This is a genomic window from Priestia sp. 53B2, from assembly GCF_056099005.1.
The window spans coordinates 1-113,661 of the sequence record NZ_JBLZXA010000018.1; the positions used below are offsets into that span (position 1 = coordinate 1).

The 113,661-nt window shown below is 37.8% G+C and carries 120 protein-coding genes, 1 pseudogene and 3 riboswitches; of the genes and pseudogenes, 76 read left to right on the forward strand and 45 right to left on the reverse strand.

From position 1 onward, the window contains the following. Positions 1-303 precede the first annotated feature (303 nt). The 4 genes from ACN6NE_RS13435 to ACN6NE_RS13450 all read left to right on the forward strand — a co-directional run bounded on the left by ACN6NE_RS13435 (position 304) and on the right by ACN6NE_RS13450 (position 4,021). Positions 304-1,134: a GNAT family N-acetyltransferase gene (locus tag ACN6NE_RS13435; protein ID WP_474325575.1), complete on the forward strand. Its 831-nt coding sequence runs from the start codon at positions 304-306 to the stop codon at positions 1,132-1,134. Between the two features lie 466 nt (positions 1,135-1,600). Next, entirely contained in the window at positions 1,601-3,052 is a 1,452-nt protein-coding gene (cls, locus tag ACN6NE_RS13440; RefSeq protein WP_474325579.1) for a cardiolipin synthase, read from the forward strand. A 174-nt stretch (positions 3,053-3,226) separates the two neighbouring features. Further along, entirely contained in the window at positions 3,227-3,718 is a 492-nt protein-coding gene (locus ACN6NE_RS13445; protein ID WP_129705990.1) for a YflT domain-containing protein, read from the forward strand. 75 nt (positions 3,719-3,793) lie between these two features. Beyond that, positions 3,794-4,021, forward strand: coding sequence for a hypothetical protein (locus ACN6NE_RS13450; protein ID WP_129705992.1), 228 nt, complete (start codon positions 3,794-3,796; stop codon positions 4,019-4,021). A 231-nt stretch (positions 4,022-4,252) separates the two neighbouring features. On the opposite strand, the gene ACN6NE_RS13455 is transcribed toward ACN6NE_RS13450, so the two are convergent. Next, the gene (locus ACN6NE_RS13455) at positions 4,253-4,462 is read right to left on the reverse strand and encodes an alpha/beta-type small acid-soluble spore protein (protein ID WP_016762907.1); all 210 of its coding nucleotides are present in this window, start codon (positions 4,460-4,462) and stop codon (positions 4,253-4,255) included. A 269-nt stretch (positions 4,463-4,731) separates the two neighbouring features. Between ACN6NE_RS13455 and ACN6NE_RS13460 the strand changes: the two genes are divergently transcribed. Both ACN6NE_RS13460 and ACN6NE_RS13465 read left to right on the forward strand, forming a co-directional pair. Next, a complete protein-coding gene (locus ACN6NE_RS13460) occupies positions 4,732-6,063 on the forward strand; it encodes a prolyl oligopeptidase family serine peptidase (RefSeq protein ID WP_129705994.1) in 1,332 nt (443 codons plus the stop codon). 138 nt (positions 6,064-6,201) lie between these two features. Next, on the forward strand, positions 6,202-7,200 hold the full coding sequence (locus ACN6NE_RS13465) for a LacI family DNA-binding transcriptional regulator (protein ID WP_474325583.1): 999 nt from the start codon (positions 6,202-6,204) through the stop codon (positions 7,198-7,200). Positions 7,201-7,263: 63 nt separating this feature from the next. Here ACN6NE_RS13465 and ACN6NE_RS13470 read toward each other — a convergent pair whose 3' ends face one another. Then, on the reverse strand, positions 7,264-8,544 hold the full coding sequence (locus tag ACN6NE_RS13470; protein WP_013055219.1) for an MFS transporter: 1,281 nt from the start codon (positions 8,542-8,544) through the stop codon (positions 7,264-7,266). 429 nt (positions 8,545-8,973) lie between these two features. Here ACN6NE_RS13470 and iolG point away from each other — a divergent pair, with 429 nt between their 5' ends. The 7 genes from iolG to ACN6NE_RS13505 all read left to right on the forward strand — a co-directional run bounded on the left by iolG (position 8,974) and on the right by ACN6NE_RS13505 (position 17,648). Then, positions 8,974-9,996, forward strand: a complete 1,023-nt coding sequence (iolG, locus tag ACN6NE_RS13475) for an inositol 2-dehydrogenase (RefSeq protein ID WP_129705998.1) — start codon at positions 8,974-8,976, stop codon at positions 9,994-9,996. Positions 9,997-10,072: 76 nt separating this feature from the next. After that, positions 10,073-11,080 carry a 5-dehydro-2-deoxygluconokinase gene (iolC, locus tag ACN6NE_RS13480; RefSeq protein WP_129706000.1) on the forward strand — a complete coding sequence of 336 codons (1,008 nt, stop codon included), beginning with the start codon at positions 10,073-10,075 and terminating at the stop codon, positions 11,078-11,080. A gap of 73 nt (positions 11,081-11,153) precedes the next feature. Next, positions 11,154-12,611 (forward strand): CoA-acylating methylmalonate-semialdehyde dehydrogenase, encoded by a 1,458-nt coding sequence (locus ACN6NE_RS13485; protein ID WP_129706002.1) that lies wholly within the window; start codon positions 11,154-11,156, stop codon positions 12,609-12,611. A gap of 112 nt (positions 12,612-12,723) precedes the next feature. Further along, complete coding sequence (gene iolD / locus ACN6NE_RS13490) at positions 12,724-14,658, forward strand: 3D-(3,5/4)-trihydroxycyclohexane-1,2-dione acylhydrolase (decyclizing) (protein ID WP_474325586.1); 1,935 nt, start codon at positions 12,724-12,726, stop codon at positions 14,656-14,658. Positions 14,659-14,742: 84 nt separating this feature from the next. Continuing rightward, positions 14,743-15,639, forward strand: coding sequence for a myo-inosose-2 dehydratase (gene iolE / locus ACN6NE_RS13495; protein ID WP_474325589.1), 897 nt, complete (start codon positions 14,743-14,745; stop codon positions 15,637-15,639). 60 nt (positions 15,640-15,699) lie between these two features. Continuing rightward, positions 15,700-16,725 (forward strand): LacI family DNA-binding transcriptional regulator, encoded by a 1,026-nt coding sequence (locus ACN6NE_RS13500; RefSeq protein WP_129706008.1) that lies wholly within the window; start codon positions 15,700-15,702, stop codon positions 16,723-16,725. 134 nt (positions 16,726-16,859) lie between these two features. Beyond that, positions 16,860-17,648 (forward strand): 5-deoxy-glucuronate isomerase, encoded by a 789-nt coding sequence (locus ACN6NE_RS13505; RefSeq protein ID WP_129706010.1) that lies wholly within the window; start codon positions 16,860-16,862, stop codon positions 17,646-17,648. Positions 17,649-17,902: 254 nt separating this feature from the next. On the opposite strand, the gene ACN6NE_RS13510 is transcribed toward ACN6NE_RS13505, so the two are convergent. From ACN6NE_RS13510 to ACN6NE_RS13520, 3 genes are all read right to left on the reverse strand, one after another. After that, positions 17,903-18,121: a hypothetical protein gene (locus ACN6NE_RS13510; RefSeq protein WP_013055227.1), complete on the reverse strand. Its 219-nt coding sequence runs from the start codon at positions 18,119-18,121 to the stop codon at positions 17,903-17,905. Between the two features lie 349 nt (positions 18,122-18,470). After that, positions 18,471-19,337, reverse strand: a complete 867-nt coding sequence (locus ACN6NE_RS13515; protein WP_474325593.1) for a YitT family protein — start codon at positions 19,335-19,337, stop codon at positions 18,471-18,473. A 381-nt stretch (positions 19,338-19,718) separates the two neighbouring features. After that, complete coding sequence (locus ACN6NE_RS13520; RefSeq protein WP_474325595.1) at positions 19,719-20,129, reverse strand: Lrp/AsnC family transcriptional regulator; 411 nt, start codon at positions 20,127-20,129, stop codon at positions 19,719-19,721. Positions 20,130-20,325: 196 nt separating this feature from the next. After that, positions 20,326-20,370, forward strand: a riboswitch (PreQ1 riboswitch). Positions 20,371-20,379: 9 nt separating this feature from the next. On the opposite strand from ACN6NE_RS13520, the gene ACN6NE_RS13525 reads away from it, so the two are divergent. The 3 genes from ACN6NE_RS13525 (at position 20,380) to ACN6NE_RS13535 (ending at position 22,166) form a co-directional block, all read left to right on the forward strand. Continuing rightward, positions 20,380-20,868, forward strand: coding sequence for a QueT transporter family protein (locus ACN6NE_RS13525; RefSeq protein ID WP_013081607.1), 489 nt, complete (start codon positions 20,380-20,382; stop codon positions 20,866-20,868). 436 nt (positions 20,869-21,304) lie between these two features. Further along, positions 21,305-21,748 carry a hypothetical protein gene (locus tag ACN6NE_RS13530; protein WP_129706012.1) on the forward strand — a complete coding sequence of 148 codons (444 nt, stop codon included), beginning with the start codon at positions 21,305-21,307 and terminating at the stop codon, positions 21,746-21,748. Between the two features lie 91 nt (positions 21,749-21,839). Beyond that, entirely contained in the window at positions 21,840-22,166 is a 327-nt protein-coding gene (locus ACN6NE_RS13535) for a hypothetical protein (RefSeq protein ID WP_474325598.1), read from the forward strand. Positions 22,167-22,237: 71 nt separating this feature from the next. On the opposite strand, the gene ACN6NE_RS13540 is transcribed toward ACN6NE_RS13535, so the two are convergent. Beyond that, positions 22,238-23,659, reverse strand: a complete 1,422-nt coding sequence (locus tag ACN6NE_RS13540; protein ID WP_474325601.1) for a DHA2 family efflux MFS transporter permease subunit — start codon at positions 23,657-23,659, stop codon at positions 22,238-22,240. A gap of 21 nt (positions 23,660-23,680) precedes the next feature. Continuing rightward, positions 23,681-24,256: a TetR/AcrR family transcriptional regulator gene (locus ACN6NE_RS13545; protein ID WP_474325604.1), complete on the reverse strand. Its 576-nt coding sequence runs from the start codon at positions 24,254-24,256 to the stop codon at positions 23,681-23,683. A 340-nt stretch (positions 24,257-24,596) separates the two neighbouring features. Between ACN6NE_RS13545 and rluF the strand changes: the two genes are divergently transcribed. Continuing rightward, positions 24,597-25,304 carry a 23S rRNA pseudouridine(2604) synthase RluF gene (gene rluF, locus ACN6NE_RS13550; protein ID WP_025601719.1) on the forward strand — a complete coding sequence of 236 codons (708 nt, stop codon included), beginning with the start codon at positions 24,597-24,599 and terminating at the stop codon, positions 25,302-25,304. Between the two features lie 36 nt (positions 25,305-25,340). Here the strand turns inward: rluF and ACN6NE_RS13555 are convergent, their stop codons facing one another. Continuing rightward, complete coding sequence (locus ACN6NE_RS13555; protein WP_474325607.1) at positions 25,341-26,294, reverse strand: TRM11 family SAM-dependent methyltransferase; 954 nt, start codon at positions 26,292-26,294, stop codon at positions 25,341-25,343. A gap of 260 nt (positions 26,295-26,554) precedes the next feature. On the opposite strand from ACN6NE_RS13555, the gene ACN6NE_RS13560 reads away from it, so the two are divergent. The 5 genes from ACN6NE_RS13560 to ACN6NE_RS13580 all read left to right on the forward strand — a co-directional run bounded on the left by ACN6NE_RS13560 (position 26,555) and on the right by ACN6NE_RS13580 (position 31,111). Next, on the forward strand, positions 26,555-26,713 hold the full coding sequence (locus ACN6NE_RS13560) for a hypothetical protein (RefSeq protein ID WP_013055238.1): 159 nt from the start codon (positions 26,555-26,557) through the stop codon (positions 26,711-26,713). A gap of 167 nt (positions 26,714-26,880) precedes the next feature. Beyond that, positions 26,881-27,270 carry a tautomerase family protein gene (locus ACN6NE_RS13565; RefSeq protein WP_050691609.1) on the forward strand — a complete coding sequence of 130 codons (390 nt, stop codon included), beginning with the start codon at positions 26,881-26,883 and terminating at the stop codon, positions 27,268-27,270. A gap of 359 nt (positions 27,271-27,629) precedes the next feature. Beyond that, the gene (gene ftsZ / locus ACN6NE_RS13570; protein ID WP_013055240.1) at positions 27,630-28,634 is read left to right on the forward strand and encodes a cell division protein FtsZ; all 1,005 of its coding nucleotides are present in this window, start codon (positions 27,630-27,632) and stop codon (positions 28,632-28,634) included. A 2-nt stretch (positions 28,635-28,636) separates the two neighbouring features. Continuing rightward, a riboswitch (cobalamin riboswitch) is annotated at positions 28,637-28,827 on the forward strand. A 143-nt stretch (positions 28,828-28,970) separates the two neighbouring features. After that, positions 28,971-30,512: a nickel ABC transporter substrate-binding protein gene (nikA, locus tag ACN6NE_RS13575; RefSeq protein ID WP_129706020.1), complete on the forward strand. Its 1,542-nt coding sequence runs from the start codon at positions 28,971-28,973 to the stop codon at positions 30,510-30,512. 71 nt (positions 30,513-30,583) lie between these two features. Beyond that, complete coding sequence (locus tag ACN6NE_RS13580) at positions 30,584-31,111, forward strand: GNAT family N-acetyltransferase (RefSeq protein WP_129706022.1); 528 nt, start codon at positions 30,584-30,586, stop codon at positions 31,109-31,111. A gap of 313 nt (positions 31,112-31,424) precedes the next feature. On the opposite strand, the pseudogene ACN6NE_RS13585 reads toward ACN6NE_RS13580, so the two are convergent. Together ACN6NE_RS13585 and ACN6NE_RS13590 are read right to left on the reverse strand one after the other, a co-directional pair. Further along, a pseudogene (locus ACN6NE_RS13585) lies at positions 31,425-32,726 on the reverse strand (CitMHS family transporter). Positions 32,727-32,868: 142 nt separating this feature from the next. Then, positions 32,869-33,312 carry a YfmQ family protein gene (locus tag ACN6NE_RS13590; RefSeq protein WP_129706026.1) on the reverse strand — a complete coding sequence of 148 codons (444 nt, stop codon included), beginning with the start codon at positions 33,310-33,312 and terminating at the stop codon, positions 32,869-32,871. A 193-nt stretch (positions 33,313-33,505) separates the two neighbouring features. Here ACN6NE_RS13590 and ACN6NE_RS13595 point away from each other — a divergent pair, with 193 nt between their 5' ends. Next, entirely contained in the window at positions 33,506-33,643 is a 138-nt protein-coding gene (locus ACN6NE_RS13595) for a lmo0937 family membrane protein (RefSeq protein WP_013055244.1), read from the forward strand. A 32-nt stretch (positions 33,644-33,675) separates the two neighbouring features. Here ACN6NE_RS13595 and ACN6NE_RS13600 read toward each other — a convergent pair whose 3' ends face one another. Together ACN6NE_RS13600 and rarD are read right to left on the reverse strand one after the other, a co-directional pair. Next, positions 33,676-34,446, reverse strand: a complete 771-nt coding sequence (locus ACN6NE_RS13600; RefSeq protein WP_474325609.1) for a TatD family hydrolase — start codon at positions 34,444-34,446, stop codon at positions 33,676-33,678. A 14-nt stretch (positions 34,447-34,460) separates the two neighbouring features. Beyond that, a complete protein-coding gene (gene rarD / locus ACN6NE_RS13605) occupies positions 34,461-35,429 on the reverse strand; it encodes an EamA family transporter RarD (protein WP_474325612.1) in 969 nt (322 codons plus the stop codon). A gap of 335 nt (positions 35,430-35,764) precedes the next feature. Between rarD and ACN6NE_RS13610 the strand changes: the two genes are divergently transcribed. Continuing rightward, on the forward strand, positions 35,765-36,160 hold the full coding sequence (locus tag ACN6NE_RS13610; protein WP_013055247.1) for an SET domain-containing protein: 396 nt from the start codon (positions 35,765-35,767) through the stop codon (positions 36,158-36,160). 35 nt (positions 36,161-36,195) lie between these two features. Here the strand turns inward: ACN6NE_RS13610 and ACN6NE_RS13615 are convergent, their stop codons facing one another. Next, positions 36,196-37,338, reverse strand: a complete 1,143-nt coding sequence (locus ACN6NE_RS13615; protein WP_129706034.1) for an AI-2E family transporter — start codon at positions 37,336-37,338, stop codon at positions 36,196-36,198. Between the two features lie 127 nt (positions 37,339-37,465). On the opposite strand from ACN6NE_RS13615, the gene ACN6NE_RS13620 reads away from it, so the two are divergent. Next, complete coding sequence (locus ACN6NE_RS13620) at positions 37,466-37,735, forward strand: hypothetical protein (RefSeq protein WP_057242122.1); 270 nt, start codon at positions 37,466-37,468, stop codon at positions 37,733-37,735. A 246-nt stretch (positions 37,736-37,981) separates the two neighbouring features. Here ACN6NE_RS13620 and ACN6NE_RS13625 read toward each other — a convergent pair whose 3' ends face one another. Next, complete coding sequence (locus tag ACN6NE_RS13625) at positions 37,982-38,512, reverse strand: IseA DL-endopeptidase inhibitor family protein (protein ID WP_129706036.1); 531 nt, start codon at positions 38,510-38,512, stop codon at positions 37,982-37,984. A gap of 394 nt (positions 38,513-38,906) precedes the next feature. Between ACN6NE_RS13625 and ACN6NE_RS13630 the strand changes: the two genes are divergently transcribed. Beyond that, positions 38,907-39,065 (forward strand): hypothetical protein, encoded by a 159-nt coding sequence (locus ACN6NE_RS13630; protein WP_474325615.1) that lies wholly within the window; start codon positions 38,907-38,909, stop codon positions 39,063-39,065. A 38-nt stretch (positions 39,066-39,103) separates the two neighbouring features. Here the strand turns inward: ACN6NE_RS13630 and ACN6NE_RS13635 are convergent, their stop codons facing one another. Beyond that, entirely contained in the window at positions 39,104-40,684 is a 1,581-nt protein-coding gene (locus ACN6NE_RS13635) for a lactate permease LctP family transporter (RefSeq protein ID WP_205654893.1), read from the reverse strand. Positions 40,685-40,746: 62 nt separating this feature from the next. Next, a complete protein-coding gene (locus ACN6NE_RS13640) occupies positions 40,747-41,703 on the reverse strand; it encodes an L-lactate dehydrogenase (RefSeq protein WP_013081626.1) in 957 nt (318 codons plus the stop codon). Between the two features lie 332 nt (positions 41,704-42,035). Between ACN6NE_RS13640 and ACN6NE_RS13645 the strand changes: the two genes are divergently transcribed. Both ACN6NE_RS13645 and ACN6NE_RS13650 read left to right on the forward strand, forming a co-directional pair. Beyond that, positions 42,036-42,911: a cation diffusion facilitator family transporter gene (locus ACN6NE_RS13645; RefSeq protein ID WP_057242117.1), complete on the forward strand. Its 876-nt coding sequence runs from the start codon at positions 42,036-42,038 to the stop codon at positions 42,909-42,911. 140 nt (positions 42,912-43,051) lie between these two features. Then, positions 43,052-45,070, forward strand: a complete 2,019-nt coding sequence (locus ACN6NE_RS13650; protein WP_474325618.1) for a methyl-accepting chemotaxis protein — start codon at positions 43,052-43,054, stop codon at positions 45,068-45,070. Positions 45,071-45,272: 202 nt separating this feature from the next. Here ACN6NE_RS13650 and ACN6NE_RS13655 read toward each other — a convergent pair whose 3' ends face one another. After that, positions 45,273-46,184, reverse strand: coding sequence for an RluA family pseudouridine synthase (locus ACN6NE_RS13655; protein ID WP_474325620.1), 912 nt, complete (start codon positions 46,182-46,184; stop codon positions 45,273-45,275). Between the two features lie 155 nt (positions 46,185-46,339). Here ACN6NE_RS13655 and ACN6NE_RS13660 point away from each other — a divergent pair, with 155 nt between their 5' ends. The 11 genes from ACN6NE_RS13660 to ACN6NE_RS13710 all read left to right on the forward strand — a co-directional run bounded on the left by ACN6NE_RS13660 (position 46,340) and on the right by ACN6NE_RS13710 (position 59,094). Next, on the forward strand, positions 46,340-46,732 hold the full coding sequence (locus ACN6NE_RS13660; protein WP_474325622.1) for a DUF5365 family protein: 393 nt from the start codon (positions 46,340-46,342) through the stop codon (positions 46,730-46,732). A 128-nt stretch (positions 46,733-46,860) separates the two neighbouring features. Then, positions 46,861-46,998 (forward strand): hypothetical protein, encoded by a 138-nt coding sequence (locus ACN6NE_RS13665; RefSeq protein WP_165351679.1) that lies wholly within the window; start codon positions 46,861-46,863, stop codon positions 46,996-46,998. Between the two features lie 174 nt (positions 46,999-47,172). Further along, on the forward strand, positions 47,173-48,165 hold the full coding sequence (locus ACN6NE_RS13670) for a Gfo/Idh/MocA family protein (RefSeq protein ID WP_129706046.1): 993 nt from the start codon (positions 47,173-47,175) through the stop codon (positions 48,163-48,165). A 259-nt stretch (positions 48,166-48,424) separates the two neighbouring features. Next, a complete protein-coding gene (locus ACN6NE_RS13675; RefSeq protein WP_192997913.1) occupies positions 48,425-49,219 on the forward strand; it encodes a SurA N-terminal domain-containing protein in 795 nt (264 codons plus the stop codon). A gap of 189 nt (positions 49,220-49,408) precedes the next feature. Continuing rightward, positions 49,409-50,179, forward strand: a complete 771-nt coding sequence (locus ACN6NE_RS13680; RefSeq protein ID WP_129706051.1) for a L,D-transpeptidase — start codon at positions 49,409-49,411, stop codon at positions 50,177-50,179. Positions 50,180-50,538: 359 nt separating this feature from the next. After that, positions 50,539-52,077 carry a carbon-nitrogen hydrolase family protein gene (locus tag ACN6NE_RS13685; protein WP_013055260.1) on the forward strand — a complete coding sequence of 513 codons (1,539 nt, stop codon included), beginning with the start codon at positions 50,539-50,541 and terminating at the stop codon, positions 52,075-52,077. A gap of 113 nt (positions 52,078-52,190) precedes the next feature. After that, on the forward strand, positions 52,191-52,745 hold the full coding sequence (locus ACN6NE_RS13690) for a glycerol-3-phosphate responsive antiterminator (RefSeq protein ID WP_129706053.1): 555 nt from the start codon (positions 52,191-52,193) through the stop codon (positions 52,743-52,745). A 178-nt stretch (positions 52,746-52,923) separates the two neighbouring features. Next, entirely contained in the window at positions 52,924-53,751 is an 828-nt protein-coding gene (locus tag ACN6NE_RS13695; RefSeq protein ID WP_129706055.1) for an MIP/aquaporin family protein, read from the forward strand. Positions 53,752-53,818: 67 nt separating this feature from the next. Then, positions 53,819-55,309, forward strand: coding sequence for a glycerol kinase GlpK (gene glpK / locus ACN6NE_RS13700; RefSeq protein ID WP_474325626.1), 1,491 nt, complete (start codon positions 53,819-53,821; stop codon positions 55,307-55,309). 186 nt (positions 55,310-55,495) lie between these two features. Next, positions 55,496-57,175 carry a glycerol-3-phosphate dehydrogenase/oxidase gene (locus ACN6NE_RS13705; RefSeq protein WP_474325630.1) on the forward strand — a complete coding sequence of 560 codons (1,680 nt, stop codon included), beginning with the start codon at positions 55,496-55,498 and terminating at the stop codon, positions 57,173-57,175. 164 nt (positions 57,176-57,339) lie between these two features. Then, positions 57,340-59,094: a phospho-sugar mutase gene (locus ACN6NE_RS13710; RefSeq protein ID WP_129706061.1), complete on the forward strand. Its 1,755-nt coding sequence runs from the start codon at positions 57,340-57,342 to the stop codon at positions 59,092-59,094. A gap of 34 nt (positions 59,095-59,128) precedes the next feature. Here the strand turns inward: ACN6NE_RS13710 and ACN6NE_RS13715 are convergent, their stop codons facing one another. Continuing rightward, positions 59,129-59,737 carry a biotin transporter BioY gene (locus ACN6NE_RS13715; RefSeq protein ID WP_013055266.1) on the reverse strand — a complete coding sequence of 203 codons (609 nt, stop codon included), beginning with the start codon at positions 59,735-59,737 and terminating at the stop codon, positions 59,129-59,131. 210 nt (positions 59,738-59,947) lie between these two features. Beyond that, positions 59,948-60,199: a YhdB family protein gene (locus ACN6NE_RS13720; protein ID WP_013055267.1), complete on the reverse strand. Its 252-nt coding sequence runs from the start codon at positions 60,197-60,199 to the stop codon at positions 59,948-59,950. A gap of 320 nt (positions 60,200-60,519) precedes the next feature. Here ACN6NE_RS13720 and ACN6NE_RS13725 point away from each other — a divergent pair, with 320 nt between their 5' ends. From ACN6NE_RS13725 to ACN6NE_RS13735, 3 genes are all read left to right on the forward strand, one after another. Continuing rightward, positions 60,520-61,929, forward strand: coding sequence for a SpoVR family protein (locus ACN6NE_RS13725; RefSeq protein WP_129706063.1), 1,410 nt, complete (start codon positions 60,520-60,522; stop codon positions 61,927-61,929). A gap of 123 nt (positions 61,930-62,052) precedes the next feature. Then, positions 62,053-62,382: an antibiotic biosynthesis monooxygenase family protein gene (locus tag ACN6NE_RS13730; protein ID WP_474325632.1), complete on the forward strand. Its 330-nt coding sequence runs from the start codon at positions 62,053-62,055 to the stop codon at positions 62,380-62,382. A 66-nt stretch (positions 62,383-62,448) separates the two neighbouring features. Beyond that, a complete protein-coding gene (locus ACN6NE_RS13735; protein ID WP_013081642.1) occupies positions 62,449-62,880 on the forward strand; it encodes an Rrf2 family transcriptional regulator in 432 nt (143 codons plus the stop codon). A gap of 52 nt (positions 62,881-62,932) precedes the next feature. Here the strand turns inward: ACN6NE_RS13735 and ACN6NE_RS13740 are convergent, their stop codons facing one another. After that, positions 62,933-63,928, reverse strand: coding sequence for an NADPH:quinone oxidoreductase family protein (locus ACN6NE_RS13740; protein ID WP_474325635.1), 996 nt, complete (start codon positions 63,926-63,928; stop codon positions 62,933-62,935). A 175-nt stretch (positions 63,929-64,103) separates the two neighbouring features. Between ACN6NE_RS13740 and ACN6NE_RS13745 the strand changes: the two genes are divergently transcribed. Continuing rightward, positions 64,104-65,048, forward strand: a complete 945-nt coding sequence (locus ACN6NE_RS13745; protein ID WP_129706069.1) for a nucleoside hydrolase — start codon at positions 64,104-64,106, stop codon at positions 65,046-65,048. A gap of 34 nt (positions 65,049-65,082) precedes the next feature. On the opposite strand, the gene ACN6NE_RS13750 is transcribed toward ACN6NE_RS13745, so the two are convergent. The 3 genes from ACN6NE_RS13750 to ACN6NE_RS13760 are packed head-to-tail and all read right to left on the reverse strand — an operon-like array spanning position 65,083 to position 67,357. Beyond that, on the reverse strand, positions 65,083-65,817 hold the full coding sequence (locus ACN6NE_RS13750) for an amino acid ABC transporter ATP-binding protein (RefSeq protein WP_013081645.1): 735 nt from the start codon (positions 65,815-65,817) through the stop codon (positions 65,083-65,085). Positions 65,818-65,847: 30 nt separating this feature from the next. Beyond that, complete coding sequence (locus ACN6NE_RS13755; RefSeq protein ID WP_013055275.1) at positions 65,848-66,552, reverse strand: amino acid ABC transporter permease; 705 nt, start codon at positions 66,550-66,552, stop codon at positions 65,848-65,850. Beyond that, on the reverse strand, positions 66,536-67,357 hold the full coding sequence (locus ACN6NE_RS13760) for an amino acid ABC transporter substrate-binding protein (protein ID WP_129706073.1): 822 nt from the start codon (positions 67,355-67,357) through the stop codon (positions 66,536-66,538). The genes ACN6NE_RS13755 and ACN6NE_RS13760 overlap by 17 nt, the downstream gene beginning before the upstream one ends. A gap of 323 nt (positions 67,358-67,680) precedes the next feature. On the opposite strand from ACN6NE_RS13760, the gene ACN6NE_RS13765 reads away from it, so the two are divergent. From ACN6NE_RS13765 to thiD, 9 genes are all read left to right on the forward strand, one after another. Further along, positions 67,681-68,097: a fluoride efflux transporter FluC gene (locus ACN6NE_RS13765; protein ID WP_474325638.1), complete on the forward strand. Its 417-nt coding sequence runs from the start codon at positions 67,681-67,683 to the stop codon at positions 68,095-68,097. Beyond that, positions 68,098-68,487, forward strand: a complete 390-nt coding sequence (gene crcB, locus ACN6NE_RS13770; RefSeq protein WP_474325641.1) for a fluoride efflux transporter CrcB — start codon at positions 68,098-68,100, stop codon at positions 68,485-68,487. It begins immediately after the preceding gene. A 47-nt stretch (positions 68,488-68,534) separates the two neighbouring features. After that, positions 68,535-68,750 carry a hypothetical protein gene (locus tag ACN6NE_RS13775; RefSeq protein ID WP_013055279.1) on the forward strand — a complete coding sequence of 72 codons (216 nt, stop codon included), beginning with the start codon at positions 68,535-68,537 and terminating at the stop codon, positions 68,748-68,750. A gap of 158 nt (positions 68,751-68,908) precedes the next feature. Next, positions 68,909-69,010: riboswitch (TPP riboswitch) on the forward strand. Positions 69,011-69,131: 121 nt separating this feature from the next. Continuing rightward, complete coding sequence (locus ACN6NE_RS13780; protein ID WP_474325695.1) at positions 69,132-69,755, forward strand: thiamine phosphate synthase; 624 nt, start codon at positions 69,132-69,134, stop codon at positions 69,753-69,755. Continuing rightward, positions 69,739-70,866, forward strand: a complete 1,128-nt coding sequence (thiO, locus tag ACN6NE_RS13785; protein ID WP_474325644.1) for a glycine oxidase ThiO — start codon at positions 69,739-69,741, stop codon at positions 70,864-70,866. Before ACN6NE_RS13780 ends, thiO begins: the two co-directional genes overlap by 17 nt. After that, positions 70,863-71,066 carry a sulfur carrier protein ThiS gene (gene thiS, locus ACN6NE_RS13790; protein ID WP_014461698.1) on the forward strand — a complete coding sequence of 68 codons (204 nt, stop codon included), beginning with the start codon at positions 70,863-70,865 and terminating at the stop codon, positions 71,064-71,066. The genes thiO and thiS overlap by 4 nt, the downstream gene beginning before the upstream one ends. 5 nt (positions 71,067-71,071) lie before the next feature. Beyond that, the gene (locus ACN6NE_RS13795) at positions 71,072-71,839 is read left to right on the forward strand and encodes a thiazole synthase (protein WP_013055283.1); all 768 of its coding nucleotides are present in this window, start codon (positions 71,072-71,074) and stop codon (positions 71,837-71,839) included. Beyond that, positions 71,836-72,855 (forward strand): thiazole biosynthesis adenylyltransferase ThiF, encoded by a 1,020-nt coding sequence (locus tag ACN6NE_RS13800; RefSeq protein ID WP_013055284.1) that lies wholly within the window; start codon positions 71,836-71,838, stop codon positions 72,853-72,855. The genes ACN6NE_RS13795 and ACN6NE_RS13800 overlap by 4 nt, the downstream gene beginning before the upstream one ends. A 22-nt stretch (positions 72,856-72,877) precedes the next feature. Next, positions 72,878-73,687 carry a bifunctional hydroxymethylpyrimidine kinase/phosphomethylpyrimidine kinase gene (gene thiD, locus ACN6NE_RS13805; RefSeq protein ID WP_474325646.1) on the forward strand — a complete coding sequence of 270 codons (810 nt, stop codon included), beginning with the start codon at positions 72,878-72,880 and terminating at the stop codon, positions 73,685-73,687. A gap of 30 nt (positions 73,688-73,717) precedes the next feature. On the opposite strand, the gene gpmA is transcribed toward thiD, so the two are convergent. Further along, entirely contained in the window at positions 73,718-74,443 is a 726-nt protein-coding gene (gene gpmA, locus ACN6NE_RS13810) for a 2,3-diphosphoglycerate-dependent phosphoglycerate mutase (protein ID WP_474325648.1), read from the reverse strand. 181 nt (positions 74,444-74,624) lie between these two features. Between gpmA and ACN6NE_RS13815 the strand changes: the two genes are divergently transcribed. Next, positions 74,625-74,822, forward strand: coding sequence for a hypothetical protein (locus tag ACN6NE_RS13815; RefSeq protein WP_016762958.1), 198 nt, complete (start codon positions 74,625-74,627; stop codon positions 74,820-74,822). A 38-nt stretch (positions 74,823-74,860) separates the two neighbouring features. On the opposite strand, the gene ACN6NE_RS13820 is transcribed toward ACN6NE_RS13815, so the two are convergent. Then, positions 74,861-75,481, reverse strand: a complete 621-nt coding sequence (locus tag ACN6NE_RS13820) for an NAD(P)-dependent oxidoreductase (RefSeq protein WP_013081655.1) — start codon at positions 75,479-75,481, stop codon at positions 74,861-74,863. Between the two features lie 184 nt (positions 75,482-75,665). Here ACN6NE_RS13820 and ACN6NE_RS13825 point away from each other — a divergent pair, with 184 nt between their 5' ends. Further along, on the forward strand, positions 75,666-76,931 hold the full coding sequence (locus ACN6NE_RS13825; RefSeq protein WP_474325651.1) for a hemolysin family protein: 1,266 nt from the start codon (positions 75,666-75,668) through the stop codon (positions 76,929-76,931). Between the two features lie 65 nt (positions 76,932-76,996). Here the strand turns inward: ACN6NE_RS13825 and ACN6NE_RS13830 are convergent, their stop codons facing one another. After that, a complete protein-coding gene (locus ACN6NE_RS13830; RefSeq protein WP_013055290.1) occupies positions 76,997-77,215 on the reverse strand; it encodes an alpha/beta-type small acid-soluble spore protein in 219 nt (72 codons plus the stop codon). 371 nt (positions 77,216-77,586) lie between these two features. On the opposite strand from ACN6NE_RS13830, the gene ACN6NE_RS13835 reads away from it, so the two are divergent. Then, on the forward strand, positions 77,587-77,751 hold the full coding sequence (locus ACN6NE_RS13835; RefSeq protein WP_013055291.1) for a hypothetical protein: 165 nt from the start codon (positions 77,587-77,589) through the stop codon (positions 77,749-77,751). A gap of 23 nt (positions 77,752-77,774) precedes the next feature. Here the strand turns inward: ACN6NE_RS13835 and ACN6NE_RS13840 are convergent, their stop codons facing one another. The 7 genes from ACN6NE_RS13840 to ACN6NE_RS13870 all read right to left on the reverse strand — a co-directional run bounded on the left by ACN6NE_RS13840 (position 77,775) and on the right by ACN6NE_RS13870 (position 85,164). Continuing rightward, entirely contained in the window at positions 77,775-78,884 is a 1,110-nt protein-coding gene (locus tag ACN6NE_RS13840; RefSeq protein WP_013055292.1) for an ABC transporter ATP-binding protein, read from the reverse strand. Positions 78,885-79,022: 138 nt separating this feature from the next. After that, on the reverse strand, positions 79,023-79,925 hold the full coding sequence (locus ACN6NE_RS13845; protein WP_474325654.1) for a PucR family transcriptional regulator: 903 nt from the start codon (positions 79,923-79,925) through the stop codon (positions 79,023-79,025). A 29-nt stretch (positions 79,926-79,954) separates the two neighbouring features. Continuing rightward, a complete protein-coding gene (locus ACN6NE_RS13850; RefSeq protein WP_013055294.1) occupies positions 79,955-80,164 on the reverse strand; it encodes a YheE family protein in 210 nt (69 codons plus the stop codon). Positions 80,165-80,230: 66 nt separating this feature from the next. Then, positions 80,231-81,391: a YheC/YheD family endospore coat-associated protein gene (locus tag ACN6NE_RS13855; RefSeq protein WP_474325656.1), complete on the reverse strand. Its 1,161-nt coding sequence runs from the start codon at positions 81,389-81,391 to the stop codon at positions 80,231-80,233. Next, complete coding sequence (locus ACN6NE_RS13860) at positions 81,388-82,737, reverse strand: YheC/YheD family endospore coat-associated protein (protein WP_474325657.1); 1,350 nt, start codon at positions 82,735-82,737, stop codon at positions 81,388-81,390. Before ACN6NE_RS13860 ends, ACN6NE_RS13855 begins: the two co-directional genes overlap by 4 nt. Positions 82,738-82,741: 4 nt before the next feature. Beyond that, positions 82,742-83,824, reverse strand: a complete 1,083-nt coding sequence (locus ACN6NE_RS13865) for a YheC/YheD family endospore coat-associated protein (protein WP_474325659.1) — start codon at positions 83,822-83,824, stop codon at positions 82,742-82,744. Next, positions 83,821-85,164, reverse strand: coding sequence for a YheC/YheD family endospore coat-associated protein (locus ACN6NE_RS13870; RefSeq protein WP_474325660.1), 1,344 nt, complete (start codon positions 85,162-85,164; stop codon positions 83,821-83,823). Before ACN6NE_RS13870 ends, ACN6NE_RS13865 begins: the two co-directional genes overlap by 4 nt. 187 nt (positions 85,165-85,351) lie before the next feature. Between ACN6NE_RS13870 and ACN6NE_RS13875 the strand changes: the two genes are divergently transcribed. The 6 genes from ACN6NE_RS13875 (at position 85,352) to ACN6NE_RS13900 (ending at position 91,623) form a co-directional block, all read left to right on the forward strand. After that, the gene (locus ACN6NE_RS13875) at positions 85,352-85,702 is read left to right on the forward strand and encodes a YlbF/YmcA family competence regulator (protein ID WP_474325662.1); all 351 of its coding nucleotides are present in this window, start codon (positions 85,352-85,354) and stop codon (positions 85,700-85,702) included. 172 nt (positions 85,703-85,874) lie between these two features. Then, the gene (locus ACN6NE_RS13880; protein WP_028412564.1) at positions 85,875-86,753 is read left to right on the forward strand and encodes a Cof-type HAD-IIB family hydrolase; all 879 of its coding nucleotides are present in this window, start codon (positions 85,875-85,877) and stop codon (positions 86,751-86,753) included. Positions 86,754-87,201: 448 nt separating this feature from the next. Then, entirely contained in the window at positions 87,202-88,701 is a 1,500-nt protein-coding gene (locus tag ACN6NE_RS13885) for a coproporphyrinogen III oxidase (RefSeq protein WP_474325663.1), read from the forward strand. 114 nt (positions 88,702-88,815) lie between these two features. Next, positions 88,816-90,429 (forward strand): long-chain fatty acid--CoA ligase, encoded by a 1,614-nt coding sequence (locus tag ACN6NE_RS13890; protein ID WP_474325665.1) that lies wholly within the window; start codon positions 88,816-88,818, stop codon positions 90,427-90,429. A gap of 5 nt (positions 90,430-90,434) precedes the next feature. Further along, positions 90,435-91,238, forward strand: a complete 804-nt coding sequence (locus ACN6NE_RS13895) for an enoyl-CoA hydratase (protein WP_474325667.1) — start codon at positions 90,435-90,437, stop codon at positions 91,236-91,238. Positions 91,239-91,350: 112 nt separating this feature from the next. Beyond that, the gene (locus ACN6NE_RS13900; RefSeq protein WP_013055305.1) at positions 91,351-91,623 is read left to right on the forward strand and encodes an HU family DNA-binding protein; all 273 of its coding nucleotides are present in this window, start codon (positions 91,351-91,353) and stop codon (positions 91,621-91,623) included. A 40-nt stretch (positions 91,624-91,663) separates the two neighbouring features. On the opposite strand, the gene ACN6NE_RS13905 is transcribed toward ACN6NE_RS13900, so the two are convergent. Then, positions 91,664-91,849, reverse strand: a complete 186-nt coding sequence (locus ACN6NE_RS13905) for a YhzD family protein (RefSeq protein WP_013055306.1) — start codon at positions 91,847-91,849, stop codon at positions 91,664-91,666. A gap of 141 nt (positions 91,850-91,990) precedes the next feature. On the opposite strand from ACN6NE_RS13905, the gene ACN6NE_RS13910 reads away from it, so the two are divergent. The 4 genes from ACN6NE_RS13910 (at position 91,991) to ACN6NE_RS13925 (ending at position 95,801) form a co-directional block, all read left to right on the forward strand. Then, a complete protein-coding gene (locus ACN6NE_RS13910) occupies positions 91,991-92,890 on the forward strand; it encodes an ABC transporter ATP-binding protein (protein ID WP_129706103.1) in 900 nt (299 codons plus the stop codon). Further along, entirely contained in the window at positions 92,883-94,136 is a 1,254-nt protein-coding gene (locus ACN6NE_RS13915) for an ABC transporter permease (protein WP_474325669.1), read from the forward strand. The genes ACN6NE_RS13910 and ACN6NE_RS13915 overlap by 8 nt, the downstream gene beginning before the upstream one ends. 475 nt (positions 94,137-94,611) lie before the next feature. Further along, on the forward strand, positions 94,612-95,553 hold the full coding sequence (gene yhaM, locus ACN6NE_RS13920) for a 3'-5' exoribonuclease YhaM (protein ID WP_129706107.1): 942 nt from the start codon (positions 94,612-94,614) through the stop codon (positions 95,551-95,553). 65 nt (positions 95,554-95,618) lie between these two features. Next, positions 95,619-95,801 carry a sporulation YhaL family protein gene (locus ACN6NE_RS13925; RefSeq protein WP_013055310.1) on the forward strand — a complete coding sequence of 61 codons (183 nt, stop codon included), beginning with the start codon at positions 95,619-95,621 and terminating at the stop codon, positions 95,799-95,801. Positions 95,802-95,843: 42 nt separating this feature from the next. Here the strand turns inward: ACN6NE_RS13925 and ACN6NE_RS13930 are convergent, their stop codons facing one another. After that, positions 95,844-96,767 carry a peptidylprolyl isomerase gene (locus ACN6NE_RS13930; RefSeq protein ID WP_016762972.1) on the reverse strand — a complete coding sequence of 308 codons (924 nt, stop codon included), beginning with the start codon at positions 96,765-96,767 and terminating at the stop codon, positions 95,844-95,846. A 306-nt stretch (positions 96,768-97,073) separates the two neighbouring features. Here ACN6NE_RS13930 and ACN6NE_RS13935 point away from each other — a divergent pair, with 306 nt between their 5' ends. Beyond that, on the forward strand, positions 97,074-97,163 hold the full coding sequence (locus tag ACN6NE_RS13935; RefSeq protein WP_129706111.1) for a YjcZ family sporulation protein: 90 nt from the start codon (positions 97,074-97,076) through the stop codon (positions 97,161-97,163). Between the two features lie 36 nt (positions 97,164-97,199). Next, the gene (locus ACN6NE_RS13940) at positions 97,200-97,295 is read left to right on the forward strand and encodes a YjcZ family sporulation protein (protein WP_016762974.1); all 96 of its coding nucleotides are present in this window, start codon (positions 97,200-97,202) and stop codon (positions 97,293-97,295) included. Positions 97,296-97,330: 35 nt separating this feature from the next. Here the strand turns inward: ACN6NE_RS13940 and ACN6NE_RS13945 are convergent, their stop codons facing one another. Continuing rightward, the gene (locus ACN6NE_RS13945; protein ID WP_013055312.1) at positions 97,331-97,510 is read right to left on the reverse strand and encodes a hypothetical protein; all 180 of its coding nucleotides are present in this window, start codon (positions 97,508-97,510) and stop codon (positions 97,331-97,333) included. 476 nt (positions 97,511-97,986) lie between these two features. On the opposite strand from ACN6NE_RS13945, the gene ACN6NE_RS13950 reads away from it, so the two are divergent. Further along, positions 97,987-98,331, forward strand: coding sequence for a DUF1878 family protein (locus tag ACN6NE_RS13950; protein WP_013055313.1), 345 nt, complete (start codon positions 97,987-97,989; stop codon positions 98,329-98,331). A 3-nt stretch (positions 98,332-98,334) separates the two neighbouring features. On the opposite strand, the gene ACN6NE_RS13955 is transcribed toward ACN6NE_RS13950, so the two are convergent. Next, positions 98,335-98,931, reverse strand: a complete 597-nt coding sequence (locus tag ACN6NE_RS13955; RefSeq protein WP_014461677.1) for an HTH-type transcriptional regulator Hpr — start codon at positions 98,929-98,931, stop codon at positions 98,335-98,337. Positions 98,932-99,044: 113 nt separating this feature from the next. Then, positions 99,045-99,440, reverse strand: a complete 396-nt coding sequence (locus ACN6NE_RS13960) for a YtxH domain-containing protein (RefSeq protein ID WP_116075084.1) — start codon at positions 99,438-99,440, stop codon at positions 99,045-99,047. Positions 99,441-99,558: 118 nt separating this feature from the next. Here ACN6NE_RS13960 and yhzF point away from each other — a divergent pair, with 118 nt between their 5' ends. After that, a complete protein-coding gene (gene yhzF / locus ACN6NE_RS13965) occupies positions 99,559-99,732 on the forward strand; it encodes a membrane protein YhzF (RefSeq protein ID WP_465119511.1) in 174 nt (57 codons plus the stop codon). Between the two features lie 257 nt (positions 99,733-99,989). On the opposite strand, the gene ACN6NE_RS13970 is transcribed toward yhzF, so the two are convergent. Further along, positions 99,990-100,520, reverse strand: a complete 531-nt coding sequence (locus ACN6NE_RS13970; protein ID WP_129706113.1) for a tryptophan transporter — start codon at positions 100,518-100,520, stop codon at positions 99,990-99,992. 124 nt (positions 100,521-100,644) lie between these two features. After that, complete coding sequence (gene serC / locus ACN6NE_RS13975) at positions 100,645-101,742, reverse strand: 3-phosphoserine/phosphohydroxythreonine transaminase (RefSeq protein ID WP_129706115.1); 1,098 nt, start codon at positions 101,740-101,742, stop codon at positions 100,645-100,647. A 253-nt stretch (positions 101,743-101,995) separates the two neighbouring features. On the opposite strand from serC, the gene ACN6NE_RS13980 reads away from it, so the two are divergent. The 3 genes from ACN6NE_RS13980 (at position 101,996) to ACN6NE_RS13990 (ending at position 105,208) form a co-directional block, all read left to right on the forward strand. Next, complete coding sequence (locus tag ACN6NE_RS13980) at positions 101,996-102,550, forward strand: PadR family transcriptional regulator (protein ID WP_129706117.1); 555 nt, start codon at positions 101,996-101,998, stop codon at positions 102,548-102,550. Between the two features lie 16 nt (positions 102,551-102,566). Further along, positions 102,567-103,010, forward strand: a complete 444-nt coding sequence (locus tag ACN6NE_RS13985; RefSeq protein WP_129706119.1) for a GNAT family N-acetyltransferase — start codon at positions 102,567-102,569, stop codon at positions 103,008-103,010. A 302-nt stretch (positions 103,011-103,312) separates the two neighbouring features. Next, positions 103,313-105,208: an acyltransferase family protein gene (locus ACN6NE_RS13990; RefSeq protein WP_129706121.1), complete on the forward strand. Its 1,896-nt coding sequence runs from the start codon at positions 103,313-103,315 to the stop codon at positions 105,206-105,208. A gap of 102 nt (positions 105,209-105,310) precedes the next feature. On the opposite strand, the gene ACN6NE_RS13995 is transcribed toward ACN6NE_RS13990, so the two are convergent. After that, positions 105,311-105,745: an HIT family protein gene (locus tag ACN6NE_RS13995; RefSeq protein ID WP_116075094.1), complete on the reverse strand. Its 435-nt coding sequence runs from the start codon at positions 105,743-105,745 to the stop codon at positions 105,311-105,313. A gap of 689 nt (positions 105,746-106,434) precedes the next feature. Between ACN6NE_RS13995 and ACN6NE_RS14000 the strand changes: the two genes are divergently transcribed. Further along, positions 106,435-107,178, forward strand: a complete 744-nt coding sequence (locus ACN6NE_RS14000; RefSeq protein WP_129706123.1) for an ABC transporter ATP-binding protein — start codon at positions 106,435-106,437, stop codon at positions 107,176-107,178. After that, positions 107,171-108,376, forward strand: coding sequence for an ABC transporter permease (locus ACN6NE_RS14005; protein WP_474325674.1), 1,206 nt, complete (start codon positions 107,171-107,173; stop codon positions 108,374-108,376). The genes ACN6NE_RS14000 and ACN6NE_RS14005 overlap by 8 nt, the downstream gene beginning before the upstream one ends. A gap of 36 nt (positions 108,377-108,412) precedes the next feature. Here ACN6NE_RS14005 and ACN6NE_RS14010 read toward each other — a convergent pair whose 3' ends face one another. Both ACN6NE_RS14010 and ACN6NE_RS14015 read right to left on the reverse strand, forming a co-directional pair. Then, positions 108,413-109,132, reverse strand: a complete 720-nt coding sequence (locus ACN6NE_RS14010; protein ID WP_013055323.1) for an EcsC family protein — start codon at positions 109,130-109,132, stop codon at positions 108,413-108,415. A gap of 113 nt (positions 109,133-109,245) precedes the next feature. Next, positions 109,246-110,454 (reverse strand): M20 family metallopeptidase, encoded by a 1,209-nt coding sequence (locus ACN6NE_RS14015; RefSeq protein WP_474325676.1) that lies wholly within the window; start codon positions 110,452-110,454, stop codon positions 109,246-109,248. Between the two features lie 224 nt (positions 110,455-110,678). On the opposite strand from ACN6NE_RS14015, the gene ACN6NE_RS14020 reads away from it, so the two are divergent. Further along, positions 110,679-110,933 (forward strand): hypothetical protein, encoded by a 255-nt coding sequence (locus tag ACN6NE_RS14020; protein WP_474325677.1) that lies wholly within the window; start codon positions 110,679-110,681, stop codon positions 110,931-110,933. A 15-nt stretch (positions 110,934-110,948) separates the two neighbouring features. Continuing rightward, positions 110,949-111,344, forward strand: coding sequence for a phosphatase PAP2 family protein (locus ACN6NE_RS14025; protein WP_474325679.1), 396 nt, complete (start codon positions 110,949-110,951; stop codon positions 111,342-111,344). A gap of 266 nt (positions 111,345-111,610) precedes the next feature. Here the strand turns inward: ACN6NE_RS14025 and ACN6NE_RS14030 are convergent, their stop codons facing one another. Further along, positions 111,611-112,999: a hypothetical protein gene (locus tag ACN6NE_RS14030; RefSeq protein ID WP_474325681.1), complete on the reverse strand. Its 1,389-nt coding sequence runs from the start codon at positions 112,997-112,999 to the stop codon at positions 111,611-111,613. A gap of 83 nt (positions 113,000-113,082) precedes the next feature. Next, positions 113,083-113,589, reverse strand: a complete 507-nt coding sequence (locus tag ACN6NE_RS14035) for an antibiotic biosynthesis monooxygenase family protein (RefSeq protein WP_129706133.1) — start codon at positions 113,587-113,589, stop codon at positions 113,083-113,085. Positions 113,590-113,661: the final 72 nt, after the last annotated feature.

Genomic DNA, 113,661 nt, shown 5'->3' on the forward strand with positions numbered 1-113,661 from the left:
TTACCCAATCATTCCTTCTGTCACTAAAAAAGTTATACCTCTTGTAATCTAAATTTAGAATCCATTGAGATCAATCTCTCCCCGTTAGGTTATTAGCCTAACTTTTGAAATTAACGTCTCGCACCAATAAAACTTATTAAAATGGTCTTTTTCATAAGCACCCCGCCTATTTAGTTTGATTACTCTATATGCTTTTTGATCTTGCTTTTATCCTATAATTATTCGACTATTGCGCTAAAGATGAAAGGAAAAAGTTAAATAAAGCCGAACTTATAATAAAAAGAAGAATGCAGGGGGCGTTTTATGTTAGAACAACATGTGTTAGAAGATATACAAAAGCTACAGTCTATTTGCGAACAAGAAGAGCACATAGAGCTGAAGCTGAATTTTGATATGTTACGAAGTCGAAAACAAAATGAAGTTAACGATTTTTTTCATTATGAAGATAAGCAGCTTGTTGGGTTTATTGGTCTTTATGGATTTGGGAATACAGTAGAAATATGCGGAATGGTCGCTCCTAGCTATCGCCGAAAAAGGATTTTTTCAAAGCTGTTTTCTCAAGCTTTACATATATGTAAGAAGCGTGGGTATACAGAAATTTTATTAAATGCTCCTGGCGATTCGGTTTCAGGCAGGGAGTTCTTAAAGCAAATTCCATGTTCATTTACTTTTTCAGAATATCAAATGAAGTGGACAAAAAAAGAATTGGAAGATGATAATCCCTTTGTTACACTTCGCTCTTCCCAATCAGATACCGATATGAAAATGGAAATGCAAGTTGATGTGGAATGCTTTGGTATGTCTTTAACAGAAGCAGCTGCTTATTATGAACAAACGAAAACGGAAGAACAGCAAAATCATTTTATCGTAGAGTACAATAGTCAAGCGGTTGGAAAGTTAAGGGTATCTTATGATAAAAGCGAAGCATGGATTTATGGATTTGGTATTTTGCCTTCTTATCAAAAATTGGGAATAGGAAAAGCTGCTTTAAAACAAGTTGTTTTAAAGCAGGTTCAGCTAGGATATGATATATTTCTTGAGGTTGAAGCGAAAAACAAACGCGCTTTGCAACTCTACGAAACATGCGGTTTCAATTCACATCACGTGCAGGATTATTACGTATATAGCTTGTAAATAAAAAACACGGAAATCTTAGATTTTCGTGTTTTTTATTTACATATTAGATGATATGTGCTTTTTTGAGTAAATAATGAGACAGTAGAGAAAAAGTGATATGCCCGTTGATAAAAACAGGGAAGGCCATACAAATATAATAGGAGCGCTGCAAGCAAGGATACACGTAAGAATACCTCCAATAAATGCTTTTCTAAACAATTGATAAGCCGTATACCCCAGGCTAATACTGATAAATACATTGATGAGGCTAAGAAAAAAACAAATTATTTCCTCCTTGTTTTTAATACACCACGAAAAGAAATATTTTACATTTTTAGTATAGCAAAAAATAAAAAAACAATAAAATTTGGATACTAAAGATGAAAAAGGAAGCGATCTGTGTTATGTATAGTAAAGTGAATGAGAGCGTTAAAAACGGGAATGAGTTAATAAAGCAATGCAGTAGAAAGAAAGGAGTAATAGGATGGAATTTGCCCATATCTTTACACTAAGTGTATCTGTTGTAACAGCTATTAATGTTTTATTAGCCGGTATTCTTATTTTCATCGAACGAAGAGATATAGGATCTACATGGGCGTGGCTTCTTATTTTATTTTTTATACCGATTGTCGGCTTTATTGTATATCTATTCTTTGGAAGACAGCTAAAACAGAAGAACTTTTATAAGTTATCATCTGATGAGCGGGAATATTTAAGATCTTCAGTAGATGAACAATTAAAAGAACTTAAAGCTACCCATGAATATCGAAATGAATTATTGATTCAACATAATAAACTGTTGTTCACTAATTTAAATTCTTCTAAGTCACTCGTGCGCACGGACAATGAAATTGATATCTTTAGTGATGGTAATCAGAAATTTGATGCATTGTTTGAGGACATTCGAAATGCTAAAAAAGAAATTAATATTCAATATTATATTATTCAACGAGATAATCTTGGGAAAAAATTAAGAGATGAGCTAACAAAAAAAGCAAAAGAAGGCATAAAGGTTCGCGTTCTTTATGATGAAGTAGGATCTAGAAAAATGACGCCATCATTTTTTAAGGAGCTTATTTCATATGGCGGCGAAGCACAGGCATTTTTCCCTTCAATTCTTCGCTTAATTAATTTTCGGATTAACAATCGAAATCATCGAAAGCTTTGTATTATTGATGGTGAAGTAGCATACATAGGAGGATTTAACGTAGGAGATGAATATTTAGGGTTAGATCCAAAAATGGGTTATTGGAGAGACACTCATTTTCGCATTAAAGGAGAGTCAGTGAACGATATTCAAGGGAGATTCATTTTAGATTGGCATCAAGCAACAAAACAGCCAATTGAACTGGAACAATTTTTGCATCGTACAGAAACTCATTCTGGAACGGTTCCTGTACAAATTGTAGCAAGCGGGCCAAACTCGACTACTCAGCATCTGAAAAACATGTATATCTCATTGATTATGTCGGCCAAAGAAAGTGTGTACCTTCAAACGCCTTACTTTATTCCAGACGCAAGCTTTATGGATGCTTGTAAAATTGCTTTATTATCTGGAGTAGAGATTCATATTATGATTCCAAACAAACCCGATCATCCTTTTGTTTATTGGGCTACGTGGTCTCACGTAGGCGAACTGCTGACGTATGGTGCGAATATTTATCTCTATGAAAAAGGCTTTTTGCATGCTAAAACGATTGTAGTAGATAATGAAGTGTCTTCTGTAGGAACGACGAATATTGATCCACGAAGTTTTAGCCTTAATTTTGAAGTGAATGCAGTTGTATATGACCAGCCTATTGCCAAAAAGTTGCAGAACCTGTTTCTTGAAGATGTGCAATGCAGTTCAAAATTAACGTTTGAACGATATAAAGAACGCTCTCTTCTTATAAAATTTAAAGAAGCGGTATCTCGCTTACTGTCACCAATTTTATAATAAAAATCATTGATATCATGAAACAGACTTGAATTTTTAGATTCAAGTCTGTTGATTTATTGGTTTCTCCTTGTAAGGAGAGCTAGAGATAGAGTTAAAAAGTTTTACCAAAAAATCCAAGGGTATTAATACTATAACAAGCTAAAAAATAATAATACCTAGGAGGAATAGAAAATGACAAAAAATGTAGTAGGTACGTATGATTCAGAGGCAGCTGTTATTACAGCGATTCGAAATTTAAAAACACAGGGATATCCGGACAGTGCACTTTCTGTTTTGACAAACAGTGGTCTGCGTCATGAAAATACAGAAGCGATTGAGCATTCTGCAGGAATTGATGTGCAAACAGTTGATACAGATCAACACTCAAAGCACCATCAATCCTTTATGGAGAAAATAAAAAATGCTTTTACTCCGTCTGAAGAAAAAATGGATCAAGATGTTAATCGAATCGAAAATCAATTAACCGAATATGGTGTACCTGCTGCAGAAGCTTCCTCATATGTATCTGATCTTAAAAAAGGAAAAGTTTTGCTGATGGTAGACGCAGTTGAGCATGATAAACACAATTCAGCTCTAGGACAAACAGTGATACCTGCTGAAAAATCAGCTGACCCAATGAATGAAAAAATGTTATACGGCAATCACGAAAATAAAATAAGGTAATGTTGGAGTAACTAAATGAGATAATAAAAGACTGCGTTCTTAAATAAAAGCTAGTTAACGAAAGGAAGGGGACCGATGAGAAATCTAGAAAAAAGGGAATACGAACTTGACTATTTAAAACAGCAGCAAGAAGTTAATCAAGAGCTCATCAAAGTTTCACAGTCTCTTGTTGCTACGTTAAAACAGTATGAAGAAGAACCGAACAATACAGAAGTTTTAGCTGTAATCGCTGATTTAGAAGGTCAGCAAGAACAGCTCAAAGCAAAGACCGAAAAGATATCTAAAGAGCTTGCACATTTATAAAGTGAGATAAAAGAAGTTCCTATAAAAGGAACTTCTTTTTGCGTTTTATCATAAACAATCTATTGTGAGAGAAAGAGAACCTTATATAACGGGATGTAAACGTTATAGGGGGAGTGGTTTTGTTTTAGATACATATAGAGAAGAAGAAACGCGATAAGAGATTATATAAAAATGGGAAAAGGAAGAACGATCATTCGCTCTTCCTCCAGCCGTATTGCTTATGATAGTGATTTAGAAACGTCCGCCGCCAAGTTGCTGTTCAGCCATTTGCACAAGACGTTTTGTGATTTCGCCGCCTACTGAGCCGTTTGCGCGTGCAGTTGTGTCAGGACCAAGAGTTACGCCAAATTCGCTAGCGATCTCATATTTCATTTGATCGATTGCTTGTTGAGCACCGTGTACTGCTAATTCGTTGCTGCTCTTATTTCTGCTGTTTGCCATCATAATCAACTCCTTTTATAAGGTTAAGATTATGATTTGATTAATAGATAGTTTTTATACATAAAATAAAAAAATTTTTTCAAGGACTTATAGAATATGCTTATTGGAATAAAAAACCAAAAGTTTCCGCTAGTAACGGAAAATAATTATGTGTAGAAAGAGAGAGGGGACAAGTAAAATAGAACACAAGTAAGTAAGCGATTACATATTCATTAAGATAGAAGGCGAATTTTAATATTTCTATTCTATTTAAAAGGAGGAGATTTGCTATGTATCAAAGGTTAAAAAAATCTGTACTATTGGCTATTACATTGAGTTTAGCAATTGGCATTGTACTCTCTTATGAGAAAGCAGCGCTGGCGAAACAGACGCACGAAAAAGCCACATCCTATCGTACAGTGACAGAGATTTATGACTGGGGAGCGGCGATCACAAAAATTATTATTGACTTAGGTGAACCTGTTCCAACTAATTCACTTACAAAAGAAACGTTTAAGGTGCATGTGGCTCGAAGTGATAGTCGATTAGAACCGTCTTTATTGGAACAAGGAGATCGTATAGTAAAAAAAGCCTATGTATCTGATAAAGATGGACAACCAGCCGTACATACTGGAAAATATGCAGTTTTAGAAATGGAAGTTGGACCAGCTGTTTCATTAGGAGCACCACTAAATTATGATGAATATGGTACAGGATTAAATGCATGGATAGACAGTCAATACACCATTACTCAGCAAAGAGATATGATAACAAATAAAGGAAAATTATCAGGGCTTGTAGTGAAACAGTTTGCGGGAGAGGAAAAAGAACTCGTAGATGATTTTACAATTAAAAAAGGTATATATCACAATATAGAATTAGCATACGCAAGTCATGCGCCGGCAAAGGATAAGAAAAAGAATCCATTAATCATTTGGTTACATGGTGGAGGAGAGGGAGGAACAGATGCAACAATTCCCTTATCTGCCAATAAAGCTGTTAGTTTTGTCACAAAAGAAACTCAGGCTTATTTTGAAGGTGCCTACGTTTTAGTACCGCAAGCGCCAACAAAATGGATGGATGGTTATACGGGTAAAGCGGATGGAACTTCTATTTATAAGGAATCGCTGATGGCCTTAATTCAAGAATATGTCTCTAAAAACCCTGATATTGATCAGAATAGAATCTATATCGGAGGAGCATCTAACGGCGGATATATGACTATGCTTATGATTCGTGATTATCCAAAATACTTTGCAGCAGCATTTCCAGTATGTGAAGGACTAAATGATAGATTAATTACGGATCAAGATATTGAAAAGATGAAAGAAACACCTATTTGGTTCGTAGCTGCTAAGAATGATACAGTCCTGCCACCAACAATTAACACTCTTCCAACTTATGATCGATTGGTTAAAAGCCATGCAAATAATGTTTATTTATCACTATTTGAGGATGTACATGATACCACAGGCTTATATAAAAATAACGATGGTTCGCCCTATCAGTATAATGGACATTCATCTTGGATATATCTGTATAATAATGAACCCAACGCTAAAATAAACGGAAGCACAACAAGCATAATGGAGTGGATGAGTAAGCAATCGTTGAAAAATTAATCATTTATAAAAAAGCTGTTGCCTGTAGAGCAGCTTTTTTTATTTCTTTTTTAAAATTAAAGGCTATATCTAAAATAAACGATTGAATACTTTCGTGATAAAATAAAGGAAGAGATCACGAAGAAAGGAACAGTGAAAGTGAAACCAACCATTTATGATGTTGCGAAAAAAGCAGGGGTATCGATAGCCACTGTATCCAAAGTAATCAATCAAACAGGCCGTATTAGTGAAAAAACGATAAAAAAAGTGAATGAAGTAATGATGGAATTAGATTATCAGCCTAGCAGTGTCGCAGCGGCGTTAACAGGAAAAAAGACGTACACGATTGGTGTTCTAGTTCCTGATATCTCTAATCCTTTTTTTGCAGAGGTAGCAAGAGCTTTTGAGAATAATGCTAGAGCAGCGGGATACACGCTTTTTTTATGCAGTACAGATCATCAAACTGCGCGCGAGCATGAATATATAGATCTTTTATTTAAAAAACAAGTAGATGGAATCATTATCGCAACCGAACTAAATGATACGAAGCTCGTAAAGAAAATTGTGAAGCATGATGTACCTCTTGTATTGTTTTCAGTTGACCATCCTTCTATCTCAACGCATGTAGTGACAATTGATAACGTTCGCGGAGGATATATCGCAGGTACGTATTTAATAGAAAAAGGTCATCAATCGGTAACGATTATGACTGAAAAAGATAGAAAAAGCAGTGAGGGGCGATTAGCAGGATTTAAACAAGCGCTCACAGAAGCAAATTTATCACTAGAAAATCAGTCCATTATCAGCTGTTATTCAACAGTAGAAGATAGCAGGAGAGCAAGTAAACAGCTGCTTTCCTTGCCTAATAGGCCAACAGCAGTCTTTGCATGTACAGATCTAATTGGGGTATCGCTCATAAACGAGGCAAGGAAGCAGGGGCTTTCGATCCCGGGAGATCTGTCGGTAATTGGATTCGATAATACGATTTATGCCGATATTGCTGAGCCGGGTTTGACAACGATTGAACAACCCATTTCTCAGATGGCTACTAGTACGTTTGAACAGCTGTTAAAGTCTATGAAAAAAGAAGAGCATGCGAAACAGCGAGTAACGATTATTCCCGAACTAGTAGAACGTGCGTCGGTAAAAAAGTTATAAAATAGAGAAAGTAAAAAAGCTGCAGGTGTTGAGACACCTCCAGCTTTTTCTGCTTAAGCATATTTATAGAGAGACCGGACTTTTGACTTCGTTTATTGTTTCGCCTTTAATAGTTGTCTCTGTTGGAATCGTAAGGAAACCAGTTAGAAAAGCACCAAAGAAGTATAAGCAAGCAAAGATCCAAATTACGCCGCCCGTGCCCAAAAGACCAATAAAAACGGTCACAATTAAAGGACCTACAAAAGCAGAAAGTCCAGATCCTAAGTTCAATACAGACATTGCAGCTCCTTTATTTTCCGGAGCTAAAGAAGGCACTAACGCTGTAAGAGGGACATAACCTGCTAGTGTTGCACCGTAACAGCATGCGACAATCATCATCACCCAATAATTATGTCCGACGAATTGCGGTACATAGTAGAGAGCAAGTGTTACAATTCCGCATCCAACTCCGCCAAACCATTTGATTGTATTTACCCAGCCAAACTTATCTCCAACAATACCAAAAATAATATTAAAAGCCATATTCACAAAAAACAATGTACCCCAGATTTGCAACCATTCACTCATCGTAAAATCATGTTTCATCATATATGTTGGCAAGAAAACAACAAATCCAAATTGAGCAGCAGAGTTAATAATCTTTACGATGCCGCCGATCCCTACTTTAGGGTTCTCAAATGCAATTGTAATCCCTTTCATTAATTCTTTTGTTTTATTATCGTTTACTTTTTGTACGGTAAACTTGTCTTTATTCATAATAATAGAAAAGATTCCACCGATCAAAACAAAAAGTAAACCACTCCACAAGGTAGCGATTTCCCCAATTTTCGGAACCATATAACTTGAGTAAAAGGCTCCGATTACGCTTAATCCAAGCTGGAAGACAAACCAAAACCAGCCTACTGCTTTTGAAAGCATTTCCTGGGGCGTGCGGTAAGACACCCAGACCAAAAATGAGTAAGCAAATAAAGGGTAACCAAATCCTCTAAGAGCATAACAAATTAGTATAATTGTGTAATTCATAATATGAAGTCCTAAACCTATAAATCCAATTGAACCAATAATAAAGGATATCAAGCCGAATGCCATTGCTTTTCTAGGACCCCACAGCTGAACCAGTACGCCGGAGAACCAGGAAGAAACAGAGACCGTAATGCCGTAAACAGTAAACAGTAAAGCAGCATGTTCAATGGTTAAACCTCGTTCTACAAGATAAGGAGATAACCATCCTTGTTCTAAACCATCGCCAATCATAAAAACAATAATACCTATGTATCCCCACGTTAAATGAGAAGGGATCCCAATCCTGTCTAAAGCCGTTTTTCTGGAAATAAATTCATTCATTTTCCACACCACCAGATCGATTATTTTGTGTAAAACATCAAACTAATTTGGTTAAGCGCTTAATCTATTTGATAAAAAGTATACGCTTACAATTTTTGAACGTCAATTAAAATTTTAAATATATATAATTTTCAATTAAATGATTTTAATCATAAAAATATTAGTACGGAAGGCAATAATCACTGAATTCATGATAAAAATACTTGAATATAGAGAATCTCTTTATATTTTATTGATAAATAGATAAAAAAATGAAAATAGTTTTTTTATAGTATACGTTTAGAATTTTTTTAAAAAATATTCTAAATAATCCATAAAAAAGTTTGCATTTCAGAAAACGTTATGTATAATTAGAATCAGGAAAGCGCTTAACCTATATAGAGGTTTGAGCGAATGTTTTCTTAACTTTTAATTAAAGGGGAAAATAAGATGGGGATTCTTACAATTGGAATAATTGGTGCTGGACGCATAGGGAAATTACACGTTGATAATTTAAAATTAATGCCGCAAATAAAAATTAAAGCGGTTTCAGATGTGGTAGTAGATCATTTACATGAATGGGCTGCAAGTAAAGAAATTTCGAAGTTAACAACAAATTATCAAGATTTATTAGCTGATCCAGAAATTGATGCCGTTTTCATTTGTTCGCCAACGAATACGCACGCATCGATTATTGAAGAAGCTGCTCGAGCGAAAAAACATATTTTCTGTGAAAAGCCCGTTAGTTTTTCAGTAGAAGAAACAATTCAAGCGTTAGAAGTAGTAGAAGAACATGGCGTGCAGCTTCAAGTTGGCTTTAACCGACGCTTTGATCCCAACTTTAAAAAAGTGCATGATCTTGTACAGCAAGGAGAAGTAGGACAGCCGCACATTCTAAAAATTACGTCTAGAGATCCTCAGCCGCCGAGTCCGGAATATGTTCGCGCTTCAGGAGGATTGTTCATGGATATGATGATTCATGATTTTGATATGGCTCGTTATGTAATGGGCAGCGAAGTAATAGAAGTATCGGCTTACGGCACGACGCTCATTGATCCTGCTATTGAAGAAGCGGGAGATATAGATACAGCAATTGTCTCATTAAAATTTGCAAATGGAGCTTTAGGTGTAATCGATAACAGTCGTCAAGCTGTCTACGGTTACGATCAGCGCCTTGAAGTTTTTGGTGAAAAAGGTGCAGCAGCTGCTGACAATTGCCGTCCTACTACAGTAGAAATGTCAACAGGCGAAAGTGTAGTCAAAGAGAAGCCGCTGTATTTCTTTCTTGAGCGCTATACACAAGCGTACATAGCGGAAGTGACACAGTTTGCAAGAGCAATTATGGAAAAACAAAGCGTTAGTTGTACAGGGAACGATGGGTTACAAGCAGAACGAATTGCTAAAGCAGCAAAAGAATCTTTACTATCCGGGCAGCCAGTAAAGATTGAACATAAAAAATACGCAGTGAATTAATGACGGTAAACGTGGGGATGAAAGAAATTGGTCTTTCTACCCTTTTAGGAAAGCGCTTAACTAAGGAGGAATAATGATGAATCCGCTTGTTTTTAAAGAAAATCGTGGGTTAGATTTCATCGCTGTTGGCCGTTTATGTATTGATTTAAATGCAAATGAAACACAGCGTCCAATGGAAGAGACTAAAACATTTACTAAATATGTAGGAGGCTCTCCGGCTAATATTGCGATTGGAGCAGCAAGGCTAGGCTTAAAAACCGGTTTTATCGGAAAAGTATCAGATGATCAAATGGGACGCTTCATTACGGATTATCTGCAAAAAAATAAGATTAATACAGATAACATTGTTATTGATAAAACGGGGGCCGTAACGGGGCTAGCTTTTACGGAAATCAAAAGCCCTACAGATTGCAGTATCTTAATGTATCGTGATAACGTAGCGGATTTAAAGCTAAGTCCTACAGAAGTATCCGAAGAATATATCAAACGGTCAAAGGCACTTTTAATATCTGGAACGGCTCTTGCGCAAAGTCCTTCTCGTGAAGCCGTGTTTTTAGCACTAGAACACGCACGCAAGCATGAAGTTGTAGTGTTTTTTGATATCGATTATCGTCCATATACATGGGAATCGGAAGCTGAAACAGCCGTCTATTTTAATTTAGCCGCTGAAAAATCAGATGTAATTATTGGTACGAGAGAAGAGTTTGATATGATGGAAAAATTATTAAACTATGGAGAATCTAATGATCAAGTAACAGCAGAGCGCTGGTTTTCTCACCATGCTCAAATCGTTGTGATTAAGCACGGTGGAGAAGGGTCTATTGCCTATACAAGAGACGGCGATTCTCATCGCGGAGGAATATTTAAAACAAAAGTTCTTAAAACGTTTGGCGCTGGTGATTCCTATGCTTCAGCCTTTATTTACGGATTGATGCAAGGGCTGGAAATTCCGCAGGCAATGCGATTGGGGGGCGCCTCCGCTTCGATTGTAATTTCAAAACACAGCTGTTCAGATGCTATGCCGACAAGCGTTGAGCTCTTCAACTTTATGGAGACAGCAACAGAGATTTTACAGGAAGCTTAACAGATAAAGGAAAAATCTTAAAAGATTAAAGGAATAGAAGCTTATTAAAATGAGATAAAGGGAGAGATATTCTATGACACAAACAGCAGTAAAAACAGTAAAAAACTATATTGGTGGACAATGGATTGAATCAGCTTCATCAAAAACAGAACCTGTGTATAACCCAGCGACAGGTGAATTAATTGCACAGGTGCCTCTTTCTACAAAAGAAGATGTAGATCAAGCGGTGCAAGCAGCAAATGAAGCTTTCAAAGGATGGGCAAAAACAGCCGTGCCTAAACGTGCACGAATTTTGTTCAAGTATCAGCAGCTATTAGTAGATAACTGGGATGAATTGGCAAAGTTAGTGACGGTTGAAAACGGAAAAAGCTTTAACGAAGCGCGAGGCGAAGTGCAGCGTGGTATTGAATGTGTAGAATTTGCGGCTGGTGCTCCTACGTTAATGATGGGGAAACAGCTTCCTGATATTGCAACAGACATTGAGTCTGGCATGTACCGCTACCCAATTGGTGTAATTGGGGGAATTACGCCGTTTAATTTTCCAATGATGGTTCCTTGCTGGATGTTCCCGCTTGCGATTGCTTGCGGCAATACATTTGTGTTAAAGCCTTCTGAGCGTACACCGCTTTTAGCTGCAAGATTAGCTGAGCTGTTTGAAGAAGCTGGTTTGCCAAAAGGTGTATTAAACATTGTAAACGGCGCGCATGATGTGGTAAACGGTCTTCTTGAACATAAGTTAGTGAAAGCTATTTCGTTTGTAGGTTCCCAGCCTGTAGCTGAGTACGTGTACAAAAAAGGTACGGAAAACTTGAAGCGTGTTCAAGCTTTAGCCGGTGCTAAAAACCATTCAATTGTATTAAATGATGCAGATTTGAACGTAGCAACAAAACAAATTATCGGAGCCGCTTTTGGTTCAGCAGGTGAACGTTGTATGGCAGCATCTGTTGTTACTGTACAAGAAGAAATTGCGGATCAGCTAATTGAAAGATTAGTAGAGGAAGCAAATGATATTGTAATTGGGGACGGCTTAGAAGAAAACGTCTTCTTAGGACCAGTTATTCGTGAAAATCATAAAGAGCGTACGCTCAGCTATATTGAATCAGGCGTGCAAGAAGGAGCAGAGCTTATTCGTGACGGTCGCACAGATGCAGCAGTAAATGGCAACGGCTACTTTGTCGGACCAACGATTTTTGATCATGTTACGCAAGAAATGAAAATTTGGCAAGATGAAATTTTTGCACCTGTGCTGTCCATTGTACGTGTGAAAACATTAGAAGAAGCTATTGAAGTAGCTAATAACTCTCGATTTGCAAACGGTGCTTGTATTTATACAGATAGCGGCGCAAGCGTACGTGAGTTCCGTGAAAATATTGAATCTGGTATGTTAGGAGTAAATGTAGGGGTACCGGCACCTATGGCATTCTTCCCATTCTCTGGCTGGAAAGATTCTTTTTATGGTGATCTTCATGCAAATGGTACGGACGGCGTGGAGTTTTATACAAGAAAGAAAATGGTAACAACGCGCTGGTAAGTGATTCATTAAAAATCGTATCTCATTTTAAAAGGAAGTATCAGGAATTAAAGATATTCCTTATGCTTCCTTTTTTAAAATAGCAATCTATTACTAGAAGGGAGAAAGAAGCATGGAAACAGTTAGAATGACGACGGCACAAGCATTAGTGAAGTTTTTAAATCAGCAGTATGTTGAATTTGATGGAAAGCAGCATCAGTTTATTAAAGGGATTTTTACAATTTTCGGGCACGGAAATGTGGTAGGTCTTGGGCAAGCTTTGGAAGAAGACCCAGGAAATCTAGATGTATATCAAGGACGTAATGAACAAGGAATGGCCAATGCAGCGATGGCTTTTGCAAAACAAAAACATCGAAAGCAGATTATGGCTTGCACATCTTCAGTGGGGCCAGGTTCAGCAAATATGGTTACCACGGCAGCCACTGCTTCAGCTAATAATATTCCAGTTTTACTGCTTCCTGGTGATGTATTTGCAACTAGACAGCCGGATCCCGTTTTGCAGCAAATTGAACAGTCATATGATTTATCTATTTCTACAAACGATGCTTTTCGACCAGTGAGTAAATACTGGGATCGCGTAAGCCGCCCTGAACAATTGATGACAGCTATGATTAATGCGATACGTGTGTTAACGAATCCAGCAGATACGGGAGCTGTAACTATTTGTTTGCCTCAAGATGTGCAGGGAGAAGCATGGGATTTTCCAGCTTATTTCTTCCAAAAGCGCGTTCACCGCATTGAACGCCGCCTTCCGACTAGGGACAGTCTAGCAGATGCAATTCAAGCAATGAAAACAAAGAAAAAGCCAATCATCATTTGCGGAGGAGGCATTCGGTATTCAGAAGCTGCAAAAGAGTTAAAACAATTTGCTAGTGAGTTCCATATTCCATTTGGAGAAACTCAAGCAGGGAAAAGTGCCATTGAAAGTGACTATCGCTATAATCTGGGAGGAATAGGGGTAACAGGGAACTCAGCTGCTAATACAATCGCTAAAGAAGCAGATTTAGTAATTGGAGTAGGCACTCGATTTACTGATTTTACAACAGCATCTAAACAGCTTTTTCAACATCCCAACGTGCAATTTCTTACCATTAACACGTCTGAATTTCATGCAAATAAACTTGATGCCGTGAAACTTGTAGCTGATGCAAAAGAAGGGTTGCTTGCTCTTAGGAAAGAGCTAAAATCAATTGGCTATCAGTCTGGTTATACAACAGAAATTGCAAGTGCTAAAGACGCATGGGATACAGAATTAGAGCGTCTACATAGCATACGTTTTACTGGTGCAGATTTTGTTCCAGAAATACAAGGTCATTTAGATGAAAGCTTAGCTGAATATGTAGAATCACTTGGTACTCAATTAACGCAAACAGAAGTAATTGGAGAGGTGAATAAGCTCCTTGATGACAACTCCGTCATTGTTGGTGCAGCAGGAAGTCTTCCAGGCGACTTACAGAGAATGTGGAAGTCTCATAAACCCAATACCTATCATATGGAATATGGATATTCATGCATGGGATATGAAGTATCAGGCGCACTTGGAGTTAAGCTAGCTGAACCAGCTAAAGAAGTGTACGCAATGGTTGGAGATGGAAGCTATCAAATGCTTCATTCAGAGCTCATTACAAGCCTTCAAGAAAGAAAAAAGATAAACATTTTACTGTTTGATAACTCCGGCTTCGGGTGCATTAATAATCTTCAAATGTCAAATGGTATGGGGAGCTTTGGCACAGAGTTTCGCTATCGAAACGATGAAACAGGAAAACTAAACGGAAACGTGATGAAAATTGATTTTGCAGCCAGCGCCGCAGGCTACGGTGTAAAAACGTATCGCGTAAGTTCTCTTGAAGAATTAAAAACGGCGATAGAAGATGCACAAAAACAAGAGGTTTCTACGCTAATTGATATTAAAGTGCTGCCAAAAACTATGACGAACGGTTATGAATCATGGTGGCATGTAGGAGTAGCAGAGGTATCTAAAAATCAGCATGTACAGGGAGCTTATGAAGATAAGGTGAAAAACCTTGAAATGGCAAGAGTTTATTAAGAAGCAGGAGAAAATGAGGTTGTTGAAGAGAAACATTCGATAAATATAAAAGAGGTTTTAATTTCATATAAGGGAGAGGAAGAGATGTTCAAGGAAAATACGGTCAAACTGGGGATTGCTCCAATTGCTTGGACAAATGATGATATGCCTGAACTGGGAGCTGAAAATACATTCGAACAGTGTATCAGTGAGATGGCTTTAACCGGTTTTAGAGGAAGTGAGGTTGGAAACAAATATCCGCGAAATGTTTCCCTCTTAAAAAAGGCATTATCGCTGCGGAATTTAGAAATTGCAAGCGCATGGTTTAGTACATTTTTAACGACAAAGCCGCTGGAAGAAACGGTGACTCCATTTATTGAACATCGCGATTTTTTATACGAAATGGGAGCAAAAGTAATTGTTGTTTCTGAACAAGGGCACAGCATTCAAGGGCTGATGGATGTTCCTTTATTTAAAGAAAAGCCTGTGTTCACGCCAACAGAGTGGAGCAGACTTGCAGAAGGCCTGCACCACCTTGGGAAACTGGCACGAGAGAAAGATATGCATATTGTCTATCATCACCATATGGGAACAGGTGTACAAACAACAGAAGAAATTGAACAGCTAATGGAGCTTACCAATCCGGAGCTTGTTTCGCTGCTATTTGATACCGGTCATCTTGTCTTTTCAGGAGAAGAACCTCTTTACATCTTAAAAAAATATCTGCACCGTATTAAGCATGTTCATTTAAAGGATATTCGTCAAGAAGTAGTTGATCGAGTCAAAGAACAAGACCTGAGCTTCTTGCAAGCGGTAAAAGAAGGAGCCTTTACTGTTCCAGGTGACGGAGCTATTGAATTTGATGAAGTATTTACTACGCTTGCCGCTTCGGATTATAACGGATGGTTTGTCGTAGAAGCAGAACAGGATCCAGCCCTTGCTAATCCTTTTGAATATGCGTTAAAAGCAAGAAACTTTATTAAAGAAAAAAGCGGTCTTTAATTTCCATTGTAAAAGATTTTACGCCTTTTATGTGTTTATGAAAGGAAAGGAGGAGAGGAAATGAAGCCAACCATTTATAGTGTGGCTGAAGAAGCAGGTGTATCAATTTCTACCGTATCAAAAGTCATCAATCAAACCGGTCATATTAGTGAAAGAACAAGACAAAAAGTAATTGAGGTTATGGCGCAGTTGAATTACCATCCAAGCGTCGTAGCATCTGCTTTAACAGGAAAACCCACTAAAACGATTGGGCTTCTCGTACCTGACATCTCCAACCCTTTTTTTGCCGATTTGGCAAGAAGCATAGAAGACCGAAGTCATGAGCGAGGTTTCCATGTTGTAATGTGCAATACCGATAACGATGCGGAAAAAGAGAAAAAGTATCTATCGCTGTTAATACGTCAGAGAATCGACGGTTTAATTGTAGCTTCTGCTTTTCGCAATGCTAATCTTTTAAAAAATATGCTTAAGCAAGATATACCGATTAGCGTTATTGCTTCAGAAATTCCTCACATATCCGTTAATACAGTGACAGTGGATGACTATAAGGGAAGCTATTTGGCGACTGATTATTTGCTGTCTTTGCATCATAAAAAAATTGCGATTATTACAGAAAATGCAAAAAGTAATCACGCCCGTTTAGACGCTTTTCGAGACGCTATGCAAGAAAATGGAATCATCGTTCCGCCTCAGCACGTTATTACGACCGAAGCAAGTATTCAAAAAGGATATGAAAGTGCTAAGCAAATTTTTTCAATGAAGGAGAAAGTGACGGCTATTTTTGCTTGTAACGATTTACTGGCTATTGGAGTTATGCAAGCTGCAAAAGAATTCAAAATTGATGTGCCGCAAGACTTATCAGTGATTGGCTTTGATAATACGGTTCTTTCTACTACCATCACGCCCATGTTGACGACAGTAGCACAGCCGACAAAAGAAATGGCTGTAAACGTAGTGGATTTGCTGGTTAGAGAAATGAAATATCCAGCGATGCATAAAGAACATTTGCTTCTTGAGCCAAAATTGATTGTTCGGAAATCAACGGCTCCGTTACGAAGGGACGCCACAGCATCTACAAATAATTGAACACAATCAAGAATATTGCCGTTAATAAAAAATCCTCATAGTCACATATTCAAAAGAATTTATAGAGTCTATGAAGAAAAAATGAGTAATTAGTAAATTCTGATTGCGCTACTACATAAAGGAGGAATTTAAGTATGTTAGGTAAATTAGGTGAATTAAATAAAGGATACAACGTACTTACAGAAATGACCGGTCAGCACAAAGATATGCTGATGGATATTGGGATTTATAAAATGTCCCAAGGAAAAGAGGAAACTTTACTAGACAGCAGCAGTGAAACGGCTATTCTTTTATTAGAAGGAAAGGTAAAGCTAGAGTGGAAAGGCCATTCGAAAGAAATTCAGCGCCAGTCCCTATTTGAAGAAGAGCCTTGGTGTTTGCACGTTTCAAAAAATGTGGAGGTTAAAATTACGGGGCTTGCCGATAGTGAAGTATTAGTTCAAAAAACGGATAATGAAAAAGAGTTTTCATCAAAATTATATACGCCTGAAGATTGTCAAAACACAGTGGCTGGTGAAGGAGTATGGGAAGGTACTGCTCAGCGTGTGATTCGAACAATTTTTGACTACAATAACGCTCCTTACTCTAACCTTGTTATTGGAGAAGTTATTTCTTATCCAGGAAGATGGTCGAGTTATCCGCCTCATCATCATGACCAGCCCGAAGTGTATTACTATCGTTTTGACAAGCCACAAGGATTTGGCTGCGCAATGGTTGGAGAAGATGCGTACCGTGTAGTTGATAATAGTTTTATTACAATTCCTGGTGAATTGGATCATCCTCAAGCAACGGCTCCCGGCTATGCGATGTATTTCTGCTGGATGATTCGCCATCTCGACAATAATCCGTGGACAGACCGTATTATGGAAGAAGAGCATAAGTGGTTATTAGAGCCGGATGCAAGAATTTGGCCTGAAAAATAAATAAAGATCTTTATACGAAATGGGTTTTAAATGTTGAAAAACCTCGAATAAAAAATAATTATGCGTAAAATAATAGTTTATTTTTGTAAAATATGTTCTTATATGTTAAAATATAACTTGTATTAATATTCAGGCGATGATATCGCTCTTTGCTGCAGATTCCTTTTTAGGAGTCTCTTTTTTTGGAAACAGAAGCAAAAGATACAGACGATTCGTATGTAAATTAAAAAGAAAAGGAGATAAGCGTAAGCCGCTTATCTCCTTTTCTTTTTAGCGTTATCTAATGCTAAGTTCTTTTTCACTACTTTTTCTAAAGCAACTTCCACGTGAACATTTTTTTCATCGATGTCATTCACAAGCACGACGGTTCCTTTTCGTCCTTTAATTTTTAAATCATCACCCGTAGAAGGAATGTTTTCCCTCAGCTGGCTTAATAGAAGCTTTCTGTTTTCAAAAAAGTGGACAGCCACCATTTTATCTCACCTAATTTCATATGATATGTGTGATACAAAGATGTGTATATGAAATCCTTCCTATACATTATGTCGTCAGGGGTGGTTTTAGAACACATTGAATAGACAATTGTTGCATCGATATATGAAATAAATAGAATGGCATAGTTATAAATCTCCTATCCTTGGACATACTTATACTACTAATCTAAAAAGGGATGTGGATGAAAATGAAGGTGGCTATCGGATTAAGTGTATTTACGGTCGTTACAGGAGCAATTGCGTTAGGGTCGGTTTACTTTTTAGCGGGTATCTTTTCGTTTTTCTTAACGGTTTTTTCATAAAAAAATCCACCAAGAGGTGGATTTTTTTATTTAGCAGCGGCTTTTGTTTCATGAGGCAAATTGCCGATAAATCCAAATTTCCCGCCGACAACTTCTTTTACTTCGTGGATGACAATAAAAGAATTCGGGTCAATTTGCTGGATTTTCTTTTTAATTTTTAATAACTCGTTCTTTTTAATAACAACGTAAATAATACGTTTATCTTTGTTGGCGTAGTAGCCATATCCGTAAAAGATGGTAGCTGCATTTCCAAATTCACTGGTGATGACTTGTGCTATGTCTTTGTATTGATCAGACATAATCGTCATTGCTTTTTTGTTGTGGAAACCTTCGATAACGACATCTACGATTTTGGCACAAAGATAGACGAATATAAAAGTATAGAGCGTGTTGTTGACGCCAATAGCAAAAACCAATGCTAAAATAATGACGCTGTCCATATAGAACATGCTTTTAGAGATATTGTAGCCTTTTGTATAGTTTAATAAATAAGCTAAAAGAGTTGTTCCACCGGTAGATCCATCTGCGATAAAAATGAGAGCAAGTCCTGTTCCCATTAGTAAAGCCCCGAATACAATTCCTAAAATCATGTCGTGAACGTGAAAAGGAATATAGCTGACTAGACCGAGGAAAACGGACGTCATGACAGCTCCTAAAATAGTATAGAGAATCGTTTTTTTTGTTAGGAATTTATAAGCTAAGGCAATAAATACAAGGTTCAGGAGGAAAGTGCTGATACTTGTAGGAATATGAAATAAATAATATAAAACAAGAGCAATACCAACCGTACTGCCGTCACCTAATTTATTTGGAATAACAAAAAAATCAATCGATGCAGCAACTAAAAGCGCTCCGGCAATAATTAAAATGATGTCTTTATAGATTGTTTTCAATATGCAAACCTCCTTAATCATTAGGGTATTTTCACGTGGAACCTTATTTTTACTAGTGGTTCACAAATAATGAAATAAAAAACGTCTTAGAAATTGTCTAGTTATAAAACTGATCAACTTCTAAGACGAAGAATTACGATACGTGTATAGGTGTTAATCCTGCTTTTCTATGCTTCGATGTCACCGATTATATAAACCTCTGACCGCTATGTCAACGCTGTGAGAGATGTTCAACTTTTCAAAAAATAGAAGGCGGTTTCCTACATAAAAAAGAATCCTTTGCGATGGCGCAAAGGATTTTTAAATTTATTAGAATAGGGGGAATACGTTATTAGGATTACCATTTTCATAAATTAATATACCTTTATTTTTTAAAAAAATTTATTTGTTAATGACGATTGAAAGTTTGTAATTCACATGCTGATTTAGCTCTGTCAAAAAATCATTTAGTTCTTCATTTGAATGAAATTTGCATTCTAATAAGTAGCAGCCATCGCCGCTGATTCTAAAGTTGTTGATAACATACTCCTGCTGACTTTCTAAAAATGTAAGGTAGGGGTGGTGATGAATGCTCTGCGTATAGATATTTAAAAATGCATGGATGGTGTAGCCGAGTTTTCGTTCATCAATGTTAATTGTATAGCCTTTGATAATGCCTTCATCTTCTAGCTTTAATACTCTAGCAGAAGCGGCTTGTCCGGTTAAATGCACTTTTTCTCCTAATTCTTTCATCTTTATACGTCCATTTTTTGATAGCTCTTCTAGTATGCGTTTATCTGTGTTATCTAACATCGCTACAAATCCTTTCGTATTTCAAATCAAAAGGGTTAACTACTTGATGTCACCTGTGTATACTGATACGTCTTCTATTTTATACTAAAGAAAAGTAAGAAAAAAGAGCCGTCAATATGCCAGATATAGAAACCGGCAGTAGTTTGTAAACAGCTAGATTGACGAAAACTTAAGCTTGCTGTATGATTCTTTGAGTGTTTACGTGGTTCGTAACCATCCCACGTTAAAAAACTAAGGAGAGAATAGTAAGATGAATATAAGAACACTTTGCGTCAACGGTCTTTTAGCTGCTATGTATATTGCTGTCAGCATGTTAATCCAGCCGTTTGGCTTCACCAATATCCAATTTCGTATATCGGAAATGTTCAATCACTTAATTGTGTTTAATAAAAAGTACGTGTACGGCATTGTGCTAGGAGTATTTCTGACGAATTTGTTTTTTTCACCAATGGTCGCTTATGATCTGGTGTTTGGGGTAGGACAATCTGTGCTATCATTACTCATTACCATTTTTTCTATGCGCTACATTAAAAATATGTGGGCTCGTATGCTTGTTAATACACTTGTATTTACGTTCACGATGTTTATTATTGCGTTTGAACTGCACTTAGCATTTGATTTACCATTTTTCTTTACATGGTTAACAACGGCCGTTGGTGAGTTCATTGTTATGCTTGTTGGAGCACCAATTATGGCGGCAATTAATAAACGTGTACAATTTAATAAGCTAGTTGGATAAAAAAGATGCGGCTGTGATAAATCTCACAGCCACATCTTTTTTTCTTTGTTATTCTATAGGTGTAGTGATAAACCCCTTATTTATTGAAGAGCTTTTCACGCATGGACAAATTACCCATATCTAGCATGTAAAAAGAGCAGATCGCGTTTGCGTTCTGCTCTTTTTGCGTAAGGCAATAGGAAGTATTCAGTTAGATTATTTTGATAGAATGAGTGATAAATCTCACAGCGCATTCTTTTTTCTTTTGTTACGATATACATATAGTTGGCAAACTCCTTATCGAAAAGTTTTTCGCACAACAACACATTACCTATGCGTAGCAATTAAAAAAGCAGACCGATGACGGTTTGCTTTTTTAATTGTATTTTTTACCATTAAATAACTTTTTTGAGTTATAATTGTAAAATAACCTTTGTACTAGAGAGGGGATTGTTTTTTGAATAGAAAGTTAGGAATTCTTGTTTTATTAGCGTTAGCCATCTTATTTGCCGGGTGTTCAAAAGAAGAAGACAACGTTCCTTTAAGAGAACTAGAAAAGATAAGTATTAACGTAATCAAAGAACAAAAAATGAAGCAAGGAATTCCATATGAAATGGAATTAGTAAACAAGAGCGATTTGACCATCAAACAAAATAATGTATTTTTATCGTATCCTTTAAAAATGAAAAACGGTTATTCTGATAATAAATTTAAGGTGTTAGCAGAAGGAAATAAATTAAATATCAAGCCAAAACAAAAGGTGAAGTTAACGGCATTTCTTCCTTATAAAGGAACTAATAAAGAAGCGTTAGCTATTGATGAGCCTGACGTAAAGTGCATAGGGTATTGGAATAAGCTTGATGACTACCATCAATTTTCTTTTGGAGGATCCTTGAAGTAAGAATAATATATAACTATTTGTTAAATGGTGGAACTGAGCGTAAGTGTTTGATAAAGGTGGTGAATGAACAGTAAGTGTAGACACGGATAGATTGATTAGCTTCTTTATTTTATGGGGAACACCCGCTGTTTTTAGTATAGTAGAGTACTGTAAACTGAGTAAAACTGAAAAAAAAGAAGCTATAAGAGACTTAACATCTGTAAAATCTATTGTAACAACAGGATTTATATTGACCGGAGGAGTTATGGCGAGTTTAGGCAGGTTGTTATCTCTGCTGCCTCTGCACGTTATAGGTACTTTTAGTTTAGTCATTGGTGGTGTCGTGGGCGCTATTGAAGCATGGGAGATAGAAAGAAAGAGAAGTATTGTTATCCTTGTTTTGATAGTATCTATGATTGCTCTTACATTTATAATATAAATTCTCCATGTAACAAGAGCTGCTCAAATTATGAGCAGCTCTTATCAGTTTCTTACTTATTGTGTTTCAAGCTACTGATCTTTTTTCTTTAACGTAAGAGCGAGCAGGAACGAAACGACGGCGAAAGCGATGGCTACATAATAGACGGTATGAACCCCGCTTGTCATACTTTTTATTTGTAACAGCGTTTTATTTGTTTCATTTGATTGTTGAATAAAGTGCTTAGAAGCCATGGTCATAATACTTGTATACAAAGCGGGTCCAATCGCGCCTGAAACTTGGTTAATCGTATTTGAAATAGCTGAACCGTGAGCATGAAGCGGTTTTGGTACTTGATTTAAAGCCAGCGTCATCACGGGCCCGATGCTTAAACCTACGCCGATTGTAAAGGCTGCGTATAAGATGGCTGCAGCCGTCGTGCTTGTTCCGCTTGAAATAGTAGTGAATAAACTTAAGATAATTGTTAAAAGGACTAAGCCCGTTAAAAGCAGCGGTTTAAATCCAATTTTGTCAAACAAACGTCCTCCCACCATAGCTGTTAGAGCAAGCGTTACGCCCCCTGGAAGCATAAGAAAACCTGTTTGCAAAGGAGACAGTCCCGCAGCCGTTTGGAAATATAGCGGCAAAATTAACATCATTGAAAACTGAATCATCATAATAAGAAACATTAAGAAAATAGATCTTGAAAACACAGACGATCTAAAAGGCTTCATATTAATCATGGGAGAATTCAGCTTGCTTTGCTTTCTGACAAATAAAGCAAGCGCTATGACGCCAATTATGAGCGTAAGCCATACGATAGGATTACTCCATCCCGTCTCTTCACCAGCTGCGCTAAATCCATAAACAACTCCTCCAAATCCAATTGTAGAAAGAGTCACAGATGGGATATGAATTGTTGGTCTAGATGTTTCAGAAACGTTACTGAGCTTGAAAAGAGCAAATAGGAAAATAAGCACCGCCGCAATTAAAAGACCTAGAAATATAATTTGCCACGAATAATATTGAATAATTAATCCTGAAAGAACCGGTCCTATTGCCGGTGCAAATAAAATAGCTACGCTAAAAATCCCCATTACGGTGCCGCGTTTGCTAACAGGCACGAGTGTTAACATTGTGCTCATCACAAGAGGTAAAATAATGCCTGTCCCTAATGCTTGAATCATACGGCCCACAAAAAGCAGAGAAAACCATGGAGTAATAAATCCAATGAAGGACCCAATTAAGTAAAAGCTCATAGCCGTCACAAACAGCTGTCTTAATGTGAATCGTTGAATTAAAAAAGCAGACACCGGAACAGAGATGCCGATTACAAGCATATATCCGGTAGTTAACCACTGAGCTGAGCTCGTTCTAATGTGAAAATCTGAAATGATACTTGGCAAGGCCACGTTCATTACCGTTTCACTAATTAAGCATAAAAAATTTCCTAGAATCAAAATGAAAAGGATAAGCTTACTTTGTGTACTCATTTTTTCTTCTGTTTGTGTCATAAGTGACCTCCTTTTACTAAATTAATTTTTGTTTGCAAACAGCTTACCAATTTGGTCAGCTGCAATTTGCATAGGGACTGTACTATTTTTAGTTAATGAAAGAGTATAAGCCCCTTCAATCCAAGACTGTATAGCTGAACCTAGCTGTCTTGCTTCCTCTTGTTCATAACCTGAACAAACTAACTTATCTGCATAAACTTGCTCCCACTCGTTATACACGGCTTCACAGGCCATGCGAAGCGTTTCGTTTGATGACCATACTTCACTCGACATAGCAGCGAGAGAGATATCCGCTTCATTTTCCACTTGTTCAAACATTCGATCAGCCATCAGTTTTATATGATATTGAATAGCTGACGCGGCATCTTCATGAGAAGCGAGGGATTTTTCGATATAAGCTTTGACTCTTTCTCCCGTTTTTTGAATAGCTTCTTTTGCTAACTGTTGTTTTCCATCTGGAAAATAATAATAAATAGATCCTCTCGGAGCGCTGCTTTCTTTTGTAATTTGACTTAGACTGGTGGCGTGATAGCCTTTTTTGCGAAAAAGTTTAGCAGCTGCACTTAAAATTTTTTCTTTTGAATTGGTTGATTCCATGAAAACAGCTCCCTGATATAATTACTAGTTGATCGGTCAGTATAATGGTAGCAACTCTATACTGATCAGTCAATCCAGACGTCTAGGTCTTGTATATAAGTGAAGATTGATGCAAGCTTCACAGGTGTAAGCATTGATTGAAATGTTAAGAATAAGGTTACAAAGTATTTTAGACCTATACTTCTATTACTGTTAAAAAAAATATGATTAAGTAATGAAATTAAAAGAAGACGAGAAGCGTATAGCATGTTACGATAGGGACGGTATAGAAATTGGCATATGTCTGTTTCTAATAGAAGAGACAAATTTTAAAATTTTTAAATGTAAGGTTGTGATTCACCTGAGACTGAATAAATTTATTAGCGAATCTGGAAAGGCGTCAAGACGCGGGGCAGATAAGTTAATTAGTGAAGGAAGAGTAACCGTTAATGGAAAGGTTGCAAAAGTCGGAGATCAAGTTAAGCCTGGAGATGATATTCGAGTAAGCGGCCAACAGCTTCGGATTGCTCGAAATAATGTATATATTGCGCTTAATAAACCAGTCGGCATTACAAGTACGAGTGAAAAAAAAGTAAAGGGAAACATCATTGATTTAGTCAATCACCCTTTGCGTATTCACCACGTTGGACGCCTTGATAAGGATTCAGACGGCTTAATTTTACTTACAAATGACGGCGATATTATTAATGAAATTTTACGTGCAGAAAACAAGCATGAAAAAGAATATATTGTTGCAGTAGATAAGCCAATTACACCAGAGTTTATCAAAAACATGTCTGAGGGAGTAAAAATTTTAGGCACAAAAACGCTTCCTTGTGAAGTGACACAGCTGTCTAAGTATGAGTTTCAAATTATTTTAACACAGGGTTTAAATCGTCAAATTCGCCGTATGTGTGAAGTGCTCGGATATGAAGTATACCGCCTTCAGCGCACGCGTATTATGAATATCCATTTAAACAACTTACCTGTTGGGCAATGGAGAGATTTAACGAAAAAAGAGCGTACGCAGCTATTCAAAGAATTAGACTATGAACCTAAAGAGTGGTAAATCAAAAGACACCAGCCTGTTAGACTGGTGTCTTTTTTATTCGCATACAACTACTTGTCTAGAAAATACGCTTTTGCGCGCTACGCAGCGATCTGAAATAGAAAAGCCAGCTTCATGAATCATATGGTCAATCGTATCTACTGTAATCACGACTACTTTATCCGCAAAGCGGCGAGCGTGTTTTAAAATAGAAAGCTGATCTTCAGGCGTCGCGTGGGTGTAGAGATTGTAAGGCATGTCGATGATAGCTACATCATAGTGAGTTGTAACATCTGAAATCGGTCCAGTTTTGACATCACCGCTTAAGCCGAAATGCGCAATATTTTCACGAGATCCGTCGGTCACAAGTGGATTGATATCGCGTCCTACAATATCAATGCCCATTGAAAGGGCTTCTACAAGGACTGTACCGATACCGCAGCATGGATCAATCGCTTTGATTCCTTCAGGGTTTGGAACGGCAATGTTAGCTACAGCTCTTGCAAGACGGGTACTGAGTGCTGTAGAGTATTCACGCGGTTTCTTCAAATGATGCAGCCATACCGCTTCGCTTTTTTGATATTTCCCAAAATACCAGCGTCCTTCAAATGGAACAATGCCAAACAAATGGTCAGGGTTGTGCAAGTCTGCTTCTGCTACAAAATTCCAACCCACATCACGTTCAATAGCACGCTGACCTTTATAACTTATTTTTTGATCTTTTTCCAAGTCATTAATTTTCATGAAAATGAGTTTAAATGTTTTGTCTCCAAGGTCAATATCTTCTACTTGCTTACAAATATCTGCAAGGTCATCTGATTCATACATAATATCTAATCGCTCTTTGATAAAAGGGCTTCTGCTTGGATCAAGTTTAACGGCACTTTTTATGATAGGTTTCTCAGTTTCAATTTCAAAAAGAGAGCGTCTCTCTAATTGACATAGTGAGAGTTCCTCTTCGCTGCATGCGTATGTGTAGATATACTGAGGCAGCTGCGTATGGTTATTCAATATCGTATCATCCTTTATCGTATCTAATTATCCTTCTTCTCAAACAATAGCGAGAAAAGAAGAGAAAAGCAACGAATTTAAATATATTTGGCCGTGAATACTAAATTGAAGTGCTACATAGTCCACTTATTTGACAAAACATGCTAAAATAACTGGTGATAACCTGCATGTGCTGCTGTCTATACAAAAGAACTGGATCAAGGTTTCTCAAAAATCATTTACACACTGCTGACATTTTGATGAATAGGAGAGGCTACGTGATGTCTAAAAGTGATCATGAAAAGCAACAGATGAGTCGGGCTGATATGAAAAAACAAGCCAAAACATCCTCGCAAAACCTCGTGATGAACGTACTCATTGCCATTGTATCTGTATGTATTTTAGCTCTTATTATAAATGTTTTTGTACTAATGAAATGAGCCGTTATGCTGCTCATTTCTTTTTATTAGGTTCAGCTTTTATTGAAGCGTTTGAGGTCTCTTTCACTAGAGAGCACATTGTGAATAGCATATCTTTTTTTAACAAACGATAGTTGTGATATGATGAAGCAATAATACATTAGACAAAAAGCTGGAGGTTACTTAGTATGCCATTACTTAGATTTGATGTAATAGAAGGAAGAGATGAAAAAGAGTTAAAAAAACTGCTAGACGCTGCTCACCGAGCGATGCTAGAAGCCTTTGGCGTGCCAGAACGCGATCGTTATCAAATTGTACATCAGCATCCTGCTCATGAAATGATTATTGAAGATACAGGTCTAGGCTTTGAGAGAAGCAAGGATTTGGTTATTATAAGTGTAACGAGTAAACAGCGGACAGAAGAGCAAAAGCAAGCTCTTTACAGATTAATTGTAAAAGAGCTTGGAGAGAGCTGCGGCATTCAGCCAAACGACATTATGATTTCGATTGTTGAAAACGGTAATGCTGACTGGAGCTTTGGCATGGGAGAAGCTCAATTCTTAACTGGAAAATTATAAAACGGTTTATTATCTAGAGAAGCCCTTATTTCTAAGGGCTTTTTCTCATTTTGTCTATAAAAATATTATTCTCTTAGTCACATCTTACTCAAAATTAAATACAGACATCTGTCAAATGAATGATACAATAAGCTTATATGCCGTTTTGAGTGGAAAAACCATAAAAGAGTTCGGCGTACTAATTTTAGAACAACAATAAATTTACATAAAGATGTAAAGTTTTAAAGGTTAAAAGAGAAGTGTATAAAATCTGTAAAACAAAAGAACAGTTACGCGTTAAACATAGGAGTAAAAGGTTCTTCACGTGTTTTTTCGGATAATAAGAGAAAGTAATTTTGATCATTGAGGAGGAACTTAGAATGTTTGGATTTGATGCAGATGTATCGCCACTAGTGCGAATTAAAGTAATTGGAGTCGGTGGTGGAGGAAATAACACCGTTAACCGTATGATTGAACACGGTGTACAAGGAGTAGAATTTATCGCCGTTAATACGGATGCTCAGGCGCTTAACTTATCTAAAGCAGATGTGAAAATGCAGATTGGTGCGGCATTAACGCGAGGATTAGGTGCAGGAGCTAATCCAGAAGTGGGAAGAGAAGCAGCCGAAGAAAGCAGAGAACAAATTCAAGAAGTACTGCAAGGCGCAGATATGGTATTCGTAACAGCTGGCATGGGCGGAGGAACCGGCACTGGAGCAGCTCCGGTTATTGCCCAAATTGCCCGTGAACTAAATGCTTTAACAATTGGAGTAGTCACTCGCCCGTTCAAGTTTGAAGGAAATAAACGTACAAAGCAAGCAGTAGGCGGTATTACTGCGATGAATGAATCGGTAGATACCCTTATTGTGATTCCAAACGACCGCTTGCTTGAAATTGTCGATAAAAAGACGCCTATGCTTGAAGCATTCCGTGAAGCAGATAATGTTCTTCGCCAAGGTATTCAAGGTATTTCAGATTTAATCGCTGTTCCGGGGCTGATTAACCTTGACTTTGCTGATGTAAAAACAATCATGTCTAATCAAGGATTTGCGCTTATGGGTATCGGACGAGCTTCCGGATCAGACCGGGCAATTGAAGCAGCGAAAAAAGCGATTTCTAGTCCGCTGCTAGATGCATCGATTGATGGGGCAAGAGGTGTGCTGTTGAACATTACGAGCGGCAGCAGCCTGAGTCTTTACGAAGTACAGGAAGCAGCAGATATTGTCACGTCTGCTTCTGATCAGGACTTAAATATGATTTTTGGGTCTGTGATCAATGAAGATTTAAAGGACGAAATGATGGTAACCGTTATTGCCACTGGATTTGATGATGAAGATGTTTCACCATCAGCTTCTACTTCTAGAGTTTCAAGAGCACGCTACTAAATTAAATAACCAGCTTTTATGGTGGCAATTGTTTTTCAATTGCCTTAAAAGGGAATCCGGTGAAAATCCGGAGCGGTCCCGCCACTGTAACAAGGAGCCTTATGCCAAAAAGCCACTGTCTATTTAGAGACGGGAAGGCGGTATAAGGCGATGACTTGAAGCCAGGAAACCTGCCATAAATCGCAGCACACAATAACCTACGAGGATAGGGAGGTGTTTTGGCAGAATCAAAAATAAGATAAACAAGGGATACGTTTATCTAGATTTGTTGTGAAGACAAGCACTTCTTTTTAGAAGTGCTTTTTTTGTGTATTAAAATAGAAGGTGGAAAAATCAATGATAAATAATAAAAAACTCGTATCTATGATATTTCTTGTGTTACTTTGCCTCACTGCTTGCGCTCCTAATGAAGAGAGCATAAGTATAAAAGAAAGAAAGAAAACGGATAAAAGTGTGACATTTTTATTTAATTTTACACCTGCAACCCTTGATCCTCATACCGATGATGATTATACGGCAGTCCGTGCAGGAGTGGGGGAAACGCTTGTCAAAATCAGCGACGATTTAAAAATAAAGCCTTGGCTTGCTGAAAAGTGGGAAACGAAAGATAACGGCCTTACATGGACATTTACGATAAGAAAGAACATCACGTTTCAAAATGGAAAAGCGCTGGATGCAAATGCCGTGAAGTCTTCTCTTCAAAGAGCAATAGACCAAAGCTATGCAATGAGAAACGCTTTAAAAATCAAAGAAATGAAAGCGAACGGTCACACCCTGACAATTACGTTAAAAGAACCAATGCCTAAATTCCCTTCTGAATTAGTGCATCCAAACACAGCCATTATAGACGTTAATGCTTCTCATATAGCTAAGAAGCCCATTGGCACGGGTCCATTTCACGTCTTGTCTTTTGATCAAGGAAATCAAGTGAAATTAGAAAGGTATGAGGATTATTGGAATGGAAAAGTGAAATTGAAAAACGCGACTTTTGCATTTAACGAAGATGCTAATGCGCGAGTTGCTGCTCTTCAATCTGGAACAGCCGATATTATTTATCGCCCGCCTTTAGAAAGTTTGGGCACTTTACAAACAGATCCGTCTTTTAAGGTAAGTGGAGTACCTAGTGTACGTACTCATTTATTACTTTATAATCAAACCAATGACGCATTAAAAGACGAAAATGTAAGAAAAGCTATCGATACCTTACTGAACCGAAAAGAAATTGTCAGCAGCATAATGAACAATCAAGCGGCATCGGCTCGAAGTCCATTTTTACCCCAATTTCCTTTTGCTGATAATACTACTAATGAGCAAAGAGGTATGACATCTGCTAAAAAATATTTAGAGAAAGCAGGCTATCAAATCAAAAATGGCAAAGCAATCAAAAATGAAAAGCCATTATCGCTCTCTCTTGTCACATACAGCTCTCTTCCAGAACTTCCTTTGATTGCTCAGCTTATACAGTCTAATGCGAAAGAGTTAGGAATTACTATTAAGATTCATCTCGTTGAGGACAGCGATGAATATTTAATGGCAAAAGACGATTGGGATTTAGCACTGTACAGTCTTATCACTGCCCCTAGAGGAGATGCAAGCTATTATTTAAGTACGAACTATTTGCCGGGCGGTGGTTTAAATGCCAGCCGGATTAATGATGATAAGCTAACAAAAATGATTCAGCAGTTAAATTCAACCGTAGATGACGCAAAGCGAGATCAGTTAGCTAAGCAAGCAACCGCTTTGATTAATGGGGAAATGCTGGCATCATCGATTGTACATCCAAACATTGTTGTTGCTTATAATCAAAAAGTGAAAAACTGGACAACAAATCCAAGCGAGTATTATATGCTGACTCAGCATTTAGATGTAACGCCGTAGTCAATATTGTGTTGTTCCTATAGGAAAAAGAGAAAGTATACAATGATAGATAAAAGGATGTGACAGTAAACGTGCAAGAAGTACAAATGTATCAAATTAAAGAAGTAAAAGAAAAGGATGCTGAAGTGATTCAGTTTGTCATGAATATGCGGAATGAGCTATTTCCTATGCTGGAAAAAAATCAGCTTCCTGTGGATTTGCTTCATTTTAATGAACATTATGTTCAAGCGAAAGGCGCTGCTTTTTTTGCAGCTGTCACAGAAAATCAACAAGTAGTTGGAACAATTGGTTTATACGCTTACGATGGAAGGTTTCATGCATTAAAAAAGCGATATGAACATAAAACTGCAGCCGAGATTGTAAAATGCTATGTCGATCCAGCATACCGGCGTCTAGGCATTGGACAGCAGCTGTTAAAGGCAGTGGAACAATTTGCTCAAAATCATTTTTATGACACGTTGTATCTGCATACTCATCCTTTTTTACCGGGGGCTATCCCATTCTGGACTTCACAAGGTTTTATCGAAAGGGTTGCTGAACAGGATGAGCCATGGAATACGCTGCACATGGACAGAAAAATAGAACCGGTTATAATGTAACGAGATCATACATTAATTACCATAGAATCTGTATACGAGCTCATGCTATAATGAACGTAACTTACATTTATAGCCTGTAGGGCAAGTCCTTACAGAAAAGAACCACGTTTCGAATTGGCTGAAACGTGGTTTTTTTCTATGAAAAATAAATAACAAAATATTTTTAAAAATATATATGAAATCGCTTTCAAAATGATGAAATATATTATATAATTATTAGTGTTGTGTTGTACTTTGTTAGTGTTAAATCAATATCCTACATGTGTGAGCCGATTGCCTTATGGTAGTCGGCTTCCTTTTTTATGGTAGGAGTCTAAAGGGAAATAGCATTCGTTAAAATGGCTGTAATTGTCATGACAATAGTTGTCCCAAAGGCCCACTTAAAAAGAAACTTTTGATGCTCCCCGAAATCTACTTCAACCAGCCCAATCAGAATGAAAGTAGCGGGTACTAAAGGAGATAGAGGAAACCCAGTTGTGGAATGTCCCAATAAAGCTGCTCGTCCTATTTCTACAGGGTCTACACCAAAATTAGCTGCTGTATGGCTAATAACAGGTAAAATGCCAAAGTAATAAGCATCAGGTGAAAATATAAAGCTAAGAGGAAGGCTCGTTATTGCTACAACTAAGGGAAGGTGAGAGCCTAGCCATTCAGGAGTGAGGCTGACAATGGTATTAGCCATGGCATCCATCATTTTTGTTTCTGTAAAAACACCTGTAAAGATTCCGGCTGCAAAAACCAATGTACTAACCATTACAAAGCTGTTTGCATGACTTAAGATTCTTTCCTGCTGTTCTTTTGGATGAGGAAAATTAACAAATAAAGCAATGGCAAAAGCAATAGCAAATAAAATAGGAATAGGGAGTATGTCTACCACCAAGAGAGTCATTAAGCACAGTGTCAATAAGGCATTAAACCAAAAGAGTCTAGGTGGCTTCCCAGGGGTCTCATGAACTAAAAGCTGTTCAGCAAAAGCCATTGATGAACCTTTTAAATGAATGGTTCCTAAGCGCGCTTTCTCTCTTTTTCCTAGTAGATATGCTGAAAATAAAGTCCACATCAATCCCGCTGCCATAGCTGGAATCAGAGGGTTAAATAGATCTGATACTTCTAATTGCAAACTTGCTGCGGCTCTTACGAGAGGACCTCCCCAAGGAATCATATTCATAACACCTGCGCTTAAACTAATAACGCAAGCCAGTATTAGTCGGTTCATTCCCAGTTTTGTGTACAAAGGAAGCAAGGCGGAAACTGTAATTAAAAATGTAGAAGAGCCGTCTCCGTCTAAGCCAACAATCATTGTAATAACGGCAGTTGCCATTACGACTTTTAAAGGATCGCCTTTCACAAGGTTTAGGATACGAGAAATCATAGGATCAAATAAACCGACGTCAATCATTAGTCAAAAATATAAAATAGCAAAAACGATCATAATGGCCGTAGGAGCTACTTTTAAAATACCATTCATCATCATATCGCCCATATCAGCACTAAAACCTCCAATTACACTAAAGAGGATAGCGACAAAAATAAAAGCAACAACCACGGACAAGCGTTTACTAATGACAAGAAATAGAAAAGTCGCAATCATTCCAAAGCCTAACAAAGAAAGCATTATCCATCACCTCTTAAAAAATTAGAAAATTCTATTAATTATTATTATAGCATTAGAATTAATGTTAAAGTTTGGTATTTTTAAATAGGATAGCTTCAAACTAAAACTAAAAACTAAAAAAGCCGCCTTATAGGCGACTGGTTTAAGCTGGGTCAGCTGTTATGGACTGCTTTTGAAGGTGATCAGACAGTAGACTGTAGGCAATAATCTTCTTTTTATACTGTTTAACGACGTCGACATGATCATCATAACTGTATACGCATAGTCGAACATCGTTTTTACCTTTTTTCGTGTCGATAACAAGTGGAGTTTCACTGTCTTCTAGGTGTTTATAATAATCCTTGTTTCCTTCATGGACATAATATTGTTGTAAAAATGTTGCTTTATTAAAATAATCAATTACTTGCATTTTGTCTTTGCCTTCTAAATGTTTCCCATCAACTGTGACAGTAACGTTTTGATCATCAAGTGTTGGATGTAATTGAAATTTAGTCATAAGCCATTTGACAACTGGAGTTGGAAGACACGTTATTAATATTTTGAGCGCACTTACAAGAATGATGGAAAGTAATACAATCCATGTCATAGGTAATCATCTCCGCTATAGTTTAAATGAAATAAGGTCACATACTTATTTTACCACAGAGAACATGAGTGCTTTTTGTACATTATGTGAACCTTCCTCGGTGAAAAGATGTATATGAAATACGTTTATTTATGCACATTTAGGGAAATATAAAATTATAACAAATACTACATATAAAAAAGGAGAAAAAATTATGTTGTGGACGATTATTGGACTTTTATTTATTTTTTGGTTATTAGGATTAGTTTTTCATATTGGCGGCGGCATTATTCATATTCTTCTTGTCATTGCAGTGATTGTGCTAATCGTAAAACTTGTGAAACGAATTTAGATATAAAAGGCCTTTCCCTAGGGAAAGGCCTTTTATATGGAGAGATTATAAAAACAAGATGTATTTTGATATAAAAAATCATATGCTTCCATTACAGAAATCTTTTTGAGACGTGCTATTTCCTCAACGGACTGATGCATCATTGATGGAACCGTTGTCTGGTTTTGAAAAGGTCCTTCAAATGGCCACGGACCATCTGTTTCGATCATCAAGTAGTCAAGAGGGTATTCCATGGCAAGCGCTTGGATTTTTGGCTTATATACAATATCGGGTGTAACGGAAATGTAGTAACCGTTGTTTTTCACTCGTTCAACGGTTTTTTTAGCTCCTTTGAACCAGTGGAAGTGAGCTTTAGACACGGAATGTTTTTCTAGTAAGTCGCACACGATTTCAGCATCTTCATATACAGCGTGAAGAATTAACGGCTTTTCCCACTTTTTTGAATGAACAATAAAAGCTTCGAGTAGCTCCAAATAGGGCTCTAGAGAAAGAGTATAGGTCTGACTTAAGTAATAAGGCAGACCAACCTCACCAACAGCAATCATTTCTTCATTGTTTTGATCAATCCAGGCAAACAGCTCCGCTAATTCATTTGAAGAAGGCAGTATTTGTTCAGGATGAAATCCGTAGGCGGGTTTCACACAGGAATACAATTGGCTGATTTTTTGATTAAGTTGGCAAGACTGTAATGTGGAAGATACAGAAATAAGCGCTTGTAACGAAGGATCCTTCTCTATTATGTCCTTCCAGCTTTTCGGTTCATATTGATCGAGGTGAATATGAGCGTCAATGATTTGTTTCATAAATATCGCTCCTTTCAGCCCAGTTTGTTTAGAAATAATACGTAAGAAAATGTATGATTCTGTAAGGCCTCCACTTTATTTCTTATTTGTTTTTTGTTCCCCCATTTAGTAATAGATGAAAACGTATAAACAATAAGATCTAACCAAATAAAACTAAAAGCAATAACATGAGCTTTTGTTAGCGATTCATGGTATAGAATTACTCCTGCTAGCAGAGATAAGGTTGGTGAAATATATTGAAGAATACCAAGCGTTGATAATGATACTTTTTTAGCACTTTTTGTGAATAATAAGAGTGGTAGAGCTGTGACCATTCCACTTCCGATTAATAAAAGACTTGTTGAAAAAGAATCAAAAAACTGTAAGTGTGATTGAAACGTGAGGTAGCCTATGTATGCTAATGCAATAGGGGAGGTGACCATCGTTTCAAGAGTTGATCCGATTGTTGAATCAGCTTTAATCTTTTTCTTTGCCAAACCATATAATCCGAAAGTAAGAGCTAAACTAAGCGAAATCCAAGGAACCACACCATAATGAAGACTGAGTGTTAATACGCCGATCGCTGCTAGTATAAATGCAAAAATTTGAGCCCCGCTTAATCTCTCTTTTAAGACAATAACACCTAATAAAACACTTGTTAGGGGATTAATATATTGTCCAAGGCTCGCTTCTACTATTTTTCCATCAATGACAGCCCACATAAAAATGCCCCAATTTGCACTAATAAGTACAGACGCAGTAAAAAGGGCCCAGAATAAGGATGGTTTTTTCATTATTTCTTTTACAAACGTAATGTATGTACGCCATTTCTTTGTTATCAATAAAAGAATAAGCATAAAAATAAAAGACCAAAAAACGAGCTGAGCTAAAATCTCCCCCGGTGCTACGTGGTGAACCAGCTTCCAATAAATTGGCGTGAGCCCCCACATAAGATAAGAAAGGACTGCATACGTTACACCATCTTTGTCATGATTTAAGTTCATTTAAAACCTTCTTTCTAACATGAGATACATTTGGTAATAAGAGTGATAGATTAACATAAAAAAGCAGCATAAACGATTATATCACAGAGAAAAACGATTCTTCACATGTTGAATGGCTCAAAAAAGCGCTATGGGCAAGGTCATTGCTTTTCCATGTCTAAAATAAAATCAAATTGCATGTTTCTAACAAGGTAAGTGCTTACACAAGTGTGCATGATAAGCGCTCCTTCAGCTTATATTCAAGTGGTTATGAAAAACAGTTGATTTCCCCATTAGAAACTGTCAAGCTTAAGGAAGAAAAAAATCTTAGAGGAAAGAATATATAGGTGACGAATATGATCGAAATAAAAGTGTCTGCGATAAGCGACGGAGAATTTAATAGAGGTGTATTTGCTAAGCAAGATATTAAAAAAGGAACGCTTATTCACGAAGCTCCTGTTATCGCTTATCCTAATAAAGAGCATGATTTTATTGAGAAAACAACACTAGCGGATTATGCTTTTGAATATGGAGTGAATCATACGGCTATTCTTTTGGGATACGGTATGCTGTTTAATCACTCGTATACACCCAATGCTACGTATGAAATTAATTTTGACAATCATACCTTTGATTTTTATGCATATACGGATATCCAAGCAGGAGAAGAAATTCTCATCAACTATAATGGAGATGAAGATGATCAAGAGCTCCTTTGGTTTGATCGTGAAGATGAAGAAGAACAAAAGTAAAAAGTTAAGCCCATCGAAAATCGATGGGCTTTTTATTATGCTTTTTTATCTGGATACATAGTAGAATTCAAACGGATGAATTGGTAAATATGCGTAATAATAACTTTTAAAACGGCATATCCAGGGACGGCTAAAATAATACCGATGATTCCGAATAAGTTTCCGGCGGTTAGAATGACAAAAATGACTGTAATCGGGTGAATGTCTAGGCTTCTTCCCATAATTTGCGGAGAGATTACTTTACCTTCAAGCAATTGAACAACTGCCCAGACAATGGCTAGTTTTACAAGCATGAAAGGAGAGGTAATAAACGCAATAATAATTGCTGGGATAATGGCGATAATAGGACCAAGGTAAGGCACAACATTGGTTACCATAGCGATAATCGCTAGAAGTAATGCATAATCTAACCCAATAATCAGATAGCCAATGAAAAGCAGTACACCTATACAAATCGCAACAAAAATTTGCCCGCGAATATATGCGCTTAATGCGTGGTTCATGTCGGCTAAAATAAATTTAGCCTCAGAACGAGAACGGTTTGGAAGCAGTTTTACAATGTAATTAGGTAAGTTTTTCCCATCTTTTAATAAGTAAAAAAGAATAAAGGGTAAAACGGCAACCGATAATATAATTTCTGTAATGGTGCCGACAAAGTTCACAATACCGCTTGAAAATCCAGAAACATATTTACTCAAGTGTTTTGATGCATCTGTTGAAAGCTTATCTAGGTCCGTGTTAGCCGACTGAAGACCTTGTTCGACATATCGGTTATTCGAAAGGTTCGTCACCGCATGCTGAACGTCATGCGTCAGCTCTGGGATATTATCAATAAGGCGGTCAACTTGATTTTTTAGAGGCGGAATAACCGATGAAATAATAATGGCTAATGCGCCGATAATCACTATGTATAAAACAAGAATTGAGATAATTCGTTTTACACCTTTTCGTTCTAAAAAGTCAACAAGCGGATTAAATAAATAAAAGCAAATTCCTGCTAAGATAATCGGCAGTGCGATTGTTTTAACAAAAATAGAAATAGGAATTAAAATAAATCCGATTTTTGATAACGAAAAAATAGTCATGCTGAGAATAAAAATAATAATTGTATATACAACAAATTTATTATTTAAGATTTTTTCTCGGAAAAAAGTGCCTTTCTGAGGTCTAGGTTCCAAGCTGTTCAACTCCTTTAAAAAATAAATGTATAGTTATCATACCCTGATTTAGACTAATTTAAGAGGGTTTTTTACAAAGCAGTGTGCATACTAGTAGAAAATCTTCTAGAAAGAAGGGGTGAAATCATTGAAAGAACACAAACAACCATCGTATGATGATTTCTCTACAGTAGAAAAAAGCCACGAGTATATAACCGCTGAAGAATTTCCAGACGGTCCTTTCGGCTCTCCTGTTAATCAAAAATTGGGGAAATCTACTTCGTGGGAAGAAGGCCAACGAACGTATAGCGCATTTAATTATGAAAACAAAAACCTTCATGAAAAAGCGCAGAGATTATTCCCAGGCGCGCACCCTGTACATGATAATCCAGAGGAACATGAACAAAATCCAAGTTAGTGTCTTTATTATGCTCTGAATATATTGTCCTATCTTTTTGCTGAATTATGTTGACAATAAGAAGTTTAGCCTGTAATATAAAACGTAACTTATCACTGTTTCTACAGGATTCGACAAAATTTGATTTACTTAAACTTGTGATCTCAACTTCTATTTACAGCTATTAGAGCGCTGTAAGTAGAAGTTTTATTTATGTTATCGATAAAAATAAAAAAGCAGGTCTGCTCAAGCAGGCCTGCTTTTTTATTATTGAACAGCGTCAAATTTATTTACTTTCCACTGAGAATTAGATTTATAGAATGTGACAGTGCGTTTTACGCTGCCGCCATCTACAGTTGGAACTGTGAATTCATAAGAGCGAACTGTTGCTGTTTGATACACAAGCTTTGTTTTTGCTTTTGACCACTCTAACATGCTGAATCCGTCGCCGATTGGGTGTGCAAGTTTGCCGTTATATGTCATATAGCCGTAATTTTTTAATCCTTTTTCTACTGCACTATTTGTAAATGTCTCAGATAAGTAGCTTGATAGCTCGGCTTTTGTATCAAATTCAGGGCAAAGATACACGTACTCAGTTCCTTTATATTCAAATGTACGTTCTGTACATGGTTTGTTTTTATAACCGTGCAGAGCACTCCAGAAATGATTGCTGGCACTAGCTGCAATTTTGACAGCATTTGCATCCGTTAGTGTTGTAGATGTTGTTTGTGCTGTAACTCCAGTGCTTAGTGTAAAGAAAATAGCGATTGATGATAAAACTAGTCCAATTTTTTTCATTTCTAACTCACTCCTAATTAATTAACCTTATTTATGTAACAATTATGTGTTTTATATTTCTTTTGTTACATTTATATTACAATAAATCTGTAACAAAAGAAAGTGTTTTGTCTTTTTTTCTTAAATTTTTTTAGTTTTTTACTAGTTTCTAAAATAGATATAGTAAGGGAATTACCAGTTAAATGTTGATTTATCAACGTTTTTAGGCGTTTCTTTCTACTTTTTAATCTTTTTGTTACAAAACTGTAATAAAAGAAGCTGAATACCTTTACGATACAGAAAAATAAAGATAAAACGGTGAAAAAGTGAATGTGAAAACTGTTTTTTCCTTTTTTTAGGCAAATTTCTTTTGCCATTTTCAGCTTTTTAGTAGGGTAGATTAAGAGGAGGCGAAATGATGAAAGGCATTATACATAGTGAAAAAAGTGGAATAGCAGGCATGAAGTACAGAGATCTTCAGGAGATGCACCCTCAAAGAGGAGAAATTCAGAATAAAAAAACCCCCAGCGCTAACTGGGGACTTTTTTATATAATCAAACGTTTGTTTAAATGAAAGAAACACGGTAATAACAGTTTTTTAGCGCTTTTTTATCATAACCACCAAGCCAATAAAAAGGTAACAAATCCTCCTAGTATCAAAAATCCCATGCTGTATTTGAGCGTGTATTTAAACAGTTCACCTTCTTTTCCAGCCAGTCCCACTGCTCCGGCAGCGACGGCAATTGATTGAGGAGAAAGCATTTTAGCCATCACGCCGCCGGCAGTATTGGCCGCTACAAGAATAATTGGCAAGACATTAATTTGCTGAGCTGTAGTTAGCTGCAAGTTGCCGAACAGCGCATTATTTGATACGACAGACCCCGTTAGAAATACGCCAATCCAGCCAAGAAATGGAGATAAAAATGGAAAATAAGCAGCTGATGTAGCAAGCGCCAATCCAAGTGTAGAAGACTGTCCTGAATAATTTGAAATAAAGGCAAAAGCAATGACCATCATAATAGTAATAATAGGTCTTGATAATTCTTTTACGGTTTCCAAAAGAGTGATCCATGCTACTTTTGGCGATACGTTAAGCAAGAAAACTGAAAGGATACAAGCAATAAGAATTGCTGTACCTGTTGCTGCAAATACATCTATTTTTAAGACAGCAGCGTAAGGAGTAGGATCTTTTACTAAAGGCGCTGCTTTAATTACGTGATTGTGTAAAAATGGGACGTTAATAAGCAGGTTCATATGCTCAAGCATCGTTTTGACAAAAGAAATGCTCCAAGCCGTAACGAGTATCGTTAATAGAATAAAAGGAGACCAAGCCTTTAAAATCTGTTTTGGTGACAGGCTGAAGCTTTTAGCTGTTGCTGGGCTTGTTCGTTTAATATAAAAAGCAAGAGCAAGCAAACTCACAATAGAAGATGTGATATTTGGAAGTTCAGGTCCGATGTATGTAACAGTTAAATACTGTGTCAGTGCATAGGAAATGGCTGTGATGCTCGTTGCTTTCCATACGTCTTTTAATCCTTTTATCCCATCCATAATAAAGACAAGTAAAAAAGGGATAAGAAAAGAAATAATCGGAAGCTGCGTGCCCAGAAAATGAGCAATTTCTTTTGGATCTATGCCAGATACTTGTCCCGCGACAATGACAGGAATCCCCATGGCGCCAAATGCTCCTGAAGCTGTATTAGCAATTAAACATAGCGCCGCCGCTTTTAACGGTTTGAACCCAAGTCCAACTAGAAGCGCTGCTGTAATGGCAATTGGAGCTCCAAATCCCGCTGCCCCTTCTAAAAAAGCATTGAAGGAAAAAGCAACAAGCAGCATTTGCAAGCGGGGGTCATCGGTTATTGAAATAATAGATTGTCTAATGGTAGTAAACTGTCCGCTTTTGACAGTTAGCTTGTATAAGAACACCGCGCCGATAATAATATAGCTGATGGGCCAAAGTGCATACAGAAACCCATAGCCAGTGGCTCCTAAGACCATTGAGGCAGGCATATCATAAAAATAAATAGCAATAATCATAGAAAGAAGCACCGTAATACCGGCAGCGATGTGTCCTTTTAATTTCAAAAGAGTTAAAGCAATAAAGAAAAAGATAATGGGGATGAGTGCAATTAGTGCAGAAAGCCAAATATTATTTAACGGATTATATACCTGAGTCCACGTCATATTCATACACCTCTACTACATATTTAAAACAAGGGAGCGGGGGAGTCCCCCGCAAAAATCTTTAGATGTTACACAAAAGCTCTGTCGCGAGTTTGCTTAAGAATGCTAGCAGAGTGCTCGAGCTGCTGCTGTTCGTGAGGAGTTAAATTCAATTCAATAATTTGACGCACGCCGTTTTTATTAATGATAGCTGGTACGCCAATATACACATCAGAAATACCGTATTGTCCTTCTAATAAAGCAGATACCGTTAAAATAGAATTTTCATCATCTAAAATAGCCTTGGTAATGCGTACAAGCCCCATTGCAATTCCGTAATAAGTCGCTCCTTTTCGATTAATAATATGGTAAGCCGCATCGCGGGTTTGTTCGAATAGATGCTGCATATCCGGTTCTTTTTCAATAGCGGCAGTATTGATAAAATGTTCGAGCTTCACACCGCCAATTTGCGCGTGGCTCCAAACAGGAAATTCCGTATCTCCATGTTCCCCCATAATATAAGCGTGGACGTTGCGAGAATCTACTTCGAAATAGTCGCTTAACAAGTAGCGGAAGCGAGCTGTGTCAAGAATCGTTCCTGAACCAATTACCCGTTCGTTTGGTAATCCTGATACTTTTTGTGTAACGTGTGCGAGAATATCAACTGGATTTGTTGCTACTAAAATGATGCCGTCAAATCCACTGTTCATAATATCTTTTACAATGCATTCAAAAATTTTAACGTTTTTTTCAACTAGATCTAAGCGTGTTTCCCCTGGAGCTTGATTAGCGCCCGCTGTAATAACTACTAAATCAGCGTCAGCACAGTCTTTATAATCTCCAGCCCAGATTTTCATCGGTGTGGCAAATGGCATTCCATGATTGATATCGCGTGCTTCACCTTCTGCTTTTTCTTTGTTCATATCGATTAACACTAATTCATTGGCAATACCTTGATTCACCATTGAAAAAGCGTAGCTTGAGCCAACAAAACCAGTTCCGATAACGGCAACTTTTCGTGTTTTTGGTGTAAATTGTGTTTTCATTTGTATCATCCTTTGAATTTTATTTTGTGATGTTTTTCACAATGTTAGTGTAACAAGAATAAATAGCTTCAGCTGTGATAAAAATCACACCCTTTAAAAAATAGTAAACAATTTTACAGGGCGATTTAAAAAAGGGTCCTTCTACATGAAGTGCCACATTTAGAAAGATCTTAAACGTTTAAAGTGTTGAGTAAAGGCAACTTGTTTTGCAGAAAGCTAAAGAGTTTAACATTCTCTATTTGTATGTTAGCAGCCAATAATGTTTCTATAGACCCACACGAAATCCATTTGTTACACTAAGTTTGCTTATTTTGAATAAAGGAGTGGATGGGATGGAGAACTACTATGAGCAAGCCCAAAAAGGCGCTTGGGTTAGTATCTTATCATATATCTTTTTATCAGCATGTAAACTTATCATTGCGGGTGTCACCGCTTCCTCTGCATTAAAAGCCGACGGTCTTAATAATGTTACAGATATTATTGCATCAATTGCCGTCTTAGTCGGCTTAAAAATCTCTAAAAAACCTCGCGATAATGATCATCCCTATGGACATTCCAGAGCGGAACATATCTCTTCACTGATTGCCTCTTTTATCATGATGGTCATCGGACTAGAAGTATTGGTCGATGCGGGTCAGTCGTTATTTATGGACAAATCTGAAGCGCCTAATTTACTGGCTGCTTGGGTAGGTCTTGGAGCGGCTGCTGTTATGGGTGGTGTCTACCGATATAATATTAAGCTTGCTAAAAAACTTGATAGCCAGTCTTTATATGCGGTTGCTAAAGATAATTTGTCTGATGCACTTGTGAGTATAGGGGCTGTTGTGGGAATTTTCGGCTCACAGTTCGGCCTGCCCTGGCTGGACGTGGTAGCTGCTTTTGCTGTGGGAATTATTATTTGTAAAACAGCCATCGAGATTTTTAAAGAAGCGGCTCATTCCTTAACAGACGGATTCGACGAAGAGAAGTTAGGGCACTACAAAGAAAGCATCGAGCTTGTAGAAGGTGTAAAAGAAGTAGAAGATGTGAAAGCGCGCAAGCTTGGTAATCAAGTCGTGATTGATGTAACTGTTAAAGTAGATCCCCATTTAAATGTTATCAAAAGCCATGAAATTGCTGATCAAATTGAACATATGATGAACGATGAGCATCAAATTAAAGATACGCTTGTTCATATTGAACCTGATGCATACAAAAAGCAAAAATAAGACCAGCACGTTCTTTCGTTATGAAAGGATGCGCTGGTTTTATTTTGCGGGAATTTGAAATAAATCACAAAAACTTCTTCAAAAATGAAAATGAAAAGCCGTTATTAGTAATATAAAGATTTTTGTAGAAGGGTGAGGGAATGAAGAGGTTAAGTGCAAAGCTCGTAGTATTTTTTAGTATTTTTATAGCTATTTTATTATTAGTTGTTTCAGGGGCTGTTTATCAATTTACCAAAACGCAAATAGAAAAAGATGTAGAAGTTCAGTCTCAAAGTCAAGTGAAAGAGTTAAAAGAAACCATTCATACGTACTTAGACATGTATAGTCGTTCTTTGCTGACGTATAGTGAAAACGATGTAATTGTTAATTTTGTTAAGCAGGAAGGAGATCAAACAAACCAAGAGAAAAATCCGTATTTTACATGGAACACAGTTCAAAAAGAGTTTACACAGTTTAAAGAAAAGTATCCAAACCTAGCACTTGAATACATAGGCACTAAAAATAAAGGAATGTATTCTGTTCCTAAACAAGAGTTTGGTTCAAACTATGATCCGACTTCAAGGGTATGGTACAAACAAGCGGTAGAATCACCTAATGAGGTTATTTATACGGATCCATATGAAGATGCAGCAACAAAAAAGACGGTCGTGACAATTGCAAAGGCTATTTTAGATCCAGATACTAAAAATGTGCTGGGCGTTATAGCTACTGATTTAGACTTAGATGCATTAAAAAACATTGTAGGTAAAGCAGAAGTAAATCACGGTGGGTATGCATTTTTATTTGATCAAAATGGGACAGCGCTCGTTCATCCAACAGAAGCTGGGAAAAATTTAATGAATCAGCCATTTATGAAAAAAATGTACGAAGCATACCGAAATAGAGATTTCATGAAGTATACCTTTCAAGGTGAAGAGAGAGTGATGGCATATGATACTCTCGAAGGGACGAATTGGAAGATAGGAAATGCCTTTATTTATAATGAAATGCTCTCAAGCGCTCATCATTTACTGACTGTTATTGTCTGGATTGCGTTAATTGGCATCTTATTATCAATGGTGCTAACCATCTTTTTCTCAAGAATCATTACTAATCCGATTCGCCGCTTGAAAAATGAAGTAGCCAAAGTAACAGCTGGCGATTTAACGGTTCAGGTGAAGACGAAATCAAAAGATGAAATTGGTGAGCTTACTCATTTATTTAATGATATGGTAGCCAAAATGAAAACATTGATTGGAACGGTTCAGACGTCTGTTAAGACAGTAAAAACGTCTGTTGAAGACTTGAGTGCCGTATCTGAAGAAGCAACTGCATCCAGTGAGGAAATCGGCCGGGCTATCCATGAAATTGCCAGCGGTGCCACGCAGCAAGCTTCTGACGCTGACACTACTAATCATAAAACGATGAGTTTATCTTCGCAAATTGAAGAAGTCATTGAACAAAATGCACAGATTAATAAAATGACGATTGAAGCTGTAAGCATCAATGAAAAAGGTTTAAAACAGATGCAGCTCCTTCGCAACCAAACTACTGAATCGTCTCAAACGATTCACGCTGTTCAAGCTGTAATGGAAGAGTTAACAAATAAGATGAAAAAAATTGAATCTATTATTTTCACAATTAATAGTATTTCAGATCAGACAAATTTACTTGCATTAAATGCTAGTATTGAAGCAGCTCGTGCAGGAGAACATGGCAAAGGATTTGCGGTAGTAGCTGAAGAAGTGCGAAAACTTGCTGAACAGTCCTCTCAGGCCACTGAACAAGTTCGCCATACGATTGCAGCGATTCAAGGGGAAGTCGCTGCTGCGCGTGAAGAATGCAACCGTACAGAAGAGCTTTCAAAGTCTCAAGACTTTGTGGTAGGAGATACAGAACGAGCTTTTCATGAAATTGCAACTACGATTGAACAAGTGGCGGCGGCTGTCGAACATGTGACAAGCAGCATGGACAGTATCGATGAGCATAAGGAAGACGTGGTAGCGGCAATTCAAAGCATAGCAGCTATTGCACAGCAATCAGCAGCGGGAACTGAAGAAATTACTGCTTCTACAGAAGAACAAATTAGAGCTATTTCTACTGTTTCTCAATCAGCTGAACATCTGCAAGAGATTAGTGAAGAATTGGCGAACTTGATTCGTCAGTTTAAAATTCAATAGAAAAAAAGAGGCTAGGACAAAAGTATTTTAGTTAAAGGAAAATCCGAACGATGAATTGAGATTCTTGATAAAGAATTCAACTCGTTCGGATTTTTTTATTGATATGGTGAACCCAGGTTTCATGTAGGTATCTCAAGCGGTTCAGCGCACTTCTTCTATTTGTTTGCCCTTAGCTGGTTGTGTCCTAACCTCTCTTTTATGTTTAATAGGAAAACAACTTGCTGTAAGGCAAAAAGACTTGCTGAGTTGGAGGTGCAACAGCTGACACACGCTGATGTGTAAACGGGTGTATAAAAGAAAGCTTAATGGCATGTAAAGCTTGCTGCTGCTCTTTTAATCTCTTTCCTCCATAAAGAGTATCACCAAGTAATGGATAGCCGATGTGACTCATATGAACACGAATTTGGTGAGTGCGTCCGGTTTCGAGCGAAAGTTCAATAAGCGTTTCGTTTTTTGCTGTATTGCGTTTTAACACCCGATAACGTGTTTTGGCAGCTTGTCCCGTTCTAGATACTCTTCTTCTTGTAGCGTGATGACGATCGCGTCCAATGGGTTCATTGATGATGCCGTCCTCTTTTTTTATGATTCCTTGGACGAGGGCAATATAAGTCCGATTAATTTTACGTTCAGCCAGCAGCTGATCAAACACAGAGCTTGCTACAAAATGCTTCGTGAATAAGATAGCACCTGATGTATCGCTGTCCAAACGGTGAACGTGTCTAGGCTTTGTTTTGAGGCCTATTTTTTGAAAATAAGCAGCTACAGCATTTAAAAGAGTTTTTTGGTCTTGCTCTGATGAAGGATGAGTATCTAGGTTTATTGGTTTGTTTACGATTAGTACGTGCTCATCTTCAAACAAAATCTCTATATCAACATTGTAAGGTGTTATTTCATTAGGCTCTGCTTCAAAAAAAGGAAGTGAAACTCTATCATTTTCCTTAAGAGTGTTTCTCCATGGAAAAGGCTCACCGTTTATAAGGACATTTTTATTCATCCGAAACTGATGCAACGTTTTTTTAGGAATACGCCATTTCGTTTTTAAATAATCTTCAATTGTTTGCCCTGCATCATTTTTTGCGATTTTATTTTCTAGCCATTGGCTGTGTATACTCATATTTAATCCCTTCCTTACATACTAGTAAATATCCTTTAATCTTTTAAAAGAACTTGTAAATAATTAGGAGGAAATAACTACCTGAAGTTCTCGTTTTATGTTTATGTTATGCTAAATAAAGAGACATAAGTTAAGAGAAAAAAGGGGGGGTAACCATGAAAATTGCCCAAGCAGCTCCACCAGAAATGGAGAATTACATAGAAGAGTTGACTGAACAGCTTTGCTATGACTTGTTACCTCGGTATGTATCTGTAGATAAGCTTAATCCTGATGAATTATTAAATCCAGATTATTGTACAGACCATTTATATAATGGCTTACTCGATGAAGCATTGCAAGTCATTAGTAGCCTTCAGACAATAATTGCCGTGATTGAAGCGATTCAACATCGGCCGATTGAAGAAAGCGACTGCGAGCAATTCGAAAAAAATATTGCAATTTTAAAAAAATACGGGTTCTTATTTCCTATTTCCATTGAGTGTTTTGCAAAAGAAAACAATTTGATTACGTATTCGTATGAATCGTTTTATAATTCATACATAAATTAAAGAAAGAGGCTGGGACAAAAGCATTTTAGACGAAGTGAAGAACGAACCATTGATCGAGATTTTTGATTAGTGGTTCGTTTTTTTGTTATGGTAAACGTAGGTTTCTTGAGGGGAGGTCTTTCTAGCAGTTGATTGGAGGGCAAGGCGGAGACTCCTGCGGGAAAAGCAGAACAGATGAGACCACACAGGAGCGTATGCGACGAGGAGGCTCAGCGCCCGCCCGCGGAAAGCGAAGTCTTGCACGGAAATCAACTGTGGTGTCATAAGCGGTTCAGCTTATGTATACTAGTTGTTCGTCTTTCCATTGGATTCATTTAGTTGTGTCTCAACTTCTTTCTTTTTATTGGCATATTTCAGATTTCAATTGAACATTCAAAAAGAGCTTGTGATATGGTCAAACTTGTATAAATCCATCACAAAAAACAAATAGGAGCGAAAACATGACAAAAGCAAAATTATGTTTTATCGGTGCAGGCTTTCACGCATCAACGAACATTTATCCGTCCGTTATTGAAGCGGGAGCAGAAATTAAAGCAATTTCCACACGCAGTATGGAAAGATCAAAAGCTGCTCTTCAGCGATTTGGGAGCAGCGGTACGCCATACGATGATTATAAGAAAATGCTGAAGCAGGAAAAGTGCGACGGAGTAGTAGTTGTGGCACAGCCTGAAGATCATCCTGCTTTGGTGCTTGATTGCATTCGAGCGGAAAAAAATGTTTATGTGGACAAGCCTTTGGGGATGAATGAAAGAGAAGCAAAAGAGATTTCAGATGCTGCTAGGGAAGCTGGCGTAAAAGTAATGGTAGGTTTTATGAAGCGCTATGCACCTTGCTATATAAAACTAAAAGAGCTAATTGAAGAAGGAAACCTTGGAAACGTCCGTTCATTTCAAGCGAGGTTTGCTGTAGACAGTACCCCTTTTTGTAAAGATGAAGAGCAGTTTATGAAGCTTGCTGCCATACATATTGTTGATCTTGTCCGTCACTTGTTCGGCGAAGTCGTTCACGTGACAGGGTTCAGAAATAATCATGGTGAGTATATTTCAAATAGTATTTCGCTGAAGTTTGAAAATGGCACGGTAGGAAGCCTGTATTTTACTGGCATGACAGCGTGGTCTCGCGAAAGCGAAAACTTAGTAGTGACATTTGACAATGGCTTTGCTCTTGCTGATGAAGTAAACGCATTGACTATTCACGAATCTCAGACTTTTGATGATTTACCATGGAAGTCATTAAAAGAAAACGACCGTGTGTTTACACCTTCTGCTTCTCCAATGTCAGGAGCATATCGAGATCTTTACCTTCGTGGATTTGTTGGAGAGATGGCTCATTTCATTGAGTGTTGTACAAGTGATAAAGAACTTCTTTCCAGTGGAAGTGACAATGTAAAAACGATGAGATTATGTGATCGAATACTGTCATCTTTAATGTAAAGAAAGCTTTAAAGAAAAGAATGTACTATGAATAACTTTCTGTAAATTATGTATATCATACTAAATAATGTTATGATTAGACAGGTCGTATAAACGAAATTGTTTACCTTTCATAAGATTACAGAACGTTTCAATCTTATTACATATGTTTAAAATTAGCCTAAATGGTTTCTTTTTACGCCTATATCATATACAATGCCCCCTAGATGATTTTTTCGAATAGCTAATAATCGTTTGGGATTATGAAAGGAGATTAATCATGAAAAAACTGATGTATACATTGCTCATTGGGGTAATTGCTGCAGCTTTAACAGCATGCGGTTCAAACGATGATGCAAAGCAATCAAAAAGTGATGATCAGAAAACTGCACAAACTGAGAAGCAAAAAGAGGCTCAGGAAAAGCAGGAAAAGCAAGCAAAAGAAATGCAGAAGAAATTAGATAAACAAAAAGTAGATGAGAAGAAAACTGTAGCAGTTGTAAACGGTAAAAAAGTTTCTGGTGAAGAATATAATGCAGCCCTGGCTACATCACAAAATCAGTACCAACAAATGGGACAAGACCCAACATCTAAAGAAGCAGCTAAACAAGTAAAGCAGCAAACAATTGACAATTTAGTAGGTCAAACGCTGCTATTGCAAGAAGCTGAAAACAAAGGCTATAAAGCAACTGATGAAGAAGTAAATAAAAAGTTAAAAGAAACGAAAAAGCAGTTCAAAACAGATAAACAGTTTAAAGCGGCTTTAAAAGATGCAGGACTAACTCAATCACAATTAAAGTCTGAGCTGGCTGACAGCATTAAATATCAGCAGTACGTAGATAAAGACATCCAAACACCAGAAGTAACAGATAAAGAAATTCAAGATTATTACGATCAATTTGCAAAACAAAGTCAAAGTCAAGCAAGCGGCGGTAAAGAACAATCTCAAATGCCAAAGCTTGAAGACGTAAAGCCACAAATTAAGCAGCAGCTTGAACAACAAAAGAAACAAGAAGCATTGGAGAAAAAAGTTGAAGAACTTAAGAAAAATGCAAAAGTTGAAGTGAAGCTTTAAATACAAACGAAACGGCCCTTTAAAGGGCCGTTTTTTTGTTATGTATATTTTTTGCTTCTTGTCAGTAAAAAGGGGTGCGTGAAAGATTTTATTGTATTTTGACTTATAAGGTAAAAAGTGTTCTGATGGTTTGCCTTTCATCCTATACTTTTCTTATATAGATATAAGAGAAATTGGGGGAGTCGATAAATGAAAAAGGTGGCTGTTTTTTTTGTTGGACTTGTTTTTTTACTCGCGGGGATGGGTCTGACAGGCAATGCGTCTGCGGCGTCAAATCAACTTATTATTATTAACAAATCTACTAACACCCTTGCTTTTTATGATGGAGGAAAATTAGTAAGGACGTTCAAAGTTGCGACAGGGAGGCAGATGAGTTATACACCAGAGGGTACCTTTAGCATTGTGAATAAAATTAAAAACCGGCCTTATTATAAAGACAACATTCGGGGAGGAGATCCTAGGAATCCGCTAGGTGATCGCTGGCTAGGATTAAATGCGCGCGGAACATATGGAACGACGTATGCTATTCATGGAAATAATAATCCAAGTTCTATCGGGACTTACGCAAGTTCAGGGTGCATTCGTATGTATGATGAAGAGATACGCTGGCTGTTTGACCGCGTTCAAACCGGTACAAAAGTGGTTATTGGTCAATTTCATTCTCAAAGTTTTGATTCAATCGCTGTTAAAAACAAATACAAAGTAAGCAGTGCTTCAGTCGCCCAGAATCTTTGTAAAACGAAAAAGCTCTCAAAAGGCCAAATTGGTTTTGTAACGATTCAATCACCGATGGTTTTGTTAAAAGAGGAAAAAGGAAAATGGGTAAAGATTCGTACGTTAAATCGCGGTGAACGATATAATGTATATAAAATAAATGGCATTAAAGTCTCTTTAGGACCAGGATTTATTGAAAATTATCCTAATAAAAAAACATCCATAAAATTAGATATTTGCAAATAGAAAATGAGGCTGGGACAAAAGTATTTTAGCCTAAGTGAGAAACGAACCATTGATCAAAATGTTTGATTCGTGGTTCGTTTTTTTATTATGGTGAAAGTAGGTTTCATCTATTTCGTTCCTTCTAGCAGTTGATGGGAGGGCAAGGCGAAGACTCCTGCGGAAAGCGAAGTCTTGCACGGAAATCAACAGCGGTGTCACAAGCTATTCATACGAGCTAATGTATCCATTTGTTCGTCTTTAGATTGGATTTACTTCGTTATGTCTCAACCTCATTTTTTGAATTTTTAATAATGTTTATTATAATAAAAAACAGGGAAACTAATTGCCTAATGAAGAGAGAGAAAGGGTTGTTTTAGCGTATGTCTACAATAGATTTATCAAAATTCGAGAAAAAAATGATTATTCGTAACATCAAACCGGACGATATAGATGAAATTTTAGCACTTCAAAAGCTATCATTCCCGGGAATGGATCCGTGGAAAAAAGAACAGCTTGAAAGTCACCTGGCCATTTTTCCAGAAGGACAAATATGTGCAGAGTACGACGGGGAAATTATCGGATCTTGTTCAAGCTTGATTGTGAACTTTGATGAGTACGATGATCAGCATACGTGGGACGATATTACAGACGAAGGATACATTACAAATCATAACCCGGAAGGCTACAATCTTTATGGGATTGAAGTAATGGTTCATCCAAAGTATCGCGGCATGAAAATAGGACGCCGCTTATATGAAGCGCGTAAAGATTTAGCACGTGAATTGAACCTGAAAAGTATCATCATCGGAGGAAGAATTCCGAATTACCATAAGCATTCAGCTGAAATGTCGCCTAGAGAATATGTAGAGCAAGTTATTCATCATAAAATTTATGATCCAGTGCTATCTTTTCAGCTAATGAACGGATTTACGCTTATGCGTATAAACCCTGGTTATCTTCCTGATGATCTAGCTTCTAATAAGTATGCAACGCTGATGGAATGGAACAACGTAGATTACGTTCGCCGTTCAAAACGCCATTTTAAAACGTCATTTCCAGTGCGTATTTGTGTTGTTCAGTATATGATGAAACAGATCAATTCATTTGAAGAGTTTGCAACACAGGTAGAATATTATACAGATGTTGCTTATGATGCAAAAGCCGACTTCTGCGTATTCCCGGAAATTTTCACAACTCAGCTAATGTCTTTCTTGAATGAAAAGATCCCAAGCAAAGCGGTTCAGCGCGTAGCAGAATATACGGAAGAGTACATTGAGCTATTCACTAACTTAGCGGTTAAATATAACGTAAATATTATTGGAGGATCCCACTTCGTCGAAGAAGATAATGGAGATATTTTTAATATTGCCTATTTATTCCGCCGAGATGGAACAATTGAAAAGCAGTATAAAGTGCATATTACACCTAATGAAAGAAAATGGTGGGGAATTAGCCCAGGAGACAAAGTTGAAGTGTTTGATACAGATTGCGGTAAAATTGCGATCCAAATTTGCTATGACATCGAATTTCCGGAGCTTGCCCGTATTGCTACCGATAAAGGTGCAAATATTATTTTTACACCGTTCTGCACGGAAGACCGTCAAGGTTATCTGCGCGTAAGATACTGCTCTCAGGCGCGCGCAATCGAAAACCAAATTTATACGGTTATCGCAGGTACAGTTGGAAACCTGCCTGAAACAGAAAACATGGACATTCAGTACGCTCAGTCTGCTATTTTTGCACCTTCTGACTTTGAATTTGCACGAGACGGCATTGTAGGAGAATGTAATCCTAATATTGAAATGGTAGTTATTGGAGACGTAGATTTAGAAATTCTTCGCCGCCAGCGTCAATCAGGAACGGTTCGTCAATTAAAAGACCGACGCCACGACGTTTACAATATTAAATATAAAAAATAACGCAGTTTCTAAAAACATCATGCAAATGCATGGTGTTTTTTATTTCAACTTTTGCCATAATAAAAACTATTACAATGAATTTTGTGGACTAACCATGGAAAAGAGGGGAAAACATGAGTTTTCATGGACAATCGGTATTACCCGCTGTTCGAGATATGAAGCAATTGGAAAAATTTTTAGCAAGTAATTATGAGTACGGAGTTCTTTTAGACAATCAAGTAGGCATGCTAAAAGGAATCATGAGAGAGGTCCATAAGCATGAAAAGAAGCTAATCATTCATTTAGACTTAATTCATGGCTTAAAGCACGATGAGTATGCGGTTGATTTTTTGTGTCAGGAGTTTAAGCCTGCGGGGATTATTTCGACAAGAACAAACGTCATTTTAAAGGCTAAACAAAGAGGGATTTATGCCATTCAACGGGTCTTTTTATTAGACAGTACGGCTTTGAGAAAAAGCTACGAGTTAATGAAGAAAGTAAAACCCGATTATATTGAGCTTCTTCCTGGAATTGTGCCCAACTTAATCCAAGAAGTCAAAACCGAAACGGGCATTCCAGTGTTAGCTGGAGGTTTAATACGAACGGAAGAAGAAGTTCGTAATGCTTTAGAAGCCGGGGCTTCTGCTGTTACAACATCAAATAGAGAACTGTGGAGTATTTTAACTTAAAAAAACTGTTTGACAACGCTTTCACCATCTAGTAAACTTCTAGATAAGTTAATAGATGTGAGGGAGAATAGGAGATCCACGATATAGCCTTTTAATGATTTTATTAGGGGGATGTATGGTGGATTTTCTTATTTTCTTGTAAAGTTAATCGTTTTCATACAAAGGGGAGGTTATTTATATGCAAGCATTCTTAGGAGAAATAATTGGAACAATGATTTTAATTATCCTTGGCGCTGGTGTATGTGCGGGCGTCAATTTAAAAAAATCGTTTGCTGCTAATTCAGGATGGATCGTTATCACAATGGGATGGGGAATGGCAGTAGCCATGGCAGCATATGCGGTTGGTAATATGAGTGGGGCACACTTAAACCCAGCGTTAACCGTAGCGCTTGCTATTACAGGGGATTTTCCATGGTCACAAGTACCGATGTACATCTTAGCTCAGTTTATTGGAGCCATTCTTGGTGCAACAGTTGTTTATTTACACTACCTTCCACACTGGAAAGAAACAAAAGATGCTGGTACAAAATTAGGCGTATTCGCAACGGGACCAGCAATTGCTAACCCATTTGCAAACGTTTTAAGTGAGGCAATTGGAACGTTTGTATTAGTTGTAGGAATCTTAGCAATCGGAGCAAATAAATTTACAGATGGATTAAATCCTTTAGTAGTAGGATTTTTAATTGTAAGTATTGGTTTATCATTAGGAGGGACAACAGGCTATGCCATCAACCCTGCTCGTGATTTAGGACCTCGTATTGCTCATGCTATCCTGCCGATACCGGGCAAAGGCGGTTCAAACTGGAAATACGCCTGGGTACCAGTAGTGGGACCTTTATTAGGCGGATCAATTGGCGCAGTATTTTATCAAGCGGCATTCTTAAATAAAATGTCTAGCAGCTTATGGATTGTCTTAAGCATTGCGGTGATTGTTTTAGCTGTTGTGTACACTATTTCAAAGCAAAAAGCAGCGCACTTGCAGTCAGCTGTAGTGCCGAAAAAGTGAATGCGCTTTACCATCAAACTATGTACAATAAAGAAACAACATTATATAGAGAATAGGGGATATTGATATGGAAAAATTTATTTTATCTTTAGACCAAGGAACAACAAGCTCACGAGCGATGTTATTTAATAAAAAAGGTGAAGTGGTACACGTAGCACAAAAAGAATTCACACAATATTTTCCAAAACCAGGCTGGGTAGAGCACAATGCTAACGAAATTTGGGGTTCTATCCTTGCAGTTATCGCATCTTGTTTGTCTGAGTCAGGCATTCATGCAGATCAAATCGAAGGAATTGGAATTACCAATCAGCGTGAAACAGCAGTGGTATGGGAAAAAGCAACAGGAAATCCGGTATACAACGCTATCGTATGGCAATCCCGTCAAACATCTGGTATTTGTGAAGAGTTAAAAGCAAAAGGATTAAACGATACGTTCCGTGAAAAAACTGGATTATTAATTGATGCATACTTCTCTGGAACAAAAGTAAAGTGGATTTTAGACAACGTAGAAGGTGCACGTGAAAAAGCAGAAAACGGTGAATTGTTATTCGGAACAATTGATACATGGTTAATTTGGAAGCTATCAGGCGGAAAGGCGCATGTAACGGATTACTCAAACGCATCCCGCACGCTTATGTTCAATATCTACGATTTAAAATGGGATGATGAACTGCTAGATATCTTAGGGGTACCGAAATCAATGCTTCCAGAAGTAAAGCCTTCTTCTGAAGTATACGCTCATACAGTAGATTATCATTTCTTTGGTAAAAACATTCCAATTTCTGGAGCAGCAGGGGATCAGCAAGCCGCTTTATTTGGACAAGCTTGCTATGAAAAAGGAATGGCGAAAAATACCTATGGAACAGGTTGCTTTATGCTCATGAATACGGGTGAAAAAGCAGTTAAGTCCGATCACGGCTTGTTAACTACATTAGCATGGGGGATTAACGGCAAGGTAGAATATGCGCTTGAAGGCAGTATTTTTGTAGCTGGATCTGCTATTCAATGGCTTCGTGACGGTTTAAGAATGTTTAAGGATGCGGCTGAAACTGAAAACTATGCAAGTCGTGTAGACTCTACAGAAGGCGTATATATTGTTCCAGCTTTCGTAGGGCTTGGAACGCCGTATTGGGACAGCGACGTGCGAGGAGCAATGTTTGGATTGACACGCGGTACAAAAAAAGAACACTTTATCCGTGCAACGCTTGAATCACTAGCCTATCAAACAAGAGATGTATTAAGTGCAATGGAAGCGGACTCCGGTATTACATTAAAAACGCTTCGTGTAGACGGTGGGGCAGTGAAAAACAACTTCTTAATGCAGTTCCAAAGCGACGTCCTAGACGTTCCGGTTGAGCGTCCGCGCGTGAATGAAACAACAGCGCTTGGGGCAGCATATTTAGCGGGGCTTGCGGTTGGCTACTGGAAAGATTGCGATGAAATTGCGCAGCAGTGGAATATGGAAAAATCTTTTGAACCGAATATGGAAGAAGAAAAGCGTGAAGAGCTATATAGTGGCTGGAAGAAAGCAGTACACGCAACAATGGCGTTCAAATAAGTATTTGATGAAAACCCTTTAATTAAATCTTCATATGTGCTATAATATAATCAAGTTAATAAATTGGTTGGAGAATCGGAGAGACCACAGATCCATATGTAGACATACTATATATGTGATTTGTGGTCTCTCTTTTTTTATATTGGAAAATTTTGATATCTTTGAAAGATGAAAGGGGAATGGCGTATGTTTTCAAGTCAAACACGTTCAAATAAATTGGTAGACATGACACAAAATCAATATGATTTACTAGTAATTGGTGGGGGAATTACTGGGTCAGGTATTGCACTTGATGCTACTCATCGAGGCATGAAAACAGCATTGGTTGAAATGCAGGATTTTGCAGCAGGGACATCTAGCCGTTCAACGAAGCTTGTTCACGGCGGTTTACGCTATTTAAAACAGTTTGAGGTTAAAATGGTAGCAGAAGTCGGTAAAGAACGCGCTATTGTGTACGAAAATGGTCCGCATGTAACGACTCCGGAATGGATGCTGTTACCTTTCCATACGGGTGGAACATTCGGGAAATTCTCAACTTCAATTGGACTGCGCGTATATGATTTTTTAGCTGGTGTAAAACGCTCAGAGCGCCGCAAGATGTTTAGCACAGAAGAAACGCTTAGCCGCGAGCCATTGGTAAAATCTAAAGATTTAAAAGGCGGCGGTTACTACGTTGAATATAAAACAGATGATGCACGTTTAACGATTGAAGTAGCTAAAGAAGCTGCCGCAAGAGGAGCAGATTTGGTTAATTACACAAAAGTAGAAAACTTCATTTACGATAAAGGTAAAGTAGTAGGAGTAGTTGTGCGTGATCAGCTTGAGAATAAAGAATATAATATCTATGCAAAAAAAATCGTAAATGCTGCAGGTCCGTGGGTAGATACGCTTCGTGAAAAAGATAATTCAAAAAAAGGCAAGCAGCTTCAATTAACAAAAGGAATTCACTTAGTTATTGATCAAGAGCGCTTTCCGTTAAAACAAGCCATTTATTTTGATACACCTGATGGACGTATGGTATTTGCGATTCCGCGTGATGGAAAAACATACGTGGGCACAACAGACACGGTCTATAAAGAAGACGCTAGACATCCGCGTATGACTGTAAAAGACCGTCAATATGTAATTGATGCGATTAACTACATGTTCCCCACGGTTGATATTACGGTAGACGATGTAGAGTCGAGCTGGGCGGGTGTTCGTCCACTTATTCACGAACAAGGAAAAGATCCTTCTGAAATCTCGCGTAAAGATGAAATCTGGACATCAGAATCAGGTTTAATTACAATCGCTGGAGGGAAATTAACTGGGTACCGTAAAATGGCTGAAATTGTCGTAAATCGCGTAGCTGAAGATTTTAAAGCAGAAGGACGCGAATTTGAAAGCTGTCAAACTAAACATTTACCGATTTCTGGAGGTAATGTAGGAGGTTCAGGTGGGTTCCCAACGTTTGTAGAGCAAAAAGTCAAAGAAGGCATCAAACTAGGGTTATCACGTGACGCTGCTGAAAAGCTTGTAAAACGCTACGGCTCAAACGTAGATAAAGTATACCGCTACATGATTGAACGTCCGGATCAGCTAAAAAACAGCGACCTTCCAGCTAGTGTATTTCTGCAAATTCAATATGGCATAGAAGAAGAAATGGTTTCAAAACCAGTGGACTTCTTTATTCGACGTACGGGTGCTTTATTCTTTGATATCAACTGGGTAAGAAGCTGGAAAAAACAAGTGATTGCTCATATGGCCGAAGAGTTAAAGTGGACGCCTGAGCAAACAAAAGCTTATACAGATGAATTAGAACAGCATCTTCATGACGCAGTTGTACCGGTAGATGAAAAAGTTAACCGTATGACAGGTATTTCATGATAAAATAAAAAAGTACCTCAAAATTTGTCAATACAGCCATAATATAATAGCAGGAAGTCAAATTTTGACGAAGAAATATAATATGACTGTTAAAAAAAGAGAAAGACGATTACTCGTTTTTCTCTTTTCATACATATTTACATTTATATAAGGGGGCTTTTTTTATGAGTTGGAAAGAAACATATACATCTTGGATTAATCATCCAAATTTAGATCCTGAATTACGTCAAAATTTAGACGTAATCAAAGGTGATGAAAAACAATTAGAAGATAGTTTTTACAAAACATTGGAATTTGGAACAGGCGGAATGCGTGGGGAAATTGGAGCGGGTACAAACCGTATGAATACGTATACAATCCGAAAAGCTTCCGAAGGCTTTGCTGAGTACATTAAACAAGCTGGCGAAGAAGCGATCAAGCAAGGCGTAGTCATTGCGTATGATTCTCGCCACAAATCGCCTGAATTTGCGATGGAAGCAGCAAAAACATTAGCAAGTCACGGAATTAAAACGTATGTATTTGAAGAGCTAAGACCAACACCTGAACTTTCATTTGCAGTGCGTGAGTTAAACGCATTTGGAGGTATTGTTATTACAGCGAGCCACAATCCTCCTGAATATAACGGATACAAAGTATATGGTCCAGACGGTGGTCAGCTGCCGCCAAAAGAAGCCGATGAACTAGTTGGCTTTGTAAATGCTGTGGAAAATGAACTTACATTAGCTGTTCAATCTGAAGCGGAGCTAAAAGAAAAAGGTCTTATTGAAATGATTGGTTCAGCGATTGACGAAGCATACAATGAGAAACTAAAAACGATTTTAATTAATCCAGAGCTAGCTTCTGAAACAGGTAAAGACTTAAAAGTGGTTTTTACACCTCTACATGGTACAGCTAATAAGCCAGTTCGCAACGCGCTTCAATCCATCGGTTACGAAAATGTCACGGTTATTGAAGAACAAGAACTTCCTGATCCAAATTTCTCGACGGTTAAATCTCCGAATCCTGAAGAGCCGGCTGCATTTGAATATGCTGTTCGTAAAGGAAAAGAAATTGATGCAGATATCTTAATCGCAACGGATCCAGATGCAGACCGTTTGGGGATTGCTGTAAAAGATCCAAGCGGCGAATATGCGTTATTAACAGGAAACCAAACGGGTGCTTTATTGCTTCACTATTTGCTTTCTCAAAAGAAAGAAAAAGGCGTGCTGCCTGCTAATGGCGTTGTGTTAAAAACGATTGTAACGTCAGAAATCGGCGCACAAATTGCTCGTTCATTTGGACTGCAAGTTGTTGACACTCTAACAGGTTTTAAATTTATCGGTGAAAAAATTAAGCAATATGAGCAAACGGGCGAGTATACATTCCAATTCGGTTATGAAGAAAGCTACGGCTATTTAATTGGTGACTTTGCTCGTGACAAAGACGCTGTACAAGCAGCCATTCTAGCAGTAGAAGCTTGTGCTTATTATAAAAAGCAGGGCATGACGCTATATGAAGCGCTTCAGCAAGTGTTTACTAAATATGGTTTCTATCGTGAAGGTCTGAAATCTTTAACGCTTAAAGGAAAAGAAGGATCTGAGCAAATTCAGCATATTTTGGCTACATTTAGAAATGAACCTCCTACTGACATTGCAGGATTAAATGTTTCGGTTGTAGAGGATTATACATTAAGTGAGCGTCAGCATATTAAAGCAGGAAAAGTAGAAGAAATTACATTACCAAAATCAAATGTATTAAAATATATCTTGGAAGACGGTTCTTGGTTCTGCCTTCGTCCGTCTGGTACAGAGCCAAAGGTGAAGTTCTATTTTGGCGTCGTGTCAGAAGATGAAGCAACGAGCATTGCCCATTTAGAAGCTGTACAAACAGCTGTAATGGGTGAAGTAGAACGTGTATTAGATAAAGTGAAAACGGTATAAAAGTAAAGCCTGCTCAAACTTGAGCAGGCTTCTTTTATGATACTTTATTTGATTGCGTATTTGACAAATATGAAGAAGATCGTAGAGCTTTATAAATTCTCGGAGCAAGCATAGCCCCAAGAACAGTAAAAATAAGATCCTTTACCGCAAACCACGACATAATCTTCCAGGCGGCTGCATATGTCATTGCAGGAGCTTCAAGCCAGTAATTAACCGCTACATACATATACGTAGTACCAATTAAATAAATAACTGCAATACCAACTAGCGATGAAATTAAAAAGATAGAAAAAGTTGGCTTGCCGCGCATTTCCATAATTTTTCCTGTGATAAATGCAGCTACAATATAAGAAAGCAAAAAGCCGCCGGTGCTTCCAAATAAAATACCAATTCCTGCTTTAAATTGAGCAAATACCGGAGCGCCGGCAATGCCAATTAATACGTATACAATCATCGAAATAGAACCCATTCGGCTCCCAAGTAAAAGTCCTGCTAATATAACAAAAAAAGGCTGAAGTGAAAGAGGCACGCCGCCTACTTGTAAAAAAGGTGCCCAAGAAGTAATGTTTGCACCAATAGCCATAAGAGCTGCAAACATACCAGCTAGCGTTAAATCTAATGTGCGAAACCTTTTAGTACTCATATATGTTCCTCCCAGTATGTACTGAAATATCTTAGCGTATGTACTGAAGATTGTACGTCGAATTCACTTTTATGTCAACGATAAAAATAAATATGTTTACATATATTATATAATGTTTTTTGAAATAAAGTATGTATATTTTTAGTGCAACATAAAAAAATAAAGAAGGGAATTCATCCCTTCTTTGTCCAAGTGTGTGTATCAAAAATACTAGTACAATGATTCTTCCAGAAGCTCCGGGTTGTGCTCCGAATATTCCGTTGCATGATCAATGTAGCGTAGTAAAGAATAGAGCTCTTCTTGAATGATGCGGTAGTTTCGTTCAAAATTGTAGGCGTGCAAAAAATGTTCAATCTTTTTTGAAAGAAAATCGTCGTCTGTTCGAACCATTAAAATTAATAAGTTATCCCATTGTGAACGGTGTGTGTAATATAAAGCTCGATCATAATCAATTACATCCATTAATAACGTTCCTCCTTTTGAGGAGTTGAAATTAGTGTATGATATTTGCGGGAATTCTTACGCTGTAAATGTTGGGCAAAAGACCAGTGCATAATTAAAAGAGGTTGTAGTCATTATGCAAGAAGAATAAACGTACAGCACGGATAAATGATAAGAAAGGCAAAGAATGATGCAGCGTAACAGTTATATTACATCCATTATTTAAGACAACTAAATAAAAATCCCCTTTTCTTGAAAAAATGAAGCTTCTTTTTGATGAAAACACATGAATTGACATGTTTGTACATAGATTGAAGTAAGGAGTGAAAGGGGGAGCTGTCGTGAAAGAAGCAGATTATAAGCAATTATACCGTGCGATTGATGAAATTACGGAAATAGCTAGCGGTTTCGGCTTAGATTTTTATCCGATGCGCTATGAAATTTGCCCGGCAGATATTATTTATACGTTTGGTGCATATGGGATGCCAACTCGTTTTTCACATTGGAGCTTTGGAAAACAATTTTACAAAATGAAATTACACTACGATCTTGGATTGAGTAAAATTTATGAATTAGTTATCAATTCAGATCCTTGTTATGCATTTTTGTTGGATTCCAATGCGCTTATTCAGAATAAATTAATTGTAGCTCACGTGTTAGCCCACTGTGACTTCTTTAAAAATAACAGCCGTTTTGCCAACACTAAACGGGATATGGTAGAAAGTATGGCAGCGACCGCTGATCGAATTAAAGAATACGAAGTAAAGCACGGTAAGCGTGAAGTAGAAAAGTTTTTGGATGCTGTCCTATCGATTCAGGAACATATTGATCCGTCTCTTATGCGTGCCAAGCTTTCTTGGAGCATAGATGATGTAGAATCATCGGAAGAAGAAATCATTTCTCCTTACGATGATTTATGGAATTTGGATTATAAAGAAAAGAAAAAACCAAAACCTCCAAAGTCTTTTAAAAAATTTCCGCCTCAGCCTGAAAAAGACATCTTATTATTTATCGAAGAATACAGTCCTTATTTAGAGGATTGGCAGCGGGATATTTTAACGATGATGCGAGAAGAAATGCTTTATTTCTGGCCGCAGCTTGAAACAAAAATTATGAATGAAGGCTGGGCTTCTTTCTGGCATCAGCGCATTATTCGAGAAATGGACTTAACGAGTGATGAAGCGATAGAATTCGCCAAGCTAAATGCAGGGGTTGTGCAGCCGTCTAAGACGGGAATCAATCCATATTATTTAGGTTTAAAAATCTTTGAAGACATTGAAGAACGCTACAATAATCCAACAGAAGATATGATTCGCCGGGGCGTGGAGCCGGGGTCAGGAAGAGAGAAGATGTTTGAGGTACGTGAGGTTGAATCAGATATTTCCTTCATCCGTAATTACTTAACAAAAGATTTAGTTATGCGTGAGGATATGTACTTATTCCAAAAGCAAGGAAAAGATTATAAAATCATCGACAAAGAGTGGACAGAAGTTAGAGATCAGCTTGTTAATATGCGCGTAAACGGCGGATTTCCTTACATCACAGTAACCAATGGAGACTATTTAAAAAATGGGGAGCTCTATTTAAAACACTGGTATGAAGGAATTGAATTAGATGTCAAATACTTAGAAAAAGTGGTACCGTACGTTCATCAGCTTTGGGGCCGCCCCGTTCATTTAGAAACGGTAATGGAAGGCAAGCCAATCGCCTTTACGTATGATGGAAAAACAGTGCATAGAAAACATTTGTAAAAAAGAAGACCGCTTAAACAGCGGTCTTTTTGGGCTTCTGTAACTTATCCATATAAATTGAAAAAATAAAATAACTATGCAATAATCGAATGAGAATCACTTTCATTTAGAAAGGAAGATAAGATGTTTGTTGTAAACGCAAGTTTTGAAACAGAAAAGAAATTTGAAGAACAGCTCAAGCAAAAAGCTAAGAAAAACAAAACAGAAATTGAGGCAGCCAAAGGAAATTTATCGTTCGAATGCTGGAAAAAAGATTCCGCAGATAAAGTTGAATATGTCTTTGTATCCAAGTGGGAAGATAAGCAGTTCTTTCAAGCGTGGATCTCAAGAGAAGAACATGTGAAGGCACATAAAGAAGCGAATACAAAGAAAACGAAAGCATTTTCTGAAGCTATGGAAATCAAGAAAACGCTGCGTTTTTATGAGGCGGTAGAAGAGGACATTCTTTGCTAAAAAAGCATGCTTGACTTTCATAAATGTTGTAACTATAATGATTACAACAAAATAGGAGTGAGAGCAATGAAAATTAGCAGTCGATTCACCGTGGCCGTTCACATACTATCTTTAATTAAAGTAGATAGCAGTCATCCTAGTACTTCAGAGTGGATTGCTAGCAGTGTAAATACAAATCCTGTTGTTATAAGACGAGTAATTGGGATGTTAAAGAAAGCTGGACTCGTGGGTGTAAAAGCCGGAGCTGGCGGAGCTTATCTATTGAAAGATTTAGAAGAGATAACGTTGTTAGACGTTTATCGAGCGGTGGCGGCAGTGGAAGAAGGAGAATTGTTTCAAATGCATGAAAATCCGAATGTGGAGTGTCCTGTAGGAGCCAATATTCAAAGTGTCCTTGAATTGATTTTAAAACGTTCTCAAGATGCCATGGAACAAGTCTTAGCTGATGTGACCATGAAAGAATTAGTGACGGATTTAATAGCAAAAATAGATGCATAATAACATGCTTCTGTTCGTAAAAAAACGGAGAAACCTAGGTTTCTCCGTTTTTTTATAGCTTCACAATTGTTCGTCCTCGAGCTTGTCCTTTTAATAAAGTCGGAAGTACCTCAGGGAGCTGTTGTAGTGAAATTTCCTGCTGAATGAAAGGTTCAAAGCTTTCAGGCTTAAAGTCATTAGCGAGTCTATTCCAAATCTCTTTTCGAGTAGACATTGGACAGTAAACAGAATCAATACCTAATAAATTAATCCCTCTTAAAATGAAGGGAAAGACGGTTGTTGGCACTTTGCCTCCAGCTGTTAGCCCGCTGACAGCTACAGAGCCTCCGTACTGAATTTGACTGAGAACAGAAGCTAGAGGTTCTCCGCCCACGGGATCCACCGCAGCGGTCCATTTTTGCTTGCCTAATGCTTTTAATTTGCCGTTATAAACGTCTTCACGCGCTACAATAGAGGTAGCGCCAAGCTCTTTCAAATAAGCTGCTTCCGAGCTTTTTCCCGTACTTGCTTCCACTGTGTAGCCTAATTTTGAAAGAATGGCAACTGCAAAGCTTCCTACACCTCCCGTAGCGCCTGTTACAAGCACAGAGCCATTAGATGGACTAGTATGGTTTTCCTCTAAGCGATGCACAGATAAAGCAGCTGTAAAGCCAGCTGTTCCGATAATCATTGCTTCTTTTAACGTTAAATTTTCAGGAAGAGGGACAATCCATTCGCTGCGTATGCGCGCATACTCACTATAGCCTCCAAAGTGTGATACGCCAATGTCATAGCTTGTTGCGATGACACGATCACCTTCTTTAAAATCAGGGCTGTCAGAAGATACAACGACTCCTGCTAGGTCGATTCCTGGGACAAATGGATAGCTTGTCACAATATTGCCGTTTGCGATGCTGGCTAAGCTATCTTTATAATTCACCCCTGAATAATGAACGCGAATAAGTACATCGCCTTCTGGCAAATCGTTTAGCGTCAGTTCTTGGACGGACGCCTGCACTTGGTCTTCACTTTTTTTATCTACTATTAATGCTGAAAATGATTGCTCCATTTTATTGCTCCTTTCTATACTGAGATGTATATATCTATACATTACCTTATTTCTATACCCATTATAGAAAATAGTAAAAGAAGTTCCTAATACTTTGATTACGAAAGGGGTTATTTCATTATAAAATAGCGGTATAGCTATTAGTTAGCAATACATAGAAAAGAGGAGAAGAGAAATGAGTACAAACATATATTTTAACCATGATGCAGGTATTGATGATTTAGTATCCCTTTTTTTACTGCTGCAAATGGATGATGTAAAGGTAACGGGGGTATCTGTTATTCCTGCTGACGGATACTTAGAACCAGGTATCAGCGCAAGCCAAAAAATTATTGATCGTTTTGGAAGTTATGATATCGAGGTAGCCAAATCTACTTCACGCGGTATGAACCCATTTCCAAAAGAATGGCGCATGCATACGTTTTATGTGGATGCGCTGCCGATTTTAAATGAAAAAGGGAAAGTGCAAACAAAAATAAGTCAGCTGGCTGCTCACGATCATTTAATTGAAACATTGCAGCACACAGACGGAACAACGACTTTATTATTTACAGGACCGTTAACTGATTTAGCAAGAGCACTTGAAAAAGCGCCGGAAATAGAAGAGAAAATTGATAAGTTAGTGTGGATGGGCGGTACATTTCAAGAAGTAGGAAATGTGCAGGAGCCTGAACATGATGGAACGGCGGAGTGGAATGCTTTTTGGGATCCAGAAGCAGTAGCAAAAGTATGGGAAAGCAAAATTAAAATTGAGATGGTTGCTTTAGAAAGCACGAATCAAGTTCCCTTAACGCCCGCTATTCGTCAAATGTGGGCTTCACTTCGAAGATATGAAGGAGTAGACTTTGTAGGGCAGTGCTACGCGGCCTGCCCGCCGCTTGTGCACGTTGAAACCAATTCAACATATTACTTGTGGGATGTACTCACAACAGCATTTACAGGGAATTCAACACTTGTGAAGGTCAAAACCGTTTCGAGTATTGTGCATACAGAAACACCGAGCCAAGGAAGAACAGAAATTTCTGAAGAGGGACGACCTGTAGAAGTCGTATATGATGTCACAGCTGAAGCATTCTTTACGTACATTACAGATTTAATGAAAAAAGCAGTAGCCAAATAAAGAAAAAGGTTGCACATGAAAGTGTGCAACCTTTTTAATGAATCATATTCAAGAATTGACGTGTCCGCTCTTGTTGAGGATTTGAAAATATTTGATCCGGTGTACCTCTTTCCATAATGACACCTTGATCCATAAAAATAACTTCATCTGCTACTTCACGGGCAAAGCGCATTTCGTGAGTTACCACCACCATCGTCATTCCTTCTTTTGCCAAGTCTTTCATCGCTTGAAGAACGTCTCCTACAAGCTCAGGATCTAGAGCTGAAGTAGGCTCATCAAACAGCATAACTTTTGGGTCCATCGCCATTGCTCTGGCGATGCCAACACGCTGTTGTTGTCCGCCAGACAGCTGGAAAGGATAAAAGTCAAGCTTATCTCCTAAGCCAACTCGTGTTAATAATTCTTTCCCTCTTTTTTCTGCTTCTTGAGTAGAAACGCCTTTTACAATTACAGGACCTTCCATAACATTTTCAAGCGCACTTTTATGAGGAAACAAGTTATAGTTTTGAAAGACCATACCTGTTAGGCTTCGAAATGAAGTAATATCTTTTTTACGAACAGGTTTGGTGAAATTCATGCTTTTTTTATCAAGTTCAATCGTGCCGTCTGTTGGGATTTCTAAAAGATTTAAGCAACGTAAAAAAGTAGTTTTACCGGATCCAGAAGGACCAATTAATACAATTACCTTGCCCTGTTCAACTTCTAAATCAATCCCTTTTAATACTTGCAAATCACCGAATGATTTATGCAAATTTTTGATATTAATCATATGAAAAACTCCTTTAGCTACTCGAAACGGTTATTTAGATACGTAACGATCTAGTCTTATTTCAATGCGGCCTTGGATAATGGATAAGATTGTGCACATAATCCAGTACAAGAGCGCTGCTTCACTATAAAGAAGTAAAAATTCATAGTTAGTCGAAGCAATTTCTTGAGCTTTACGGAACATCTCAGAAACAAGAATAAGCGATGCAAGTGACGTATCTTTAATAAGGCTAATAAAAGAGTTAGATAATGGCGGAATCGATACACGTGCTGCTTGCGGTAAAATAATTCGTCTTAAGGCTTGGGAATAGGTCATACCAAGTGAGTAGCCAGCTTCCCACTGTCCTTTAGGAATAGATTGAATCGCTGCTCGGATAATTTCAGATGCATACGCACCTACACTTAATGAAAATCCAATAATAGCAGAGATAAATGGATCAATTGTTATATCTAAATTGGGTAAGCCGTAGAAAATAATAAATAATTGCACAAGCAGCGGTGTACCTCGAATAATCGATACATAGATGCGCGCAATTATATTTAAAACTTTTATAGATGATAAACGAGCCAAGGCTGTTAAGACAGCTAAAATAATACCGAGTACAAACGTGATTAATGTTAGTGGAATAGAATATTGAATAGCTCCCTTTAGCATTGGTAAGAGAGATGATTGAGCGATTGAAATCAATTGATTCAATCGCTCTCCATCAGGAAAAATATTATTTAGGAGAAACATCTTCGCCAAACCATTTCTTGGAAATTTTTGCGTATGTTCCGTCTTTTTTCATATCTTTCAATGCTTTGTTTACTTCATCCACTAACTTACCGCTGTCTTTTCTAAACATAAAGCCGCTTGCAGCACCATCGGATTTTTCATCCGCGATTTTGATAGGTGCGTTAGGGTGCTTTTTCTTATAGTCAAGGAACGATAATTTATCGTTGATTGTAGCATCAACACGGTTTGCGCTCATTAGTTCTACTGCTTGAGCAAAACCTTCAGCACTCGTAATGTTTGCACCATAAGATTGAGCCATGTCTTTATAGTTACTTGTTAATGACTGCGCTGATTTTTTTCCTTTTAAATCTTTAAATGATTTGATATCTTTTTCGTCTTTACGAACAATTAATACGGCGCCTGACTGGATGTATGGGTCAGAGAAATCGTATTTCTTTTGACGATCTTCACGAATACCCACTTCATTAGCAATCATGTCAAAGCGTTTAGCATCTAATCCTGCAAACATGCCATCCCACTGTGTTTCTTTGAACTCAGCTTTTACGCCAAGACGTTTAGCTACTTCTTGAGCCAATTCTACATCAAACCCAGTTAGCTTTTGTTTGTCATCATGAAAAGTGAACGGAGGGTATGTACCTTCAGTTCCAACTGTTAATACACCATCTTTTTTCACTTTATTATATAAATCCTCTTGTGAAGATTTATTGTCTCCATTGTTTGCTTCATTTTTTGAGCTAGAACCGCATGCGGCAAGCACAACTGTGAAAGCTAATAGTAGCGACAAAAGTGCAGCAAATTTCTTCATTTTCTAAACCCCCTAGTATTCTGATAGGAAATGATACTCTGTGATACTAAACAAGAACACAGCAAAAGTCAACAAAAAAAACTTATACGATTAATGTGACTTAAAATAAGGGAAATATACCTTCTATACACGGTTTGTCATAAGGATACAGAAAGATTTTAAAATTTGGATTAAGTGGATTTTTAAGGGAAATTAGAGGAGTAAAAAGGAAGTTTCATGCGACGATTTTCTCTTTCATTTTTTCATGACTTTTGGTGCAATAAACATATAGTTAAATGTTAAGGTAGAAATAAATTCCTTATGGTACACTTAAAGAAGAATTTATGAAACGGAGCGATATGATGAAAGCCATAAACTTAATCTCAATTGCCTTTGGTGCTATCGCTGGTACATATGCACGTTATTTGCTGAACCTTTCCTTATTATATACGGGCTATCCAATAGGAACGGTAATTGAAAACCTATTAGGAAGCTTCATACTAGGCCTATTAACAGGATTTTTTGCGTGGAAAAAGCCAAAAGAATGGATAAAGCTTGGACTAGGAGTTGGCGTGTGCGGCGGTTTTACAACGTATTCAACGTTTGCAGGAGACGTCATTTCTCTCACTCAGCACCATTTACTTGGGGGAGCCATTTATGTCATTGTCTCTTTAGTAGGTGGAATCCTTCTTGCTTTAGCAGGCTTTCTATGCGGTGAAGCGGCAGGGGAAAATTTAGTGAAAGTACATGAGGTGAAGTAAATGAGCATAGTGAGCTTGGCACTTGGCGGGGCAGCTGGAGGAATATGCCGATATCTTTTGGGTTTAAAAGTTACAAAAACAATTTCAAACCCTCCTTTTCCAGTATCAATGCTGTTTGTAAACTTGCTCGGTGCGTCTGGGCTTGGTCTTTTTTACGGTAGTTATTATGAAAAGGTCCCGAGTCATGCTTATGATGATTCAATATTTTTAATGATTGGCATTGGTTTTTTTGGTGCCTTTACCACTTTTTCAACGTTTAGTGTGGAAACCGTACAGTTAATTCGAGAAAAATCTTATCGAAAAATGTTGGCGTACGTGGGGATTTCAGCATTTGGAACAGTTGGTTTATTTACAGTCGGCTTACTGGCAGGAACGTTTTTATTTAAGTAAAGAGAACGTTTCTAGTAGGGAAAAACAAAAAGACGGAGAAGTAGAGAATGGATAGAAAAGCAGAAGTTTGGAAATACATTTTGTTGATTGTAGCTGTTGCAGGTCAGATCATCGGTTTTTTATTTTTATTTATAAATGTTGTGGCGGCATTTATTTTTTACGGTTTTTATATTCTAACTTTTATTATGTTACTCCTGCTGTTTATATGGGATCGGAAAAAGGAAAAAGACAAAGAAGAATTTGACGACTATACCGATTACTAACCATATAAAAAGCAGAATGATGCGGTGCGCCGGGCCTCTTAGTAAAGAAGCTTAAAAGATACATCTATAAAAGGAAGAGAGCCGTAAGAGCATAAAGAGATATTGTATTTACATCTAGTTGTGTTATAATTTTAAGTGCGAAAACAAAATCAATAAATAGCAATCACTAGGGGAGCTTTTTGAAGCTGAGACGAATGTATTTCGGACCCTTTGAACCTGATCTGGTTTGGACCAGCGTAGGGAAGTGGCGATCATGTTTACATAACGATGCATGCTAACCACTCTACGTTGTAGAGTGGTTTTTTGTATGTAATAAAGCCCTCTACACAAGACGAAGTGATTGAAATTTCTCTTTATTCTGAATGGAAAGGTTTCGATCATGTGGATATTCCTAAATTTCATGTCATTACAACAGATAAGCAGCCAATCGAAGAGCTTCAAAAAATTTTAACGGCTATCGCGCCTTTTGCGGGCGCTGTTCATATTAGAGAAAAAGAGAAAACGGCAAAGCAGATTCAATGTTTACTAGAAAGCCTGCCATTTTGTCGCTCTAAAATTATTGTGAATGACAGAGTTGATGTAGCGCATGCTTTAAAAGCAAAAGGCGTACAGCTTGCCTATCATAGTTTAGACGTTTCGTTTGTTATAGACGCATTTCCTTCTCTTATTGTCGGAAAGTCAGTTCACTCTGTGGAAGAGGCTTTAGAAGCTGAAAAAGATGGGGCTCACTACATTCTATACGGACATATTTATTCAACACATTCAAAAAAAGGATTAAAAAGTCGAGGGATAGCAGCACTAAAAGAAGTAGTAGACGCTGTGCAGATACCGGTTATTGCCATTGGAGGGATTACACCTGTAAATGCCAAAGAGGTGCTTCAAACAGGAGCACACGGTATAGCTGTGATGTCTGGTGTCATGCTTTCGCAAGATCCCCTCAAAGCGATTAAACAATATTCTCATATATGGACATCTGGAGGTGGAAAAAATGAAGCAGCATTATGATGTACTGTTAATCGGAGGAGGTATAATCAGCTCTTCTATCGCTTATCATCTGTCAAAACAAGGAGCTTCAGTAGCTATTCTTGAGCGCAATCAAATTGGTTGTGAAGCTTCAAGTGCAGCCGCTGGTATTTTAGGTGCTCAAGCTGAGATTGATGAAGAAGGCCCTCTTTTAGACCTTGCTATTAAGAGTAGAAGCATGTTTCCTGAACTGGTGAAGGAACTAAAAGAAAAAACGGCTATCGACATAGAGCTCATTCAAAAAGGCTTATTAAAAGTCGCTGTAACAGAAGAAGATGCACACGTATTAAAGAAAAAAGCCGCTCAGCACCACCGGTGGGATGAACATGTAAGATGGATCGATGTAAAAGAAGCGCGTTTGTTAGAACCGGGGCTCTCTCCAGACATATACGGAGCCATTACAATACCGGGAGACGGCCAGCTAGCTCCGGCTAAGTTAACGCAAGCTCTTGCTCATGGAGCCTTGTATCACGGAGCAGATGTATTCGAATACTGTGACGTTCATTCTCTTATTATGGAAAATGAAACAGTAAAAGGTGTACAGACGTCCAAAGGCTCTTTTTATGGAGAAAAAGTAGTTATTGCAGCAGGCTCATGGGCTAAACGATTTATTTCTTCTGAACATTTAGGTCAGGTGTTTCCTGTAAAAGGGGAGTGTATTGCTCTTCAAAGCCATAAGCCGCTGCTTTCTAAAACGATTTTTTTAGATGAAGGTTTTTACTTAGTGCCTAAGACTGGTGGAAGAATCGTAATAGGGGCAACTAAGCTACAGCATGATTTTACCAAGACGGTTTCTGCACAGGGTATTCAATTTTTGCTGAATAAAGCTTCTGCGCTTCTGCCAGCTATTAAAGAAGCCACATTTGAAAAAGCATGGGCAGGTCTTCGTCCACAAACAAATGATGGCTGGCCTTATTTAGGAGAGCATCCTGAAATAGCGAATCTACACATGGCATTTGGCCACTACCGAAACGGTATTTTATTAAGTGCTGCAACTGGAAAAATTATGGCTGATGCTTTGTTAGGGAAAAAGCCGAATCATTCATTTTTCACATCATTTCAGCTAACGAGAGTAATGGAGGGAGTTCATTGAATCTAATCATTAATGGTAAGACCGTTACTGTTGGAGATGAAATTGAAACGGTCGAGCACTTGTTGCAGGCTCAGAACCTGCATGAACGAGTGGTAATTGTTGAGCTAAACAAGAACATTTTACAAAAAGAAGAACATAGTGATGCAAGTTTAAAAGATGGAGATACATTAGAAGTCGTTTCATTTGTAGGAGGAGGATGAAGAGTATGTTAAAAATTGGACAGTATACATTTAATTCACGTTTATTATTAGGAACAGGGAAATTTCCGGACTTTACGACTCAGCGTCAAGCGGTAGAAGAGTCGGAAACAGAAATTTTAACATTTGCTGTTAGACGAATGGATATTTTTGATCAAAATCAGCCTAATTTACTAGAAGCGCTTGATGTGAAGCGTTTCACTCTTTTGCCTAACACTGCGGGAGCAAAAAATGCAGAAGAGGCCGTACGTATTGCTAAATTAGCAAAGGCTTCTGGACTTTGTGACATGGTGAAAGTAGAAGTAATTGGATGTGATAAAACGCTGCTTCCTGATCCAGTTGAAACATTAAAAGCTAGTGAAGAACTGTTAAAAGAGGGCTTTACCGTTTTACCTTACACATCAGATGATGTTTTACTTGCGCGTCGTTTAGAGGAGTTAGGGGTACATGCCATTATGCCAGGAGCTTCGCCTATCGGTTCAGGTCAAGGTATTATTAATCCGTTGAACATGCGTTTTATCATTGAACAATCAACTGTTCCAGTAATTGTAGATGCAGGTATTGGAACGGCTTCAGACGCAGCTCAAGCTATGGAGCTAGGAGCAGATGGTGTGTTATTAAATACAGCTGTTTCAGGAGCAAAAGATCCTGTGAAGATGGCTCGTGCTATGAAGCTAGCGATTGAAGCAGGAAGAGCAGCATTTGAAGCAGGACGTATTGAAAAGAAACAATATGCAACGGCAAGCAGTCCAACAGAAGGGATGAGTATCGGTTGATTAATCGTTATTCCCGCCAAGAACTGTTTCAACCTATTGGAAAAGGCGGACAGCAGCAAATTCAAGAAAAGCATGTTCTGATTGTAGGAGCAGGTGCTCTTGGAACAGGGAACGCCGAGGCCCTTGCACGAGCGGGGGTAAAGAAAATAACGCTCATTGACCGGGACTATGTAGAGTGGAGCAACCTTCAGCGGCAGCAATTGTATAGTGAAAAAGATGCTGATAAAAGAATCCCAAAAGCAATTGCCGCTAAAAAACGGCTTCATGATATTAATCATGATGTAAAAGTAGAAGCGCACGTAGCAGACGGTACCCCTCAAGTTTTAGAACAGCTTGTTGAGGGGGTAGATGTTATGATTGATGCAACCGATAATTTTGACACACGCCTTGTAATGAATGACTTATCACAAAAATATGATATTCCTTGGATTTACGGAGCATGTGTAGGAAGTTATGGAATTAGTTATACTATCATACCAAGTGAAACACCGTGTTTATCCTGTTTGCTTGAATCTGTACCGCTTGGAGGGTTAACATGTGATACAGTGGGAATTATTAGTCCTGCTGTACAAATGGTAGTCGCTCATCAAGTAACAGAAGTGTTAAAAATATTAGTCGGAGACTGGAATGCGCTCAGGAGGGAACTTGTTTCGTTTGACGTATGGAAAAATGAGTATACGAGCATCAATGTGAACGTGTTTCGCAAATCTGCTTGCCGCTCATGCGGCAGTGAACAAACGTATCCCTTTTTACAATATGAAAATCAAACGAAAACAGCTGTGCTATGCGGAAGAAACACCGTACAAATCCGTCCGGGCAAATCAGCCAAGCAGCCGCTGCAGTCTTTAGGTGAACGATTAAAAGAAAAAGGATATAAAATTGAACAAAATCCGTATTTGCTTTCTTTTTATGTAGATGATTACCGTTTAGTGATGTTTCAAGATGGGCGCGTCTTTGTCCATGGAACAAATGATATAGTAGAAGCAAAGTCACTTTATCATCGGTATATTGGGTAAGAAAGAGATGGAGGTTTCAAGCATGACAGTACCAAAAGCATTAACCATTGCTGGATCAGACAGCGGTGGAGGAGCAGGCATTCAAGCAGATTTAAAAACATTTCAAGAGCGTGACGTTTTTGGCATGTCTGTTATTACAGCTGTGACTGCACAAAATACAGTTGGCGTTCAAGGAGTTTATCCTTTAGAAGTAGAAGCAGTTGAAACGCAGTTAGATTCAATTGCCACTGACTTATTTCCTAATGCAGTGAAGACAGGTATGTTGTTCAGTGCTGATATTATTTACGCAGTAGCTCGTAAAATCAAACAGTACGGACTGCAAAATGTTGTAGTTGATCCCGTTATGATTGCAAAAGGCGGTCAGTCTCTTCTTCAAAGAGAAGCTGTACAGGCTCTAAAAGAATTGTTGCCTCTTTGTGAAGTCATTACGCCGAACATACCGGAGGCGGAAGTCATCACGGGTAAAGAGATTCACACGATTGAAGACAGAAAAGAAGCGGCAAAACAGATGCATGAGCTAGGTGTAAAGCACGTGGTAATTAAAGGCGGACATGATCAATCTCATCAAGATATGATTGATATAGTGTATGATGGTCATACGTACGTTGAAATCACGCATGAAAAGATGAATACAAAGCATACACACGGAACGGGATGCACGTTTGCTGCTTGCGTCACGGCTGAACTAGCGAAAGGCAAAAGCGTGGTTGAAGCAGTTCAAACCGCTTCGGATTTTGTTCACTATGCGATTAAGCATACGCTTGAAATTGGTTCCGGACACGGTCCTACTAATCACTGGGCGTATAGAAAATACTTTCGTTCAAACATATAAAAAAACGTGCCTACAATCTAGGCACGTTTTTTATGAAGAAGGAATATGCGTAGGAATCTCTCCATCGATGCCTAAATAATAATGTCTAATGGGCTTTAAATTATCATCAAGCTCATAGACAAGCGGCACGCTTGTGGGAATATTCAAGTTCGCAATGCCATCAGGCGAAATGTTATCCAAATACTGCATCAGAGCTCTAATCGTATTACCGTGAGCGGAAATAATGACTCTTTTGCCAGCTTTAATAGAAGGAGCAATGATTTCGTCCCAGTATTCAAGAACCCGCTTTTCCGTGTCAGCTAAGTTTTCAGTTGCAGGAAATTGCCCTCTACTTAAGTCCTTATACTTCGGATTGGAAGCTTCATAGCGAATATCTGTTGTTTTTAAAGCAGGAGGGCGTTCGTTCATCGACCTTCTCCACAAATGTACTTGCTCTTCTCCAAATTTTTTTGCGGTTTCTTCTTTGTTCAAGCCTTGAAGAGCTCCGTAGTGACGTTCATTCAGCCTCCAAGATTTATATACAGGAATCCACATGAAGTCCATTTGATGTAAGACAACCCATAGAGTGCGAATGGATCGTTTTAAAACAGAAGTATAGGCAATATCAAACACATACTCGTTTTTTTTTAATACTTTTCGGGCTTCTCGCGCTTCTTGCAATCCATTTTTAGAAAGATCTACATCCGTCCAGCCTGTAAATTTATTTTCCAGATTCCACACGCTTTGTCCGTGCCGAATCAACACAAGTTTTATCATCGTGTTCTCCTTTCAACAATGACTAAGGACTCTATTCTTTTTTATTATGAGAAGGAAAGAGTTTTTTATCCTAAAGCCGGGGACAGGAGTTTTTATCATTTAGAAAAAGTGATGCCGAAAAGTAAAGCTTTAACTTTTTTACGCATATGATAAAAATAAAAAAGGGAAGGGAAGATAGTGGATGAGTGACCAAGAACGTCAGATTCAAGCGCTGCACGGCCAGATTGAAGATTTAAAAGAAGAAATGTATCAGATGAAGCTTGATATTAGCACATTAGAGAAAGAAAAAGGAAAGCCTGTTTTGACACCGGCTCTCGTTGGTCAAATAGGAGGTTTTGTTCTAGGTGGATTAGCTATAATCGGTATTTTCTGGATGTAGAACTTCTCGTTTTGAAAACGAAAAGTTCTCCTGATTTTTCAATAAGCAATTCCAACGCGGCATTTGGAAAATTTTTGAGCCCATATCTCATGGTAGGTAAAGTGAGCGGTATCTCCCGTTGAAATTTTAACGGCATCAGCTGGTAAAATATCTTTTTCCACTCGATACGTGCCTGTTATTTCACCCTCAGGCAAGTATGTTGGGCATATAACGGTCCAGTTTAGATCACTTTCCTTCAAGTGTAAGTATCCTTTTAAATGATCTTCTGCTGCTCTGGTCGTTTTACGCTTTGATTCATTTGATTGAAAACGATACTTTTCTGGTTCTGTTCGTGATTGTAAGATGCCTGCAGTTCCAATAGTAAGAATACGATGAACGCCGTAATACTTCATGCTGTTTATAATAAGCGGCATACTTTTTGAAATCGTCTCTGCACCATCTGTATTTAACGCGCTGACTACGATATCTTGGTGCTTGAGGGCAAAGTTGATATTTTCTTGATGAAGTACATCGCCTTGTAAGATATGTAGGTTTGGATGACTAACCTGTAGCTTATTGCGGTCTCTAACAAGTACAGTAACGTCGTTTTCATCTTTTAGCATCATTTTTAATAAAGACTGTCCAACTCGCCCTGTAGAGCCTAATAGTAAAATTTTCATTGGCTACACCCCTCTATAAAAGATAGTATCTATTCTTTAGGATATACAATCTGTATACTTATTCATAATAAAAAGCATGCGTAGCATAAAGTAATACAAAGTTGATGAATGAAATATTCAACAACAAAAAAATTTGATATGATAAAAAGACAGAAAAATCAAAAAATAGGAGAGTGAATGGCTTTTGGGAGACTTGCCTCTGAATCAAATGATGATATTAGTCGTCTTGCTTATGTTATCAGCTTTCTTTTCATCTGCTGAGGCAGCCTTTTCAAGCGTAAATAAAATTCGTTTAAAACATTACGCTGAGAAAAAATATCGGGGAAGTAAAAAAGCGCTGCATATTGCTGAACACTTTGAGCAGACGCTATCGACAATTTTAGTAGGAAATGTTGTCGTAAACATTGCTGCGTCCTCTTTGGCAGCTAAAATTGCCCTCGATATGTTTAAAGGAAACCTAGCACTTGTGATTAGTATCATCGTTATGACCATCATCATTTTGATTTTTGGTGAAGTCTTGCCAAAATCGTTAGCTAAAGAGCATGCCGAATCTTTTGCGCTGATGATTTCTTCCTTGTTATTTATTATTATTAAATTGTTAACCCCGATTTCCTTCTTATTTTTACAGGTGAAAAAAGGAACTTCTCACTTGTTAGCCTCTGCTCCTACACCAACGATTACAGAAGATGAAATTAAAGTGATGGTAGATTTAAGCGAAGAAGAAGGAACGATTAATAATATTGAAAAAGAGCTAGTTCATCGTTCACTCAATTTTAATGACATTGTGGTGGGGCAAATTTTAAAACCTAGAATAGATGTCACAGCAGTTGACGTAAATGCCGATATTGATTCGGTTTGTCAAATGTTTCTTGAAGAGAGATATTCGAGAGTCCCTGTATACGAAGATCATATTGATAATATTATTGGCATTTTATCAGAAAGAGAATTTTTAACCTGTTTAGTCCAAAGAAAAGAGATTTCTATTCGTGATTTGTTGAGACAACCTATTTTTGTAGTAGAATCCATGAAAATATCTGTTCTATTGCCAGAGCTCCAAAAAAGTAAGGTTCACATGGCAATTGTAGTTGATGAGTTTGGGGGAACGGCCGGCCTTGTGACCTTAGAGGATATATTAGAAGAAATTGTAGGAGAGATTTGGGATGAACATGATGAAGCTGTTAAGTATGTACACCAGCTAGGGGAAAAGGAGTACGAATTTAACGCCGACATCCCTATTGATGAATTTTTAACCTATATAGCGGTTAGTTCTCCTGACAGTACGTGCCATACCTTAGGGGGATGGATATATGAGCAGTTTGATCATATTCCTGCTAAAGGAGACTTTTTCTCATATGAAGAGATATTGTTTACCATTAAGGAAGTAGAAAATCGACGTATTCGCAAAGTTTCGGTAAAATCATTTGCGAATAAGAATGAGGAAGCTGATTAAAAGAAATTAGAAAGCGCTCCAAGAGATCTTGGAGCGCTAAAGCCATAATATGAAATTAGTTAATATTAGTACTTGCCGCCTAAGTTTTGCTCAGCTAATTGTACTAAACGTTTTGTGATTTCGCCACCAACAGATCCGTTCGCACGAGCTGTTGCATCTGGTCCTAAGTTTACACCAAACTCACTAGCGATTTCGAACTTCATTTGATCGATAGCAGCTTGAGCACCAGGCGCTACTAACTTGTTTGATGAATTTCTGTTTGATGCGTTTTGATAATTTGCCATGTGTATTCATCTCCTCGTTAGATAAAATAGATTGTAATGGTTGAGTTAGCTGGAGTTGAACCAGCCGAGCAGATGCATCGATTAGATCTGCTTGCCTACCGCGGCCTAACTCAATGTTTACGAGCTGTTGTGCTCGGTTGTTACTAGTATTATGGCGAAAGGGAAAAAAACATATACATAGAAATTTATTGGCAATTTATAGAAAATATTGTGTGGAGTTTGATAAAGAGTAAGAGAGTTTTATTCCGTGCATATTATAGGTACATATTGATGAGGTAAAGCGAGGTGTGCAGATGTCGATTTGTTCCTTATGCAATGGGTTTAGTGATGTACAAATGACGTGCAAAACATGTGGAGGAGTGCTGGGGGATATGGGAAAAGTCAGCGATTATTTTGATGATTACAGTGCTTACATGGAAATCGATCAATTAAAAGTAGAAAATGGTTATCCTAGTGATTTAGCAAATCACCAATGTATTCATCTCTTTTACTGCTCTACTTGTCACAGTGAAGAATTGAAGCAAATACAGGAATAAAAAAAGACCCCTAGGGGTCTTTTTTATTCGTGTTCAGCACGGATGCGCTGTTCAGATTCTGCATCAAAGAAGTGCGCTTTGTTCATATCTAATGCTAAGTCTAGAGATTGAAGCGGTTTAATATCTGTTCTTGAATCTACGCGTGCTACAAAATCTTGTCCGCCAAGTTTAGAATAAAGCATGGTTTCAGCTCCCATTAACTCGGATACATCGACTTTGATTGTAACTTTTGTGCCAGGTGAAGATTCAATAAATACAGGCTCATCATGGAAATCTTCAGGACGGATGCCTAAAATAATTTGTTTGTTTAAATATCCTTGCTCGCGAAGTATTTTCATTTTACCTTCCGGAACTGCAAGAAGAGAATCGCCTACTTGAACCTTTCCGTCTTTTAACGTTCCGGTTAAAAAGTTCATAGCAGGAGAACCAATAAACCCGCCTACAAATACATTTTCAGGTTTTTCATATACTTCTTTTGGTGTACCAACCTGCTGGATAATCCCATCTTTCATAACAACCAGGCGAGAAGCCATTGTCATTGCTTCGGTTTGGTCATGTGTTACGTAAATTGTCGTTGTACCCAAACGCTGGTGAAGCTTCGCAATTTCAGAACGCATTTGCACACGTAATTTCGCATCTAAGTTTGATAAAGGTTCGTCCATTAAGAAGACCTTAGCATCACGAACGATTGCACGACCTAGAGCTACACGCTGACGCTGTCCGCCAGATAATGCTTTTGGCTTGCGCTCTAAGTATTGCTCAAGTCCTAAAATACGAGCGGCATCTTTTACGCGGCGGTCGATTTCATCTTTTGGTAATTTACGAAGTTTTAAGCCAAAAGCCATGTTGTCATATACGCTCATATGCGGATACAATGCGTAGTTTTGGAATACCATTGCAATGTCGCGATCTTTTGGAGCAACGTCATTTACACGCTTGCTGTCAATATAAAAATCACCTTTGGAAATTTCCTCTAGCCCTGCAACCATACGAAGCGTTGTCGATTTCCCGCAGCCTGAAGGACCAACAAATACAATAAATTCTTTATCTTGAATGTGAAGGTTAAAATCTTTTACCGCCGTCACATCTTTATCATACATTTTATAAATATGTTCTAAACGTAATTCAGCCATTTCCATTTCCCCCTTGTATGTACTCTGTGAAACCGTTTTCTTAACTCTAGTGTAATTTTTTTTAACGAAACGGTAAATGGCAAACATGCACAAAAAAAGAAAGAGTTTTCGTGCATTATTTACGAAAACCCTTTCACTTTATTTTCCATCTTGCGAATTTTTTAAAGCAAGAATGGCTAAGTAAGCAGACACAGCTCCTGTGAAGTGTTTGATATCAAGGTGTGTGCGATCAATAAATTTCTCAATTCTATACTGCAAGCTGTTGCGATGCATGTACAATTTCTTAGCAGCAAGAGATACGTTTAAATTACATTCTAAATAAACTTTAATCGTTTCTAACAGATCTCCATCATCTTTTACTAAGTCAAGTAAATGTATCATATGATTTTGGATTGCCTCTGAAGACTCTTGCAGAACCAAATGGGGTAAAACGTCGGTAAAATGGATAACATGTTTTTGTTCGACTGTATGCTTAATTTGATAAAACCATTTCTTTTCACGCTCAAAAATTAATCGCGGTGAAGACGGAAAAAAGTGAATTTGGCCTTCAAAGAACTGAATCGAAGTTTCAAAATCATGACATAGCACCTCGATAGAATCTAATAAATTTTCAGTTAAGTCATTAGGATCATCAAAGGTTTCGATAACGATACCTGATTGTTTATCAATCCACAACACAGTAATGGAGGTAGAATACAAGGCGTGAAGTGCATTTTCAAACTCTATTTTTTGTTCAAACAAACGTTTAATTAAAAACTGGGTGAAGCGAAAAGAATGGTGCGTATGATGAGAGTGAATGACTTTTTTAGGCGCTTCAAATAACAGGTTTGACCAATACAATTGCTCTGGCGTCAGTAAAGAAACTTTCTCATCATAAGGGGTTAAAAAAGCAGAAAGTAACGCCTGCTCTTTTTGAGATAAAGCCGAGTGTTCAATTCCAATGAAGCCTTCATCACATGAAAACCATTTGTAACGTTCAAATTGAGAAGGGATTTTAGCCTTAATCATTTTATCCCCAAATAGTGTGTGCAGCTGTTTCATCTGTGCTCGTTCCCTTCGGTGAAAGCTTACTATTCATAAACATGAAAAAGCATAAGCTCATGAATATAATCAATTAATTGTGTTTCATCTATTTGATTAGAAAGCGCAGTTTTCCATACGATTTGTCCATCTTTTAAATAATCAGCCTCATAATAAACCCGATTCATATAAAACGAGATGTGCCAGCCCGGCATTCGATTATTTTGATACAGTGGTTTAACCTGAAAATGTGAAACCATAAAGAAAATCTCCTTTCTCAATTAGTTATTATAAGCTTAACATGAGAAAAGGAGATGAAAAAACATTTAATCTAAAAATTTTGTTAATTTGTAAAATATGTTGCATATGTGTTTAGCACCTTGCGTTTGAATATCTGTTTCATCAAAAATCATCGGTTTTGCATTCACTTCAAACAAATAATACTGCCCTTGGGCTGACTTTGCCATATCAAGAGAAAATTCTTCAACTAGAGGGAAGGACTTTTGAAGGACTTGCCCGCACGTATTTACAAAGGACGAAAGAAAGGAAGTATCTATTTCATTTTCAAGATCTTGAAAAGGTAAAATACTGCCGCCGTTTAAAGTATGTGTTGTAATGGATTGATAGGGACTATGTCGAATACCGACGCCGCTAATAACATATCCGCTATCTTTGTGATGCGCTAAAATACGTAAGTCATAGCGCCTGTCTTTGAATGGTTGCGTCTCAATCGCTTCTTGAATGAGATAAGCAGACCTGGGAAGGTCAATTGCTTGTAAAGAAGAAAATTCTTCTTTGCGCTTATGATCTTGGTAAATAATCGTATGCTTATGGGAAGATAATCGGAAAATTCCAGCACCTTTACTGCTGTTAATAGGCTTAAAATAAAGGGAAGAGTGTTTTTGCAGAAGCTTAGCAATATCAATTTCTGGTGTTAAACGATAGGTTTTAGGAAGGTGAGAAAATAGTAGTGGATCCTTTGAAAATAATTGATATACTTTCCATTTTGAAAAAAAAGCGGAATTAAAAAGTGGGATGTGCTTGCTTTTAATTTTCTGATGTAAAGATGTCAGCTTCTTGGTTTCAGATTTTCTTCCTGGATAACGATTATATATAACGTTTGGCAGCGGCAAAGTTGTTTTGATCCACTGCTTTTTTGCACCGTCAAAGCAATATCCTTCAAAGAAGTGATGAGACATTGTTTCTTCAGCGAATAAAGCAAGAAGCCCGCCTTTTTCTTGCAGGGTATGATGTAAGAGTTCTAATAAAGGGCGCTGTTTTACATTCAGTTTTTCCAAAACAGCTTTGTTCGTTAAAACTCCCACAATAGGACCGACTCTTTCTCCTTTTAAACGAAGAAAAGCTTGAGTAGAAGAAATGTTTTGAGTAAAGGGAAGTTCAATTTCTTGAACTCCCCATGTGTAAGATGCTAAAGGGTTATGATGAAACCACTGCTGCTTTTCTTTGTGATAGTAAATTGTAATCATATGCTGATGCCTTCAGGTGTATTTAGATAGTATCCAGATAAGTAAATCGCATATTCTAGAGAAAGTTTTCTAGTTTGTTGATCTGCTTTTCGTAAGGCAGGGTGTGAAAAAATAGAGCGACCAGGCTTAGAGTTAGCTTCAAACAGCCATACGTTTCCTTGATAATCCACTCCAAAATCGAATCCAAGCTCTCCAATTAATCCGTTCAGCTCCTGTTCAAGCACATGACTAATTGAGATAGCAGCATCTTTTAGCTTATTTTCAATTTCTTTTTTGTAAGAAGGGTTGGTGAATATTTTGGCTGTAGCTTCAATTTCTCCGCCGTAATCAAGATGCGTAGTGATGCTGTTGGGACCGGCTACTTTAGCAGCTAGAGCAGTAAGCATCCATTGGTTATTTCCGTCTTTATTCGTATGCACGCGAAAGTCTACACAGCGCTTTTCTTTTTTGATTAATGAAATACCTTGCTGAGCAATGTAGGAAGGATTAGTAAGTAAATATTCAAATTCTGATAATAGATCCTCTAAGGTTTCTTTTTCTTGAACATGAAGACCTTTTTCTCCTTTGTAAGTCAGCGTGTACATGGAATCCTTAAAAGATAGGGTATAAATGCCGCGGCCTAAGCTTCCGTTTTTCGGTTTTAAATAAACGGTTTGATGAAGAAGCAGGAGTTTTTTTATTTGCTCACACGAAGGACTTTCAACCGTGTAAGGTAACAAATAGGCTGTCTGCTCGTTCAGTTTTAAAAGCTCATGAATTTCCCACTTGTTGAAAAAATCAGGATTAAAAAATGGAATGCCGTAATCAGTCATCATCTTTTCTTTAATGAACTTAAAAGGAGCTAACACCTCTGTTTTTCGATTTGGCAAACGATTATATACAACGTTAGGAAGCGGGATTTCATGCTGTGTCCAGCCGCTTTCTTCATAAAAATAGCCGTTTATGGTCCCGGTTTCCCAGTTGATATGATGAGTTCCAAAAATAAAAGGCAGGCCCCCTGTTATACTTGCAGTAGAAAGAAGTTTAGCTAAGTGAAGGGAACGCTTTCCAATTGGCCGCAGCAGAGAACCAGTAAAGCCAGCGGATAACACACCGATTAAAGGTCCTAAGTGAATGGTCTCATTCACAATAATAGGGTGCATCATATGGGCGAAAGGAATTTGAAGTTTTGTCATTAGCTCAGCTGAAATCTGAATTTCTTTACGTTCTGAAGATTGTATAAGGCATGGAGCTGTCATTGTTCCAAAAGCTGCTTGTTTCAAGGAGTCTTTGTAAAGAGATGCAGGAACAGAAAGATCGCAGCCTAGCTGCTCTACTACAACAAGGCGAGTAAGAGTTTTTTTCATAGCATTACTCCTTACGATACGATAGTGTGTTAGCTAAATAGACGCAGTAAGACAGGACATTTTTATACATGACTTCTTTTTGTTCAGGTGCTGTCTCCATTACTATTTTTCTTCCCGGTTTCGAATTTAAATCTAGAATCCAGATGCTGAAGTCTCTCGAGATACATAAATCAATACCTAATTCAAAAAGAGAAGGAAAGTGATTTTCCAGCACGGACGGAATCGTTTTACAAATGGTGTTGATTTCATCCATTACATATTGACGATGAACGCGAGGGATGCGAGGCAGCAAGTTCTCAAAAGATACAATAGATGCTCCTGAACTTACATTTGTTACGATGGAGTCCCGTTCACCTTGTCTAATTCCTCTTCCAATTTCTTTCCAAGCACCATCGTTTCCTTTTTGTAATAGCAGTCTTATATCAAAAGGAGTGCGTTCATAAGGGAAAAATGAAATATGGGGCTGAGCAATATACAGTACATCACGGGTCGTTTTCGTAAACCAGTTCTTAAACTCCTGAAAAGAGGAAAATAGAATGGTATTTACAATGTCATTTTGTTGATAAGAAGCTTCAATTTCACGTCCGCGCTGTCTTAATTTCACAATCCCTTTACCTTGTGAGCCGTTGGCAGGTTTAATCATTAGGCTATCGTTTGTTCGAAGCAGCTGAACAAGTTGCTCTACACTTTCGATTGAAGTGGTAGGAGGAATATATGAAGATAAATAGCTATCTTTTTTAATTACTTCATAGACATCTAGCTTATTGGGCAATCCATGGCCTAAAAATGTAACATCTTCCCGCTGTTTAAGCCAGTTTACAATAGGGCGAGCCTTTTTAGACAGCGAGTCTTTTCGATAAAAGCAGCGATCGTAAATAAACGAAGGAAGTAAGAAGGAATCTTCTATCCATTTCTTTTGTTGTAAATCGTAGCGGAAGCCTTCAATATTTTCGGTGTTAGGATGAATGTTAAAAGGAGTAAAACGGTATATTTCAATCGAAAACTCAGAAGCATGTTTAGCAATTTCGGTCACGTACTCCACTTCTTGCTGTGGGTGAATCGTTAAAAAGCCTAATGAAATCATCATAAATCCTCCTTGGGAACTTGAAAATTCGTTGCATGCAGACAATAATCAAGCAGTGCTTTTGTTGATGGACGGACAGAGAAAGCGCTTGAATCTGATTGTTTGGAAGGTTTGACATTTACTTCAATAATCCAAGGCTTTCCTTCTTGATCAATCGCTAAATCAATACCGAATTCTGCATAAAGTTCAGACGGATGAGAAAGCTGCGTGCAAATTTCAATCGCAATCTCTTTTAAAAGTGAAAGGATATGGCGCGTAGTTTTTGAATCATAGAGCTGAGTTAACACTTGCTGAGGAGGATGAATATCTCCTCCACGGGCAAGATTTGAGACGAAATTGCCGGGTTTTGATACACGTGTGACAATGGACGTGATTTTCCACGTCAAGTCGTCTTTTTTATGACAGAGAATGCGGAAATCAAAAGGGCACTGTTTGTACGTCTGCAGTGAAATTCCTTCTTGGATGAGGAATCCTTGCCTTTTTAATTGACTATATAGCGTTTCAAATAAGTCATAGAGAGATTCATATTCTTTTTCATACGTCTGCGTAAACGTTGTATAGTCTAAAATATACTTCTCTTTTTTTGAAATTTTAAAAATGTTTTTTCCTTGGCTACCATGAACAGGCTTCAAAAAAACATCGTCATGAAGTTCTAAAGCGTCAAGAAGATCTTGACGTGAACGAAGCTGATACGTTTTGGGCAAATAGGGAAGCAAGTGTACGACCTCTTTAAGCTGCTGAAAAACCGTCCATTTATTTAAGTAACGTGCGTTAAAGAAAGGAACGTCATGATCTTTCAAAAATGTTTTAAAGGTCTGAAAATCAGAGGTTTGTTCCGTTTTCCTGGCATGAATCCGGTTGTGTACGATTCCCGGAAAGGGAACGTCTGAATAAACCCATCGATCAGCGCGATAAACATATCCTTTAGGGCATAATGACTTCACGTCGCTTAATTTGCTCACATAGCAAAAACACCCTAACTCCTTGCAAGCTTGAACAAATTCCTTACAAAATACAGAAATGGAACCAAAGAGTTCTTCATCTTCTCGAACTTCTGTTACGATGCTAATTACGGGTCCCAACCTAAACGTGTTCTCTTCATAAATGCCTCTCAGCTGATGCGTTTCATACGGAAAGCGAAAGTCTGTAAATAGAGCTTCTGACATCATGAAACAGCATTCTCGATGCTGAAACACGGTGGCTTCGACTTCTTTCGTGATAGAGCCTACTGTTAACGTAAACTCGTGCTTGCACTTCACACGGGAGAATAAAGCAGAACTAATGTAAATGTCGTTGCTCATATGGTTCTCTAGTGGTTTTAGAGAAATGGTAAAAGTATTCATAAACGAATCCTCTTTTTCTTTCCTTTAGTAGACGAATGCTGATATATACTATGAGGAATTAGCCCAATCTGTGAAGAGAATTTATCGTTTTCTGAGAAAATAAAGGTCTTAAGCTGAATTTTATATAATAATTTGTTATAGTTAGGGAAGTCAAGAAATTATAGAACTTAATTAGGAGGAACTTAACGTGTCTGTAAACTTACATGATGTAGCAAATGATTTAGAAAAAGCAATTCGTCAAAGCGACGATTACACAAACTTAAAAAACTTATATGCAGCAGTAAACGCTGATCAAGGTTCAAAACAATTATTTGAGCGTTTCCGTGCAATGCAAATGGAGCTGCAACAAAAGCAAATGATGGGCCAAGAAATCACTGAAGAAGAAGTTCAGCAAGCGCAGCAAACAGTTGCAATCGTTCAACAAGATCAAAATATTGCGAAGCTAATGGAAGCTGAGCAACGTATGAGCATGGTAATTGGTGAATTAAACAAAATTATTATGAAGCCACTTGAAGAACTTTACGGTGCGGCTGAATAAGAGATAGAGGAAAAGAGAAATCTTTTCCTCTTTTTTTGTGCAGAAATTTCTTCTAATTGTGCAGTTCTGCTCATAAGCTTAGTAACAAGGCTACACATGCCGACTCTCATGAAAAGGTCATTTATAACCGTATCCGAACGGATTAGACATCTATGAAAGAAGGGGTTCTCATATGGCTTATCGATTGCTAGCGTTGAATATTGATGGAACCATTTTAAATAGCCAAGGGCGCGTTACAAAAGAAACGAAAGACGCAATTCAATTCGTGAAAAATAAAGGGGTTTACGTTACGTTAGTAACAAACAGGCATTTTCCGTCTGCTAAAAAAATTGCTCGGTCACTTAAAGTTCATCCAGCAATGCTCATTACTCATAGCGGTGCCTTTATCGGAACATCGATAGACAAACCAATACTAGATAAGAGAATTAGCGAGGAGAAAACATTTAATCTCATTCAGCTTTTTGAAAATTTTAATTGTCATGTTCGCATTTTACATGAAAGGTTTTCAATTGGAAATCGTGTAAAGCTCCCTAATAATATTGTAGCTAAAAGCGTGTTAAAAACGGGAGAACCGCTCTTTTATCCCGTGCAGTTCGTAGATTCATTAGGAGATACGCTTCGTGATGAACCTGTTTCTACGCCAAAAATAGAAGTGTATTTTGCAGATCGTAGAGAAAAAGAATACGCCGAGCAAACAATTGCTAGTGCAGTTCCGGATATTGAATGGTTTTCGTATCCAAATGAAAATAGATGTTATATTACGCCAAAAGGAGCCACAAAAGCTGCCGGCGTTCGTTATGTAGCAAATCGTCTAGGGATACCAATGGAAGACGTAGTAGCAATTGGGAATTGCTATGATGATGTAGAAACGATTGAACATGCGGGAATGGGGGTGGCCATGGGCAATTCACCAACAGAATTAAAAATGCTTGCGGATTGGGTTACTCGTTCTAATAATGAAAATGGTGTAGCCTATATGGTAAAAGAATTATTTAGAAAGCAGCAGCGCCTTGGTTATCTTCATCAAATTGACAGCTTTCGTTTAAAATAAATAAAGGAAAAAAGAGGCTAGAACACAAGTAGTTTAGCCGAAGGAAGACCCGAACGATGAATCGAGATTCTTGATAGAGAATCCAATTCGTTCGGATTTTTTTATTGGTAGAGTGAACGTAGGTTTCATATATGTAGGTGCTTCTAGCTGTTGACTGGAGGGCAAGGCGAAGACTTCTGAGGGAAAGGTGCAAGCGACGAGGAGGCTCATCGGCCGACCGCGGAAAGCAAAGCCTTGCACGGAAATCAACAGAGGTGTAACGAGTGATTCATATGAGCTCCTTTATCCCATTTGTTCGTCTTTAGATTGAATTAATGTAGTTATGGCTTAGTCTCTTTTTCCGTTTGTTTCCTGTCCGTGCATTCCCTTGAGCTGAGCACCTTGACCGGACATACGTAGGTTTTGTAAACTGATTACTTAGAGAGAATTGATTTGAAAGGTGATTATATTGAACATTTATATAAAAGGTATAGAAGATGAGCGTTTTTTACGTCCGCTTCACCGAATTTCAGATTTGTTTTTTGAAGAAAGCAACGTCTCCTTTGAGGATGATAACGAAGCTCAGCTGAAGGTCGAAGTAGAGCTAAAAGTTCATGAAGAAATTTATGCGAAAGCAGTGCTGCATGACGCTGAAACGGACAAGGTGTTTACAGAAGAGCTTTCTAAATCGTTTACGCCGTATGAAACAGAAAAAGAAAAATTTAAGCAAATAAAAAATGTGGTGCTTCGCGTCTACTTATCTGTGCTACAGGAGTATACAAACATTGTTCAAAAATGGGGTATTTTAACCGGTATTCGTCCGACGAAGCTGCTTCATATGAAACTGCAGTCAGGCAAAAGTAAAGAACAAGCGCATCGTGAGCTAAAGGAAGAATATTTAATCACCGATGACAAAATTAATTTAATGCAGCATATTGTGGATCGTCAACTAGCAGCTATTCCAGATTTACATGAGTTAAAGAACGAGGTAAGCATTTATATAGGCATTCCGTTTTGTCCGACAAAGTGTGCATACTGTACATTCCCAGCCTATGCAATTAACGGACGTCAAGGATCCGTTACGTCATTTTTAGGCGGCTTGCATTATGAGATGCGTGAAGTAGGAAAATGGCTAAAAGACAATAACGTCAAGATTACAACCGTCTATTATGGCGGAGGTACACCAACGAGCATTACTGCTGAAGAAATGGATATGCTGTATGAAGAGATGTATGAATCGTTCCCAGATGTACAAAATATCCGTGAAATTACGGTAGAAGCAGGAAGACCCGATACGATTACGGAAGAAAAGCTAGCTGTTTTGAACAAATGGAATATTGACCGGATTAGTGTAAATCCGCAGTCTTATATTCAAGAAACCTTGAGAGCTATTGGACGTCATCATACAGTTGAAGAAACTATTGATAAATTTCATCTTTCTCGAAAAATGGGGATGAATAACATTAACATGGATTTAATTATTGGGCTTCCAAATGAAGGTGTAGAAGAATTTCAGCATACGCTAGACGAATCTAAAAAATTGCTTCCGGAATCTTTAACTGTTCATACGCTATCGTTTAAACGCGCGTCTGAAATGACTCAAAATAAACGGAAATATAAAGTGGCAGATCGTTATGAAATTGGTAAAATGATGGATTTAGCGACTGAGTGGACTCAAGAACAAGGGTATGAACCTTATTATTTATATCGCCAAAAAAATATTTTAGGTAATTTAGAGAACGTTGGATATTCATTCCCTGGTCAAGAGAGCTTGTACAACATTATGATTATGGAAGAAAAGCAGACGATTATTGGCCTTGGATGCGGGGCATCCAGTAAGTTTGTGCATCCAGAGACAGGCATTATTACAAGGTTTGCGAATCCAAAAGACCCAAAATCGTACAACGATGGATTCGAGCACTACACACAAGAGAAACTCAAGATTTTAGATGAATTATTTATGAAATAAAAAGGTCACTTTTTAGTGATCTTTTTTTATTTTCGGCAGGGAAATGTCGGAATCTGTTGAATATATAAAAAGTTGTAAGCGTTTTCTTATTATAGCGATGCGAGGTGCCGCTTAATGATGAATGTACAGTTAACCGTACCATCTATGATGGAAAGAGCTGAAAAGCTGTTTAGTAAAAAAGAAGTGATTTCTAAATCTTCAAAAGGAATTCAGCGTTTAACTTATAACCAGTTAATAAAACGGACTCGGCAGCTCTCTAGTATGCTAGAACAAATTGGAGTGAAGCGAGGAGAAAGAGTCGGGACGTTTGCATGGAATCATCATAGACATCTAGAGGCTTATTTCGCTGTGCCCGGAATGGGCGCTGTTCTTCACACCATCAATATCCGGTTAGATCCTGAGCAAATTGTATACATCATTAACCATGCACGCGATAAGGTCATTTTATTTGATGAATGTTTTTTACCTTTATTTGAAAGCATTCATCAAAAGCTTCCACATGTTGAAGCCTATATCATTATGTCAGATGAAAATAAGCTGCCAGAAACAGACTTGCCAGTTTATCATTACGAAAGTTGGATTAAACAAGGGGATGCATCGCATTCTTTTGTTCAAGATTTAAACGAAGAAGAACCAGCAGGTCTTTGTTATACCTCTGCTACTACAGGAGAGCCAAAGGGCGTTGTATATTCTCATCACGCTATTTATCTGCACTGTATGGCGCTAGGGCTTGCTGATAGTGCTGGATTATCAGAAGCTGATATCGCTATGCCTATCGTTCCAATGTTTCACGTGAACGCATGGGGAATTCCCTTTGCTGCCGTTTGGTTTGGAACAAAGCTCGTGCTGCCGGGTGCTTTTTGTACTTCAGAGACGATTGCTTCTCTGATTGAAGAAGAGAAAGTAACTCTGGCTGCAGCAGTACCTACCGTTTGGTTAAACTTTTTACAAGAGATAGAAAAAAGGCCTTACGCAGTCGATAGTTTGCGCGCTATTTTATGCGGCGGATCAGCGGCTCCAAAAAGCGTTATTCGAGAATTTCAGGAAAAATATCAAATTGAATTTATGCATGCATACGGAATGACGGAAACAAGCCCTGTTGTGACCGTCTCCCGCTTAAAAAGCTATCAGTACAGCGAAGACTTTGAGTATCACCTCAACGTAAAAGCGAAGCAAGGTTTCTTAGTTCCTGGCGTTGAAATGAAAGTAATAGGTCAAAATGGAGAAATTGCTTGGGATGGAGTGGAAATGGGTGAGCTATTACTAAAGGGCCCATGGGTAGCTTCTGAATATTACAAGGATAAAAGAACAGAAGATACGTTTAAAGACGGCTGGCTGTATACCGGAGATATTGTGACGGTTGACGAAGAGGGAACGATCAAAATCGTAGACCGAACAAAAGATTTAATTAAAAGCGGAGGAGAATGGATTTCATCGGTTGATCTAGAAAACGCGCTTATTGCCCATGAAGCTGTTTTCGAAGCCTGTGTCATAGCAGTCCCTCATAAGATGTGGCAAGAGCGTCCAGTGGCTTGTGTCGTGTTAAAAGATGCATACAAAGGTGTCGTTTCATCAGAAGAGCTGCTCGAATTTTTAGCGCCGCAGTTTGCAAAATGGTGGCTTCCAGATGACATTTTATTTATGAATGTAATTCCAAAGACAACAGTAGGAAAATTTTTGAAACGTACGCTTCGTGAACAAGTCCTCAATCATTATCAGAAAGGGTGAGTAAGATGACCGTCGAATTAAAAGTAGTAGAACTAGTTTTGCAAGAGCGTATCGCCACAATTTCGTTTAACAGGCCGGATGCGTTAAATGCATTAAACGAAGAAGTGCTAGAGCAGTTTATTCAATGTTTAAAAGTTGTCGAAGAAAGTGAAGCGGACTTTTTAATAGTAAAAGGAAACGGAAAAGTATTTTCAGCAGGCGGAGATATTAATATGATGATGTCACCTTCACAATCAGAACGTTTTGAGCAGGTAATGGATTTGATTAATGAAGCCGTCCTGACTTTATACAGCCTCCCTCAAATGACGATAAGTGTACTGCACGGTGCGGCAGCAGGGCTAGGGCTCAGCATTGCGCTTGCTTCTGATTATATTATTGCAGAAAGACACACAAAAATTGCGATGAACTTTATCGGTATTGCTCTAATTCCAGACGGAGGCTGTCATTTTTTACTAGAAAAGCGCATCGGTGCTCATCGTGCAAAACAGCTGATTTGGGAAGGAAAGACATTAAAAGCAGAGGAAGCTCATCAATTTGGCATAATTGATGAAATAAAAGAAGGAGATTTGGCGAAGCATGTAGAAGATTATCTCTCATATTGGCTAAAAAAACCTTCACGTGCTTTGAAGGAAACAAAGCGAATTTATGTGGAGACATTTGTTTCACAATTAAAGCAAGTGCTTGCGCTTGAGAAAAGAAGTCAGTTTGCTATGAGCCAAAGTTCGGATCATAAGGAAGGTGTACGTGCGTTTCTGGAAAAGCGAGCGCCTGTTTTTAATCAAAGTGAAAAAGATATTTCCGAAAATTAAGTGAACTAGTTTAAAAGCCAATATTTTTGTCTATCATATTGATAGAGCATGTTTAAAAGTTGCAAAACAGTGGTAACACAAGATAATGTAGAAACTAATGAGGTGATTGGAAATGAACAAAACAGATTTAGTAAACGCAGTGGCAACAAAATCAGAGTTAACAAAAGCAGATGCATCTAAAGCAGTTGATGCATTACTAGAAACAATTTCATCAACGCTAGGTGAAGGTGAAAAAATTCAGTTAATCGGCTTTGGTACATTTGAAGTACGTGAGCGTGCTGCTCGTACAGGCCGTAACCCTCAAACGGGTGAAGAAATGCAAATTCCAGCATCAAAAGTACCGGCATTTAAAGCTGGTAAAGAACTAAAAGAAGCTGTAAAGTAATATAAAACGCCGGAAAGCTAAAACTTTCCGGCGTTTTGTATTAACGATGAAATAATACAAGTTTTCCGCTAGAGCTAACGCATCGATGCGTTTTTTCTAAATAGGAAAGCTCTTCTAACTTTTTGGTGCCGATAGTCTTTGCTTCTGTCTCAGAAGCTGCTTCAAAACTTTCATCTATTAATTTTTCTCCAGTCTTTTCAAAAGCGGTTAATGTGTAAGTACTCATAAAATCTACTCTCCTCTTATAGTGTAATTGTAAGCGTATTCAACATATTTCTCGTCCTATTCCCCTAAATCCTGCTAAGGTTTACAGATATCATTTTTTTCCATACAATAAACATAGGTTTATTTACAAAGGAGGAATTAAATGTCTCTTTCTATCCGTGAAGTTTCAAAAAGGTACGGTGAATTTACAGCTGTAAACGAGCTATCCTTGCAAATTCCAAAAGGCGAAGTGTTTGGTTTTTTAGGTGCAAACGGTGCTGGCAAAACGACGACGTTTCGAATGATTTTAGGGCTCATTGAACCAACCTCAGGTCACATCCAATGGAGTGATAAATCTTTAACTTACAGTAGAAGTCATCTAGTTGGCTACCTTCCAGAAGAAAGGGGACTGTATCCGAAATTAAAAGTCAAAGATCAGCTTGTGTACCTTGGACGGTTGCGCGGAATGAAAAAAGCGAACGTGCTGCAAGAAATGGAGCACTGGTTATCTCGATTTAATATTCCTCAATATGCTTCCAAAAAAGTAGAAGAGCTATCCAAAGGAAATCAGCAAAAAATTCAATTTATTGCCTCCGTTATTCATCGGCCCGAGCTGCTTATTTTAGACGAACCTTTTAGTGGCTTGGATCCTGTAAATGTAGAGGTATTAAAAGAAGCGGTTCTTGATTTGAAAAAACGCGGAACGACGATTGTTTTTTCAAGTCATCGAATGGAACATGTGGAAGAACTTTGTGAATATTTATGTATTATGCATCATGGCACGCCTGTAGTGTATGGAAGGCTGCCCGAGATCAAACGTTCATTTGGAAAGAAAAACGTCATTGTACACGGAAAAGGTCCATTTGAGAGAATTACAGAGCTTGAAGGCGTTGTAAAGGTAAAAAAAACGGTTGAGGGCATGATTGTTCAAATTCAACATGAATCCGTATCACAACTCATTTTTCAAGAACTTAAACACTTTTCATTTGTATCTAAATTCGCAGTGGAAGAGCCTTCATTAAATGATATTTTCATTGAAAAGGTAGGTGCTTCCTATGAATAAATTTTGGGTCATTGTCTTTCATACATATCTTAATAAATTAAAAACAAAATCTTTTATTATTACGACGATTATTACTGCTCTTATTCTAGTTGCTCTTACAAATATGGAGAAAATTATCGACGTTTTTAATTCAGACGATAACGGCACAAATGTGGGTGTCATCTATGAAGTGGAAAGCGTATATACGTTGTTCAAACAAAATGTAAATGCCATGGATAAAGACATTCATTTAAAAGAATTTACGTCTGAGTCTAAGGCAAAGCAAGCGGTAAAAAGCGGGGAGCTCGATAGCTATTTACTTTTATCTTTAAACGATAAGCAGCTGCCTCAAGCTGTGTACAAAGCTAACTCTTTGGCCGAATCAAATCTTTCTTCTACCTTAGAACAGGCGGTACAGCAGACAAAAGTGGCTATGGCTACAGTGAAAATCGGGTTAGAAGAAAAGCAAATTGATCAGCTTTACAGCCCTGTTTCATTTAAAAAAGAAGCGTTAGTTGAAAATGCCAAAACAGAACAAGAGCTAAATCAAGCAAGAGGTCTTGTTTATGTGCTGCTGTTTGTTATTTATTTTGCCGTTATCATGTATGGGAGCATGATTGCGATGGAAGTAGCTACTGAAAAATCATCCCGTGTTATGGAGATCCTTGTATCGAGCGTATCACCTATTACACAAATGTTTGCTAAAATCATTGGAATTGCACTGCTCAGCTTAACACAACTTGCAGTGATACTGAGCGTGGGCTACACATCGTTAAAAGCCAGTGTGGAAACAAATCATAACGGTATCTTTTCTTATCTCGGATTTAATGATGTTCCGCTGACTACATTCGTGTATGCATTTGTCTTTTTCATATTGGGGTACTTCCTTTTTGCTACGCTCGCGGCTTTTTTAGGTTCTCTTGTGAGCCGTATTGAAGATGTACAGCAAATGATTACGCCCATGACCCTTGTGATTGTGGCCGCTTTTTTAATTGCTATGTTTGGACTTGGTGATCCTGAAACCACAATCATTACGGTCACATCCTTTATCCCGTTTTTTGCCCCGATGATTATGTTTTTGCGTGTAGGTATGTTAAATGTTCCTATGTGGGAAGTGAGTGTATCGATAGGGATTTTAGTTGTGACGATTACTGCTTTAGCTATATTTGGTGCCCGTGTGTATAAAGGAGGAGTCCTTATGTATGGTCAATCTACCTCTTTTAAAGATATTAAAAAGGCGCTGCAGTTAACGAAAAAAGAAACATAAAGAAGTGAGGTTGAGACATAACTAAATGAATCAAATCTAAAGACGAACAAATGAGATACATGAGCTGAACCGCTTGTTACACCGCAGTTGATTTTCGTGCAAGACTTCCCTTTCCGCGGGCGGCCGGTGAGCCTCCTCATCTCTTCCGCTCCTGTGGGGTCTCATCTCTTCCGCTTTTCCCGCGGTAGTCTGCGTCTAGCCCTCCAATCAACTGCTAGAAGGAATGAAACAGATCAAACCTACGTTCACCATAACGAAAAAAAACGAACCACTAATCAAAAATTATGATCAATGGTTCGTTTTTCATTTCGGCTCAAAGACTTCTGTCCCGGATTCTTTTATGAAAAAGGGTCTAACCGTGCATTCGGTGCCAAGCGATGGTAAAATGAGATGTAAAGAGCTGTAAATAAGCGGACGAAGCGATAAGAGCTTCGTTATCAAATACATAGAATGAAGTGGTAAGGAGGAAAAGGTCATGACAAAAGGAATTGCTCAATACGAAGTAGGAGAGCAAGTTGATCTTTATTTTTTAATTAAATCCTCAACGAGAGGAATTGCAAGCAATGGAAAGCCATTTTTAACGGTAATCCTACAGGATAAAACAGGTGATATTGAAGCCAAGCTGTGGGATGCATCCCCAGATGACGAGGAAAATTATGCTGCTCAAAAGATTGTGCGAGCTGCTGGAGAAGTAATGAATTACCGCGGGCGCAATCAGTTGAAAATACGCAACATTCGTCCTGCACAGCCCCAAGACGGAGTGCGCACATCTGACTTTTTAGAAGTGGCGCCGTTATCTCAAGAAGAAATGGTCGAACATATTACAAAGCGTATATTCGAAATGAAAAATTCGAATGTCCAGCGCATTACTCGCCATTTGTTTAAAAAATATCAAACGGAATTTCTAGAATATCCGGCAGCAACTAAAAATCACCATGAGTTTGTATCGGGACTTGCCTACCATGTGGTGTCTATGCTGAAGCTGGCTGAGTCATTTTCAACCCTTTATCCAAGCTTAAACCGCGACTTGCTGTACGCTGGAGTTATTCTTCATGATCTTGGCAAAGTATTTGAACTTTCAGGTCCTGTTTCGACGATATACACAGTCGAAGGGAACCTGCTTGGCCATATTTCGATTATGGTGAATGAAATTGGAAAAGCGGCAGAAGAATTAGCGATTGAAGGAGAAGAGGTTATGCTTCTTCAGCACCTTGTATTATCGCATCACGGTAAAGAAGAGTGGGGAAGTCCGAAAAAGCCGTTAATTAAAGAGGCTGAGATGCTTCATTTGATTGACAATGTAGACGCTAAAATGAATATGCTGGACCGAGCATTAACAAAAGTGAAGCCCGGTGAGTTTACAGAGCGTATTTTTGCACTTGATAATCGCTCATTTTATAAACCAACGATTGATTAAAAAGGTATAAGTCTTTCTTCCTTCGCATATAGTGGTTGTAAATAACTGTGATGGGGGATCAATATATGGTGACACTACCAATTTGGATTTATTTAGTTGTAGCAGGCATTTTCTTTAGTGGTTTTATGGCGATTCGTGCTGCACAACATGATAAGCAAGTGGATGATTCGTTTATTGAAAAAGAGGGACAAGTCTTCATCGAAAGAATGCAAGTGGAAAAAGAAAGACGCAACAGCGATTCCATCTGATTATATAAAAGAGCCTGTCACATGAGTGACAGGCTCTTAGCATTACTGCTGAGGAGTTTCTACGCCAGATTGACTATCTGTCGCACCTTCTTCGAAAATTGGTTTTACATCCTTATCTTTTGGTTTCACTTTTGCTTTATCAAGCTCTTTTTGAATCTTCTTGTTCGCTTCTGCTTGATCTACTTTTGAACGTTTGATTTGCTGCTCAAGTTCGGGTTTCTTTTTCTCAAACGATTCTACTTTCTTTTTATCAACTAGTTTAATGATATGGTAGCCGTACTCTGTTTTGATTGGTTTACTTACTTCACCTTTTTTCAGCTTGTAAGCCGCTTCTTCAAATTCTTTAACCATTTGGCCTTCACCGAAGTAGCCTAAATCGCCGCCGTTAGCTGCAGACTGCTGATCCGTTGAATATTCTTTTGCCAGACTAGCAAAGTCCTCGCCTTTTTTGATTTTCGCTTCTACTTCATTTGCTGTTTTTTCGTCTTTTACTAAAATATGGCTTGCGCGAATTTGAGGTTTTTGAGCTTTATATTCATCATAAGCCTTTTTCAGTTCTTTGTCCGATACCTTAATGCCTGCTGTAGCAGCTTTTTCACGGAGAATATCAACTTTTAGCATATCTTTGACTTCTTTTTCGCCTTTTTGCTTAATAACTGAATCCACCTGATCACCGTATTGTTCTCTTAGAATGTTCAACTGCTGATCAAGCTCTTTATCCGTTACTTTATATTTTTTACTCAATACTTTTTCTTCGGTAACGCTTCGTACGAGTGTATTAAATTGGTCTTGTCCGATTGTATCTTTCATTTGCTTATACAAATCACCTTGAGTGATATTGCCTGCTTTTGTTTCTACAATTACTTTTGAAGAATCGTTTGCATTTGAAGCATCATTTCCCCCACTGCATGCTGATAAAGCAACGAGACTGGCTGCCGTTGTTAGTGCAACTAAGCTTTTTTTCATACGTAAACACTCCTACTCATCATTTTTACTTATGTAGCTTGACTCAAGATTTACTATATCACATTTCCTGATGTTAGCAAATGAAGTTAAAACCACGTAAATTTACATTTATTTTCCACTAAGTATGGAGTGATTATACGCTTATGACAGCTTTTTTATAAAGCGTTTTCAAAACGGTAGACAAACTCACAGAGTAATCTCCAAACGAGAAGCAAGAGAAATAAATTATGGAGTTTGGGCTAAAAGCCTAGACGTTTTTTGAGCTGATGCATAAGATGCAGTATTAGAAACAAAGGGGGTGCTCAAATGAGCGGATGCGGACATGGAGGCGGTTTTGCACTATTAGTTGTACTGTTTATCTTATTAGTCATTGTTGGTTGTGCATGTTACTACTAGGAAACAGATGAATATAAAAGGAAAGGGGCGATAGATATGGGTTCTTACGGATGCGGATACGGCAGTGGATTTGCGCTATTAGTCGTATTATTCATCTTATTAGTTATCATCGGAGCTAGCTGTTTTTGCTAAGCCTATAAAAAAGCGGTGAGACATCTCACCGTTTTTTATGTAAATGATACTTCAATATAAGATGAAACTAATAAAATGGTAATTAATACATTAATCGTACGAAAGACTTTAGGCTGTTTTTCAGCTGGAATTTCTTTTTGAATACACAATGTATTTGTTAGTGCATTGATGTAGAATAAAATGAATAGTGCAAATACAATAAAGAATATGTACATAAAAATCCCCCTAACAAAATCAGTGTGACGAAGACAAAAAGTCTTATAGTCATTTATATAGTACAGCTTTGTATGAATTTACAAATATCTATATTAACATTACCAAAAAAGCGGTAAAATAGATAGTTATATATACAGTTGAGCAAAGAATTTCAAAAGGTATTTACACAGAAATGCGGTTTTTATTTTATAAAGGGTAGTTAAGAAGTTGAGAAATAGGTTTTAAACGAAATAGCAAAGTGAATGGATAAGAAATGAGTAACAATTAGCCATTGTGCAAAAGGATTGTTAAAAAGGACAGAGGGATTTATATTAATATATGCAGTGAGTACATAATCAGTATATGAAAATCTTTATACGGCGCTACTTAAACAGGAAATGTGAATGACGAAGAAAGAATTATTTGGAAGAACATGAATGAATCATGTACAATATGGAGTAGAGGTATATGAACGTTGAAGGAGTAGGGGAAGCGGATGGAAACTTTAGAATCTCGAGTATCACGTTTAGAATATTACATAAAACTGTTATCTGGGACATCTGAACAAGAAGCTAAACCATTTATTGATTTAGTGGTAAGAAATCAGCTCACAAAGAAGGAAGTAGAGGAAATTTTAATTCTGTGTGAAGATACAAAAAACGAATATATTGAGCAAAAAGCGGAAGGTCTAACAGACTTTGTTCCGCTTCTTACACAATTTGTTGGCATGCTTAATTATAAATTAAATCCTAGAGAGACGGTCGAATCGCTTCGTTATCAACCTTCTTATCAAGATGTGATGAATGAATTTTTTGAAATTATTCAATGGATAAGGGACTAACCATTAAGAGTTTGAAATAGTCTCCTGGTGGTTTTCTTTATCTTTCTTGACAAGCTTGCCATCTTCTTCAGTGAATTCTTCTTCGATATGATGGAAAGATCGCTCGAAGATATCCATAAAATCTTCACCGTAAATTTTGCGGATGACGGTCATTAGTTCCATAAACTCTGGGAATTTGCCGTACAAGTCGCGCAACGGAAGTGCACCGCTGAACACTGAATTATTAGAAGGTTCGTAATGTTCCATTAAATCTAATAAAATGGCCTCGCCTTTATCTGTCAGCTGAATGTACGTATTTCGCTTGTCGCTTTCTTTTTTAGAAAACTCAAGTAAACCTCGTTCTTCTAGTTTTTTGGAGAAGTTAAATGCAGTAGAAACATGCATAACTCCAAACTTGGCAATTTCGGAAATGGAAGCCCCGTTTAAATGATATGAAATCCATAAAATATGATGCTCGTTAATATTAAGGTCATAAGGCTTAATCCATTGCTGCCAATCCTTCTCTACGGTTTTCCAAAGGGCTTTACTTAATTGGGCAATGCGTTGGCTAAATAGAAGTGCTTCTTTCAAACTGTAATCTTGATCACTAGTCTTTTTCATCTTCTCCCACCTACTTAGTCTCTTTTTTTATTTATCTTCTATTATGCCAATAAAATAAAAAATTATAAAGATGTAAATTTACAAAATTTTAAAAAATTAAAAAAGAAGGCGTTTTAACCTTCTTTTTTGTCAATTTTTTCATTGGGATTTTTAGTTGTCTGTACATGTTCCTCTAGGTTTGACAAAGAATTTTGGATTTCTTTCAAATGATGTTGAATGGATTCCTTATGAGGGACAATTTCTTCTTTAAACTGACCAAGGGTAGTAGAAAGGTCACTTGCGATATTTTTCACTATAGTATTTCCTTCTCTGGCGGTCATTTGTACTTGTTGAGAAACAGCTTTTATTTTCGTTGAGAGCTCTTGTTGTGAAGCGTTAACTCGGTCTTTTCTAGAACTGACACGCTGTTTAAGTTCTCGTCCTGAATATGGAGTAACAAGAAGCGTTGTAATAGCGGCTACGGTGCTTCCGATTGCTGCTCCAGCTGCTAGTTTTTTCATTCTACTCATTATTTATTTCCTCCTATGTAGTAAAGTAATTGCTAACACTTCCTTCTGACATAATCATAAAAAAATAGCATAGATTTATACAAAAGAAGGAGGTTATCAATATGGGGTAGCTTTATTCATTCTTTTGATGATTAGCCTGAGTTTTTTTCTGGCTGCCTTTAAATGGTTTAGCCTTACGACTAGAACGGCATCATATCCACCTAAACATGTGCTTAAACAAAAGTCTCTTACATGTGCGACGGTGGCTTTTGCGAGTTTTTTATTGGCGCTTATACTTTATTATGTAACCTAGGATGGGGAACTTAAACCTTTATTACATAGTAAGTCTTCATACCTATTGTATGAGCTGCAAATGAAATTTAAGTGAAAAGCATCCTGTACCATTTCTTTTTAAACAAAAAGTTAAGAGTCGAACTGTAGGCTGTCTCTAAAAGATCAGCAACATACTATAAATGAACCGTTTTATCTAAAGGTCCGCCACGCTTTGGCGGGCCTTAGCTTTTGGTGTAAAAAAAGAGCCTGATTCTTAATTAAATCAGGCTCTTGACGTTACGATAATTTTGCTTTGATGCTTGTGCGTTTTAGAACGGATTGAACAATTGGATAAATAACGACCATAACGATTGTATTCACTACTGTTGCAGGTAATACAACCGCAGCAACAAGTGCCATGACGCTGTTTCCGCCCGGTAAGCCGACGATTAGCGCGGCAGCTGACAAGAATACGGTTCCTGATACGAGTGTGCCAACAGCTGTTAAAGCAGCAGCGACTGGTGTTTTAATGCCTGTTGCTTTTTTCACAAGCATAAATAATGCAAAGAAAACAAATGCTGTAATTGGTTTATCAATTAAGTTTGCAATTTGTCCGCCAGGAAAGCTTGTTGTTAAAGCAGAAATAGCAGCTGTTGTTAAGCCAACTAGTGCAACATTTTTTACGCTAGGAAACAACAGGATTGCTAAAAACATCATTGTTAACATCATATCCGGCTTCATTCCAAATAAAATAGGAGGTACCACCGTGTGGAGAACCGCTCCAATTCCGACTAATAACGCTAAAGAAACTAAAACTTTTGTATTCATTTCTCATCTCTCCTCTTCTAAGCTAAGCTCGAAATATACCAATGGTGCGTCTATGCCCATTGCATATATTTACATACTGATTATAACATATTTATATAAAAAAAGAATCAGTTAATTCTGCCAATTATGCATTCGCCTGTGCAAATTCATCCATAAAAACGGCAAGAGCTTCACATGCTTCAAGCGGTACGGCATTGTAAATAGAAGCGCGGCATCCGCCGATTGAACGGTGTCCAGCTAATCCTACGAAGCCTTTTTCTTTTGCTTGCTGTAAAAAAGCGGCCGTTAACTCATCGTTTGGTAAAGTAAACGTTACATTCATAATTGATCGGCTTTCCTCTGTAGCGTGAGGAGTATAGAAACCGTTTGAACGTTCCATGCTTGTGTAGAGCAACGCAGCTTTTTTATGGTTTTGGGCTTCAACTGCTTTAACGCCGCCTTGTTCTTTAATCCAGTCTAAAACAAGTGAAAGCATATAAATGCCAAACGTTGGAGGAGTGTTGTAAAGAGAATTGCTCTTTACGTGGGTCTCGTAATTCAGCATTGTTGGTAAACCTTCAGGAATACGTTTAAGCAATTCTTTCTTTAAAATGACAACCGTTACACCAGATGGTCCGAGGTTTTTCTGAGCGCCAGCATAAATGAGTGAGAATTTAGATACATCAATTTGACGGCAAAGAATGTCGCTTGACATATCAGCAATTAAATCTACTCCTTCGATAGAAGGGTAGTCAGCCCATTGTGTACCAAAAATTGTATTGTTGGATGTGATATGCAAGTATCCGATATCTTCTTTTGGAAGCTGTAAACTGTCTAAAGCTGGGATAGATCGGTAGTTCTCGTCTTTAGTAGAAGCAACCACTGCTGTTTTTCCAAGTTTCTTTGCTTCTTTTAATGCTTTTTCCGACCATGATCCAGTTAGCACATATGCACCGACTTGATCAGGAGCTAAAAAGTTCATTGGAATCATAGAGAATTGCAGGCTTGCTCCGCCCTGCAGGAATAAAATTTCATGTGTATCCGGAATGTTTAGCAATTCCGTTAGTGTTTCTTTAGCGTGTGTTAATACATCTTCAAACTCTTTGCTGCGATGTGATAATTCCATCACAGACATACCTGTATTTTTGAAATTAACTAGCTCCTCTTGAGCAAGTTGTAAGACAGGTAGGGGAAGCGCAGATGGACCTGCATTAAAATTATAAGCTCTGTTTAACGTAATCACATTAATTCCTCCTCAAATTAGTTCGAACACTTATCATTCAAAATGGCTAATGACTGATGTCAGAAAGAATATCATTATACTATCACGAAAACCCTTGATTGTGGAGGTAACTTTTCAAAAATTTAAATTAATCTGTAAAGAAAAAATAATAGAAAAAAGATAAATAAAAAGTATACGCAAACATGTTTTGGCAAACATGTAAATGAAATGTTTATATGCTATACTGATGGAAGAAATAAAGTGGAGGAACCCAATGAGAGTATTAAAATATGCAATATTAGGGCTCTTAAACCAGAAGGAGCTCAGCGGGTATGACATTACCAGACTTTTTAAAGAAGAGGTCGGTAATTTTTGGAGTGCTAAGCACAGCCAAATTTATCCTGAGTTAAAGCGATTAACAGAAGAAGGATTTATTCGCTATGAAACGGTAATTCAAGGCAAAAAATTAGAAAAAAAGATGTATTCGATAACGGAAGAAGGAAGAGATGAGTTAAGCAAATGGCTCACTACAATTGATCCTATTCCTGAAACAACGAAAGATGAATTTATGTTAAAAGCTTATTTTGCTTCATCTATGTCAGTAGAAGAGTTAAAGCAACAAATAGATAATCAATTATCAAGCAGGAAAGTGAAGCTGACTTTTCTAAAGAAACGAATGGACGATCTTTTAGAAGAAGCTAATCATCATATTACCGTTTCTTCACCTCAATTTGGTCATTATTTAGTGCTATCTCGCGCTCAAGACCGGGAGACAAGCTATATCCATTGGCTTGAACGTACGCTGAATTTAATTGAAAAAGAACAATAAGAAAAGGTGAACGATCATGACTTGGTGCATAAAATCATTTCAAGAGTTATCAAACGATGAGCTTTATGAAATTTTACAGGTTCGCACCGCTGTTTTTGTTGTCGAACAGAAGTGTGCTTACTTAGAAGTAGATGGAAAAGACAAACTTGCTTATCACTTGTTTAAAAAAGAGGATGAGAAAATTCTCGCATACCTTAGAGTTTTACCAAAAGGAATTAGCTATCGGGAAGCTTCTCTTGGACGCATTATTGTAAAACAAGAACAGCGCGGTACAGGTCTTGGAAGAGAATTAGTAGCAAAAGGAATCGATTTTCTAGAGAATGAGTTGCACGAGAAGACAATTAAAATTCAAGCGCAAAGCAGGCTTCAACCATTTTATGAATCGTTTGGTTTTAGACCTATTTCCGATATTTACTCAGATGAAGGGCTCCCTCACGTAGATATGCTAAAGACACCTTAGAAACTTCACCAATTGTGTGAAGTTTTTCTATTTTTAAAACGGGTAAGGTGAAAGGAAGATACTGGGCTTTATTAAGGCCGAGATAGAATCGATATGACTACTACTAAATTAGTAATTTACGAATAAGATAGATAATGAATTTGTTTCTTTTTGCTTATTCTTTGATTTTAAGTAAGTGATATATTGAAGAAAGTAATAATATTGTATATAATGTTTTTGTAACAAAAATGTAACAATTACGTAATATTATTAATATTTATTAGAAAAGAAATTTGTTGTACATATTGCTTGGAGGCATTTTTATGAGTGCAAAAGAAAAGAAAAATAGGTATATATATAGTTTAGATGGACTTCGCGCCTTTGCTGTTATGGCTGTCATTGCTTATCATTTAGGCTTTGGATGGGCATCGGGAGGATTTTTAGGAGTTGACGTTTTCTTTGTACTATCAGGATATTTAATTACCTCAATTTTACTGGTGCAAACGTGGGAGAATCCATTAAAGAATTTGAAGCATTTTTGGATCAGCCGTACGAGAAGACTTCTTCCAGCTGTGTATGTGATGATAGTATTAACTGCAGCATGGGTTATTTTATTTAACCGGCCATTGTTAACAACGCTACGAGGCGATGCATTATCGTCTATTTTTTATATGAGTAACTGGTGGTTTATTTTTCATAAAGTTTCATATTTTGATAGTTTTGGGTCACCGTCACCACTAAAGAACTTATGGTCACTTGCTATTGAAGAGCAGTTTTATATTGTGTGGCCACTTGTTTTATTGTTGGGTTTAAAATTTATCAAAAAGAGAGGAATTATTTCTCTATTCATTTTAGCTGGAGTAATGGCCTCAGCTATTCTAATGTCTTTTTTATATGAACCAGGAGGGGATCCTAGCCGCATTTATTATGGAACCGATACTCGGCTGTTTGCCCTTTTAATCGGCTGTTTACTTGCATTTGTCTGGCCGATGTATCGTTTATCATCAAAAAATCTTCCAGCCGTAGGCAAGCAAGTATTAAACGCGGTAAGTATGGTGAGTTTCTTTGTATTTATGCTCTGCGTATGGAGCGTTGATGAGTATAATCATGCATCTTTTCTTTATCAAGGTGGAATGCTGCTGATTTGTTTAAACGCTGCTGTACTGGTTGCAACGATTAGTCATCCTAGTAGTTTTTTAGGAAAAGTTCTGTCGTTTAAACCGCTTCGCTGGCTTGGTACTAGATCATACGGTATCTATTTGTGGCATTATCCGGTTATTGTTCTTACAACACCTGTATCCGAGATTGGCCGCCCGGTCTATTGGCATGCGCTGTTACAAGTAGGACTTACGTTTATCATTGCTGAACTTTCTTACCGTTACATCGAAGTGCCTATACGCACACGCGGCTTTCGCTATTATTTCCGGCACTACCATCCGAGAGAGCTTTTTAAATGGCGTAATCTCTCTCGTTCGAGACAAGCGGTTTTGGGCAGTCTCATTTTCTTTTTGGCGTTGTTTACAGCGGATATGACAAGCTTTGCTATTAGTACGCAGCAAAAGGATGAAACGGCAGCAAAAGAGACAGAGGTTAAAATTCAAACGAATCATAAAGAAAATGCTTCAACTTCTGTCAAAGACAAGAACAAAGCGGATGATAAAAAAGCAGAGAACGCGGAAAAGAGTTCCGGGGAAGAAAGATCTGATGCAAAAGAAAAACAGCAGCCGAATTCTTACAGAGATGTTCTTGCGATTGGAGACTCGGTCATGCTGGATATTGCTCCTAATCTTAAAGAGATGCCGCTTAGTATTACGATTGACGGAAAAGTAGGAAGGCAGCTCAATGAAGCACTGCAGCTAACTCCTAGCTATCAAGCATTTAATAATCCGAACAGCGCAGTGATTATTGAGTTAGGAACAAACGGCTACTTTACAAATGAAGAACTTGTACAACTGTTAAAAGCTTTTTCACATGCGGACGTTTACTTAGTGAATACGCGCGTTCCTCGTTCGTGGGAAAGCACCGTAAACAAGAACTTGAAAGCTGCTTCTGAAAAGTTTGATCACGTCACGCTCGTAGATTGGTACTCAGAGGCTTCTAAGCACCCTGAATACTTTACATCAGATGGTGTCCACTTGGTACCTGAAGGATCAAGAGCATTAACAAAATTGATTGAAGAGCGTATGAATTTAGAGATTAAAGCGGAAAGTCGTTCATAATAAGTGAAAAGCCGCACTATGTTTTATATCACAAACTGATTAAACATGTGTCAAATGAATAGATGAAACAAAAAAAGCTTACATGTGTAAGCTTTTTTTGTTTCAAGAAAGGCGAGAAGAAATATTGCCAGCGATTTCTTGAAGTTTTCCAGGCGTGTATTCGCTTGTATGCTCTTTCCATACAGCACCGAATCCATCGCCTTCCCCATAGCGAGGAATAATGTGCATATGATAATGAAACACGGATTGACCAGCTTTTTCACCATTATTATTTAAGATGTTTAAGCCGATTGGGCTGTATGTTTCTTTAATTGCATTTGCGATTTGAGGAACCACTTCAAACAAATTGCGCGCAATTTCCGGCGTTAGTTCGTGAATGTCTTTTTTATGTACTTTTGGAATCACCAGCGTATGACCTTTTGTTACTTGACTAATGTCTAAAAAAGCTAATACATGTTCATTTTCAAACACTTTTGCACCTGGGATTTCACCGCGAATAATTTTGCAAAAAATACAGTTTTCATCATGTGTGCTCATTATGTTCACCTTCCGTTACCAATATAAATGTATGGGTATACATGTACGTTTATTTTACCACAAAGTAGAAATGCAATCAGCAGGCAAGAAATAGCTACTGGCATTTTATACACAAAAACGGGATGCAAACGATTATGCATCCCGTCATGTGAAGAAGAAAAAAATAGCTTTTAATGCAGCATATGATCTTTAAGGAACACCTCATTTACGTAATTGCATTGCCTAATGAAACAGTAACTTGAAAAAGTATATTCTCTTTAACAAACACCTCATTTAAGCATTGAGCTAAAAAATATACAATGTGAACGAAATCGTTCTTGGTCTTTGACAAACACCTCATTTACACAGTAATAAATGAACATTATTGTCTACCCATTATATATATTCTTACTACGTTCATGACTACCATCCCCTTATGAATCAAACATACATCGATTTACAATAAGGTTTTCTGAAATATGCCTGCTGTAGACACCTCATCCCAAATGTAAGAAGCTTTGTAATGATTAGTTGTAATCAATAACTTGTTTTCCTTCTTCCCTATATAGAATGTCCCGATATTTCGATTATATTCTGGGAAAATTAACCGAAAAAATTGAAAACGATGTGAGGAAGAAAAAGATTTGGTACAATAGAGCAAATAGCGCTTGCGCTTGGAGACAAAAAAGAACAAATAAAAGGAGATCGTGATGAGTTCTTTATTGCAAATTAACAATATTACAGGGGGATATACAAAAACTCCCGTCTTAAAAGATGTATCGTTTGATGTAAATGCAGGTGAATTAGTTGGATTAATCGGGTTAAACGGAGCCGGCAAAAGTACAACGATTAAACATATCATTGGATTAATGGAAGCAAAAAAAGGAAGTGTATCCATTAATAATAAAACCTTTCAACAAGACCCAACAGGTTATCGAAGTCAGTTTACGTTTATTCCAGAAACTCCTGTGCTATACGATGAATTAACATTAAAAGAACATTTAGATATGACAGCTATGGCTTATGGACTTGAGCCTCAAACATATGAAGCCCGTCTGCGGCCGCTTTTAAAAGAATTTCGTTTAGATCGGAAGTTAAAATGGTTCCCTGCGCATTTTTCAAAAGGAATGAAGCAGAAGGTTATGATTATGTGCGCTTTTTTGGTTCAGCCGTCTCTTTATATTATTGATGAACCTTTTTTAGGTTTAGATCCGCTTGGTATTCAATCTTTACTTGATTTGATGACGGATATGAAAAAGCAAGGTGCAGGCATTTTAATGTCCACACACATTTTGGCGACTGCGGAACGCTACTGCGATAAATTTGTTATTTTACATAACGGAGAAGTAAGAGCGCAAGGAACGCTTAAAGACCTTCAAGAAAAATTTCAGATGCGCAATGCTACTCTTGATGAAATTTATATTGAATTAACAAAGGAAGAAGGCTATGAGTAAGATTGATGCATTATGGAAGCAACGGTTTCAGCAGTATTTAGTGGATGTAAGAAGATATACAAAATATATCTTAAATGACCACATTAAATTAGTGTTAATTTTTGCGATTGGCGGTTTGGCCTACTATTATCAACAGTGGTTGAGTACATTAACACCTGCGTTTCCTTCGGCTATAGTAATTGCGATACTTATGGGATTGATTTTAACCATGGGTCAAATTCAAACGTTTTTAAAACGACCTGATTTAGTCTTTTTACTTCCTTTGGAGACGAAGCTGCAGCCTTATTTTAAAAAATCTTTTTGGTTTACCTTTACGATTCAGCTTTATATTTTATTATTTGCAACTGGTGCAGCAGCACCTCTTCACGTAAAGGTAATGCATGATTCTTACTCAAACGTTTTTGTGTTTTTTCTGCTATTACTCATCTTGAAAGTTGTAAACTTAGGCATGTCTTGGTGGGCCGTATGGTTTGAAGAAAAGTGGGCGAAATGGACAGATTATATCGTCAGGTTTTTCTTGAACGCAGTTTTTACGTACTTCTTATTTTCGCATGCATACGTATTCTTTACAGGAGTCGTAGCGGTGATTATGATTGCGCTAGCCATGTATTACCGCTCACTTACAAAAAGAAAGCCGATTAAATGGGAGAAGCTAATTGACTTAGAAGAAAAGCGCATGGGCTATTTTTATCGATTAGCTAATTTATTTACGGACGTTCCTCAGGTAAAAGAGCGAACCAAACGCCGTAGATATTTAGATTGGCTAGTAGCACGTATTCCATTTCGTCAAAGTGCCACTTACCATTACTTGTACACCAGAACATTTTTGCGATCAGGAGATTATTTAAGTTTGCTCGTTCGCTTAACTGTCATTGGCGGATTCTTAATTGTAGCTGCGCCGTTTCAATACGGCAATATAGTGGTAGTTTTATTTGTTGTATACATGACGGGTTTTCAATTACTCCCGCTTTGGAAGCAGCACAAACAGATTTTATGGCTTTCTCTTTATCCGGTTGAAGCTAAAGAACGGAAAAAGGCATTTTTGGACGTATGGAAAAAAGCGCTGTATGTACAAATTCTTGTGCTCGCCATAGTGGTGGCTTTTTCTAATATAGTTGCTGCACTGCTTTCCGTGGCAGCAGGTGCTATATTTATTCACTTATTTGTAAATGCATATGTAAATAAAAAATTAACGTAAAAAAAGCTCCTAATGGAGCTTTTTTACGTTTTTAGACTACTTTGGAGACGAAGATAATATACGGAAGCGATAGACGTTCATTGCTACTTTTGTGAGATGGTCAAGAAGTTGATAATTAGCATATGCACCTATAACAGCTCCAATTCCCGGCATAAGCTGAAACATTTTCACGACATCAATGTAATCGCGGTATTCTTGTTGAAAAGCTTTCCAATCAAGCTCAAGAAGTTCCTCTTTCTTTTCTTCCCAGTTTTCTACTACTTCGAGCAGCTTCGTTCTATGGTCGTCGCTGCAAAAGGCAAGATGAAAAATATACAGCATATAAATGCGTTCTTCTTTTTCTTTTACATCAAAACCATACGTAGCGGCAATGTCAAATAAGCACTTCATTTTTATGGAAAGAAGAAGCGGGAAATCTGCTGCACCTAAAAGGATACCGCCTGCACCAGTACCAGCTCCTTCTACAGCAGCTGTTTTTTTGTACTTAGGTATGAGTTCCAAAATTCTTTTCTCTTTTTCTTCAAACGAAAGACCGCTAACATCTCTTTTTTTAGTGGTGAAATCGGACCCAACAAGCGTGGTTTCAACCATTTTTTTTATGCTTTCAGTCATAATCTTATGGACTTTAGCAGGGATTTTTTCATTTATTTTAAGTTGTAAAGATTTTGCGGTCCGTTGAAATTTAGAAGGACGTTTCAACATGCTGAATTTCCAATGTTCAGCTTCTTGTAACACTTTTTCTTCATACGTATTCAAAAAAGTCACCTCATTTCAGTCGATATAAATACTACGTTTTAAGTGAGGAAAAGGTTCCTGAAATAAAACAACAAGCACTCGTCTGCTTATCTGTACGAATGCTTGCTGAATGATTAATTCGCTTTTATTACGTTTTTAGAAGGAGCTTGTTCTCTTAAATACTCAACAGCAGCCGTACCAAGCGTTTTAGCTGCGATAAGCATTGCTTTTTCGTTAAAATCAAATTTAGGATGATGATGAGGATACGGAGCATCTACACCTTCTGGCTGAGCTCCTGTAAAAAAGAACGTTCCTTTAATATGCTGCAAATAATAAGAAAAATCTTCCCCAGTCATGTGAGGCTCTGTTTCTTCGACTGTATGAACTTCATCGATTTGAGAAGCAGCAGAAGCAAGAAAGGACGTTTCTTCCGGGTGGTTTACGACGGAAGGATAGCCGCGCGTATAACTCAGTTCATAAGAAGCGTCAGCTGTTAAGCATGTACCTTGGACAATTCGTTCGATTTCTTTTTCGACATCATTTCGTACATCTTCATTAAATGTTCTTACCGTTCCAATTAGTCGAGCAGAATCAGCAATAATATTAAATGCATTTTCCGCTACAAAAGAACCTATGCTCACAACCGCTGAATCAATTGGGTTTACACGTCTGCTTACAATTTGCTGTAAATTAACAACAAGCTGAGAGGCGATGACGATTGAATCTTTTGTTTTGTGGGGCTGTGCACCGTGTCCGCCTGCTCCTTTGATCGTAATTTCAAAGCGATCAGCAGCAGCCATAATAGGGCCCGTTCGATATTGAACCACACCAGTCGGAGTTAATGACCATAAATGCGTTCCGAATATCGCGTCTACACCGTCTAAGCATCCGTCTTCAATCATGGACTTGGCGCCTCCGGGAGCGTACTCTTCGGCGTGCTGATGAATGAAGACGATTTTACCAGGGAGAGAATCTCTTATTTCAAAAAGCGCTTTAGCAAGGACTAAAAGAGTAGCCGTATGACCATCGTGGCCACATGCATGCATCACACCCGGAACAGTGGATTGATATGGTACATCTTTTTCATCTTGAATAGGAAGGGCATCAAAGTCGGCTCTCAAAGCTACAGTAGGACCAGGTTTTCCTCCTTGAATGCTTGCTACAATGCCGTTTCCTCCTACATTTGCTCGGTAAGAAATACCGATTTTTTCATAAAAAGACCGAATGTAGGCAGCGGTTTGAAATTCTTTAAAAGACGGTTCTGGATACTGATGCAGATATCGGCGGACTTGAACCATTTCATCAAACTTTTCTTCAAGTAAAGTATGTAGCTTGGAATTCACATGACCATATCCTTTCTGTATAAATTGAATAAAGTTTTGAATTTTTTGACATTTTAATCATTATATCATTATCTATAAAAAAGAAAAGAATGTAAGCGTTATTATTGAAAAAAGTAATTGAATCATGAAATATTTTATATACATAATAGATACATAAGATGAGGAATAGGGATAAAGAATGAGTTTTTTACCAATTTTCTCACGAGATAATAGGAGGTAACAATATGGTAGATTCACAAACTGTATCCCTGTACAAAAAATTGATGTGGATGTTTGGGGTTGCGGGGCTCGTTTTTTTAGGAGTGTTGTTTGTTGTGTCGACAGATTCTTTTCAAGGAGACCACTGGCTTGTTTCAGCTATAGATGGTAGCACTATTCTTCAGTCAGCATCATCTGTTTTTCATGGTTTGTCTTTTTTAGCTTCAAAGGTGATGATTATGGTTCTTTTAGCTGTACTTCTTGTTTTTTTATTTTTTTAAAAAGACTATATCGGTATGATATCGGCATTTTTACTTATTTTAAGCGGTGATATTATTAATAAAGCAGTTAAGGATGCGGTAGAACGAGGACGTCCTCTTGAAGGTATCGAAGGCTACAGTTTTCCAAGCGGCCATGCGATGATGGGAATTCTTATCTACGGTCTGATTATCTTTTTTCTTACAAAGCATATGAACAGTCAAAAGGTAGCCAAGTGGTATCAGCTTGCAATTACTTTAATCGTTTTATTAATAGGTGTGAGCCGTATTCTATTAAGAGAACATTTTTTAACAGATGTCTTAGCTGGCTACAGCTTAGGGATTATGTGGCTTATTGTAGGCATTTTCTTTTATACACTTGTTTATGCGTATGTAAAGCCTTCAGCGGAAAAAGAGTTTCCAAAAGGCATGTGAAAAATATATACATATGGAGTCTGGAAAAAAGTAGTATAGCCGAAGTGAAAAACGAACCACTAATCAAACTATTCGATTAGTGGTTCGTTTTTTTTTGTTACAGTGAACATAGATTTTATCTGTTTCGTTGCTTCTGGCAGTTGATTTCCGTGCAAGGCGAATCCTTGCACGGAAATCAACTGCGGTCGAGCAAGCTGTCCAGATTATATATCCAGATTGTTCGTCTTTGGATGGAATTCATTTCGTTATGTCCCAGCCTCTTTTGTTTAAACTAAGAACATCGCGACAACTGTTGTAACGACTAATCCGATCGCTACAGGTTTTAAATTGCGTCTGGCGAGTTCAAACGGACTGACTCCGCAAATCGCAGCAGCTGGAATCAATGCCCATGGAATCAACGTGCCTCCCCCAACCCAAATCGCAGCAATTTGCCCTAAAGCAGTTAGGGTGGCAGCGCCCGATCCTAAAGCAGATGCAAATAAATGAGAGACAGAGCCTACAAGCGAAATGCCTGAAAAGCCTGAACCGTCCAATCCGGTAATAGCTCCTAGAACAGTTATCGTTACAGTAGCAACCTGTGTGGTTAACGGCACAGTGGAAGCAAGCGCAACGCCTAGATCATTTACAAGTCCATGTGATCCTTTCGGAAGAAAGTCACCAATGATTGTTGTGAATCCAGCATCTCCCAAATAGAAAAAAGCTGCAATGGGAATAACGGGACCAAATACTTTAAAGCCAAACTGCAAGCCTTCAATCAAATAGGAAGTTGTTTGTTCGAGACCTTTTCCTTTGTGAGCAATAAGTGAAACCACCACTAAAATAAATAGGGCTGTGCCGCCAACGAGAGCAGTCGCATCTCCTCCCTGTAAATGAAGCGCGAACATTGCCCATACGTCTATAGCAAAGAAAAGGGGAACTATAATGGCTAAAGCCCGCCGTACTGAAGAAGAAAGAGGGGTGGATTGGACAGAAGAACTGCTTGTTAACATTGCCGGTTGAGCGTGAATTCTATTATGCTTCATATCTTGTTTTAAAGAGTAAAAAGCAGAGAGTGTCGTAACAACTCCCATCACAATGACCAGAGGGACACTTGCTTGAACCACCTCGTGAACTGGAAGACCTGCTGCGTCAGCTGTTATCTTAGGAGCAGCTTGAATAACAAAGTCTCCTGAAAGCGCAACGCCGTGGCCGAACAAATTCATCGCTACAGCTACGCCTATAGCTGGAAGCCCTACGCGAATGGCCACTGGTAAAAGCACGGCTCCAAGTAAAGCAACGGCTGGAGAAGGCCAGAAAAAATAGGAGATGGTCATCATAACTAATCCAATAACCCAATAGGCAAGAGCAGGCGTTTTAATGAGGCGAGCAAAAGGTGAAATCATCGATTCATTTATTCCTGTAGCCATTAAGACTTTACTCATGGATACAATAATTGAAATAATTAAAATGGTAGGAAGCAGTTCTGTAATGGCATAAATGAAGCTGGAAAAAACAGCGCTGACGGAGTGGCTTAACGAAGAGGTAGCCGTTAAGGAAAGCAAAAAAATCCCGAGTATACAAAGGATACTCGTATCCCGCCGCATAATCATAAAGCCGATAATGAAGGCGATAAAAAGGACATACATCCAATGAAGAGCGCCAAGCTCTATGCCCATAAAAATTCCTCCCAATAGGTGATGTAGTATACAATATGACGTTTGTGCCTATTGTGATACTCGCCTACTAGGAGGATGTTTACTTATTTAACTACGTGGTATGAGGTCACATAAGAAGGGCGAGAGAAAATCGATGGCTGCTGATCCACACCTTCTGACGTACCGCGTTTTTTGTGTGCCTCATTATAGGCTTTTGAAGACTGCCAACCGCTAAATGAACTTTCATCTTTCCATCCTGTAAAGATAATGTATGTGTCATTTTGCAGTGGACGAAGCACACGAATAGCTGAGAAGCCTGCTTCATTTTCAATTAAACGAGCTCGTTGGCTAAATCGCTGTTCAAACAAAGGACGGCCTTCATCTGTAACTGAAATATTATTTAGTACAGCAAATCCGCTATCTGCAAGATCTCCAGAAGCATCTAATACCTCATAAGCATGTCCTTCTTTAAAAATTGTATCTCCATCTGTTTCGTGAACTAGTGCAAATTGATCGTCATCTTTGTGAAGCAGTAACAAACGTTCACTCGGATGTTCGTCGATCAACTTCTGAAGGTAAGGGCCTGTTCCGTAAGTAATAAAGATCTTCATGGATTATACTTCCTTTCTAATTGGGAATTGCATACAATTTACAATTGTAAATCATACTAAAATTATAAAATT

Excerpts from the sequence above, each read along its gene's own strand:
- ACN6NE_RS13435 (WP_474325575.1), top strand. The coding sequence starts at position 304 with ATGTTAGAACAACATGTGTTAGAAGATATACAAAAGCTACAGTCTATT.
- cls (WP_474325579.1), top strand. The coding sequence starts at position 1,601 with ATGGAATTTGCCCATATCTTTACACTAAGTGTATCTGTTGTAACAGCT.
- ACN6NE_RS13445 (WP_129705990.1), top strand. The coding sequence starts at position 3,227 with ATGACAAAAAATGTAGTAGGTACGTATGATTCAGAGGCAGCTGTTATT.
- ACN6NE_RS13450 (WP_129705992.1), top strand. The coding sequence starts at position 3,794 with ATGAGAAATCTAGAAAAAAGGGAATACGAACTTGACTATTTAAAACAG.
- ACN6NE_RS13455 (WP_016762907.1), bottom strand. The coding sequence starts at position 4,462 with ATGGCAAACAGCAGAAATAAGAGCAGCAACGAATTAGCAGTACACGGT.
- ACN6NE_RS13460 (WP_129705994.1), top strand. The coding sequence starts at position 4,732 with ATGTATCAAAGGTTAAAAAAATCTGTACTATTGGCTATTACATTGAGT.
- ACN6NE_RS13470 (WP_013055219.1), bottom strand. The coding sequence starts at position 8,544 with ATGAATGAATTTATTTCCAGAAAAACGGCTTTAGACAGGATTGGGATC.
- iolG (WP_129705998.1), top strand. The coding sequence starts at position 8,974 with ATGGGGATTCTTACAATTGGAATAATTGGTGCTGGACGCATAGGGAAA.
- iolC (WP_129706000.1), top strand. The coding sequence starts at position 10,073 with ATGAATCCGCTTGTTTTTAAAGAAAATCGTGGGTTAGATTTCATCGCT.
- ACN6NE_RS13485 (WP_129706002.1), top strand. The coding sequence starts at position 11,154 with ATGACACAAACAGCAGTAAAAACAGTAAAAAACTATATTGGTGGACAA.
- iolD (WP_474325586.1), top strand. The coding sequence starts at position 12,724 with ATGGAAACAGTTAGAATGACGACGGCACAAGCATTAGTGAAGTTTTTA.
- iolE (WP_474325589.1), top strand. The coding sequence starts at position 14,743 with ATGTTCAAGGAAAATACGGTCAAACTGGGGATTGCTCCAATTGCTTGG.
- ACN6NE_RS13500 (WP_129706008.1), top strand. The coding sequence starts at position 15,700 with ATGAAGCCAACCATTTATAGTGTGGCTGAAGAAGCAGGTGTATCAATT.
- ACN6NE_RS13505 (WP_129706010.1), top strand. The coding sequence starts at position 16,860 with ATGTTAGGTAAATTAGGTGAATTAAATAAAGGATACAACGTACTTACA.
- ACN6NE_RS13510 (WP_013055227.1), bottom strand. The coding sequence starts at position 18,121 with ATGGTGGCTGTCCACTTTTTTGAAAACAGAAAGCTTCTATTAAGCCAG.
- ACN6NE_RS13520 (WP_474325595.1), bottom strand. The coding sequence starts at position 20,129 with ATGTTAGATAACACAGATAAACGCATACTAGAAGAGCTATCAAAAAAT.
- ACN6NE_RS13525 (WP_013081607.1), top strand. The coding sequence starts at position 20,380 with ATGAATATAAGAACACTTTGCGTCAACGGTCTTTTAGCTGCTATGTAT.
- ACN6NE_RS13540 (WP_474325601.1), bottom strand. The coding sequence starts at position 23,659 with ATGACACAAACAGAAGAAAAAATGAGTACACAAAGTAAGCTTATCCTT.
- ACN6NE_RS13545 (WP_474325604.1), bottom strand. The coding sequence starts at position 24,256 with ATGGAATCAACCAATTCAAAAGAAAAAATTTTAAGTGCAGCTGCTAAA.
- ACN6NE_RS13560 (WP_013055238.1), top strand. The coding sequence starts at position 26,555 with ATGTCTAAAAGTGATCATGAAAAGCAACAGATGAGTCGGGCTGATATG.
- ACN6NE_RS13565 (WP_050691609.1), top strand. The coding sequence starts at position 26,881 with ATGCCATTACTTAGATTTGATGTAATAGAAGGAAGAGATGAAAAAGAG.
- ftsZ (WP_013055240.1), top strand. The coding sequence starts at position 27,630 with ATGTTTGGATTTGATGCAGATGTATCGCCACTAGTGCGAATTAAAGTA.
- nikA (WP_129706020.1), top strand. The coding sequence starts at position 28,971 with ATGATAAATAATAAAAAACTCGTATCTATGATATTTCTTGTGTTACTT.
- ACN6NE_RS13590 (WP_129706026.1), bottom strand. The coding sequence starts at position 33,312 with ATGACATGGATTGTATTACTTTCCATCATTCTTGTAAGTGCGCTCAAA.
- ACN6NE_RS13595 (WP_013055244.1), top strand. The coding sequence starts at position 33,506 with ATGTTGTGGACGATTATTGGACTTTTATTTATTTTTTGGTTATTAGGA.
- ACN6NE_RS13600 (WP_474325609.1), bottom strand. The coding sequence starts at position 34,446 with ATGAAACAAATCATTGACGCTCATATTCACCTCGATCAATATGAACCG.
- rarD (WP_474325612.1), bottom strand. The coding sequence starts at position 35,429 with ATGAACTTAAATCATGACAAAGATGGTGTAACGTATGCAGTCCTTTCT.
- ACN6NE_RS13610 (WP_013055247.1), top strand. The coding sequence starts at position 35,765 with ATGATCGAAATAAAAGTGTCTGCGATAAGCGACGGAGAATTTAATAGA.
- ACN6NE_RS13625 (WP_129706036.1), bottom strand. The coding sequence starts at position 38,512 with ATGAAAAAAATTGGACTAGTTTTATCATCAATCGCTATTTTCTTTACA.
- ACN6NE_RS13630 (WP_474325615.1), top strand. The coding sequence starts at position 38,907 with ATGATGAAAGGCATTATACATAGTGAAAAAAGTGGAATAGCAGGCATG.
- ACN6NE_RS13635 (WP_205654893.1), bottom strand. The coding sequence starts at position 40,684 with ATGAATATGACGTGGACTCAGGTATATAATCCGTTAAATAATATTTGG.
- ACN6NE_RS13640 (WP_013081626.1), bottom strand. The coding sequence starts at position 41,703 with ATGAAAACACAATTTACACCAAAAACACGAAAAGTTGCCGTTATCGGA.
- ACN6NE_RS13645 (WP_057242117.1), top strand. The coding sequence starts at position 42,036 with ATGGAGAACTACTATGAGCAAGCCCAAAAAGGCGCTTGGGTTAGTATC.
- ACN6NE_RS13650 (WP_474325618.1), top strand. The coding sequence starts at position 43,052 with ATGAAGAGGTTAAGTGCAAAGCTCGTAGTATTTTTTAGTATTTTTATA.
- ACN6NE_RS13655 (WP_474325620.1), bottom strand. The coding sequence starts at position 46,184 with ATGAGTATACACAGCCAATGGCTAGAAAATAAAATCGCAAAAAATGAT.
- ACN6NE_RS13660 (WP_474325622.1), top strand. The coding sequence starts at position 46,340 with ATGAAAATTGCCCAAGCAGCTCCACCAGAAATGGAGAATTACATAGAA.
- ACN6NE_RS13670 (WP_129706046.1), top strand. The coding sequence starts at position 47,173 with ATGACAAAAGCAAAATTATGTTTTATCGGTGCAGGCTTTCACGCATCA.
- ACN6NE_RS13675 (WP_192997913.1), top strand. The coding sequence starts at position 48,425 with ATGAAAAAACTGATGTATACATTGCTCATTGGGGTAATTGCTGCAGCT.
- ACN6NE_RS13680 (WP_129706051.1), top strand. The coding sequence starts at position 49,409 with ATGAAAAAGGTGGCTGTTTTTTTTGTTGGACTTGTTTTTTTACTCGCG.
- ACN6NE_RS13685 (WP_013055260.1), top strand. The coding sequence starts at position 50,539 with ATGTCTACAATAGATTTATCAAAATTCGAGAAAAAAATGATTATTCGT.
- ACN6NE_RS13690 (WP_129706053.1), top strand. The coding sequence starts at position 52,191 with ATGAGTTTTCATGGACAATCGGTATTACCCGCTGTTCGAGATATGAAG.
- ACN6NE_RS13695 (WP_129706055.1), top strand. The coding sequence starts at position 52,924 with ATGCAAGCATTCTTAGGAGAAATAATTGGAACAATGATTTTAATTATC.
- glpK (WP_474325626.1), top strand. The coding sequence starts at position 53,819 with ATGGAAAAATTTATTTTATCTTTAGACCAAGGAACAACAAGCTCACGA.
- ACN6NE_RS13705 (WP_474325630.1), top strand. The coding sequence starts at position 55,496 with ATGTTTTCAAGTCAAACACGTTCAAATAAATTGGTAGACATGACACAA.
- ACN6NE_RS13710 (WP_129706061.1), top strand. The coding sequence starts at position 57,340 with ATGAGTTGGAAAGAAACATATACATCTTGGATTAATCATCCAAATTTA.
- ACN6NE_RS13715 (WP_013055266.1), bottom strand. The coding sequence starts at position 59,737 with ATGAGTACTAAAAGGTTTCGCACATTAGATTTAACGCTAGCTGGTATG.
- ACN6NE_RS13720 (WP_013055267.1), bottom strand. The coding sequence starts at position 60,199 with ATGGATGTAATTGATTATGATCGAGCTTTATATTACACACACCGTTCA.
- ACN6NE_RS13730 (WP_474325632.1), top strand. The coding sequence starts at position 62,053 with ATGTTTGTTGTAAACGCAAGTTTTGAAACAGAAAAGAAATTTGAAGAA.
- ACN6NE_RS13735 (WP_013081642.1), top strand. The coding sequence starts at position 62,449 with ATGAAAATTAGCAGTCGATTCACCGTGGCCGTTCACATACTATCTTTA.
- ACN6NE_RS13740 (WP_474325635.1), bottom strand. The coding sequence starts at position 63,928 with ATGGAGCAATCATTTTCAGCATTAATAGTAGATAAAAAAAGTGAAGAC.
- ACN6NE_RS13745 (WP_129706069.1), top strand. The coding sequence starts at position 64,104 with ATGAGTACAAACATATATTTTAACCATGATGCAGGTATTGATGATTTA.
- ACN6NE_RS13750 (WP_013081645.1), bottom strand. The coding sequence starts at position 65,817 with ATGATTAATATCAAAAATTTGCATAAATCATTCGGTGATTTGCAAGTA.
- ACN6NE_RS13755 (WP_013055275.1), bottom strand. The coding sequence starts at position 66,552 with ATGTTTCTCCTAAATAATATTTTTCCTGATGGAGAGCGATTGAATCAA.
- ACN6NE_RS13760 (WP_129706073.1), bottom strand. The coding sequence starts at position 67,357 with ATGAAGAAATTTGCTGCACTTTTGTCGCTACTATTAGCTTTCACAGTT.
- ACN6NE_RS13765 (WP_474325638.1), top strand. The coding sequence starts at position 67,681 with ATGAAACGGAGCGATATGATGAAAGCCATAAACTTAATCTCAATTGCC.
- crcB (WP_474325641.1), top strand. The coding sequence starts at position 68,098 with ATGAGCATAGTGAGCTTGGCACTTGGCGGGGCAGCTGGAGGAATATGC.
- ACN6NE_RS13775 (WP_013055279.1), top strand. The coding sequence starts at position 68,535 with ATGGATAGAAAAGCAGAAGTTTGGAAATACATTTTGTTGATTGTAGCT.
- thiO (WP_474325644.1), top strand. The coding sequence starts at position 69,739 with ATGAAGCAGCATTATGATGTACTGTTAATCGGAGGAGGTATAATCAGC.
- ACN6NE_RS13795 (WP_013055283.1), top strand. The coding sequence starts at position 71,072 with ATGTTAAAAATTGGACAGTATACATTTAATTCACGTTTATTATTAGGA.
- thiD (WP_474325646.1), top strand. The coding sequence starts at position 72,878 with ATGACAGTACCAAAAGCATTAACCATTGCTGGATCAGACAGCGGTGGA.
- gpmA (WP_474325648.1), bottom strand. The coding sequence starts at position 74,443 with ATGATAAAACTTGTGTTGATTCGGCACGGACAAAGCGTGTGGAATCTG.
- ACN6NE_RS13815 (WP_016762958.1), top strand. The coding sequence starts at position 74,625 with ATGAGTGACCAAGAACGTCAGATTCAAGCGCTGCACGGCCAGATTGAA.
- ACN6NE_RS13820 (WP_013081655.1), bottom strand. The coding sequence starts at position 75,481 with ATGAAAATTTTACTATTAGGCTCTACAGGGCGAGTTGGACAGTCTTTA.
- ACN6NE_RS13830 (WP_013055290.1), bottom strand. The coding sequence starts at position 77,215 with ATGGCAAATTATCAAAACGCATCAAACAGAAATTCATCAAACAAGTTA.
- ACN6NE_RS13835 (WP_013055291.1), top strand. The coding sequence starts at position 77,587 with ATGGGAAAAGTCAGCGATTATTTTGATGATTACAGTGCTTACATGGAA.
- ACN6NE_RS13840 (WP_013055292.1), bottom strand. The coding sequence starts at position 78,884 with ATGGCTGAATTACGTTTAGAACATATTTATAAAATGTATGATAAAGAT.
- ACN6NE_RS13845 (WP_474325654.1), bottom strand. The coding sequence starts at position 79,925 with ATGAAACAGCTGCACACACTATTTGGGGATAAAATGATTAAGGCTAAA.
- ACN6NE_RS13850 (WP_013055294.1), bottom strand. The coding sequence starts at position 80,164 with ATGGTTTCACATTTTCAGGTTAAACCACTGTATCAAAATAATCGAATG.
- ACN6NE_RS13855 (WP_474325656.1), bottom strand. The coding sequence starts at position 81,391 with ATGATTACAATTTACTATCACAAAGAAAAGCAGCAGTGGTTTCATCAT.
- ACN6NE_RS13860 (WP_474325657.1), bottom strand. The coding sequence starts at position 82,737 with ATGAAAAAAACTCTTACTCGCCTTGTTGTAGTAGAGCAGCTAGGCTGC.
- ACN6NE_RS13865 (WP_474325659.1), bottom strand. The coding sequence starts at position 83,824 with ATGATGATTTCATTAGGCTTTTTAACGATTCACCCACAGCAAGAAGTG.
- ACN6NE_RS13870 (WP_474325660.1), bottom strand. The coding sequence starts at position 85,164 with ATGAATACTTTTACCATTTCTCTAAAACCACTAGAGAACCATATGAGC.
- ACN6NE_RS13880 (WP_028412564.1), top strand. The coding sequence starts at position 85,875 with ATGGCTTATCGATTGCTAGCGTTGAATATTGATGGAACCATTTTAAAT.
- ACN6NE_RS13890 (WP_474325665.1), top strand. The coding sequence starts at position 88,816 with ATGATGAATGTACAGTTAACCGTACCATCTATGATGGAAAGAGCTGAA.
- ACN6NE_RS13895 (WP_474325667.1), top strand. The coding sequence starts at position 90,435 with ATGACCGTCGAATTAAAAGTAGTAGAACTAGTTTTGCAAGAGCGTATC.
- ACN6NE_RS13900 (WP_013055305.1), top strand. The coding sequence starts at position 91,351 with ATGAACAAAACAGATTTAGTAAACGCAGTGGCAACAAAATCAGAGTTA.
- ACN6NE_RS13905 (WP_013055306.1), bottom strand. The coding sequence starts at position 91,849 with ATGAGTACTTACACATTAACCGCTTTTGAAAAGACTGGAGAAAAATTA.
- ACN6NE_RS13910 (WP_129706103.1), top strand. The coding sequence starts at position 91,991 with ATGTCTCTTTCTATCCGTGAAGTTTCAAAAAGGTACGGTGAATTTACA.
- ACN6NE_RS13915 (WP_474325669.1), top strand. The coding sequence starts at position 92,883 with ATGAATAAATTTTGGGTCATTGTCTTTCATACATATCTTAATAAATTA.
- yhaM (WP_129706107.1), top strand. The coding sequence starts at position 94,612 with ATGACAAAAGGAATTGCTCAATACGAAGTAGGAGAGCAAGTTGATCTT.
- ACN6NE_RS13925 (WP_013055310.1), top strand. The coding sequence starts at position 95,619 with ATGGTGACACTACCAATTTGGATTTATTTAGTTGTAGCAGGCATTTTC.
- ACN6NE_RS13930 (WP_016762972.1), bottom strand. The coding sequence starts at position 96,767 with ATGAAAAAAAGCTTAGTTGCACTAACAACGGCAGCCAGTCTCGTTGCT.
- ACN6NE_RS13935 (WP_129706111.1), top strand. The coding sequence starts at position 97,074 with ATGAGCGGATGCGGACATGGAGGCGGTTTTGCACTATTAGTTGTACTG.
- ACN6NE_RS13940 (WP_016762974.1), top strand. The coding sequence starts at position 97,200 with ATGGGTTCTTACGGATGCGGATACGGCAGTGGATTTGCGCTATTAGTC.
- ACN6NE_RS13945 (WP_013055312.1), bottom strand. The coding sequence starts at position 97,510 with ATGTACATATTCTTTATTGTATTTGCACTATTCATTTTATTCTACATC.
- ACN6NE_RS13950 (WP_013055313.1), top strand. The coding sequence starts at position 97,987 with ATGGAAACTTTAGAATCTCGAGTATCACGTTTAGAATATTACATAAAA.
- ACN6NE_RS13955 (WP_014461677.1), bottom strand. The coding sequence starts at position 98,931 with ATGAAAAAGACTAGTGATCAAGATTACAGTTTGAAAGAAGCACTTCTA.
- ACN6NE_RS13960 (WP_116075084.1), bottom strand. The coding sequence starts at position 99,440 with ATGAGTAGAATGAAAAAACTAGCAGCTGGAGCAGCAATCGGAAGCACC.
- ACN6NE_RS13970 (WP_129706113.1), bottom strand. The coding sequence starts at position 100,520 with ATGAATACAAAAGTTTTAGTTTCTTTAGCGTTATTAGTCGGAATTGGA.
- ACN6NE_RS13980 (WP_129706117.1), top strand. The coding sequence starts at position 101,996 with ATGAGAGTATTAAAATATGCAATATTAGGGCTCTTAAACCAGAAGGAG.
- ACN6NE_RS13985 (WP_129706119.1), top strand. The coding sequence starts at position 102,567 with ATGACTTGGTGCATAAAATCATTTCAAGAGTTATCAAACGATGAGCTT.
- ACN6NE_RS13990 (WP_129706121.1), top strand. The coding sequence starts at position 103,313 with ATGAGTGCAAAAGAAAAGAAAAATAGGTATATATATAGTTTAGATGGA.
- ACN6NE_RS13995 (WP_116075094.1), bottom strand. The coding sequence starts at position 105,745 with ATGAGCACACATGATGAAAACTGTATTTTTTGCAAAATTATTCGCGGT.
- ACN6NE_RS14000 (WP_129706123.1), top strand. The coding sequence starts at position 106,435 with ATGAGTTCTTTATTGCAAATTAACAATATTACAGGGGGATATACAAAA.
- ACN6NE_RS14005 (WP_474325674.1), top strand. The coding sequence starts at position 107,171 with ATGAGTAAGATTGATGCATTATGGAAGCAACGGTTTCAGCAGTATTTA.
- ACN6NE_RS14020 (WP_474325677.1), top strand. The coding sequence starts at position 110,679 with ATGGTAGATTCACAAACTGTATCCCTGTACAAAAAATTGATGTGGATG.
- ACN6NE_RS14025 (WP_474325679.1), top strand. The coding sequence starts at position 110,949 with ATGATATCGGCATTTTTACTTATTTTAAGCGGTGATATTATTAATAAA.
- ACN6NE_RS14030 (WP_474325681.1), bottom strand. The coding sequence starts at position 112,999 with ATGGGCATAGAGCTTGGCGCTCTTCATTGGATGTATGTCCTTTTTATC.
- ACN6NE_RS14035 (WP_129706133.1), bottom strand. The coding sequence starts at position 113,589 with ATGAAGATCTTTATTACTTACGGAACAGGCCCTTACCTTCAGAAGTTG.